The sequence below is a fragment of the Enterococcus dongliensis genome (assembly GCF_031927985.1).
GTDB lineage: Bacteria > Bacillota > Bacilli > Lactobacillales > Enterococcaceae > Enterococcus_A > Enterococcus_A dongliensis.
The window spans coordinates 115,344-219,763 of the sequence record NZ_JARPZC010000004.1 but is presented as its reverse complement, the minus strand read 5'-3'; the positions used below and the strand labels follow the sequence as shown (position 1 = coordinate 219,763).

Sequence of the window (104,420 nt, the reverse complement as noted above, 5' to 3'; positions counted from 1 at the left end):
CATCGTCATTCCTCCTGCTATCTTTTTCTATTATTCTACCTTATTTGATAGTAGATTTAAAACTTTGCAACAGAACCCTTTTGATGAAAACCTTTTTGAATAACTGCATTAGTATTTCTCAAAATTGTGGAATCTACCTCTGTTTCCCCAGTAGGATAAAGCCTAGAAAGACTTAAGTAAATTGTAGGTATTGGAACTCTTGAAGAATCTGTGATGCCTAATTTGCTCTTTACCTCTTCAACTACACTTTTTACAGTGTCATTACTATCTAGTTTAGGGTAGGTTCGTGGCAGGGCACGTACGCCGCGATTTGAATCAGAATCATTTCTAAATCCGATTCTTTTAGCAAAAACAAACTCGTCAGAAGTTTCGTACTCACAAATAAGCCTGTATTTTTTCAGGGGCTCATCTGAGTTTATTGTAAAGTAGTCATCAAACTCAGGCTGAAACGGTTTTTTGTCGAGTCTTTTCTTATTAGTACCAGTTGTAGAAGCAATTAGAGAAAGCAAGCTAGATTTTCCCACACCGTTATGCCCGGATAGTACAGTTATCCTACTGCCGATATCAAAACGTAAATCAGTCAAATTTCTAAAATCATCGATAGAAACTTTCTTCAATTTGATTTTCATGTTAATTACTCCTCATTTCTATCAAAATTATTCCCCAAGCCGGAATCGATCCGGCGCCGCTAGACGGGGAGATAAAAGCCCGAAGGCTAATTTTTTTGTTTGATTATTCCAAACCTTGTTCTTTCAGCCATTGCGATTGAATCTCTCCTGAAGTTGGTTCACGTCCATTTTGAGCTTGAAAATCAGAGCGATACTGATCTAACTGCGCAGCTGCATCATTTTGTTGTTGCTGTTGATTGTATTGGTCCCAATACTGTTGCTGAGCTTCTGCTTCTCGACGGCGATTATCTTCACGTGCTGCCGGATCATTGAAAGGGGATCGATCATCAAATCCATTCCCATCGACATCTATAAAGTTAGGATCTGGATTTGTTGTTTGTGGTTGATTTTGTATTGATTGCTGTTGTTCTTGCTGTGCGGCAACCTGTTGTTTGATCTCGTTCAATTTCCCTGTAACTGCCTCAAGTCTTTTTTGCAGTTCATTATTACCACCTGGTATCGTTTCGACCGATTTTTTTGCTACTTCAACAGTTTCGTCAGTCGGATTTGCTTCGGCATTTTTCATAGCTGTATCGGCTTCGAGAACTTTCTTAGAGATTTCTTCTTGTTTTTTCTTTTCTGCTTCCTCAGCGCGTTTGTTGGCTTTAGCAGCTTCTTTTTTCTTCAATTCATCTGTCGAACTTGTTTTTGTTTCTTGCTTAGAAGTAGTATCAGTTGATTCAGCCTTTTTGCTATTTGAGCAAGCGGATAAGAGTAAAGCAGAGCATACCAACAAAGCAATACTAAGTTTTTTCATCTTTTTCCTCCTAATTTTCCTAATGCTAATAGTTTTCAACTCCCATTTAATGGCAGGTAGCATTAGTCGCCAGTAAAATAAAATCGTCAGAGTTTTCCAGTGCTGTATTACTTCTTAATTCCATATTTCGAAAAAGCGAGCTGCATTTCGCCAGAAGTAAGACTTTGTGTGCTTCTTAACGCTTCTTCCTCAGACATCCCATTTTGCACTTTCCAAGCAGTTGGAGACATACCATACTTATTTACAAAGTCTGTAAGTGACAAGCTGTCTGCATCTTGTTGAGCACTAGAACCCTGTGCGTCAGCAGTTGGTCCAGGAGCTTGTGGAACATATATTGGCTCGCTTCCGTTAGCAAAAGCAGTAGCTTCTTGTTCAGTAGCACCTTTTTCAATCGCTTCTTGATATCTTGCGTCTCTTATATTTGCATTATGATCTCCATAACCCTGTCTTTGGGAAACTGACGATTGAGTGCTGGTATTATTATCCGAACTATCATTATTTTGTTCAGTATATGGGCTGGTTGATTCTGTCGAGCTAGTAAAATTGGTAGGAGTAAGTTTCAAATCGGCAGAATCAGCGTATTTTTGAACTAAGTTTTGAGATAAATCTCCGTTAAATTGCATAAGAATTAATTTCTCTTCATTTGCTGCAGTATAAGAAAAGGCCATTGCTGATTCCTTACCTAAATCATCATAATAGTCTTTTGTTTTACTGAGGTCTTTTTCTTTTTCAAACAGAAAAATTCTGGCGTTCATGTACTCACCTGAGTCATCTTTTTGAATACCAAAAATCTTGGCTTCTTTAGCAGACATAGGTGCCATACCAAAATCTTCTTTTGTCATGGATTTAACCTCATTGACTGTTAATCCATCTTTTTTGAAATTATTAATGATTGATTCTAAGTCAACTGATGCCTCTTTTTGACTTGAAATGTTTGTTTGTAGTTTTGTTCTTGTTGAATCAGTCTTCTTATCATTCGAACTTGCTGAAAATAACAGGACAGAGCATACTAACAAGGCACCAATAATCTTTTTCAAAAAATAACCCTCTTTCATAAAAAAATTCTTGTTTAAAATATTGTATCATGATTAACTAGTAACTGGTAAATACAATATAAATTAATATCAAATCACTTACTAACTAATGGTTGCAGCCAAGCATGATTGAGGGTCATGTGGGTTCAAATCCCATTCGTCGCATACAAGATGCACCAATTTTTGGTGTCTTCTTTTTTTTGCAAAAAAACATGATTGAAGACGATTGCAAAATCGTTCTTGTCAAATCAGGCGCTCGTCTATTTCGAACACAAGAGTTGCTTGTTATTTAGTCATCGGCTAGAATGAAGCTAGTAAAATGTGAATGTGCATATTTTGGAGGAATCAACAGTGGCAGCGATTGGTGAAGTCTTAAAAGAGTTCAGAAAAGAACACGGTATGACACAAAAAGATCTTTCTCGAGGAATCTGTTCTCAAAGTGTCTTGAGCCGAATCGAAAATAATGAAGAGATTCCCAATATCATTGTGATCCAACAGCTTTGTCATCGATTAGGGATCACAATCGACCAATTGATGCTTGATTTTTTGCCAGAAGAGTTGTTCTTACGAAAATATTTCAATAAAATGTTTATGTATTTAAGAGTCGGAAAGTATCTAGAAATCCGAACGACATTAGAGTATTTGGATGAACGTCAGATCACTCACCTTGACAAAGATCGGCAACTTGCTTGTTTTTTCAAAGCTGTTTGTGCTTATTTTATTGATGAGGATCCTAAAAAGTCGTTGAATTACACAATCCAAGGACTTTCAATTTGTGTGTCCAAAAAGTATAATGGTTATTTTGATAGCCGGATCTTACTCTTGAGTTTTGCTGGTAAAATGTATGCCGTATTAGGCGATGTAAATAAAGCCAAAAGTTATTACAGCCAAAGTTTTGAGTTGTTCCAAACGATGATGGCAGATTATTCAGAGCGCAGTGAATTGAGTAATCTTTTTGTGAATTATGGAACTTTTTTATTCAAACAAGAGCGTTTTGATTTAGCCGAAAAAGTTGTTGATATGGGACTGAAGTGGAACCGCCAGCAATGTAGTTACTATAAGTTAAAAGAACTGTTAGAATTAAAGATTCTAATGTTGGAAAGTCGGGATGAGCTTTATTCAGTAATCAGCTATCGGAAGATCTTACGTGCTTTAGAAAAATTAAAAGATTTATAGAATGGTCTACACCATTCTTGACTTACAATTCATTCAGGAGTAACGTTAAGGTACAAAGAAAAAAGGAGAACTCACAATGAAAACATTTATTTATGCTGACAAATTCTTTTTAAACTCTGGTGTTAAAAACGCAGGTTATTTAGATGTCACTGATGGCATTTTTGGAACATATACGAAAGAAAGACCGGTTGATGCAGAGATTATTGATCACAGTGGAAAATGGATTGCTCCTGGATTAGTTGATACCCATATTCATGGGTACAAAAATCACGATGTTATGGATAATGACGCAGAAGGCATCAAAGCAATGTCAGAAGGGCTTTTATCTTGTGGCGTGACAAGCTTCTTACCTACAACTTTAACCTCTTCTAAAGAACGTTTAAAAGATGTAGCGGCAACCATCGGAAAAGTTTATCAAGAAGTTGACGGAGCAAAAATCCAAGGAATTTATTTTGAAGGTCCTTTCTTTACCGAAGAACATAAAGGCGCTCAAAATCCTAGCTATTTTGGCGATCCCGACTTAGATACATTCCATGAATGGCAAGAGGCTTCTGGGGGATTGATTAAGAAAATTGCCTTAGCTCCTGAACGCAAAGGCGTCAAAGAATTTGTTAAAACAATAACTGACGAAGGTGTCGTTGTTTCATTGGGGCATTCAAATGCTACTTTGGAAGAAGCACAGACAGCGGTGGAAGCTGGTGCAAGTGTTTTTGTTCATGCTTATAACGGTATGCGCGGATTAAATCATCGTGAACCAGGGATGGTTGGGGCATTACTGACTTTACAACATGTTTTTTCTGAATTGATTTGTGATGGACATCATGTGCATCCTCAAGCAGCTGAAGTATTGATGGAAAAAGCAGGCCACGATCATGTTGCTTTGATTACTGACTGCATGATGGCTGGCGGCATGCCTGATGGAAACTATAATTTAGGTGAATTTCCAGTAGTCGTGAAAGAAGGAACTGCTCGGCTTGAATCAGGCAATTTAGCTGGAAGTATCTTGAAGTTAAAAGAAGCAATCAAAAATGTGGTTGAATGGGATATTGCAACACCAGAACAAGCGATCATGATGGCTTCATACGTACCAGCTGTCAGCTGTAAGATTGACGATGTATGTGGATCAATCACTGAAGGGCGTGCGGCAGACTTTATCGTTTTGGAATCGAATATGGATCTAGTAGCGACATATTTAGATGGTGTCCAACGGTATCACGCTTAATAAAGAATAATTTAGACTCGGTCTTTTTTGACCGAGTTTTTTTGTGTTTCTTGAATGGAAATATATGGCAAAGATTGCTGTTCATCCAATTTATTATCCATAGCAGTTATTAAAAATTTAAAGTAGTTCTAAGATCTACCGTTGGTTTTTTTAATTACTATGGTAAACTAAAAAATAAAGTCGCTCTCTTGGCTATTGTTGACGGAGGAGGAGCAAAATATGTCATATATTGATGTAATCGATGAAAGCAAATATTATCAGATGGGTGAGACCATCATTAAGGCAAATGAAAAAATAAATTTTTCAATTGAAAAAGGAGAAGTCGCCGTAATCTTGGGTCCTAGCGGTGCTGGAAAATCTACTGTATTGAATATTTTGGGCGGAATGGACAATTGTAACGAAGGAAAAGTGGTCGTAGATGGAACGGATATCGCTACTTTTAGCGATAAAGAGTTGACTACATATCGGCGAAATGACGTTGGTTTTGTTTTTCAATTTTATAATCTAGTACCTAATCTAACGGCAAAAGAAAATGTCGAGTTGGCATCACAAATTGTTGCCGATGCACTAGATCCAAAAACCGTTTTGCAATCGGTTGGCTTAGGAGAGAGAATGGATAACTTTCCTGCGCAACTATCCGGCGGAGAACAACAGCGAGTAACCATCGCTCGGGCGTTAGCCAAACAACCGAAATTATTGTTATGTGATGAGCCAACAGGTGCTTTGGATTTTGAAACCGGAAAACAAATTTTAAAGATATTGCAAGACACAGCACGTAAAAATGGGACAACGGTTGTAATCATTACTCATAATTCAGCGATTGCACCGATGGCGGATCGTGTGATTCGAATCAATGATGCCAAGGTACGTAGCGAAGAGCTCAATGATGCACCGCAGGCAATCGATGATATTCAATGGTAAGAAACTAACGTGAAGAGTTTTTATTAGGATCAAGTATTTATTGAGACAAAAATGTTGGTAGAAAATCATCATAGATTTCCTACCAACACAAAAGCTTCTATCTTTTAGAATAATTGTCATTTCATGGTCAATCTTATTTTTGAGATTGATCTTTTATTTGCTTTCGGACGCTATAAAGCATCTTGTTCAATTCTGCTTCTTTTTTTCGTAACTCAACTAAATCTTCTTTGATTTGTTTTTCTTTTTCGTCTGTTTGTGGAGAAATGACTCCATTCAAAGAAATACCAATAATGGTTCCTATAAAAGTATCTAATACGCGATTTAAGGCATATAAAAACGACTCGCCTTGTGGAATACTCAAAGCAATCAATAACATCGTGGCGATGGCTGAAATGATTCCTGAATTGTTGTTCAGTCCGTCTGAAAGAACAATGACCAAAATGACAAAAAGCGGGAGCACAAGCAATTCAACAAAGAAATCATTTTTAAAAAAGGCTTGGATATAATAAAAAATCAAAGCAAGTAATCCACCTAGTGAATTCCCTAAAACACGCGATCGACCAAAAGAGATACTGGTATTCAAATCTTGTCGCAAGGAAAAAACAGCGGCTAATGCGGCAATCAGAGGAGATCCGCGATCGGTTACATGAAATAGCAAGATACATAGCAAGACAGCTAATGCAGTTTTCAGCGTTCGCATACCTAAACGAAAACGACCAATTTGCAATAAAATCTCCTCCTTTTTTTCTTTATATATAATAGTTTAACTAAAAAATGACAAAAAAACAAAAGACCTCACTCGTTGGAGGCCTTTTGGGAGGAATTATTTTTCTGATTGCCATTTTTGCTGCATGTGATCTAAAATTTCGATAACGTCTTTAGTGAAGAACAAGGACTTATTCGGGATTTCACCTTTGACCATCTGTACCATGTTTTCAATTTCGTAATTTATCGCATTGCTAGTGAAACCAGATTCGATTGATTCTTTTGTCCCATCATTGAAAATTAATTCTGCCTTATCTGCTCGAGGATAGTCATCAATCGTTAAGTAGCCATTTTCAAAAGCTACAATCCCTTTTTTAGGCATTTTTGCTTGAAAAGTCAAACTGACTGTTGCCAGCTCATTTTTTTGGTTTCTAAGAATCGTTATAGACTGCTCATCTACACCGGTAGAAAATGGCACCATAGTAGAGGCGATCACTTCAGGTTGTTCTGTTAAGAACCAACGTGCAAAAGAAACTGCATAAGTCCCGATATCCAGCAAAGCTCCGCCAGCTAATTCAGGATTAAAGAAACGATTTGTTGGATCAGGATCTTTGTAACTACCAAACGGCGCTTGGATCATTTTTAATTTTCCTAGTCGACCACTGGCAATTAAGTCATGCAACTCTTGATATAGCGGCATATTAAATATCGTCATCGCCTCTGCTAAAATCAACTGTTTTTGTTGAGCCAATTCAATTACTGATTGCAATTCAGCAAAATCCATCGTAATAGCTTTTTCACACAAGACGTGTTTGCCAGCTTCTAAAGCTTGTTTGATATGTTGATAGTGTTGGCGATTTGGGACAGCGATATAAATAATAGAAATGTCTTCATCTGCCAGTAATTCCTCATAGCTACCATATGCTTTTGGCAAATGAAACTGTTTGGCAAATGTTTCAGCTTTTTCCAATGTTCGGGAAGCACAAGCTGTGAGTTTACTTGTCGTTTGGTCAAAACTTTCTGCAAAATCATGTGCGATGTTTCCAAGTCCGATGATGCCCCATTGTAAGTCAGTCATAATCTTCCTCCTAAATGTACTTAAATCATGAGTGATGTTTCAAAATTTTGAAAAAATAGCTGCTTTTCTTCAAAGTATAGCAGTAAATATTAAAAAATTTCAATCCATTTGCTAAAGAGGTGTATTTTATCCAAAAATTCAGTAGAATAGAAAAGGAGGGGTTAACGTGAATCAAATTTATTTAGATTTAGTGATGAGTGCAATTTTTGAACAATTTCATACAGAACAGGATTTTTACCTAGATTATTTGGGAGTTAGTGACGTTCAGTGGCAGCAATGGAAAGCAGGCCAAAACAATCTATCGCCAGAAGCAAATCAAAAAATTAAAAACTTATTCAGCGATTACGAATGGATGTTGAGCCAAAAAGTCATTCGACAAACCTTTTTGTTTCCTGAAAAAAGACCAACAGCTGTTGCTGAATATCGCGAGATGAAGACGATTATTGCGCAAAAATGGATTGCTAGCGGATTAGCACAAGTTGAGATGATCCCTTTTAAAAATAAAAATGAAGAAGAAAATCAAGACTTCATTGATTTACGTGTAACGATCGATTACGACAATTGGGGCTATAGTGATATACTAAGCTTTCGTTTACCAGCGCATATCCAAAATCAGATTGCAAGTGCCCATACAAAAACAGCATTGCTTGATTGGGTAAATGAAAATCTGACAGAGACTTATACGTTGTTAGACGACTAATGAAAGGATTTTTTAATTGAAAAAAATAGTAGGATTACTTTCAGTCATCATTATGTTTGGAATGACTGCCTATTCGCTTTTTTATAGTACGCCTGCAGAATCAGATACTAAAAAAGCTACAACGACGACTTACTCATTTGAAAAGAAGAAAACAACGAAAAAGAAAAATGCTGTACAAAAAGCATTGCCTGATGCCGACGCAAAGGATTGGAATCTGGTGTTAGTCGGTCCTAAAAATAAAATTGAAGAAGAAGTTTCTGAAGACAAACTGACTACATTATCAGACAACAGTCATCAAGTAGATAGTCGAATCGCAAAGGACTATGAAGCTTTTTCTGATGCGGCCACCAAAGCTGGTTTTCCTTTAGTAATTATTTCGGCTTTTCGCTCAGTAGAATCTCAAAAAGAAGTTTTTGATACAAATGTAAATAGTTTAATTAGTGGAAATGGTCTATCAGAAGAAGAGGCTATCGCAAAGACTAAAGAAACTATCACAGAGCCGGGCTATAGTGAACATCACACGGGGCTTGCCGTGGATGTTGTTGATCAAGATTGGTATGATTCTTATTCAACGCAAGTATTGGATGCTTCTTATAGTGATCAGCCTGGAGCAAAATGGATTGCTGAAAATGCTGCGAAATACGGATTTATCATTCGCTATCCTAAAGACCGTCAAGATATTACAGGAATCACTTACGAACCGTGGCATATTCGTTATGTTGGTAAAGAAAATGCTGAATATATCACCAAACACAATCTGACACTAGAAGAATTTTTAAAACAGTTATCAGCCAAGTAAGGAGGCACTATGCCTAAAAAGAACGTTCAAAAACGAAAGTCCAAAGCTTCGATCCCGCTGATTTTTGCAGGGATCTTAGTGATTGGGTTGGCTTTCGTTTTTTCTTTACAGTCAATTACCCATTTTTGGAATGACGGTAATCAAAATGAAGAAGCACCTACTCATCAATCGTTTATCGATCGGCTAGCTCCTCATGCAAAAGAATTGCAGCAAGGCTATGGAATTTTACCAAGTATTATCTTAGGGCAAGCTATTTTAGAATCTAATTGGGGCCAGTCGCAATTAGCTAGTCAGTACAACAATCTTTTTGGGATAAAAGCCTCTGGTAATCAACCAAAAGTCAGCCTTGAAACAAAAGAATATGTCAATGAACAGTGGATCACGATCCAAGGAGAGTTCAAAGTCTATCAATCATGGGAAGAATCTTTAGACGATCATACGATGTTATTTGTAAATGGAACTAATTGGGACCCGCAACTTTATGCGAATGTCTTGACGGCTACTGATTATAAAGCAGCCGCACAAGCTCTACAGACATCAGGATATGCAACGGATCCAGATTATGCAAATAAAATTATCAGTGTGATTGAAACATATAATTTGGGTCAATACGATCATCCATAGTAGAATTGAAAAAAGGGAGATGGGCTTATGTCAGATAATAACGTACCTGAAATAATGACTGAACTGCGGCAAGACATTGTTCGAGTTCCAAAAGTAATCTCTGAGGCTTCAGGCATTGTAATTTTTGGAAAGCGAATCCGTTCGATTATTTTTACGACAGATATTGCGATCATCCGAAATACCGATGCCGATGCAGTGATTGCGGTGTATCCATTCACACCACATCCAGCGATCACTAAAAGTATTATCGAAGCAGCAGATATTCCAGTATTCTCAGGAGTGGCAGGTGGATTGACTCATGGCGCTCGTTCGGCATATATGGGAATGTTTGCAGAATCTCAAGGGAGTCTTGGCGTTGTTGTCAATGGTCCGACACCAGTGGATACGATTCGTGCTATTTATGATGTCGTAGATGTTCCCGTGATTGCAACAGTCACCTCAAAATATTCTAAGATTAAAGAGAAACTTGAAGCAGGCGTTGATATTATCAATATCAGTGCTGGGAAAGATACGGTAGAAGCAGTCAGTCATTTTCGTCAAAAGTATCCCAAGTTGCCAATCATTGCAACAGGTGGTCCTGATGAATCAACAATTGAAGCAACGATTGAAGCAGGTGCCAATGCCATTACGTACACGCCACCATCTAATGGTGTATTGTTTAGTAAGAAAATGGAAAAATACCGTAAAATGGAATATGATGAGAACCATCAATAAAAAATGACCGAAGTCAGATAAATGATTTCGGTCATTTTTAGTGCAAAGATTTAGCTGCAATTAAGATTAATATGGGAAATCCACTTTGGACGATATGAATATAAAAACCGAATGGTCTCTCGTGATTATGTTGAAAAAAATTATCAAAAAATGGGGGAACAATCACTTTACTTAATCGAAGGTAAAAAAAGCGCGAAAAAATTTCGCGCTTTATGCAAACATATGTTGGAAGGTTGGTAATAACTGCTCAAAAGAAGTCAGTTCGATGTCATGTATAGGAGCAGTTTCTTTAGGGAGTTCACGTTTTCTGTGGTTTAACCAAAGAGCTTGCCAACCGGCCCGTTTTGAACCAATAACATCGTTGATGAAGTTATCACCGACGTACAAAGAATGTTCAGGATTCAAAGAAAATTGTTGTTTTCCTAGCTCAAAAATTTCAACATCTGGTTTTTCATAACCCGTAGCTTGTGAAATAATGATATTGTCTTCATCAATCCAATTCAATAAACCTAACTGTAGTATTTTTTTATATTGATGATCTGTGGGCCCATTAGTAATGATACTTACGGGAATATTTTTTTCTTTTAGGAAATCTAAGGACTTTTCAATCTCCTGATGCATAGTAATCGCGGCAAGTTCTTCTTCATAGATTTCTTGGAAATGCAGAGCTTCTTGAGAAGTAATAAGAGGATAGTTCCGATCTTTCAAAGACTGACGAATGCGGTGAGAACGCATATATTCTAATGACCATTCTTGTGTGATGACTTTATTAAAGTTTGCATCACTGTGAACTCGAAAGCGAGTATAAAGAGGCAGCATATCCTCCTCAGTTACTAAAGGAAATAATTTTTGGACCGCTTTGTGAAACGGTTCTTGTTGATCGTAGATAGTATCATCGATATCAAATACGACAGTTTCAATCAAAATCGACACGCCTTTCGTTTTCAGCAAATTTTCAATTAATTACAGTAGCCATTTTAGTATAAAAAATTACCTAAAAAAAGTATCAATCGTTGATTTATAAAGGTTTTTACTACTAAAAAAGACAAACCGCAGTCTATCAATTTTCAGTATCTGTGACTGAAAAAAAGATTTCTTTTTAAAATTTAATCTATTATAGTTAGTAGAGATGGGTGGGAAATCTATGCGAAGAAAAAAGAGACAAGTAACAGATCTAACTGCAATCAAAGATTTTGTGGAAGAAACTCAAGTAGTAAGGATTGCTCTAAATGGTGAAGAATATCCTTATGTGGTCCCAGTAAATTTTGGGTATGAATGGAACAAAGAACAGCTGATTCTTTTTATCCATGGCGCAAATGAAGGGAAAAAAATTTCTATGATTAAAAATGCTCCTAAAGTGGCCGTGGAAATGGATGGAAAACATCTATTGATTCAAGGGTCGATGAATGCATCGACTTATTCTTATGCTTATCAAAGTTTGATTGGTTTTGGCCAAGCAGAATTTTTGGCAGACTTAGATGCAAAAAGGGAGGCGTTGCATCGTTTGATGGATCATGCCGCAAAAAATAAACCTTTCGATGAGATACCTGTGAAGATGTTGCAAAAAACAGAAATTATTAAGATTACACTCGCGTCATACACTATGAAAGAAAATATTCATCCTGATGAGAAATAAAACGTCTCAAAACCGTTTTAAGCGGTTTTGAGACGTTTTATTTATTAATTTTTTTTAAGCGATATTCTTGAAAATAGCTAACTTTTCCACGACTCTGGATGCTGGCGAAAATACCCATCACAACAGCACCGATTGTATTTGTTAATAGATCTCCCATCGTATCCATCAATGCGGCTCGACCAATCAAAAGTTTTCCGGTAGAAGTTGCATAGCGTTGCAAGTTCATATCCGCGACTGAGTCACAGAGCATTTCCCAAAACTCCCAAAAAACACCGCACACACCTGCAAAAGCAAAACCAAATAATAAAAACAACCAAGGCGATGTTTGACTGATATCTGCTTTTTTCATAAAGAAACCGATCAATCCATAACCTAAAGCGGTTAAGACCATAGGGCTAACCGTGTGCAGTACCTTGTCCCAAAAAGAGATGATTGAAATCATGTGTAGAGAAGTTCCTAAAAAGACTGAGATAACAAGGAAAAACCAATAAAAATAAATGATTTTCTCTGGTAAAACAAGTCTAAATAGTTTTGTAATAATTTCTGGCAAGAAAATCAGAGCAATACCTGCTAAACATTCGATGATGAAAATAATCCCTTGTTTTGTCGAATATTTGCTTATAGCAAATTCATAGATATTGTAGCTAAGACACAGAACGCCAAAAATCAATAAAGCGATTCGATATTTTTTATAAGTCATAAAAATTCCTACCTTCTAAAAAAGCGGTGATTTTTTCCAACAAAGCATCTTCAGTAGCAACAATTGCCCCATTCAATTTAACTAAGCCGACTGTATAAAGATTCAAATAATGAAATTGATTCTCTGCAGGAGTTTTTAAAGCAGCTAATTTTTTTTGGTTATCTGCTCCTTGCTGACGAGAATCAGTGTATAACGCAAGGATTGGGATTCCTTTGGCATATGCTACGCCGATCTCAGAAGCGACACCAGCATCGATGGTCAGTCCATCCAGCAAAGCAATCATTAAATCACTTTTTATCACTTCCTCTGTATCGGCAAGAGCAATCATCTTACTATCGGCATAAGCTGATTTGTCATTGATTCCATCATTTTCTTGAGGTAAGTAGACGGTAAGATCAGCAGGTAGTTCACGGATTTTTTTTACTAGATGTTGGTTGTAAAATAAATCGCTTTGAGCAAATAATGGTGCAGCAAAATAAATATGTTTAGAAGTAGTCACTAAAATAAGCCTCCATATCTGGGATTGTTGTTTCTAATAATTCAATTGCTTTTTTATCTGCCTCTAGCCGTTCGATTCGGGCAAGGTAGGCAGCACGTCGATAATTCATCAGCATGCAAGTCAGCGTTTGGATATTCAATTGGATACGTTCACCTTGCGGCTGATCGGAAATAGTCAATTTTCCTGCTTTATCCCAGCTAAGTGCGAAGATTCCATTGTTCCATTCTGCGATAGGATCATCTACGACAAAATAAAACGGTTCAACCGGTTTTTCAAAAGGATAATTTAACAAAAATTCTTTAACATCTACGATTCGTGCCATAAAAAATGGAGCGATTGTTTCAGTAATCTCACTATCATCTAGTAAAAAAGACAAGAGCTCGTTTTTATAAATATCTCCTTTGACCCAATAGATCATCGAAAAATGTGCGCTGATAAAATTCCATAGCCCATTGCGAGCCTCTTGGTTCAAATAAAACATTTCTTTAATATGAAAGACTTCATCTGAGATCCAATAAAATAAAACGCCAGTTGCTTTTTTGTTTGCATCATAATAAATTGCGGCAATCCGTTCTTCTTCATTTTCAAATCGCCAGTATTCTTCCCAGTTCAATTTTTTTCGGATCATCGCTCCATGATTATTTAAGGCAAATTCATGATATACTTGGTAAACATCCGGATCATCGACTTCTTTGCGTTCAACAATCCCAGGTACTTCGATTTGCTTAGGCAGTTGGGTATCTTTGATTTTGAAGCTGAGTTTATCGGACATAATTTCCCAGCCTTTACGGCGATAATAGGGGATATTATAAGGATATAGGTAAGAAATCCATTGCTTGTCTGCACGCATCTGATTCAAAGCTGTTTCGATCAAGTCTCGCATCAAACCATGATTGGCATATTCAGGATAGGTGCCGACTCCGGTAACTCCCCCCATTTTAAAGAGTTTTCCGTGAATATTTACTTCACAAGGATAGATCGCGATTTGGGAAATCAAATGATCCTGATGGAACCAGCCAAACACTTTTGATTGTTCTAACACGGGCTTTTTCGCCCGAACCATTTCTCGTTTATTCTCATATCCACTATTTTCAATATCGCTTTCAGTTACTTGAAAAACATAGCTGAGCAGTTCGTCATATTGCGCTAGATGTTCCTCACCAACAGGCTTTAAGACGAGCTGTTTCCTAAAGTCATTATCCATTCGTTCATCTCCTAATTCATACTAAAGGAATCATTTTTTAACAAAATGAATTCGGATTGTTGCTACATATATTTTTACGAAAGACTAAAAAGATTAGGGAACTTATTTATAGTGTACAACTTTTTTACAAAAAGTGTGAACCATCGTATCCATCGAATTTCGCAAAATACAATTAACTTTCTAAGTATAGCAAAACCAAGATAATATTTCTCTTACCGACTTTGAGAAAAAGGGGAAAAGACTTTTTTTCTATTAGAAACGTTGGTATAATTGACAGTGCTGATTAAAAGAAATGAGGAACTTTAATGAATATAGAAGAAATGAAGAAACGCCAAAAAATGATTCGAAATTTTTCGATCATCGCGCATATTGATCATGGGAAGTCAACACTAGCTGACCGAATCTTAGAACAAACCAATACCGTAAGTTCCCGAGAAATGCAAGAACAATTGCTAGATTCAATGGATTTAGAACGCGAACGCGGAATCACGATCAAATTAAATGCAGTAGAACTGCACTATACCGCCAATGATGGTCAAAATTATATTTTTCATTTGATCGACACACCGGGACATGTCGACTTTACTTATGAAGTTTCCCGCAGTCTAGCTGCTTGTGAGGGAGCAGTATTAGTTGTTGATGCAGCACAAGGAATCGAAGCACAAACATTAGCTAATGTTTATTTGGCTTTAGATAATGATTTAGAGATTTTGCCAGTCATCAATAAAATTGATTTGCCCGCAGCTGATCCAGAACGGGTGCGTAAAGAAATCGAAGACGTAATCGGGATCGATGCAGAAGATGCTGTTTTAGCAAGTGCTAAAACAGGAATTGGAATCAGTGAAATCTTGGAACAAATCGTAACAAATGTACCAGCACCAAGCGGCGATCTGGAAGCACCGCTAAAAGCCTTGATTTTTGATTCGATTTACGACAGTTATCGCGGAGTCGTTTTAAACGTTCGGATTACAGATGGGATCGTCCGTCCAGGCGATAAAATTCAATTAATGAGCAATGGCAAAACATTCGATGTGACCGAAGTAGGTGTTTTCTCTCCTAAGACAGTCCAACGGGATTATTTGATGGTAGGAGATGTAGGTTATATTACTGCTAGCATCAAATCTGTTCAAGATACTCGTGTAGGGGATACAGTCACCCTTGCTGACAATCCTGCAGAAGAAGCCTTAGACGGTTATCGTAAAATGAACCCGATGGTCTTTTGTGGATTGTATCCAATCGATACTTCTCGTTACAATGATTTACGAGAAGCACTAGAAAAATTACAATTAAACGATGCAGCTCTACAGTTTGAACCTGAGACTTCTCAAGCACTTGGCTTTGGTTTCCGTTGTGGTTTCTTAGGTTTGTTGCACATGGATGTCGTACAAGAACGCTTAGAACGTGAATTCAACTTGGAACTGATCACAACAGCGCCATCAGTTATTTACCATGTAAACTTAACCGATGGAGCGCAACTAATCGTAGATAATCCTTCTGATTTTCCTGACCCATCAAAAATTCAAAACGTGGAGGAACCTTTTGTAAAAGCTAATATCATGGTACCAAATGAATATGTGGGTGCTGTGATGGAGCTTTCTCAACGCAAACGTGGAGAATTTATTACCATGGATTATTTAGATGAGTATCGAGTAAATGTTATTTACCATATCCCATTGTCAGAAATCGTCTTTGACTTTTTTGATAAGTTGAAATCAAGTACAAAAGGATATGCATCCTTGGATTATGAAATGGCCGATTATCGCGAAAGTCGCTTAGTGAAGATGGATATCTTATTAAATGCTGAAAAAGTCGATGCACTAAGCTTCATCGTTCACCGCGAATTTGCCCAAGAACGTGGTCGTGCAATCGTTGATAAATTAAAAACATTGATTCCACGTCAACAATTTGAAGTACCCATTCAAGCAACTATCGGTACAAAAATCGTCGCACGAACAGACATCAAAGCCTTACGCAAAAATGTTTTGGCCAAATGTTACGGTGGAGATATTTCTCGGAAACGTAAATTATTAGAAAAACAAAAAGAAGGTAAAAAACGGATGAAACAAATCGGTTCCGTCGAAGTACCACAAGAAGCATTCATGGCCGTGCTGAAAATGGACGAGGACGAACCTAAGAAAAAATAAGAGTTTTTTGAGAATAAAAGTAAATAGTTTATGAATTTTCAAAAGTTTAACCTGATTGTCGCCCAAATTTTTAAATGGGCGACAATTTTTTTAATTCAATAAGATTTCTTTTTTGTGCAAGGTGACGTTTACTATCAACTTTTGCTATTTCTACGATGTAATGTTATTTATTGCAATTTTTCTAACATGCCCATTCACAATCGTTTCTTCATATACATAATTAGCCAAAAAACAAAGCGTATGTTTGTTTTTTGGCTAAAAAGAAAAGCCCGAAGGCTGATCTTATAGTGGAATTATTTATATTCTACATTATCGCCTGCGATTTCGTAATGAGTAAAAGAGTTAGAAGTTGTGAATGAAACTTTTGTTTAGTGTTTATATCACAATTGCTTAAATTAACAATGTATTGATCCAAAACTACTCCCAATAATATTCACACTCTCTTGATTTAATTAAGCTCACACTTGATAGCAGGTAGAAATCTATAAAAATTTTTCTACAATAGCAATAATTTCTGGAGAGTAATTATAAATATCAATAGGGTTAGACAGATCGATAATTGTTTTATCTTCATCATTCAACTCTATTTTCATCCCATTTGATTTAAATTTAACTCTCAAAATCCATTTTCTAATATTGTCATCTAGTAAGATATTAAAGTAGCTGCGATTATCTCGATAGAACAGACGGTCTAAAGGTATAGTATCTTTCAGAATCACTTTACAAATAGTATAAGATTCGAGTTCTTCCGGAGTTGTGACAATTTCTGGCTCATCAGGGTCAGTAGTATCAGATGCGGAAATAGGTTCGTTATCCTCAATTGATACGGATGATTTCAGTGCTGCACTTAGTTTGTCATTAACTTTTTCAGAAATAAATTGATTTAAGCCTTTTTTAATTATTGGTTTAAACTTATCAGTTATTTGTTTTGTTTTCATTCCATCATAGATTTCTCCTAGGATGAACTTAACAAATTCATCACTTGGATTATCTATTTCTGAAGAAAGATAGTCTTTCAATCTACTTAAGTATTTTAACTCGGCAGCAGAGCTTGTAATTTTGTCTACATCAAAATTTTCCTTGTGGAATTTTGCTAATTCAGGAAATTGAGTATCTTTGATTTTAGTAATATCCACAGTTAAAAAAGGTGCTAGATCCATTTTGTTTGGTTCATCAAGGTCTGTAAAAAATTTATATTCTTGCCCATTTGTTAAAATTCCAAATTTAGATTCTGTAGTACCAAAATACCTAAATAATTGTGAATCATGTTTCGTCAAAACCTCATTAATTGATTTTGCTTCAATTAAAATAGTAGGTTTACTTTCAAGGACAATTGCATAGTCAACTTTTTCTCCTTTTTTTATCCCTACGTCAGCAGTAAATTCAGGAACAAACTCAGTAGGATTAAATAAATCGTATCCGAGAGTAGCAAAAAACGGCATAATTAAGGAAGTTTTTGTAGCTTCTTCAGTTCCAATACTATCTTTTAATTCCTCAACTCGTTTTCCCAATTGTTTGAGCGATTCTTTGAATGTATCCATTTCCATAATATAAAAACTCCAATCATTTTAATTTATACGAATCATCCATGAATACCAATATTTTTAACCTGTTAATTGTTATCTAGACAATTCATATATTTAAATAAAACGAGCAACATGCTCGGGCAATCCGTAGTGACTCAATAGATCATAAATACAAACGCTTTCATAATTGCGCTCATCAAGGTAGCTTTCTTTATCAGTATTTTAGCAGCCTACTCACAGATAAGAAGATTATATCAAATAAAAATAGTTCAAAACATTTTCAAAAGAGCTATAATCAGCATTTTTTCATTTTGAATCTCCCCATTTTTAAGACAATTATACCATTAAAAGATATCAAGAATGTGCAAAATAAGTGATGGAAGCAGCTTATTTTATCTTACAACTAGTAAAGGAAGAAAAAATAAATAAAACACATATTAAAATTTGAAAAACTGCTGTTATTAATAAGAACTTAGACGGCAACAATCAAAAATTTATATCAAAGCGGTAAGAAGATAGGCGATACCCTGAGTAGGATCTGGCAAAATTAAAGCAAGAATTGAATAGTCTCTAAAATGGAACTAGTTGCTAATTTAGCCAATTAAGGAGAACTCAAATGGATAAACTTGAAGAAATCATCAATCATTCTGTAAAGTACAAGTTAAACATCCATGCCTAAGAAAACTTCATATAAGCTTAGGCATTAATTCGTTTATCGATTCCGCGCTATTAATATGCAAAGCAGTATCTCTGCAAGTTAAGGTGCTCAGCGGAGAATATTAAATGAATTTTAAAAGAGATGTAAGTGAATGAAATACAAAGTAACACACAAATTCCATGATGGAACCATTAGAACGATGAATGGAAGTTTTATAGGTATAAAAAATACGATAAATACTGTAACGAATGTATGAGTTTCTTATTTTTGTTTGATTTAGGATCAAAAAGTCTCATTCATAGGAGAAAAGATGATGATTTTTTGATAGCCTTTACATCTATAATAAGTTCATAAGAATAAAGGAGTGATTATTATGAAAAACAAAATTATCGGCGCAATGTTACTTTCGACAGTTTTGCTTAGTAGCTTTGCTGTAACTCCAGCACTTGCGGTAGGAACAGCAACTTCAAAAGGAGATATTACTTTTACAGAACCAACTGGACCTGTTGATCCAGTTAAACCAACAGATCCAACAAAACCAGTTGAACCGGCTGATCCAGCAAATCCAGGAACTGGTCAATCTGGACCATTGTCACTAGATGTTGTCCCTACTCTACCATTTGGGACGCATGAAATTGGAAACGGAACACAAACTTATACGGTTGATGGAAGTAAAAATGCTACACCATATTTGCAAGTTTCTGACCGTCGTGGAGTAGGTACAGACGGTCAAGCTCAAGGTTGGAATGTGACGGTTAAAGTATCTGATTTTAAAAAAGACAATCAAATATTAGAAGGTGCCGAATTGAATTTTGGTGCATCTGAAATTAAAACCGTACCAGAAAATACCTCAGCTAAGCCAGCAAGCGCAGAAATAGAAAACTTGTCTATGGCTAGCGGAGCAACATCGATTTTCTCTGCGGATAAAGATCAAGGGTTAGGAACTTGGTTATCGGTTTATGATCCTGCGAATATCTCTTTGACTGTTCCTGAGGCTGCTGTTGGAACATTTACTGCTGACTTAACTTGGGATCTGACTGCTGGACCAGATGGGACACCAACACCATAGAGAAATGATTTAAAAATTATGGAGAGCAGGAGTGTTCTTGCTCTCTTTTTGAAAGGATAGTGATCAATAGTGAATCAAAGGAAGCGATTGTTCATAGCTTTAATTGCTTTTTTAGGTATTTTATTTGTATTCCCAACTTCCAGTCATGCCGCTGATACTCCAGGAGATTTTGGTGTGAAGCCAGTTTTTCCTGAGAATCAATTAGATAAAGCAATCGGTTATTTTGATTTATTAGTGACGCCTAAGCAAGAGCAAACTATCGAAGTCACTCTTACGAATGCGGCAGATAAAGAACGAATTTTTGAAGTATCCGTCAATCCAGCTGTAACTAGTGATGGAGGGACGATTGATTACGGGCAAGAAAAACCACGCTTAGATAAAACTTTGCCTTTTGATATACGAAAAGCGATTACGCTTGATCAGACAGAATACACAGTTGCCGCAAAATCAGAAATAACGATTCCAATCACACTAGCAATTCCTGCTGAGCCATTTGTTGGTCGTGTACTTGGCGGAATTCACGTGGTTCCTAAAGAAGAGGAAGAAAAAAATCTGCTAAAGAAACAGGCGTACAAATAAAAAATCGAATTGCCTATAATCTCGCAATTGTTTTACAAGAAAATCAGGAACCAGTAAATCCAGATTTAAAACTTTTATCAGGAGATCTAGTCGCTGTAAATGCTAGTCCGACAGTTCAATTATTTTTTCAAAATCCACAACCAACAATTATCAGCAATTTGATTTTCACCAGTAAAATCTATTATGAAGATCAACTATATATTGAGAATACCTCTAATAAATTTCTAGTCGCACCAAACTCAAATTTCCATTTGAATCTTGATTTAGCTGGGGAACGAGCAAAGCCAGGGAATTATCGTGCTGATATTGTGGCAAAGTCTGGTGAGGAACATGAATGGCATTTCACACAAAACTTTACGATTAAAAAAGAAGAAGCTCAAAAAGTCAATAATAATTCTGTTTTTGCAGTGGAAGAAAAGAGCTTCCCTTGGATTTATATTATTTTAGGTGTGATTGCTGTCCTGTTACTGATTGTTTTGCTCGTTTTCTTAAAGCGCCGTAAAAAAGAAGAACCGAAGTAAAATGAGGTGATTTGATTGAAAAAAATATTGTTAAAAGGAGGATTAGTCGTTTGCCTACTGTTTGCAGGTTGGCAGCCGGTGTATGCTAGTGAAAGTGTAGACAGCACGACAACGATCACCTTTTACGACCCTAGTCCGGTCCCAAAACCAAATCCGCCTACAAGTGATATGAGTATGGGAGCGACGAAAAATCAACTTCAAGCAACTGCTAATAGCAATAAAATGTTCCCTCAAACCAATGATAAACCGATGAACTATTTGCTTTCACTGATTGGTGGCGAATTGATTTTCTGAGGTTTGATCATTGTTTGGAAAAGAAAGAAGGAGGAAGAAGACGATGAACAAAAAAATACATCCAGCTAGTCTTCTTCATATAGTTCTTTTGTTAGTCATTGTTGGAATGGGGACTTTTGGATTAGCTAAACAAGTAGATGCTGTTGGTGCAACACCGCCAGTGATTGCGTATGATCCAGATACTTATGAAAATATCACTCCCGCTAGAGATAACGGCTCTATTAAGGGTGGAAAGATTGAACAACTTACCGGAGCTAATCAGTTACCTAAATTGAATGTTACGTATAAAAATGATGGTTCAAATGATCCTTGGAAGGGTGGAACAATTGATTTTCATTGGGAAAGTCATGTAAAGTTAACTAGTAATCCGGTATTTGATGCTCTAGATATCACAGCACAAGGCTTTGCCTTTGTCGCAATTATCAATCTACCAAAACAAGTAACAAGTGCTGAAGTATTAAGATCAATTGATTGGAATACTGCTTCTTTAAATATTAGCGGCTCTAATATAAAATTGGATTCGGGTTCGTTAACATCAGCTGGGAATCATACCCTCCGTTTTGGTCTGGGTTCTTGGGAACATTCTGGTATGCTGGGTATGCTCAATACTGTACTAGGAATTATTACACAACCAGGGTTTAATACAGGTGATATCCCGATTAAATTTAATATTACGATTGATGTTGCTAAAATGACAGCAGATGGGGATCGATTTGATACTAGTCCAGGAAAAATTTTGACAACTGGGAAACTTCAGCCAGCGATTAGTAAGAAAGTTGATTTTTCGGTGGATTTTTATGATTCAAATAATGTTGTTCAAGATTCTTATCAAATATGGCCAATCTGGTATGCTGGCGGACGTTTCTACCCTAAGCTAACAAATGGGAAATTAAATCCAACGGCTTATGCCAAAACATCTTCTACAACAATCAATTCTTGGAACAGTTACGTCTCACCTTGGGATACGACGAGTAAGTACAACAGTATCAATGATTCAACCGAATATGTCGATGGCAACAATAAAAATCTTCCTGGGACGACGAATAATCGAACCTTAACGATGAATCTATCAGAAGGAAGTTTTACGCAGTTGCCTGTAAATCGATTTGATCGGGTGGTCAATTATTTCACTGGAAAAAATGAAACAGCCGGTTCAACTTTAACCCACACGCCAATCAAAACGAGCGGGTTAAATCAACAGATGCCAATTGTCTATAGTGGGAACGATTCTGGTGGAACAGCTTTGTCACCAGTCACCATGAATGTACTTGAAAAATATGTTGTAGATGGAACGATCACACCGACTAAATTAAACAACTCGGATAGTCAATGGGGGAAACCGTTGCCAAGTAAGAGTTATCCGGTGGAGGCTACTTGGAAAGCAAATGCTTTGACAACCGGATCAATCCATTATCGTTTGTATAAAAAAGCAACCCAACAATTAGTTGGTACGTATGAAGACAGGCTGTTTCAATCAATCACAGCAAATAACGGAAGTACGAATACTGCTGTGACAACATTGCCCGTACTTCCATCTGGTCAATATTATTTTGATATCAAATTAGTTGATGATGTGCTTTCAAAGGCATATCCAGAGCTTGCGTACAAGTGGCAGTCTGAGCAAACGGGAGTGACTAGTTTAAAAGAAATAACGGTTGCAAACTTTCCAAATATTTCACAGACGAGCAATTTGAAAAATCTTAGCCGTACACCAGAGACAGGCGAGCCATTGACTGCTTTAGCAGGTGATAGTATTCAAGAAACAAGTACATTTACTCTTGATAAAATTGGCGATTCTTTAGCAGATATGAAAGTAAACGTTGCGCTGCCGGGAAATGTGACCTATGAAAAAGGCAGTCTAACATTGAATGGAACGGTAATTCCAGATGAGAGCCTTCAAACTGGAATCAGTATACCGGCACAATTTCTAGCAAAAGTTGGGGATAAACTAACGGTCACCTATAAATATAAGATAAATGTGATTGATACATCAGTAAATGATGTTCAATTACCAACAAAACCTGATATGTTGTCAGGAAATATCGTGTTAACTGACAACACCAAGCTGCCGATTGCTAAAGTGAGCACAACAGCTCATCTGATCAATATACCTAAACAAGAGTTATCATTGATCGATGTACCGGATGATTTTACTTTTGGCAATAATCTTCCAGTCCCGACTCAAGCGATGAGTTATAAAGCAAAGGGAGATTTTTCATTTGATGTAAAAGATACACGGTTGCCGAGTACTGATGCTGCGTGGCAACTGACAGGACGACTGTCAACTACTTTCAAAACTGCAGCAGGAAAAGAATTAAATGGGGCGAGTGTCTATTTCAATCACGGTGGGGAAAAACTTCCTATCACAGAAACTAATGCATTGATCTATCAAAATGATGGGACGAAAAAAGGGGATATTCCTGTTGACTTTCCTGATAGTGATGGGCTACTGTTAGAAGTAAATGGTAGCACGTATACTCAGGCAGACCAAACTTACCAGGGAGTTATTACTTGGGAATTATCAACAGGCCCAGTGAAGTAAAAAAGTAGGTAAGGATTACTTTCTATGCGTACTTCGACCCAAAAAGTCTATTTTTGAGTTGAAGTTCTTTTTCTTTTCCAATTGTCAGAAAATTCATTGAAATCGCTGACAAATTAGAAAGGATTTTCTGAGGACGTTTGCCAATATCGGCTACTGAAATGAACTGATATTAGGAGGAGAGCAAACTTGGAATTATTCAGTTTACTTGAGAAGAATGAGCAACGTCAAATCAGAATTTTTCAACTTTTGTTGGAACAAAGCGAGCTTTCTATAAATGAGGCCCTTGTTCAGCTATCAGTCGATCGGGCGACGTTTAAAGAGGATCTTTCCTTATTAAAATTAAACTTAGTAAAATTCACTGATCAGTTAGTTCTTGATACCGAAAATGGGAAAATATTTCTGCAACGATTAGGTAATCTGTCAATGACGGATGTGTATTATTCGTATTTAAAGGATGCTGTCAAATATCAAATTTTGATGCATCTTTTAGCGTATGGCACTCTCGAACGGCAAAAATTGTTAGATTCATTAGGCCTTAGTCCTGCTACATTTACTCGACGAATCAGAGAGCTGAATACTTTATTAGCTGAATTTCATTTACAAATAAAAAATGGAAAATTACTTGGTTCAGAGAGTCAAATCCGCTATTTCTATTTTCAATTACTGTGGTTTGGCCGTCCCTACCTAGTGAATCTTAATGAGTTCAATGATCCGACTAGTGATATCTTGTTGGGATTGATGAAAAAAGAATTTGATTTTCCATTTACTGAAGATGGGCAAATAAAATTTAAATTATGGCTGTCTATCACAAAGAAACGGTTACGTGTATTAAAAAGAATTACACCAGATTATACGAATCTGCCCAACAGTTTTTTTGAAAGTAATACTTTTTTATTATCGTTACAAAAAATTTTAGCCCGTTTTTTTATTCAACATGCGTTTATTTGGAACCAAAATGAAACATTGATTTTTTATCTTTTTATGATCTGTAATTTTACATTGGATATTCAAAATAATCATGTTGATAAACTGTTGCATGAAAAACTAAGAGATGATCGGGTCGTTCATTTAAATCAAGCATTTAAATCTATCTTGGATGAAACCTTTTATCTGTATTCTTTTTCAGAACGTTTTGCTGAAGAAATCTCTCTGACCTTGATCCAAAATCATAGCCGTCTGATTTATTTTCGGGGATGGGTCAATATTTTTGGTCATCAAGGATTAAACAAACGTGTTGAAAAAATTCAAGATAAAAGATTACTGAATTTGTGCGAGACATTGACGACACGTTCACTTGATATTTTGAACCAGTCAGAATTTGATAATCAAAATAGTCGTTTTGAATTATTTGTGCGCTATGCGTCGATCTTACAACGAATTTTCAAAGAAGTGGAACCTTGTTTAAATGTCGCGTGCGATTTTCCATATGAACGAGTCATGGCAGATATAGTGATTGATATCATTAGAGAACAAGTGTCCACGACATTTAAAATTAATCTAACTAAATACGATAAGAATAAGCAATACGACGTTATTTTGGCAAGCCAGCTCAAAGAATATCCGCGGCAAGAGAATGCACGGGTATTTGTAATGTTGAGCAATGAATACGACTTTGATTTCCCCTATTTAAATGAAGTGTTGCGAGAAAGTTATTTGCAGAAAAATAATTTGAGGATGAGACTATGAAAATCGTGATTATTGGGGCATCTCATGGAGGTATCGCGGCTGCGAAGAGTTTATGCAGTTTAGCAAATGACAATGAGATTTTTTTGATCGATAGAAAACCAATGCATGCGTTAGGTTATATTTCTAGTGGGATCAATCTGCATTTTCAAGAGATTATCCACGAGCTGACAGAAGTGACGACGGATGTACAGCCTTTAATTGATCTAGGTGTGAAATTAATGACCGAGTATGAGGTGACGGATATCGATCCAACGAACCATCAGCTGATTTTAAAAAAAGAGCAAGAAGAAATTTTATTCTATGATAAATTGATTCTTGCTATGGGTTCTTCTCCGACCAATATCAAGATATTGATCGATGCAGAAAATGCCTTTACGTATAAAGGCTTGGAAGAATCTCAACGAGTGTTGGATTCACTTGAAAAAGCGCAAGAAGTTGCGATCTTTGGTGCGGGGTATATTGGGCTGGAATTAGCCAATGTCTTGGCTAAAACTGGACGAAAAGTTCATTTAGTGGATAATATGCCGATGATTCTTTCTCGCTACTTTGATACGAATATGATTGAAGAAGTCCAACAAGCTTTAGCAACTCAAGGAATTTATTTTTATCCGAATGAATTTTTGATTGATTATCAGAAAAACAATAATCAGGTAGAAAAAATTTGTTTGCTGTCTAAAACAATCACTGCGGACACAGTGATCTTCCCCTCACAGGCACAACCAAATACAGAATTTTTGCGAGATAAAGTTGCGTTAAATGACGATGATACAGTCGTTGTTGATGATTATTTACAAACAAGTGAGCCAGATATTTATGCAATTGGTGATATTGTCCCAATTTCTTATTCGGAAACAATGCATGTATTTATGCCGCTAGTCACACGTGCAGTGCATATGGCTCGTGCAGCTGCTCTGACATTGATCGGTCATCCGACTTCTTTTGATCGAAAGAACAAAGTGAGCGCAACTAAAATTATGGACTATTTTTTGGGGTCGGTAGGAGTGACTGAAGAAGAAGCACCGTTTCTAGACATGAATGTCCAATCAGTCCAAGCAAAAATATGTTTGACACCAACTTATGTAGCACAACAAAAAACGGCAAAAGTGAAACTGATTTATCAAAAAGACACCTTAGAAATCATTGGGGCACAGTTGGTCAGTAAGGAATATTTATTACAAGATCTAAATCTACTGAGTGTGTTGATACATGATAAAAAGACAATCACGGAACTGGCAGTCGAAAATTTTTGTTTTGTCCCGCAATTTACTCCGCATTTTCACTATTTGAATGAGTTAGCTCTTCAAGTTTTACAAGAAGACAACCGTTGTTAATGAAATTGGCGGCAATAGATAAAAAACAGCGTACTGCTAGTAGCGGTACGCTGTTTTGGTTGAAATGTTTGATTAATATTGATCGAATTTTTTAGTGTGTCTTTCTTTATTTTTTATACATTTAAGAAAAAAAGTTCGGTAGATAAGCTGAAATTTGGTGAGTAGCGACTTTTCAAAGAAAATAAGCTGGTGATAGTTCTTTTGACAAAATTGTTTGAGCTGAAAATTGCGATAAAATAAAGCGCGGATAAAATCTAACAGTAAAACCGTGACACCACCAGAAAAACCACAATTATATAAATTAATCCCAGCAGTTAAGGGGTGAGTGTTTCGAGTAATCAATGAAAAGATTAATCCAGCCATCGTGCCAGCTAATAACCCATACTTACGTGTCATCGGTGAGAGGGTGCTGGCAAAAAGAAAGATAAAAATACTATTAGTAGTAGCAAGATCTTGATAGATGAATTGTGCCGTCAATAATACGCCTAATGCGGGGAACAAAAAGTAATGAAATTTAAAATTATACATACTAAATCCCGCAAAAGTTAAAATAGCTCCGACTAAGATACCGCTAAGAGGAACATTCAAAATAAGCGTAATGCTCACTCCAAGAAAACCATACAGTGAAAAGCGAAAAATTTTTCTCAAATCTAAAAGCAAATGTTTTGAGTAAAGTCGCCGCTTGTTGTAAAAATTCAGAAACACCAAGAGTGGGATCGTAAATAAGACGATTAAAAAAAATAGTAAAAAATGATGATGCTCGAAAGAAAGTGCGTGAGGGACCATTTTGATTGCAAGTACATTTCGTGTAGTCAAATTTCCGACTATGCCGACGACACCTGCAGAAAAGCCCATATTATAGAGGTTTAATTCCTTTGTGTGACCTTTCAAAAATTCAAAGATCGGTAAAATCGTATAACCAATCAACAGCCCGATAGCTAAAGCGATAAGTTTATTGAAGGAGCTCGGTGTACAATAAATAGTGCTGACAATCGGTGAAAGACAAGTCCCTAACAGTCCCATTACTAATAAATCCTGACGTTTGGAGTGATGGATTCGTAAGTAGACTAGGCAGCCGATAATAATCGGCGCGGAATTTATAATATTTTTCCCGAAGAAGGAAAATCCAGAAAGCATCATGATCACAGAAACCGTCAGCGAACAAAAATGATGTCTATGCTTGCGTAAGAGAAAAAGACTGCTCAATGTCAAAAGTCCACTATTTAAAAAAGCAGGACCTACACCAGCGATATGAACATAATCAGTAATCAGATTACTAGGCGAAGCAATGATTTGTCGCATCCCTAAAAAAAGTGTCTGGGGACTGGCTAAAAAAAAGGCAGCTATTGTGATGGATGAGGCATAGGTCAGTAAAAAAATAAAGATAAATTTTGTAGAAAGTAGTGCCTGATTGGTTTTTTCCAAAGAATCACACTCCTATAAAAAATAAAAAACATGAACGAAGATATTTAGAACAAAAAATAATTTCATGGATCTCTAGGATTTATTTATTAGTAAATTAATTATAAAAAAACAATTAGCTATAATTTTATTATACATTGTTTGAGTAGCAAATGGGTTATCCATGCATAAAAAAACACTTAATCATTTAGAAATATTTTCATGGAGTATATTTCACATCGCTATCAGTAATTTTTTCATGAAACCAATAGCCTAACATTAAATGAAAAAATCGAGTTTTTTTGATTGCATATTGATTTTATTTATATTAGAATAACTTTATTCAATAGTTGTGCTACGAAGAGAAGAGTAAGTGATCATGAAACGATCAAAGAGACCCTCGGCAGGTGAAAAGAGGGATCGTGGAAAATCAGTGAAGATGAGCTCTGAGCATTCAGTTTGTTCACGCAAATTGAACGGGAAGCGACCGTTATATTGCCGGGTATAATTGTACCGTTGAGGTGTCATCTGTGAGGATGATACGAATAAGGGTGGTAACGCGAAAATATTCGTCCCTTTATTTATCAGTGAACTGGTAAGTAAAGGGATGGATATTTTTTTTATTTGTCAAAAATATTTAGGAGTGTGTCTAATATGAAAAAATTTAGTTTAACTTTATTGATTTTAGGTTGTATCACCTTTTTAGCAGCTTGTGGATCTGGCTCGACAGAAAAGGTGGATAAAATAAAAATTGGTGCATCCCCAACGCCTCATGCTGAGATCTTGGAACACATCAAACCGGAGTTGAAGAAAAAAGGAATTGATTTGGAAGTTGTAAAATTTGATGATTATGTGTTGCCCAATAAGGCATTAGATGATGGTGAGATTGATGCCAACTATTTTTCAACAGTCCCTTACTTCAATCTGCAAAAGAAAGAAAACGGCTATAAATTTTCAAACGTGGGTGCCATCCATTTAGAACCGATGGGAATCTATTCACATAAAATTAAAAAAGTCAGTGACATCTCAGATGGAGCGAAAGTCATTGTCTCCAATGTCCCTTCCGAGTGGGGCCGAGTATTGAATATTTTTGTAAAAAACAACTTGATTAAAATAAAATCCGGTGTAGCAATTGATAAAGCAACCTTTGAGGATATTACAGAAAATCCAAAGAATTTAGTATTTGAACATAGTGTGGATCCAACATTGTTGACATCTGCTTATGAAAACAATGAAGGAGATCTTGTTGCGATTAATTCTAATTTTGCTTATGAAAAAGGTCTGAATCCAGTAAAAGATTCATTAATGATTGAACAAAATGATTCTCCTTATATAAATATCGTTGCAACGAAAACCAGCAATAAATCAAATAAAGACATTAAAAAGATTGTAGCAGTGTTGCATGAGAAAAAAGTCCAAGACTGGATTGAGAAAGAGTGGGGCGGCTCAGTTGTCCCAGTAAATGAGTAGAAAGAACAGGTGATAAAATGGAACGAGCAATTTTTGCAGGCGGTTGTTTTTGGTGTATGGTCAAACCTTTTGACAGTCTGCCTGGAATCGAATCAGTGATATCTGGTTATACTGGCGGATCAACGGAAAATCCCACCTATTTAGAAGTAAAAAGCGGAAAAACAGGGCATACTGAAGCAGTTGAGATTATTTTTGATCCAACATTGATCTCTTATCGTGAATTAGTAGAGATTTATTGGCAACAAACAGATCCAACTGATGCTTTTGGTCAGTTTGAAGATCGAGGCAGCAGTTATCGTCCAGTTATTTATTATTTTGATGAGTTACAAAAGAAAATAGCTGAAAAAAGTCGTGCAGATTTACAAACTAGCGGACGTTTCGATCAACCAATCGTGACGCAAATTGAGCCTGCCAGTGTCTTTTATCCAGCAGAAACGGAACATCAAGAATACTATCAACGAAATCCAGAGAACTACCAAAAAAATGCTGAGCGACGAAAAAAATTTATCGCTGAATTTTGGTAAGAGATGATAATTCAATACTGAAAAATTCAAATAAGCCCCCTTGATGAGATAGACTTAGTTGTTCATGTCATCAAGGGGGCTTAGTAATTTTTTTGCAGTAAAATCAATTAACCGCCGCTAAGATATCTATTATCTTTTGGTAGTTTTGATTTTGAAGAATTTCATAATCCAATTGTCTATATAGTTTTACTGCATGATGGCTCCAAGTTTGTGTACTCAAATAAAGATCTTGATCAGGGTAATAAATATGAAGTAGTTCAGTGACACGAATCGCTAAAGCCTTAGCTAGTCCTTTTTTTTGTTCTTCAGGTAATACGGCTAACCAATGCAGCCGGGGATCATTTTCTTCTGTCCACCAAGCGGTAAAGGTGGCCACTTTTTTTCCCTGAGCATTTTCAATAAAGAGCATTCGGCGCATCAGCTCTTCTTGATATGGCATAAAAGATCGTTGGAAATAATCAGCAGCTGCTTGTTCTGTATCAAATTCTAAAACAGCTGTCTCGATTCGGCACCAATCTTTTTCATCTCCTGGCTGATAAAAAACCAGACGATAGCCCTCTGGTAACTGGATTTTTGGTAACAAAGGTGCATTTGATGAGCGGAACATAGTAAACGGGATATAGGGTACTGATTTATCCAGCATAATGAGACCTCCCTTTTTTTTCTAATAAAATCGTATCACGTAAAAAGACTAAAAGCTACTATTTATAAAAACAGATAAAAGGCAGAAAGATAAATAGTTCTTGTGCAATCACTCTTCTTGTATTTGTCCAACTCTTCATCGCTTTTTTTGCTAAACATTAAACAAAGACAGCTTTTTTATTGATAGGTATTGGTTCAATCAGAAAGAAAATTCTCAACAAAAACATTTTTTCACAAAGAAATTTTATGTTCTTTTTAGCTGAATCCTCTTGATAAATGAATGAGGGTTCGCTATACTCGGTAGGTAAAAGATTCCGGTTTCAAAATTGGAATGGAGGAGGTGTTCTCATGCTTAAAAACTATCAACGGTGACTATGAAGTCAAGCATTGCTTAGAGTTTCTGAGCGAGTAGAACAATCACCTTTCCTCCAATCGACTTTTTTTGCAACCTGTTAAACAGGTTATTTAGTACGTAAAAAAATATTGTCAGGAGGAAACATACTAAATAAGTATGTTTTTTTGTTGTGTTCAAAAGAGGTCTTTGTTGCTGCTAAAAACAGTTTAAGTGAAAACAAAAACATTTGAGGAGCAATAAGATGAAAAAAATAATGGCAGTAATCAGTTGTTTATTATTAACAGCGTTAGTAGTTTATTCAAGAACAGAGGAAGTTCACGCAGCAGATAAATCAACAAAGGTACAACGATTAGTTAAAAGCAAAGACATCAAAGCAGATGATTTTTTCGTTGATGCCAAATGGTTGAAAAAACAAATGAAGAATGACGATAAAACTGTCGTGATTGAAGCGTCTTACGGCGAAGGGAAAGAGTATAAAAAAGCCCATGTCCCAGGAGCATTCCATGTTGATACAATGGAGATTGAAACAGAAGAAAACAACTGGAACATCTTAGATGCTGAAACATGTAAAGAAGTTTTCTTAAAACGTGGTGTCACAAAAACAACACCTGTCGTTGTATACTCAAGTGATATCAATGCTGCAGCACGTATGGCATTTGTTGCTTATTGGTTAGGTGTTGATCAAGTGAAAATTTTAGACGGCGGGTTAGCTGCATGGGAAAAAGCAGACTACAAAGTTGAAAAAGGAACTGAAAAAGCAAAAGCTGCCACAGATTTTGGTGCAGAAGTTCCAGGGCGTCCAGAAAGTTTGATCTCAACCTCTGCTGATGTAGTGGCTGCCAAAGAAAAAAATCCTGATTTAGTACTTGCAAGCGTTCGTTCATGGAAAGAATTTACTGGTAAAACAAGTGGATATGATTACATCAAAAATGCTGGTGAACCTGAAGGGGCCGTTTATGCAAAAGCTAGCAAAACTAGTGCTGATGTGGCTCGTTTAGTAAATAGTGATGGAACAGTCAAGGAACCAACTAAAATTTTTGCTGATTGGGCAAAATGGGGAATCACACCTGACAAAGAAGTCGCATTCTACTGTGGGACTGGTTGGCGTGCAGCGACAACTTTCTTTATCACGAAACAAGAAGGTTGGAAAGATGTAAAATTATTTGATGGTGGTTGGTATGACTGGGATAAAGCACATCAAAAAGACCCAAGCAAATATCCTGTTCAAATTGGTGACCCAAGAGACAAAGATAAATTGGAAATCCTAGACTAATGAAAATACTTCGTTATTTCTTCCATGTTCTACAAGTGGGATTAATCTATGCGATGTATTTAATGGATGATTTATACAAAAATCATTTAGGGTTTATGCGGAATGTCTCTTTTTATTCTCATAAAATTGAAACTAGCATGGTCGGCAGTAAGTTGTTTTTACTGCCGCTCTTGTTAGTGGTGATCGCTGTTTTTTTAATTATCAGAAAAAGAAGCTGGGAAACTGTCTTATTGATGATAATGGGAATTACTTTTCTCATTTGGCAAGGACTGGTTCCAGTAACCGCCACACCCATCTACTATTTGATTAGTGGAATCTTAGGTGTCGGCTGTTTGTTGCAATTGATGAATGTTTTTCTAAAAAGGAGTCAGTCACTCTGATGGAATACTCGGAAAAAACGATCGAAATGGCGCAATTGATTGCAGAAAATTGTACGAGTTGTAAACGTTGTATGAAGGATTGTCTTTTTTTACAGCGATATTGTCAAGATCCGCAAAAATTATTTCAGCAATTTTTAGAAGAAGATCTAGAACCAATTGTTCCTTATTCATGTATGTTATGCGGACGGTGCAGTGTGGTCTGCCCGTTACAGTTAAAATTGGATGAGGCATTTCTAGCTATGCGTCGCGATCTTATCAAAGAAGGCTTACCATTGAAAGAGCTGAAAAGTGTAGTGTTGCACCAGAAACTTTCAACAAGTAAACTTTTTACTGCAGTGAATCGAGGAGAGAAAAAATGAGCTATGGTTTTATGGCGGGGTGCTCATTGAGTTCGAGCAGTCCAAAACAAGTTGCCCAAATTATTGACTACTTAAAAGGTTATTATCCGGATCTAGCGGTAATTCAAGGTTGTTGTGGGAAACCGACACGTATGATCGGACAAGAACAATTATTCCAAGAACGATTTGCCCACTTGACAGATCAAGTCCATCAGGCAGAAATCGATGAATTGATTGTTGCGTGTCAAGGCTGTATCAAAACGATGACAATCCAAAATCAATTTCCTACTTCTTCTTTATGGGTCAAGATGGCAGAATTAGGGTTGCCTGAAGAAGCGATAGGAAAAGCTAAAGACAGTGATGTCATCTTTTCGATTCAAGATTCTTGCCCGACAAAAGAGATGACAGAGATCCATCAAGCGGTGCGCTATTTGTTGGAACAACTCGGGTATCAGGTTGCACGGAATCGTTTATCAGGAAAAAATACCTTGTGTTGTGGAATGGGTGGTATGTGCGGTGTTTCGAACCCGCCGCTAGCAAAAGAGTTTGCTGAAAAACGGGTCCAAGATTTCAAAACGGATCATATCGTGACTTATTGCGCCAGCTGTACGTCAGCAATGATTCTTGGCGGTGGACAGGCGTGGCATTTATTGGATTTGATCTTTGGAGATGTTATTTATAAAGAAGATAGCAGCCCTGCCCATCCATTAGCAAATCCAGTACGGGCATGGAAGAATCGTTACCAATCAAAAAAAATCGTAACAAAAGTATAGGGGAAAAATAATGAAAAAATGGTTAATCGGTATGCTGACAGCAGGGATGCTCTTTTCTTTAGCTGCTTGCAAAACCAGTGAAAAAAAAGAAACAACCTCAACAGAATCTATTAGTAATTTTTCTGAAGCTGTGAAAAAAAGTAAAGGGGATACGGTGACCTTTTATGGTTATGGCGGTGATGAAAAAGCCAATGCTTGGGTTGATGAAGTCATTACACCAGCGATGAAAGAAAAATATGATATTACAGTCAAACGTGTTCCAATGGATATTGATCAAATCTTAAACAAGTTGACTACAGAAAAAGAAGCCGGTACTAAAAAAGGCGATATCGATGTTGTTTGGATTAATGGTGAAAACTTTTATACAGCGAAACAAGCGAAATTGCTTTATGGTCCTATCACAAATAAAATTGAAAGTTTTGATAAGCTGATGGACGTGGAAGGGCATAATTCAAATTATGATTTTGGTGTCAAAATCGATGGGTATGAAGTACCCTATGGAAGTGCACAACTAGTTTTTGCAGGAAACAAAGACAAGTTCAAAGCAGGTTTTCCTACAGATACTCAAGCCTTGCTTGAATATGCAAAAGCAAATCCTGGAAAAATTACTTATACAGCTCCGCCAGAATTTACCGGTAGTGCTTTTATCCGCAATGTTATCTGTGATATTGTGGGCTATGATAAAGTAGAAAAAGCTGCAGCAAATAAAGAGGATTTGTATAAAGTGATCAAACCCGGTCTGGATTATTTAAATGAGATCAAACCGTATTTATGGCAAGAAGGAACGACCTATCCGACAACACCAGCTGAATTGGATCAGATGTTTGCTGCAGGACAGATCGATATGAGTTATAGCTATTCGCAAATGCATGTAGCTGAAAAACGCAGTGACAACGAATTCAGTGCAACGGCGGAATCATTTCTTTTTGATAAAGGAACGATTGCCAATCAAAATTATTTAGCGATTGCCAATACATCAAAGACAAAAGCTGCCGCATTAGTTTTGATCAATGAGATGACTAGTGAATCTGCGCAATTAAAAAAAGCCGAAGCAAAATATGGCTACAGTATTCCACCGTTTGATACAAAAAAATTGTCAGAAAAAACTAATCAAGCATTGAATGATCTTTATAAAAATCAAGGAGTTCTTTCACTAGAAGAAATGCAAGAAAAACAAATACCTGAACTCCAAGCAGAGAAGATTCCAATGATCGAAGCGTTATGGAAAGAGCATGTTTTACATGAATAAAAAAAAATTAGCAGTAGTTCCGTTTCTGATTTTAAACAGCGTGGTAATTTTTGCTGCGCTGTTTAAGGGACTACAGATTAGTTTAGGGTATTACCCTATAATTGGCTTACAAGATATTACTTTGGCCAATTATCAACAAGTGCTAACAGATCCTTTTTTTCAAAAGTCGCTAATTTACAGCTGCTATTTAGCTCTGGTAGCGACTTTTTTGTCATTATTGTTTGGAGTTATTTTGGCATTTCTTCTATTAAAAGTAAATATTTCTTGGCTCCATAAAATAATTAGTTTACCAATTTCGCTGCCACATATTATTGTAGCGCTGATGGTTATACAATTGATCAGTCAATCTGGGATTATTTCCCGTCTTTTTTTTCAATTAGGCATCATCCATGAGATCGATCAATTTCCTTTGCTGATCCATGATTCTACCGGTTTTGGGATTATCCTTGTTTTTCTTTATAAAGAGATTCCTTATGTTGCAGTGACTACTTTGGCAATCTTGCAACAATTGCAGTTAGGGTACATAGAAGTTGCTAAAAATTTAGGCGCTTCCAATACACGAATCTTTTTTTCAGTCATTCTGCCAATGATACAAAAGACATTATTTACCTTGTTCATTATTCTTTTTTGTTTTACCTTTGCCTCTTTTGAAGTCCCTTATCTATTAGGAAATCCCAGTAATCAAACCGTTGCGTTGACAGCCTATGATTTATTTTCACAAGCTGATCTGACCACTCGACCACAAGCCTTTGCTTTAAATCTAGTGATATCAGGAATTTGTTTAGCAGTAACGCTGCTTGCTTTGACTATCAGTTATTTCTTGCCAGGGGGGAGAAGAACAACATGAATGCCTCATCAAAAAAAAGTTCTTTTTTAGTAGGAATCTCCGCCGGGCTTGTATTATTTCCACTGATTTTGCTAGTATTATGGTCTTTTAGTAAAAAATGGTTATATCCAAATGTTTGGCCGCAAGAGATGGGGATTTCTATCTTTCAGCAGATGAGCAATGAGCCGAATTTTTTACCGGCTAGTCTGAACAGTTTTGTCATCGCATCGGCCACTACCATCACAAGTCTTTTGATTGCTGTACCAGCAGCAAGATATTTTGCTTTTCAGAGAACTATCTCACAACGCCTCATTGAAGTAATCATTTATTTGCCATTGATTTTACCTGCCATTGCAGTTATTACTTCTAGTCAAGTGTTGTTTTTACAACTGCATCTAACGGGAACCTTTGGCGGAATTATCTTAATCCATACCTATTTATGTCTGCCATATGCCTTGCAGATTTTATTAGAAAGTTATCGTCAATTGGGAGAAGGATATAGTTTGACGGCGCAAAGTTTAGGCGCCAAGCCGTGGTCGATCTTTTGGCAGATCACTTGGCCATTGTTAAGGCCGGGACTGACGGCAGCAGCTTCGCTAGTTTTTATTGTGTCTTTTAGCCAATATCTACCAACTTTTTTTATTGGCGGCGGGCGTATCGTGACACTACCGCTATTATTGTTGCCGTATGCTAATAACGGTCGGTTTGGTTTAGCTTCATCTTATAGTTTGGTCTTTTTAGGCTGTACGATGGTGGGAGTATTTATTTTTAAAAAAGCAATAGGAGGAATACAGCGTGGGACTAAGCGTTAAAAATTTACGATTGAATTATGGGAAAAAAGAAATTTTCCATGATTTATCTTTTGATGTGAAGGAAGGCGAAATCATTGCGCTTTTTGGTCCATCAGGAGTCGGTAAAACTAGTTTGCTCAAAATGATCGCAGGAATTCAGCCAGTGGATAAGCAGATGCTTTCTTTCTCTGATACATTCACTCAAAAAGACACCGTATTAGTTTTTCAAGATTTTTGGCTTTTCCCACATATGAATGTAGTTGAAAATATTGCTTTTGGTTTAAAATCCCGCAAATTTTTAACTAAAGAGATCAAGCAGAAAACAGCAAAAATAATGGAAGTATTTGATTTGAAAGGTCTTGAGCGCCATTTTCCAGATCAATTATCTGGTGGGCAAAAGCAGCGGGTCGCATTGGCTCGTGCACTTGTATTAGAACCTAAATTGCTATTATTGGATGAGCCTTTTGCCAATTTGGATGATTCTCTTACGCGTTCTATGCGTGCGTACCTACAAAAACTACAAGAAACGTATCGATTCAGTATTATTTTGGTCACTCATGATCGCGAGGAAGCTTTTCATTTAGCAGATCGAATGATTATTTTATTAGATGGGACTATCCAACAGATTGGCAGACCGCAAGAAATTTATTTTTATCCAGAAAATCGAAAGGTTGCTGAAGCAATCGGTGAAACTAATTTTATTCCCGGCATCGTTTCTGCTAACTTGTTTCAAACAGATAGTTTTGAGTTGAGGGTAAAAAATCCTAAACATCTAGTAGGGGAAGTCTTGCTTTTTATTCCTTATGGGATGGAAATAGTAGTCGTTGAACAAGGGATTCCGGCTTTTGTTGAAAGTTGCGAATGGATACCAAACGGCCAACAAGTGACAGTTAGGATCGGCCAAACAAGCTGTACATTTACCAACTTGTCTACAAAGGTCAGAACCGGTGAATCGATCTGTTTACGTGTAATTGACTCTTTGCAGGTGATTAAGCGATGATCTCAATTATTATTCCAGTCTTGAATGAAGAAGAAAAGCTTGCAAATTTATTGCAAGAATTAAAACAAATCGAAGATCCAATATCTTTTGAGATCATTGTAGTTGACGGGGGAAGTCAAGATCAAACCGTTGCAATTGCATCAAAATTTGCTGCAGTTTATCAATTAAAACAAGCAAATCGCGGGGCACAATTGAAGCTGGGTGCTGAAAAAAGCAGTGGAGATATTTTATGGTTTTTACATAGTGATAGTAAACTAGCAGATTATCGACAAGGATTGAGACAGATTCAAGATAGTCTAAAAGATCCACGTTATAGTGCGGGATATTTTCAATTAGTTTTTGATTCACAAGATTTTTTTTATCGTTATTTAGCAAAAACTTCTAATTTACGTGCCCGCTTTCTGGGGTTGATTTTTGGAGATCAAGGATTATTTACTACACGCCAACAATATGAGAAGACAGGCGGCTTTGAAGAAATCCCGCTTATGGAAGATTGGCGTTTCAGTCGCAAATTATGGAAACAAGGAAAATTTTATCAACTGCCGATAACGATTACGACTTCCAGTCGACGATTTCGTAAAGGAAAGATTCGAACCCATTTAAAAATGCATAAAATCAAGTTACTTTATTTATTAGGTGTGCCACCTGAAAAGCTGGTGCGCCGCTATTATAAATAAAAAAGGAGCAGTCATGTTAGAGAAAATTCGAGTTTATTTGGAAGAACACCAACTCATCGAGAAATTACACTTAAAAAGACCTTTTACTGTCACTTTTTTGGCACAAGGGGAATACAATCAAAATTTTTTGATTTCTGACAATGAAAACAACTACGTTTTTCGTTTGAATTACGGCAGTCAACTACATTTGGCCAATCAGATCAAGTATGAATATCAAGCATTGAAATGGCTAGAACGAACAGGCCGTACACCAAAAGTTTATTATCTAGATGATGGTTGTCAAAGTTTTTCGCAAGGGTTGTTGATTATGGAATTTCTGACTGGGCAGCCGTTAGATTACCGCAAAGATTTATCAGAAGCTGCTCAGATCTTTGGTCAGATCCATCAACAGCCTCTTGATGAACATGCAGAAGAAATCTTTGTAAAAGAAAAAGACACGATTCTTTTTGATCGTGTGATGGAATGTCAAAAGTTATTAGAGCCAGTCTTAATAAGTGACGTTGTCCCATTACACGCCAAAAAACAATTGGCAAATGCGTTGGAAGCACGGCAAAATAATAGTTCTCAACAACGATTTTTCGTTGAACTTGATCAGTGGTCAATCAATAATACTGAAGTCAATTCCCATAACTTTATTATTGGGGACAAAGACTTTTTGATTGATTGGGAAAAACCGGTCATCAGTCATCCGGTACAAGATATCTCTCAATTTTTAGCTTCAACGACGACGCTTTGGCGGAGTAATCTGATTTTGAATCAAGCCGAGAAACGACATTTTCTTTCTCGTTACCTCGATGAAACACAAGCTGTGCGTGAATCGTTTGAAGAAGCACTTAGAATTTACCATCCATATTTAATGTTACGAGCATTGTCTTGGTCAGCGATGGCTTATGACAGTTATCAAAAGGACACCAAAAAGTTGAAAAACCAAGAAATCTTTAAAAAAGTTTCTGCATACTTAGAAGAAGACTTTTTACGACAAGCATTAAAGGAGCAGATTTTTGAATAAACAAGCCTATATTTTATTTACACGAGTTCCAGTACCTAACAAGGTAAAAACTCGTTTACAAAGTCTGCTTAGCGGTGAAGAAGCCTGTCAAGTGCAACAGCAGATTTTGCAAGATAGTTTTAAAAAATTTGAACAGCTGAATACACAAGGAATCGATTTGTATTTAGCGTATTCAGATGAAGGAGACCCATCTAATCTATTTTCAGTTATGCCAGAAACATTCCAGGCATTTGAGCAAGAAGGCAAGACAATCGGTCAACGGATGAATCACGCGATGAAGAACGTCTTTTTAAAGGGGTATGAAAAAGTTGTATTGACAGGCAGTGATATTCCTAATCTGAATACAGAAATGATCCAAGCGGCATTTGATCAAATGCAAGATATCGTCATTGGTCCTTCAGCAGATGGCGGCTATTATTTAATTGGTTGTCGAGCATCCATCGATTTGACACCTGTTTTTGAAGCCCCTATCGTTTGGGGAAAACAAGAGGTATTACAAGCTACGTTACAACGGTTAGGCACTTATGATGTTGTCTTATTATCTTCACTGCAAGATATTGATTACCCATCAGATTTGAAACAGATCTATCCTAAATTAAAAACTGAGAACCATTATTTGCGTCAGTGGTTGGAAAAAAATAGAGGGGTTTTAGAATGAGAAAAGTAATTTTAGATTGTGATAATACGTTCGGATTGATTGATCATGATGTTGATGATGGTTTGACTTTGTTTTATCTGTTAGGGACTCCCACCATTGAATTGCTAGGTTTGACTTTGACTCATGGTAACAGCAAGATCGAAGAGGTCGAGCAAATGACCCAGATCATGCACACGCGTTTAAATCTAGCTTTTGATTATTATGCACGTCAGCAAGCAGAATTTTTAGTAGAAAAAGTCAATCAGTACCCCAATGAGGTAACAATTCTTGCAACGGGTGCTTTGACCAATTTATTAGAGGCACAAAAACTTGACCCTGATTTTTTTGAGAAAGTGCAAGAAATAGTATTGATGGGAGGGACCTTGGAACCATTGACAGTCAATCAGCGATCTGTCACAGAATTAAATTTTTCATCTGATCCAGCAGCAGCAAAAGCAGTTTTATTAAGCCGAGCCCCGCTTACGATCATGAATGGACATATGACATCTGCCGCCTTTTTTTCAAGTGTGGAATTGGACCAATTTTTAGATGCAGCAAAAGCAACGGTCGACATGCATTCGCTTGATTGGATAAAAAACACTTTAAAAAACTGGATCAGCTGGAATGAGAAAGTATTTGGCTTTGATGGTTTTTGTAATTGGGATATGACAACTGCTGTATATTTGGACCATCCGGAATTTTTCAGTCAAGAGCAGTATTATCTATCCGATGAGCAACCAGAACTTTCTAAGGGCAGGATGATAGTTGTGGAACAATCAAAAAATTTAGTGAAAATGCCTAAACAGTTGATCTCGATTGCCGAATTCAATCAATTGATCATCAGACAGATGGTTCTAGGGTTAAGTAAACAGCAATAATCAAGTACGAATAGTTATTCGAAATCAAAAACATATAAGAAGGGAGAAGCGGTGAAAAAGATCCTTATATTTATCTCATTAGTATTGGTCGTCATTTTTTTAGCCTACCAATTTGGTTTAGTTGATCTATTAACAGATATCACTAAACTAAGAATGTATTTAGAAAACCTTGGATGGTGGGGCTACTTTATTTTTATCATGTTATCTATTATCGTAGCTGTTTTTCTTTTACCGGGACAATTTCTAGCAATTGTCGGTGGACTTGCGTATGGTGGATTTATCGGTGGACTGCTGACAGTCATTGGGGCTTCGATTGGCGCAAGCATTTCATTTGTCATTGGTAAATATGTCGCAAGGGACTATATTTTGCAACGTTTCAGTCAAGAGCCGGCTTTTCAAAAAATTGAACAAGGAGTTCGAGAAAATGGTCTATCATTTTTGATTTTTACTCGCTTAGTTCCAATTTTTCCTTTTGCTATTCAAAGTTATGCGTACGCGATGACACCAATGAGTGTTAAAAAATTTAGTTTTATTTCTTGCTTGACGATGATACCAGCTAGTTTTATCTACGCCTTTATGGCATCAGAAATCGCTTCTAAAGGAGTCTCAGTGACACTATTGCTAGAATTGACTGCTGCAGGTGTTTTGCTTGCATTACTAGCGTATCTTCCTAAAAAAATTAGTAAAAAAATCAATCAACTAAGCACAGAATACAAAAAGGTCAAATAATTTTAAGTTAGTTGTAACAAAAAGGCCGCGGCATTTGCCACGACCTTTTTTGACTATAGAAATTATTTTTTATCATTGTTTACTTAGATAAAAAGATACACAACAGAATAAATATAATAGGCTAATAACAATAACGCAATAATACATGAAAGTTTAGCCAAGAAACTACCAGAAGCAGCTTTAGCTGTTCGATGTGAACGAGAACGTCGATTAAGTGTTTCATCTACGTCGACTGAATTAGTAGCTTTTTGTGAACGTAAAAGAACGACTGCGAGTAAATCAATAAATAATAAACCTTGTAAGACGATACTAACGATAAAAATAATTTGATCGCCTTGGATCAAGCGAAATAAAAATAAAACAATCATCAGAAGGTCAAATAGTAGTGTCAATAAAAGCGTCATAATAAAGCTCCTTCAAATAAGTCAGAATAAACATGCTTTATTATAGCATAGAACAAATAAAAAAATGATAAATTATTTGTGAATGATTCAGCAAAATAAGTATGTACAGACCCTCTAAAAAACTATCTAGGAACGAAGAACAACAGATAGTTAAAAACAAAACAATCCATCAGATTAGTCATTTTCTAAAAAATAAAATCTAAAAAAGATAGATCATTACGCTGTTTTTAGCAGAAAAAAACAGTAAAAAATTTACTTTTTATGTGTTTTTTGTTACTTTATAAAAGAAGAGAATAAAAATGATCAATTATAACTATTTTTTAATAGTATTATAGGGGGATGGCATGAATTATAAGAAACTAATTTGTACGGTACTATTACTAGGAAGCTTTGCAACAGCAGCTAAGGTCGTCAATGGAGAAGAAGCGACCTTTTCAACTGATTCAATCGAAAGTTCAACAAATGCTGAGACATCTGATTCAACAACGAATCCTCAGGCGGATACAACGGTTGCCGGTGATGAAAGTGATGTTGATGAAACCGCATATGATGCAGCGGGGAATTTACAATTTCATCATCCCGTTCCGTTTGAGAAATTCACGTTGGAACCACCGGCTTTTAGAAGTGCAAGATCTACAATGAGCGTTCAACAAGCCTTTATCAATCAAGTGGCGCCATCAGCAAAAACTTTGGCCAACAGCAATAACTTATATGCCTCGGTGATGATTGCACAAGCGATTGTTGAAAGCGGCTGGGGTAGCAGTGCACTATCTAAAGCGCCGAATTACAATTTGTTCGGTATAAAAGGAGAATACAATGGCCAATCAGTAACGATGAAAACACAAGAATGGAATGAAAAAGATGGTTGGTATTATATAAATGCTAAATTTAGAAAATATCCATCTTACAAGGAATCGTTACAGGATAATGTGACTATTTTAAAACAAACATCATTTTTACCTGGAAATTATTATTATTCGGGTGCATGGAAAAGCAATACAAAATCTTATAAAGATGCGACGGCTTGGTTGACTGGCAGATATGCGACTGCACCTAATTATGGAACAACGTTAAACAGTGTCATTGAAACGTATAACTTAACACAATATGATACGAATAATCCAACGGTCCAAACAAATGCTATGTATCGTCTATACAATCCAAATAGCGGGGAACACTTTTACACTGCTAATGGAGTGGAACGTGATAAGGTCATAAAAGCTGGTTGGCGCTATGAAGGCATTGGTTGGCAAGCGCCTAGAAGTGGTGCACCAGTGTACCGTTTATACAATCCAAATGCGGGTGACCATCATTATACTCCACACCTTTATGAAAAAAATAATTTAGTGAAGGTGGGTTGGCGTTATGAAGGGATTAGTTGGTATTCAGGAGGAAGTAAAGTTCTTTACCGCTTGTATAATCCGAATGCAAAAGCTGGCGCTCATCATTATACCTTGCTTCAAAGCGAACGCGACAATTTGATCAAACATGGTTGGCGCAATGAAGGAATCGGTTGGTACGGACAATAAAAAAAGACTCGATGAAAATGTTCATCGAGTTTTTTTAATCTACATCTGCAATTTCTGAAATAATAAAAAAGCTGTGTAAACTGTCTATAGGATATTCATATTTCTTTTCTATCTCACGTAAAATCTGGTGATTGGATTCTACCACTGGCTCTTTTCCATCATATAAAGCATCTATCGGGAGAATAATCTCGAAAGGCTTTTTGTCTTCTAATACTAAAGGTTTTTTAAAGAAATATCCAATAATCTTTTTCATGGACGGAACTCCTTTTGCTTTGTTTTGTTATATATTACATCAGGAGAACGATTAAGACCAGAAATAAGCTCTATAACAATTGTTATTTAAAACAACCGCAAAAGTGCTATTCCTAAAACACCTGTTAAGACGATTTTCATGAGATCATTTGTTCGGATACCAACGATCAGAGCCGGGATACAAGCAAAAACCTCAGGAAAACGCAAAGTTGGAAAATGACCTGCTTGAAAATTCAAAAGGCTTTGTAGGAGTAACGCAGTTAAGATGGTCATAGGTAAATAGCTTAAAAATTTTTCTAAGATTGGAGGCAGCGTGATTGCTTTTGTTAAGACAAAGGGTAAAATCCGTGGAATCCAAGTGACTAAGGTACAGCCTAATAATATCAACAAGTAGTAAGAGTTACTCATTTTCAATCAGCACCCCCGTCAAACAGCCTAATAATGTCGCTAAAATAACAGAAAGTTCTGCAGTAACAAAACGCATCAAAAGAAAAAGGCTGACAGCAGTCACTGCTAAAATGATTAGGGTTTTATTTTTTTGTTTTTTCAACGGCAATTGGACTTGGAATAAAAATAAACCAAGAAACATTGCGGTCAATGCAAAATCAAATCCGAATATCGTTGGATCGGGAATGAAATTTCCTAATAACGCACCAAGAACTGTTGAAAATATCCAAGCAAGATAAGCAGTAATGTTTAAGCCATGCATCCAAGTACTATTGATTTTCTTTTCTTGTGCCAGTGCGGCAGTCAAAACACCATAAGATTCGTCTGTCAACAAGGTACCGATAGCAACCCCATTTAATAACGAATCCTCTTTAAAGTAATGAGCAACCGAAAGACTCATCAAAAGATGGCGTAAATTGACTAAAAAGATGGTAAAGATAATTGATAAAATAGGTGCACTTAATAAAAGTAACCCGCAGAGGATAAATTGAGCACTCCCTGCGTATACTAGTGTAGACATTAAAAATATTTGCCAAATAGCTAGATGAGCAGATTTTCCCACGATACCCATAGCGATTCCGATACCTAAATAGCCCATAACTGTTGGGAGACAATCCCTTACCCCATCAGAAAAACGAAATGTTTGCGCTGTTCGATTATTCATCCGATCATCCTCTCATTTTATTTTAATTATATTAGTCCAAATCTAATAAAAAAACAAGAGGATAAAATAAAAAGAGCAACAACCCAATGATAGTAATTAATCAATTGGTGGGGAATTTGTTGCTCACTTCATTTTATCACAAAAATATTATCAAAAAAACTAAAAAAGTTATTTTTGTTTGATTAATGACTTAGAAGTGTTTTTATCAGAATAAATTACCTTAAGTTTTATAGAAAGTTTTAGTTGAGGTATAATGAATGAGAAGGAGGCGGTTTCAATGAAAGAAAGTTATAAAAATATTCTTGTTGCAGTGGACGGCTCAACAGCTGCTACTAAGGCCTTTACTGAAGCGTTAAAAATTGCTAAACGCAACGAAGCAAAACTTTTTATCCTGACAGTGGTCGATTACAGGTTTTCAATTGGAGATCCAGCATTTATCAATGATGCCTTGAAATTTCATCTCAATAATGCTGAGATTGAAATGGGGCAGCTGATCGCCGATTCAATGATAGAGGAAATTGACTATGAAACAAAAATTGATTCAGGAAATCCTAAACGTAAGATCATTGATTATGCATTAGAAAATCAAGCTGACCTGATTATCGTTGGTGCAACTGGTCGCGGAGCTGTTGAACAGGCGTTTGTAGGAACGACAGCAGACTATGTCGTCAATCATGCCCATTGCAATGTCATGGTTGTTAAATCTTAGCTAGTAGAACAAAAAAAGTTTTTGCTTTAATAGCAAAAACTTTTTTTATTGGGATAGCAGGGCTCGAACCTGCACTCTTCTGATTCAGAGTCAGACGCCTTACCAGTTTGGCCATATCCCACTAAGAACAGAAAGTATTATAACGCTAGTTTTTCTATTCTTCAAATAAATTGTCTTAATTTTTTTTTCTTGCTTGTTTCAGCGCGGCTAAAACAACACTGCCATCAGCAAAACCAAGATTAATCTTGATAGTTTCAGTGTGAAACACTAAAGTTAACCGGATTCCGTTTAATTTCTTCTTCCCGCTGAGTTCTTTGCATTGGTATAAATTATAACGATAGGCATTTTGTTTGCTTAATGCATAGAGCGTATTGCCGGAAATACCATAGGCAGTCAGGCCTTCTTGTTTTTTTAAGCTTTCATATTTATGAAAACCAATAAAAGAAAAAGAAAAATTTGTTTTAGGAAATGCTTGTAAAAAACGATTGAACAAAAGCAGCCCCTTGTCCTCATTCGTATTGTAATTGATTCCGTATTTTTTGGTGAATTGATAAAGCTCGCTTGCTGTATTCATAATGACCTCGCTTTGTTTGATATCTTTAGTATAAATGTTTCTATCAGTAGAAACAATTCCTTATCGATGAAAGCGACGAGTATTGATAAATTCTGAAATAGCCATAGTGATTAACAAAAAACCAAAAATTTGAAAGAGAATCATCATGCTGTTAAACGGATTAAACAAAAGAAAGATGCCGGCAATCATCATCAATGCGCTGTAGATGACTTGACCAGTTACTGGGAACCCATTTTTCTTGGCAGTCCAATTTTGTAAAAACTGTCCAATTGCAAAAACCAGGATGATGAAACCTAAAAACATCGGTAAGATGCTAATGATTCCTTTTGAGAACCATAAAACGACAAACGCGATAATAATACGTGTGATCCCGCTAGTCGTTTCGAATCCAACATTGCCAGTATATTTTTTTGCTCGCAATCCACGAATGATTTGTAATATCCCTAAAATCAATAAGTAGAAGAAAATAATATAAACGATCCCTTTGAAGACACTTTGTGGCGAAAGCAAAGTAGCAATCCCTAAAATTAGATAACAAGCACTTCTTAAATAGCCATATTTTTTGATTGAATCGATGAAATTCGACATAAATGATCACTCCTTTAAAATAATTTTACCTGATTTTGCTTTTTTTTGCGACTGAAGCGAAAAAATCAATTGTAAACCATTCCAGACTTCGGTATAATTGCGAATAACATTGATCCAAAAGCTAGACGAACAATGAATGTCGATACTGGAGGGCTTACTTATGAATGAAGAAGAAATTGAGCTAGGAAGAAGTTATCGTTGTCATCCCATTGGTTTTGAAGAAAGTGTGGAAGGCGAAGTCATTTCTAAGATGACGAATTGCGCAGTCGTTCGCATCAACCAATGTGAAGAGATTGATCAAGAGCAACGAGATGACAAATCTAACATGGTCGTGGTAAAATATTCTAATTTCATTCCAAGTTAGAAGGCGGTTTTTTTGAGTATATTTACAGTAATATTAGGAATTTTTACGGTTGTTTTATATGCGTTTTTACTATTAGTACGCAGAGATATCGTTATTCCAGTAGTTAAACAAAGAAAGCATTATTTTTTCTATCTTTTTTTAACGGGGTTGATCTTGTGGATTGGTTTTACTAATTGGCAAGAGTTAAATAACCGTGTACAGACGATTTTGGCTGCTTTAGTCATGTTGAGTTTTTTGTTGGATAAAAGAGGATTTACCGAAGAAAGTCTGATCCTTTTTAGTTTAGATAATCGAGGGATTCCATTGAATGAGATCGAACGGGTCGTGCTGTTTCAAGAGGAAAGTGGTTTGATAAAACTGAACTATTTCCGCAAAGATCGGCGGGGACCATTGTTGACCTTTGATTACTCACTGACTGAATTTGTCGTTTTCCTTTCGACACATCTGAATGAAGGAAGTACATTAGAAATTTTGACTAAAGATGACCAAGATAAAAATGGTCAATGAGATGACGGTGACGTCATCTTTTTTTATAAGTCTTTTAAGAAGTTTTTTATAGAGTGAAAGATTATAAAAAAAGCACTGCCGAGTAATTCGGCAGTGCTTTTTCAGCGAATTAATGGAAAACGCGGAAACGTTCGTCGTCAGCTAAAAATTCTTTTTCGTTTGCATCGGCTTCTTTAGAACCAAAGACTAATTGAGAACGTAGTTGCCAGTTTGCAGGGATATCCCATTCTTTAGCAACAGCTTCATCAATGATTGGATTGTAATGTTGCAAGTTAGCACCAAGGCCAGCTGCAGTCAGAGCAGTCCATGTGTTTGCTGTAGCGATTCCGTTGGATTGTTCTGCCCAATCAGGGAAGTTATCTGCATATAATGCAAATTGTTCTTGCAAGTTTTTCACTGTATCTGTTTCTTTAAAGAATAAAACTGTACCGTAAGCATTACGGAAACCAGCAATTTTTGCTTGTGTATTTGGGAATGCTTCTGCAGGAGTTAATGGTTTCAATGCTTCTTCAACGATGTTCCATAATTTTTCATGAGCTGCACCAAAGAGAACGACCGCGCGTGGAGATTGTGCGTTAAATGCGGTTGGACTATTTTTTACAGTATCTTTGATTAATTCAGTGATTTCTTCTTCTGATAATTTAACGTCGCGACCTAAAGCATAAAATGAACGACGATTTTTTAATGATTCTAAGAATTGAGACATAATAAATTCCACCTTTTTTTGTTTTGTTCTTGTTTACAGACATTACTTTAACATCTTACAAAAAGTAAGAAAAGAAATATGCTCACAGAAGAGAATTTTTTTTAAAAGCCCATGAATAACCTGGGATACGAACTGAGAAATATGATAAACTGGCGATATGAACATAAAATGGAGGCACATAATGAATATTAAAGAGATAGTCAAATCTATTCTTTATTTTTTACTTTTGACAGCAGTTTTGATCGGATTGCGACAATTTGTTTTTACTCCAGTGGTTGTTAAAGGCGATTCGATGGCTCCGACACTAATTGATGGTGAACGAGTGATTGCATTAAAAAATACAAAGATTCAGCGTTTTGATATTGTGACTTTTCCAGCACCAGATGATCCAGGAAAAAATTATATCAAACGAGTAATTGGATTGCCAGGTGATACAATCGAATACAAAAATGACACACTTTATATCAACGGCGAGCAATCTGAAGAACCTTATTTGACAGAATTCAAAAAAGATTTGACCGATAATCAACCATTGACCTATGATTTCAACTTGAAGGAAGTAATTGGTTCTGAAAAAGTTCCAACAGGCGAGCTGTTTGTATTGGGAGATAATCGGCGAATTTCCAAAGATAGCCGAATCATTGGAATAATCAAAGAAAAAGATATTATGGCTGATGTAAAATTTGTTTTCTGGCCGTTTGAACGTTTTGGGACTATCGACTAGCAATTATCGCTGGTCTTTTTTGTTTGTCTTTGACCATGCGCTGTTTTACGGGAACTGTTATAATAAACAAGGAACACAATCTAAAGAAAAGAGGGGAAACGATGACATTACAATTTTTGTTAGGTGCTGGACAGAATGATGCGACAGAGCAAATGATTCAGACAGCACAAGCTTGGCTGGAGAAAAATCCAGAGAATCGAGTGTTTTTCTTAGTCCCCAATTACAATAAATTTGAACAAGAGATCACACTTTTGTCAGCTATGAAACAGATAGAAAAAAAGACGGCATTTAGTACAATCCGTACGCAAGTTTTTAGTTTTCAGCGTTTGGCTTGGTACTTCTTGCAGCGGGATGGGCAAGTCCCAGGAAATATTTTATCCGAAGCCGGCAATGCGATGATTTTGCGAAAAATTCTTCAGGAATTAAAAGAAGACTTGACAATTTTTCGCGGGGAAGTAAATAAAACAGGTTTTATTCAACAATTGGTCGGCTTTTACCAGGAGATGCAGATTGGAAATGTTACAGTCGCCGATTTAGTTGAAAATGGAAGTGATCCGGATCAAATATTAAAACTTCAAGATTTACAAAAGGTTTTTGCTGCTTATGAAGAAGCGTTGATCGATTATCAAGTAGCGAATGAAGACCCACTATTGTTGCTGCATGATTATTTAAAAGGACAAGACCTCGCACATAGTTTATTTATCGTTAGCGGGTTCACCCGATTCAATGCTCGAGAATTAAATGTTTTGAATGCCTTGATGACTTGTGGAGAGTTAATTGTTTCTTTGGAATTGGACCGGCCATATCCTAGCGAAGAGCCCAATCCCTTGAATTTATTTGCTGATCCTGGCAAAACTTATTTTCAATTAAAGAAAAATGCTGATTTTCAACAGATTCAAGTTCGTCCGGATCGTTTTGCTCGTAAAAAAGCGACTGTTTTCAATCAAGTCGGTGCGTTTTGGGCAGATCAAGAAAGAACGGATTTATCACATTCAGAACAAATCCAGCTTACAAAATACGTCACCGTCGCAGAAGAGATTCGAAAAGTCGGTGAAGAAATAAGACGTTTAGTCCGAGAGGAAGGGTATCGCTACAAAGATATCCAAATTTTATTGCGTAATCCGAAAATCTATGACAGTGTCTTGCCTGATTTATTCCAAAAATTAGCTATCCCATTTTATTTGGATGAAACACAAGCAATGGCGGCACACCCGTTAATTGAATTTTTACAAGCCTTGTTTTTGATTGACAATTATCATTATCGGATTAACGATGTTTTTCGCTTGCTGCGAACAGAATTATTTGCGCCATTCAATTGGGCGGGGGAGACTTGGTTTTTACAACAACAAGAATACCGAGAAAAAATTGATCAGACAGAAAATGTTTGTCTAGCCTATAATTTCCGCGGAAGTGCTTGGACAAAAAAAAGTGAATGGGCCTTTGTCGACTATGACTTTGAGGCAGATGTCTTTAATGATGCCAAACAATTAGAAGCTATCGCCAATGAAGTTCGTCGCTCAATCCAACAAGTGTTGCCGCCATTTTTTGAAAAGATAAAACAAGCAGCTAATGGACTAGAAGCTGCCACTACTTTTTATCATTTTTTAGAAAATAGCGGGGTGAAAAAACAGTTATTGTTTTGGCGTGATCAAGAAGTGGAACGGGGCAATTTAGATAAAGCCCGGAACCATGAACAAACTTGGCAAGCTCTGCTTGATCTTTTGGATGAATATGTGTTGATCTATGGAGCGGACCCGTTTGATTGGACCGCCTTTCAAGAGATCTTTTTAGCAGGTTTGATGAATTTGTCTTACGGAAAGATTCCTACAGCGATCGATCAAGTTCGAATCAATGATTTAGAGTTGGCTCGGGTGGACCAAATGAAAGTCACATTTGCTATTGGCTTGAACAACAATGAGTTTCCTGCTCGTTTCGATGATAAAGGATTATTGTCTGCAGAAGAACGTTCATTGTTTAATCAAAACTTACCTGATGGAAAATTCTTACCAGAAAGTAATAGCTCTAAGGTAAATCGAGAACCTTTTCTGGCCTATTCAGTCTTTCTTTCTGCAACTGAAAAGCTTTATTTGAGTGTTGCAGCAACAGTAGAAGGTGAAAAAAAATTAGAGATCTCTGCATTTTTACGTCAGTTGAGCCAAGGACTCCAATTACCAATCAAAGAAAGCGAGTCATTGAAATTAACTAGTGCACCGGAAGATCATATAGGAACAATGCGGACGTTATTGTCTGATTTAATCGCCTTGAATCGGTTTGCTCAAGATGAGAATCGCGCGTTCTTGCCATCGTGGCGAGAATTACAAAAATTTATCCAAAATAGTTCACTGGCTCCTATGGCGCAACGAGTTTTTAAAAGTTTGCAAGATCTTAACATTCCAAAAGAATTGTTGCCGGAAACAGCCGAACAGTTATACGGAAAGAATCTCTATGTCTCTGTTTCGCGCATTGAAAATTTTTATAATTGCCAATATAAATATTTTGCAAATTTTGGTTTGGGATTAAAAGAACGAACAGTCTATGGATTGACTCCTGCAGCGGCAGGTGATTTTTACCATGAAGCTTTGGATCAATTTTTCCGATTGATAAAAGAGCAAGGGCTGCGATTGGCAGAGTTGAATGAAGCTGAACGGAATCATCTGGCTGAAGAAGTATTGAAAGAGATTTTTGGGGAATTGAAGTTTGCGATTCTTTCTAGTTCAGCCCGAATGAATTATATTCGTTATCAGCTATCACGTACGATTCAACGAGTCAGTTGGGCATTGGTCCAACAAGGAATGCGGACAAGTTTTGAACCCCAGCAAACAGAAATTCTTTTTGGTTCGATTGGCGGTAAAAAAGGTATCCCAGGGATTGATCTCCCTTTATCAAATGGAGGAAAAGTTGCAGTTCGTGGAAAAATCGATCGCTTGGATCAACTTCAAGGAAATGAACATGATTGGTTGAGTGTGATTGATTATAAATCGAGTCCGCATAGTTTTAATGTGGCAGATGCTTATTACGGGATTGCCCTGCAATTGATTACTTACTTGGATGTTGCAGTGACAGATTTTAGTCAAGCAAACGGAAAAGAAGTCAAACCAGCAGGTGCCTATTATTTACACGTTCATAATCCCGTTTTGCAAGAACCTAAAAACGTAGAAAAAGATATGTTGAAGGCCTATCAATACGATGGATTATTTACAAAAGAACCGGCACTGTACGAAGAATTGGATAGAAGTTTACAAGAAAAAGAAAATTCTGTTTTGTTTCCAATCAAAAAAGATAAAAACGGTCAAACAGTGATTTTATCGCAGTCAAAAGATAAATTCTATGATTTGTCGGAGATTGAACTGTTGCGTGAATACAATCGAGAGAAGATTCAACAAGCTGGCAATCAGATTATTTCTGGTGAAATCAAATTGAATCCAACTTATAAAGACAATCAGCGGATTGCTTGTCAGTATTGTCCTTTCCGCAGTGTCTGCAAGTTTGATGCTATGTTGAAGGAAAATAATTATCATCGTTTAGAAAAACTTTCTAAAGAAGAAGTCTTGAAACGAATGGAGGAAGAGCTGCATGACAACTAATTATCCGATCCCTCCAAAGGCTCCAAATGAGATCTATACGGATTCTCAGTGGCAAGCAATTTATGATCAGGGGACCAATCTATTGGTTTCAGCTTCTGCTGGATCAGGAAAAACGGCAGTATTAGTCCGCCGTGTAATCGAAAAAATCAAACGACAAAAACTTTCTGTAGATCAACTTCTAGTTGTGACTTTTACTGAAGCAGCAGCAACAGAGATGAAAGAACGAGTTCAGACTGCTTTACAAGAAGCGATTAATGAGGAGACGGATCAAGAATTAAAAAATCATTTCGCTCATCAATTGACCTTGTTGCCAACTGCAAATATCTCAACTTTGCATTCATTCTGTTCAAAAGTCATCCAGCGCTTTTTCTATTTGATTGATCTAGATCCAAGTTACCGAATGCTGACAGATGATACTGAGATGATTTTGTTAAAAGAAGATGTATGGGATGAATTGCGAGAAACGTTTTATGAAGAGAATCAGGAGATTTTCTATCGACTAACTGAGAATTTTTCAAATGATCGGAGCGATAGCGGATTAGAGGATTTGATTCTTTCAATGTATGAATTCGCTCGAGCAAATCCAAATCCTTTTCAATGGTTAGATGGATTAGTTGAAAATTATCGAGTGAAAGATTTAGCTGCTTCAGAGCTGTACCAACAATCAATTCGGCCACAAGTATTGGATAAACTGCATGAGATTGATCAAATGTATCACTGGCTGATCTCAACTAGCCAAGGGGCAGAAGAGTTGCAAAAAATCACTGAACTTGGTCAAAATGAACAAGCTCGCATTCAGCAGATTGAACAAGAGTTATTGGCAGATCGCTTGTCTGATGTGTTTACTTTATTCAAAGAGCTCAACTTCCCAACTTATCCTTCCCCACGTAAAAAAGAAATCAAAGAACTCTATGGAGACGTTATTGCAGAAGGAAAAGCCTATCGCGATCAAGCCAAAAAAGAATTGCTGAAAATCAAAGAAATGTATTTTGCAGTTTCGCCAGAAGAACAAGTGGAGCGATTGCAAGAAGCATTGCCTATCGTAGAAGAATTGGTCCGCGTAGAAAAACGATTTATTGAAGAGTATTCAGCAAAAAAACGTGAAAAAGGGATGCTGGACTTTAATGACCTAGAACATTTCACTTTACAGATCCTACAAACAGAAATTAATGGGGACAGACCAGCTGAAAACTATTACCGCAAACGATTTGCAGAGATTTTAGTCGATGAATACCAAGATATCAATCAATTGCAAGAGACGGTTTTGCGTCAACTTAGCAGGGAAAAACCTGGGAATCTTTTTATGGTTGGAGACGTTAAACAGTCGATTTATGGATTTCGTTTAGCAGATCCGACATTGTTTATTCAAAAGTATCATGATTTTTCTGAAGAACATGGCGGTCGGCGAATCATTTTAGCGGAAAATTTCCGCTCACGAAAAGAAGTCTTGGATTTCACCAATTTGATTTTTACTCAATTGATGGATCCAACTGTAGGTCAGATTGAATATGACGAACAAGCAGAATTAATCAACGGGTTCACTAATTTCCCTGACACTGACACATTTGCGCCTGAACTATTAATTTATCAAAAAGATGGAGATGTTCCTGAGTGGATCGAGGATAAATCAATGGGTGAAATCTTTATGACAGCAATGAAGATTCGTCAGCTGATCGATCAAAAATTTGAAATCTATGATAAAGAGCAAAAAGAGATGCGAGCCGTGCGTTATGAAGACATTGTATTGTTGATCCCAACGCGAAGCAATAACCTGACAATCTTAGAAGTGTTCAAACAATTAGGAATCCCGCTAGCTGTTAATGATACGCAAAATTACTTTCAATCAACAGAATTACGAATCATGATTGCTTTATTGCAGATTATTGATAATCCTTACCAAGATATTCCATTGGCTGCTGTTTTACGTTCACCGATCGTTGGTTTACAAGAAGAAGAGCTGGCACAGATTCGTTTGGCTTTGCCGCAAAAAGAGTATTATCAAGCGGTGAAACGATATCTACAAGACAATGAGAATCAGACTGCGAAAAAATTAGCAGTTTTTATGAGTCAATTAAATGAGTGGCGCGAATTTGCTCGGCGCGAATCTTTGGCAGATTTATTGGTGAAGATCTACAATGAGACAGCTTATTTGGATTATGTTTTAGGGATGCCTGCGGGTCAACAACGCCATGCCAATTTATTGGCGCTGATCGAACGAGCAAAAGATTATGAGCGCAGCAGTTTCCGAGGATTGTATCAATTTATTCGTTTTATTGAGAAAATGCAGGAAAAAGATAAAGATCTAGGTGAGCCTCCTATTGAAGAGACTCGCGATGCAGTACGAGTGATGACTATTCACGGAAGCAAAGGTTTGGAATTTCCTATTGTCTTTTTAATGGATATGAGCAAAAGCTTCAATCTACAAGATACTCGAAGAAATTATGTGTTTGATGAACGATTAGGACTTGGGGTCAAGTTGTTAACTCCAGATACCCGAATCAGACAAGATACTTTGTTGTTTCAAACAGTCAAACAAAAAAATCTAAATAAGTTATTGTCAGAAGAAATGCGAAAATTATATGTCGCTTTAACGAGAGCTGAACAAAAACTGTTTCTCGTTGGTTCATATGAAAATGAAGAAGCAACATATAAAACATGGAGCAAAGGCGCTTTAAATGAAAAAATAGTCTTAGATGCGGGGCTTCGAAGCGGTCAGAAAGATAGTTTCTTTGATTGGGTCGGTTTGACATTATTTAGACATCCGATCATGGAAAATTATCAAAAAGATTACCAGATTAATCGACTACCGAGTTTGAAACAGCATCCAGCAGTTTTCAAATTAAATTTTATCGAGCCGCAAACGATCGCAGAGGCGGTTCAAACGTATCTCCCAGCTGTGAAAACATTAGATATCCCGCAAGGAGCGATTAACATCCAACCGTTGAAACAGCGTCTAAGCTTTAAATATCCATACCCTGAAGCAACCAAAACTACCAGCTATCAATCAGTATCAGAATTAAAACGTCTCTACGATGATCCTGATAATCAAGAAAATATCCCGCTTACACCATCGCAGCCAAACTATCGCTTTACTGAAAGCGAATTGGGGGAGCCTAAATTTTTAGGAACAAAAAAAGAATTGTCTGCTGCTGAAATCGGGACAGCAACACATTTAGTTATGCAGTTGCTGCCATTAACAGAAATACCTCAACGCAATACAATTGAAAATCTGATTGAAGAATTATTGTTACGACAAACATTGACTTCAGAAATTGCTGAAAAAATCTCGATTGACAGTATTTTACAATTTTTTGATTCTCCATTTGGTCGTTATTTAGTTCAACATGCGAATCATTTATATCGTGAAGAACCGTTTGCTATGCTCTTGCCAGCAGATCAGTTATTCAGTGACTATCAAAACCAAGATGAGATCTTAATTCATGGAATCATTGATGGTTACTTAGAATTTGATGATAAAATTATCTTATATGATTTAAAAACAGATTATTACACACCTCAAAAAGAACAACAGCTGATCAATCGCTATCGTGGTCAATTGTATCTGTATAAGGATGCATTAGAAAAAGCAAAACAAAAACCTGTTGAAGCAGTCTATTTAATCTTTTTACGTGCCAATCAAACAATTAATTTGTTAAAAACTTCTTAGGGATAGGCAAGATGCACTTATAAAATGTAAGTGATATGCTATACTTTCTCTATCGAGGTGAGAATTATGGAACAAGTAGAAGTAATGGACTTTTCGCTCTGTCCAAAATTTGAGAAAGGATTTCAAATTTTAGGCAAAAAATGGAATGGTCTGATTATTGACGTGTTGTTAGAAGGTGGGCCTCAAAGATTTGTTGATATTGCTGCGATGATTCCTAATGTCAGTGACCGAGTTTTAACAGAACGGCTAAAGGAACTAGAATCAGAAGGTATCGTTGGTCGCGTGATTGCTTGTGAAAGCCAAAAACGGATGGATTATTGTTTGACGAATAAAGGAAAAGCTTTGAAAAACGTAATGAATGAGATTCATCGATGGGGTGATACGTGGATCACTGATGAAGAATGTAGTTGATAAATTGATTGATTTCTTGTAGTATTGGGATAGTCAATTGAATAGTTCAAAAAGCGTCGATAGAAAAGAGTAATCTTTTTGGATCTTTGAAGGGAGTGTCTGTCACTGACTGGAAGCAGACTAAGAAAAGAAAAGATGAAGTTCACTTCTGGAGCTTGTCATCAGACCGGCAGAGCCGTTAAGAAAAGAGAGCGCCAATTTTGGCGAATTAGGATGGTAACGCGAGACCTCGTTCCTTTATGGAATGAGGTCTTTTTGTCGTTTAATTGTCTTAAGTTTGAAAAGAAAGAATGGGCTGAGTGTTAATCAAGGTTCCTATCTTTTTAAAGCACTAAGGAAAGGAAGAAAATCATGAGTTTACAAGAACAACTAGAAGAACTAAAAAGTAAAACCTTAGCAAAAATCAATGCAGCTGAGGAACTTTCCGCGGTAGAAACAATCCGTGTAGAAACATTGGGGAAAAAAGGACCAATCACAGAAGTGTTACGCGGTATGCGAGATCTTTCAGCAGAAGAACGTCCCAAAGTTGGCGCTTTTGCCAATGAGATTCGTGATTTATTGACAAAAGCTGTAGAAGATCGTAAAGCTGAGCTGGCAGAAGCAGCCTTAGCCAAACAATTAGCTGCAGAATCATTAGATGTTACTTTGCCAGGAAAAAAAGTATCTCACGGGACACGTCATGTACTTACTCAAATTATGGAAGAGATTGAAGATACGTTTATCGGTATGGGCTATCAAGTGATTGAAGGAACGGAAATCGAATCCGATCATTACAATTTTGAACGCATGAATTTACCTAAAGATCATCCGGCACGCGACATGCAAGATACTTTTTATATTTCTGATGAAGTATTGTTGCGGACCCATACATCGCCTGTTCAAGCACGAACGATGGAAAAACATGATTTTTCAAAAGGGGCGTTACGTATGATCTCCCCAGGAAAAGTATTTCGCCGTGATACCGATGATGCGACCCATAGTCACCAATTCCATCAAATCGAAGGGTTAGTGGTTGATAAGGGAATTACCATGGGAGACTTAAAGGGAACCTTAGAAGTCTTGTTGAAAGAATTGTTTGGTGCCGATCGTAAAATTCGATTGCGACCAAGTTATTTTCCCTTTACCGAACCTTCTGTCGAAGTGGATGTCAGCTGCTTCAAATGTGGCGGCAAAGGCTGTAATGTCTGCAAACACACTGGTTGGATCGAAATTCTAGGAGCAGGGATGGTTCATCCAGATGTATTGGAGATGTCTGGGATTGATTCAAAAGAATATTCTGGTTTTGCTTTTGGTTTAGGGCCAGACCGAATCGCGATGTTGCGTTATGGTGTCAATGATATTCGAAATTTCTATTTAAATGATGTTCGTTTCTTGGAACAATTCAAGGGGGAGTAAAGAGCAATGTTAGTTTCATATAAATGGTTAAATGAATACGTCGATATAAAAGGAGTCACTCCGCAAGAACTAGCGGATCGGCTTTCATTAACAGGGATCGAAGTTGAAGGAGTAGAGATTCCTCAAGAAGGATTAAAAAAAATTGTGGTCGGTGATGTGAAAGAATGTATTCCGCATCCTGATTCTGATCATCTATCCATTTGCCAAGTAGACATCGGTGAAGAAGAATTATCTCAGATTGTCTGCGGTGCACCAAATATTAAAGCAGGAGTCAAAGTTATCGTAGCGTTGCCTGGTTCTCGAATTGGCGGCAATGTAAAGATCAAAAAAGGCAAAATGCGTGGACAAGTCTCTAACGGAATGATCTGTTCCTTACAAGAACTTGGATTTAGTGATTCCGTCATCCCTAAAGAATATGCTGAAGGTATTTATTATTTACCAGAAGATGCGCTTGCAGGAAAACCGGTTTTTCCTTATTTAGAAATGGACGATGCAATCATTGATTTATCGATTACACCTAATCGTGCGGATGCTTTGAGTATTCGTGGAGTTGCTCATGAAGTTGCTGCAATCTACAACAAAGAAGTTGATTTCCCAGCAGTGGAATTAAAAGAAGCAGCCGAACATGCCAGCACGAAAATTAATGTTTCTGTGACAGATAAAACGGATGCGCCACATTATGAAATTCGGATTATTGAAGACGTAAAAATCGGACCTAGTCCACAATGGCTGCAAAATCGTTTGATTAATGAAGGCATTCGTCCAATCAGTAATGTAGTGGATGTAACCAATTATATCTTGTTATTATTTGGTCAACCGTTGCATGCTTTTGACTATGACAAATTAGGTAGTAAAGAAATCGTAGTTCGTCGAGCAAAAGAAAAAGAACCATTCACCACATTAGACGGTGTTGAACGAACATTGAATCCAGAAAACATTGTGATCACTAATGGGGAAATTCCAGTAGCTTTAGCTGGCGTAATGGGCGGATTGGATTCAGAGATTTCTGAGGAAACGACAACTGTTGCTCTAGAGATGGCACTATTTGATCACACGTCTATTCGCCGCACGTCACAAAGTTATAACTTACGCAGCGAGTCTTCCATGCGTTTTGAAAAAGGAATCAACCAAAATGAGATCAGCTTAGCTGGAGAAGTCGCAGCAGCAATGATTGCAGAATTAGCAGGAGGAAAAGTCTTACAAGGTGCAGTAAAAGGCAGTGAAGTTCAACCAAAAAATGTTGAAGTCAGCACAACGGTTGAAAATGTTAATCGTTTCTTAGGAACTGATTTAACACAGGCACAAGTTAATGACATTTTTAAAGCACTTGAATTTCCGACACAAGTCCATGACGGCGTAACGACTGTCAGCGTACCGCCACGTCGTTGGGACATCACGATTGAAGCAGATTTAATGGAAGAAATCGCTCGAATCTATGGCTATGACCGTTTGCCATCGACATTACCAGAAGGTCAAACAGTTGCAGGTTTCTTAACGCAAACACAAAAAGCTACTAGAAAGGTACGTCAGCTTTTAGAAAGTGCTGGATTATCTGAAGCAATCAGCTATGCTTTGACCACAGAAGAAAAAGCCCAACAATTTTTAGTAAATGAAAGTAAAGTGACTCGAGTTGCTTGGCCGATGAGCGAAGAACGATCAACGATGCGCTTGAACTTAGTCAGCGGTCTATTAGAAGATTTATCCTACAATGTCGCTCGTAAAAATAACGATGTCGCTTTTTATGAAATCGGGCATGTTTTTTATCAAAACAATGATCCTAAAAAATATTTACCAAGTGAACAAAATCATGTGGCAATTGCGCTCACAGGCAACATTAGGGACAAATCTTGGACTGAAAAGGCTCAATCAGCCGATTATTATACCATCAAAGGAATGGTTGAAGAATTAGTCGAAGGACTGGGATTAACCAATAAAGTTACCTACCAAGCCATTCAACTAGCTGAGATGCACCCAGGGCAAACAGCTGGAATCTATTTAGATGAAAAATTGATTGGGTTTGTCGGTCAAGTTCATCCAGCAGTAGCGGCAAGTTATGAATTAAAAGCTACTTTTGTTGCTGAGTTGGACTTAGCGGCGATGATTGCACAAGAAACCTCTCCATTGGTTTTTGAAGCTGTTTCAAAATATCCAGCTATTAATCGCGATATTGCATTACTTGTTGACGAAACAACAACCAATGCTGAAATCGCAGAAGTGATCAAAGACGCAGCCGGGAAATTTTTAGCCAATTTACAAGTATTTGATGTTTATCAAGGTGCGAATATCGAAACTGGTAAAAAATCAATGGCTTATAATCTGACTTTTGTTAATCCTGAAGCAACATTGACAGATGAAGAGATCAATCGCAATATGTCAAAAGTGACTAAGAGTTTAACAGAAAAATTACAAGCAGTTATCCGCTAATTAAAAAGAGTCAGTGACGCCATGTCACTGACTCTTTTTTAGTTTTTAGATAGCTTGGATGTCACTGGTCGCTACGACATCGATACCGGTATTCAAAAGATTCTTGATTGCGACATCTCCGATAGTGATTGGCGCTTGTAATTGAACAGCATTGATGGTCTTCATAGCTTCTAAAACGGCTTTTTTAGGGATTCCATCCGTTGTTTTAACAGAGCAGAGGAAGTTATTTCCGCCATTGACTCGAACTGTTGATGTAACTACACGAATAGGATTAGTTGCTTCTGCTTTGCCGTATTTCACACCTTTATTGCAGCTGTTTCCGCTGACTTTATACTCATTAGACTCATCGACCGTTAAATGACAGCCTTTTGGACACATGATACAGATAAAGTTTTTCATGCTTTTACTACCTCCTCAACACAAATCTCCACTTCTCCATTGGTCACTTTATCTAAGATTTTTTTTGATAGTTTGATTTTTTCCATTTCACCAGGGACAATGTAGCTCTTTTTTTGTTTTGCTAAGACTTCGCCTTGTGATTTAATCAAAATCTGACTCTCATCAAAGACTTGATTGACCCGAAAGAAAAGTTCTACTCGTCGTGCTACATTTTCGTCACGAATCATTTGGGGAACGACATAGGTGACATGATCTCCATTTTTGACAGAAAAACAGTTTGCAGTTTCTTTTTGCTGTTCTGAAATATAGGTTGCAGCAGCAGTTCCTGCTTTGATACTTTCAGCAGTGACAAAGTCTACTAGATCGTGGACGTGGACGACGTTGCCGCAAGCGAAAATACCAGGAGAGGAGGTTTCCATATTTTCATAAACAAACGGGCCGTTAGTTTTAGCGTCTAAATTGAGATTTGCATCGCGGCTTAGTTCATTTTCTGGTAACAAACCAACCGATAATAAGATTGTGTCACAATCAAATGTCCGCTCTGTTCCAGGAATCGGTTGCCGTTTATCATCAACTTGTGAAACGACTACTTGCTCTACCCGATTTTTTCCGCGAATTTCAGTGATGGTATGAGAGAGATATAACGGGATATCAAAGTCATCTAGACATTGAACGATATTTCTAGTTAAGCCGCCTGAATAAGGCATAACTTCTACACAAGCCAATACTTCAGCACCTTCTAAAGTCATTCGTCGTGCCATGATTAAACCAATATCCCCCGAACCTAAAATAATTACTTTTTTTCCAACTAAATAGCCTTCCATATTAACATAGCGTTGTGCGGTACCAGCGGTGTAGACACCTGCTGGGCGACTACCTGCAATGCCGATAGCACCACGTGTTCGTTCACGGCAACCCATTGCAAAAATTAATGCTTTAGCTTTTAAAATCTGATATCCTTTTTCTTTGTTGACGATATGCACTTCTTTTTCTTCTGTTACTTCTAAGACCATCGTATCGAGCAGAACTTGAATATCGGTTTTTTTCACTTGTTCAATAAAACGAGCGGCATATTCAGGGCCAGTCAATTCTTCTTTAAAATGATGCAAGCCAAATCCGTTATGGATACATTGGTTCAAAATACCGCCTAATTTTTGATCCCGTTCAATGATCAGGATATCTTTTACGCCATTTTCATAAGCAGCTGTCGCAGCTGCCAATCCAGCGGGACCACCGCCAATTACGATCAAGTCATGCATCTTAATGTCCTCCTTTTGTAGCTTCAACTAAAATATTGCTGCCTTCGCGATCTTGCAAAATAGTTAAAGGCGATACATTCAATTCATCCGCTAGAATATCAACGACGCGTGGCCCACAGAATCCACCTTGACAGCGGCCCATCCCGGCATTGCATCTTCTTTTGACTCCATCAACAGAGACAGGAGGGATCGGAGATTGCGCAGCCGTTTGAATTTCACCTTCAGTAACAGTTTCACAGCGGCAAATTACTCTGCCGTAAGAATTATTTTTTGAAATAAGTTCATTTTTTTCTTTAAAATTAAGTTCTTGAAAAACAATTTTTTCACGTGAATCGATATGGACTTCTTTTTGTTCAAATGTTCTTCCTGCTGATTTTTCTAAAAGTTCGATGGCGTAGACAGCAATTGCTGGAGCTGAAGTCAATCCTGGTGATTTGATTCCTGCTAAATCGATAAAACCAGGTGCGGCTTCTTGCAAGACAAAATCACCGGCAGAGCTATTGGCACGAACACCAGAAAAATTACGAATTGATTGGCGTAAGTTAAGATCAGGAACAGATTTTTTAGCTAAATCAACGACTGTTTTTAATCCTGTGATTGTATTTCCCGTATCTTTTCCACTGTCTAAATCACTACGTTGAATAGATTCTGAATTAGGTCCTACGACTAAATTCCCATGAACAGTCGGGCTGATCAAGACACCTTTTCCGCTGCTAGAAGGGCATTGAAAGATGACATGATGAACCACATCACCTTCAGATTTATCTAAAAGATAATATTCCCCGCGATTCGGTGTAATCTCAAACGTCGGCTCTGCAATCAAGTTGTGGATGTCGTCAGAGTGAACACCTGCAGCGTTGAAGATATATTTGGTTTGATAAGTGGCTTGATTTGTCGCGACTTCGTAACCGTTTTCATTTTTACGGATGGCAGTCACACGATTGTTCAAAGCAATTGTTACATCATTCTTTACAGCCGTTTCTGCTAGAGCAAGGCAAAATTCCCACGGATTCACGATTGCAGCAGTAGGGGCATAAAGAGCGCCTAGACTTTTATGAGAAAGATTGGGTTCTTTTTTATGAAGCGCTGCTTGGTCGAGTAATTCTAGACCTTCCACACCGTTTTTGACACCACGATCATAAAGTGTCTGAATAAGAGCTAATTCCTCATCAGAAAAAGCAACGACAAGAGAACCAATCTGATTATAATGGACAGAAAGTTTTTGGCAGAGTTCTTTTGCGCGTTTTGCTCCTTCCACATTTAATCGTGCCATCAAAGTATTCGGTTCTGGATCATAACCAGCATGCAAGATTGCACTGTTTGCTCTAGTTGCTCCAAGACTTACATCATTTTCTGCCTCTAAAACTAAAGTGTTTAATTGATACTTACTTAATTCATAGGCAGTCGCGGCACCGACGATTCCGCAACCGATGATAATCACATCGTACATTGTTTTTCCTCCCGCATAGTTAAGCGATGACTCGCTCTAAGTTTTTTTGCATTGCAGCAAAAAAGAGTATAGTGAACAAACGCCAATTTTTATTGACGTTTGCAGCTATACTCTTTTATCTCTAGCAATTATTTAATTATCTGTATTATAACACGGATAAAAAAGTTCAACAATCACTAAACGGACCAAATTGAACTTTCGGTGGTTGAAATTGCTAAACAGCCAGCACCTAAAGCGCCCATGATATCTTCTTTGTCTCGGATCAATCCACCAACAATCAATGGCTTTCTGGCGTGGGTTATTAGCTCTTTGATGATTTTTGGAGAAACGTTAGGAAGGATCTCCACTAAATCCGCTTCGGTATATTTTAGTTGGCGGTTAATATTTTCCAAGGCAGAAGAATCTAGTAAAAAAAAACGTTGGATTGCTAATAGTTGATGTTTTTTTGCTTGGCGGATGATTGTCGGTTTTGTGGAGATGATTCCATCGAATAACGTTGTTTGCTTAATGTAATCAATTGCTTTTTCATCAGAAGATAATCCCTTAACTAAATCAGCATGCAAGATTGCAACTTTCCCGCTAGCTTTGATTTTCTTAGCTAGTTCGGCTAGTTCCATAATATGCGATTGAAGAATAAAGATAACTTCAGCTTCTGAATCTAATGCGGCCGCTAATTCAACTTCGTTTTTAGCAGCTGCAATCACCGGTGAGAACTCTAATTTTTGATACAATTCGTGAAAATTCATTCAATATAACTCCTTCGGCTTACTCTAATTTATTTTACCACGGAGGAAATGGAAGAAAAAGAACTGTTTCTAATGAGTAAGATTTAAAAGAAAAATTGATGAAAATCAGCAAATTATTTAAAATTACGCTAGTAGACATAAAATATAAGGAGTAAACCAAAATAATTCTGAGGAGATATCAAGCAGATTAGTGGGCGGTCAGGTTTTTAAGAAGAATAAAACGGTTTTGACAAGCATAGTCTCAAATAATTCATTGAAAACTATTTTTCTTTTGAGGCAGTTCAGAAGTGTTTTTTTGAGTTTCTTCTGCTATAGTTTAACGTAGAATCAAAAATGAAGGATGTTAATAATGCAAAAAGGTATTTTATTAGTAAATTTAGGGACCCCTGAGGAGCCAACACCAGAAGCGGTGAAAAGTTTCTTAGCTGAATTTTTATCTGATCGGCGAGTAATCAGATGGCCGCGTGGGTTGTGGTTACCAATCTTACATGGAATCGTGCTTCAGATCCGTCCTAAAAAAACAGCACGTACGTATCAAAAGATTTGGCGCAAAGAAGGCTCTCCGTTATGGATCTATACCAAACGACAAACGGAATTGTTGCAAGCTCTTATGCCGGATGCTATTGTTCGTTATGCGATGACTTATGGAGATCCAGGAATCCGTGAAACAATTGATGAAATGAAACAAGCTGGGATGACAGATTTATTTGTCTTACCATTATATCCCCAATATTCTGAAACTACAGTAGCACCGATTTATGATCAAGTAGGTAACATCTATAAAAATGCGGTGGAGATTCCTCATCTTCAAATGTCAAGCTCGTTTTATGACCATGAAGGATATCTTCAATTACTGGCTGATCAGATAAAACAACAATTGGCTGAAAAAACGTTTGATATGATTTTATTTTCGTATCATGGTATTCCTGTTTCTATAGTTTAACAAGGCGATCCATATGAAGAACAATGCAAACTCACTACACAAAAAGTAATGGAAAAAGTAGGGGAGTTTCCTTATGCACATTCTTATCAATCAAAATTTGGACCAGGACAGTGGTTGACACCAATGACTTCGGCTACATTGAAAGCTTTGCCGAGTCAGAATGTCAAAAAAATTCTAGTGATTACTCCTGGTTTTGTAGCAGATTGTTTAGAAACAATCGAAGAGATTGATGAAGAAAACCGTGCGTATTTCATGGAAAACGGTGGAGAAACTTTTGAATACATTCATCCGTTTAATGACTCGCCGGAATTTACGCAGATTTTACGCTCTATAATAGAAAGAACATAAAAAACTACCCACTGAAGAAAAGCATTACGCAATCTTTAGTGGGTAGTTTTTACAATTAAAACTAGCTATTGGTTTGAACTAAGCAAAATAGTTGATTCCCATAGCCTGTTTTACTTCGGATAATGTTTTTGCAGCGACTTTTTGTGCTTTTTCACTGCCTTCTTTTAATTGATGCATCACTGCATCGGGATCTTTTGCGAACTCTTCGCGACGCGCACGAATCGGTCCAAGTTGAGCTTCTAATACGTCAATCAAGTAACGTTTAATCTTAACATCGCCAAGACCGCCATGACGGTAGTGTTCTTTTAATTCAGCAATTTTTTCTTTGTCTGTTCCGAAAACATCTAAGTAAGTAAAGACCATATTTCCTTCGACTTGACCAGGGTCTGTTACGTGAATGTGATTTGGATCAGTATACATACTCATAACTTTTTTTGCTAAAACATCGGTAGGATCAGCTAAATAGATTCCATTTCCCAATGATTTACTCATTTTTCCATTTCCATCGATTCCTGGTAAGCGGCCTTGACCTTTTTCTGGAAAGACACCTTTGGGTTCTACAAGGACGTCCCCATAAGTATGATTGAAACCTTGAACGATTTCTTGTGTTTGTTCTAACATTGGTTTTTGGTCTTCACCTACAGGAACTAAAGTAGCTTTAAAGGCGGTAATATCAGCCGCCTGAGAGACGGGATAGATGAAAAAGCCTGTTGGTACACTTTCACCAAATTTCTTTTGTTCAATCTCAGATTTTACTGTTGGGTTGCGGCGAACACGCCCGACGCTGACTAAATTTAAATAATACATGGTTAATTCAGCTAATTCAGGGATCTGTGATTGAATAAATAAAGTCGAACGTTTTGGATCTAAGCCTACAGCCAAGTAATCCAAGGCGACTTGTAGAACATTGGAGGAAACTTTTTCTGGATTTTTTGCATTATCAGTCAAAGCCTGCATATCGGCAATCATAATAAATAAATCGTTATCAGGATCTTCTTGCATCAAGACGCGATTTTTTAGCGAACCGACATAATGACCTAAGTGTAATTGACCCGTCGGACGATCTCCGGTTAAAATGATATTTTTCATTAACTCACCTTTTCATAAAAATTCTTTCAATAGTCTCTTCAAATACTACCTTTTTTTTCAAAACAAGACAACTCTTATTGTTGTTTTTATAGAAAGTATCAGCAGCGCTTATGTTATAAAACTTAACATAGAAACAGAAGGAAATAAAATGTTTTTTTCTAACACTAGGTATTTTTCTTTACAAAGTAAAAAAATTTAGCTTATAATTAGACCCACATTGGAATAATTAGAGAATAATAAGGAAAAAAGAGGTGGTTAAACATGCCAATGGTGGAATTTAAGCATGTAGAAAAATACTATGGGAAGTTTCATGCCTTGAAAGATATTAACTTATCCTTTGAAAAAGGAGAGGTCGTTGTAGTAATCGGACCTTCTGGCTCAGGAAAAAGTACGATGTTGCGGTGTATCAATGGCCTGGAAGACATCACTTCAGGACAGCTCATGGTAAATGACAAAGATTTACATAGCAAAGATGTTAAGTTAAAAGACATCCGAAAAAATATCGGGATGGTCTTTCAACATTTCAACCTTTATCCCAATAAAACAGCGTTAGAAAACATTACGTTAGCACCAATCAAAGTTTTGAAACAATCATCTGAACAAGCGATAAAAACTGCTGAGAAATTGTTAGATCGTGTAGACATGTTAGATAAAAAGGATTCTTATCCTTCTATGTTATCCGGAGGCCAGCAACAACGGATTGCCATCGCCCGTGGTTTAGCGATGAATCCCGACTTGCTGCTTTTTGATGAACCGACCTCTGCACTTGATCCGGAAATGATTGGCGATGTGCTGAATGTCATGAAAAAGATTGCCCGAGATGGTATGTCGATGATTGTTGTGACCCATGAAATGGGATTTGCTAAAGAAGTAGCTGATCGAATTATTTTTATGGCTAACGGGGAAGTATTAGAAGATACTCGAGACGTCAAAGGATTCTTCGACCGACCACAAGAGGAGCGGGCACAACAATTTGTCAGCAAAGTAATCAATCATTAGGAGGCAGCGTATGTCGAAGATAAAAAAAATAGGCGCCTTTCTGTTTTTACCGCTGCTATTTATGATTGTATTATCAGGCTGCAAAGGAGAAAGTGTTGCAAATAAAAATATCGCAAAACGAATCAAAAACGAACCGACAATCGTGTGGGGTGTGAAATACGATACACGTTTATTCGGTATGATGGATATTAAAACTCGCAAAGTTGAGGGGTTTGATATCGACATCGCCAAAGCGATCACAAAAGAAATACTTGGTAAAAAGGGTAAGGCAGAGTTTATCGAAGTGACTTCAAAAACTCGGATTCCGTTACTAAAAAATGGGAACATCGATACTATTATCGCTACGATGACAATCACGGATGAACGGAAGGAACAAGTTGATTTTTCTGATATTTATTTTGATGCTGGGCAATCATTATTAGTCAAAAAAGGCAGCCCTATCAAAAATGTAAAAAGCCTGACAGCCAACGATACGGTTCTAGCTGTCAAGGGTTCTACATCAAGTATCAATATCCGTAAAAACGCACCGGATGCTAAGATTTTAGAACTGGAAAATTATGCAGAAGCATTTACCGCGTTGCAATCAGGTCAAGGACAAGCAATGACGACTGATAATGCGATTTTGTTAGGGATGGCTTCAGAAAATAATAAGTACGAATTGGCAGGCGGTACTTTTACAAACGAGCCTTATGGAATCGCAATCAATAAAGGCCAAGAAGATTTCTTGAAAGAAGTCAACAACGCATTGTCTAAGATGCATGATAATGGTACCTACGATAAGATTTTTGAAAAATGGTTCTCTAAAGATGCAGAAGGCCGAGCGAAAAAGGGGGCGCAGTTTTAATGACACATGTATTCCAAACTTTCTCTGCTGATTTTGTCAGTGGATTCAAGTATACGATTTATGCAAGTTTATTGGCACTGATCTTTAGTTTGATTATCGGGACATTGATGGCGATTTTACAATTGTCTCATAATCGAATCATTCGAAATTTAGCCAAAGCTTATGTAGCATTTTTTCGTAATATTCCGTTATTGATTATCGTCATGTTTTTTTATGTCGTTGCACCTATGTATTTTTACAGTTTTGATGGCTTTCAAGCCGGCACGATTGGTTTAACGATTTACACTTCGGCATTTATTGCTGAGACTGTTCGTTCAGGAATCCAAACGGTTCCTAGTGGTCAATTAGAAGCGGGACTTTCTTCAGGTTTTTCTTACGCTGAGACGATGCGCTATATCGTTTTACCACAGGCATTTAAGATTGTTATCCCGCCGTTAGGAAATCAGTTTATCAATCTGATTAAAAATTCTTCTATTTTAGCAATGGTAGCTGGATTGGATTTGATGTATCAAGGAGATTTGATTGCTAGTACCACCTTTAACACTTTTGATACTTATATCATCGTTGGAGTATTCTATTTGATTTTAACACTGCCTTTGTCTTATCTAATGAACTATTTAGACAAGCATTGGGCAAAGGCCTAGAAAGGGAGGGGTAAAATACTATGAACGAAGCTTTTTCATGGATGAATCTGCGTTTCCTTTTGGATGGGCTGTGGGTGACGATTCAAGTTTCGATTGTCTCGATTATTTTTAGTATGATTCTCGGCGGAATCGCTGGAACTGTCCGTTTTAGTAATGTCCCGATTCTTTCACGAATCGTTGGGATAGTTATCGATGTCATTCGAAACTTGCCGTTATTGCTAATTATTTTCTTCACCTACTTTGCTTTGCCGCAAATCGGTATCAAGCTGAATATTTTCTGGGCGGCCGTTGCTGCGTTGACAATTTTTGAATCTGCTATGCTGTCAGAAATTTTTCGAGCAGGTCTAAATGCTGTACCAAAAGGACAAACAGAAGCAGGGATGTCTTCTGGATTGACTTATGTCCAAACATTAACAATGATTATTATGCCGCAAGCATTTAAATCGATGTTACCAGCTATTTTAAGTCAGTTGATTTCTTTGATCAAAGATACTTCTTTAGCAGTGATCATCTCTTTACCAGAATTGACTCACAACGCTAAAATCATTTATGGTCAAAATACGAATTACGTCATTCCGATGTTTATTGCAATGACTTTGATGTACTTCGTTGTTTGTTACTTGTTGTCAGTAGTTTCTAGTTTCCTAGAAACAAGTAAATATAATTATTAAATAAGAGCTGTAACAACAATCTGAGCACAAGAAAATATCCGAACTATAGAATGTAAAGCAACTTGTTTATCACAGGAGCTATACTATCTAGTTCGGATATTTTTTTACTCAAAGCTCAACAATAGACGAGAGTTATTTCTTATTTTCCAACATTGTTAAATAGATAAAATCTAATTTTTTTCTTTTTCTTCTTCGGTCTCACGTTCGGTCTCTTTCATTGCTGGATCTTCATAGACAGCGCCAGCTTGGGTCTTGCCAAGTTTTTCTAGCATTCCTGGTTCATGATTTTCTGCCTCTTTTTTCTTTTCCTCAACTTCTTTTTCGGTCGCTTTAATCGCCGGATCTTGGTTGCGATCATCAGCAGCGATTTTCCCCAAATTTTCAGTCAGCTCTTTTTTATCCATTAGTATCCACCTCTCTTTTAGTTAAGTGTAGCATTGATCAATATCTCTTCAAAAGAAAACGCTTTTTATCGATTGGGACGCTGGGGCTTGAAAAAAATCACTAAAAAGTGGAAAATAAGGTGATACTTGGAATGAGATAGGGTGAGCATTTTGTCAAATGAAAGACCAATTGGATTTATCGACTCTGGTGTGGGCGGTTTGACTGTGGTCAAAGAAGCCATGCGCCAGCTGCCGAATGAAGAAATTTTATATCTGGGAGATACGGCACGTTGTCCGTATGGTCCACGACCTGCTGAACAAGTCATTGAGTTTACTTGGCAAATGACTCGTTTTTTATTGAAAAAAAAGATTAAAATGCTTGTAATTGCGTGTAATACAGCAACGGCAGTGGCATTAGCAGAAATCAAAAAAAAAGTTGATATTCCTGTGATTGGTGTTATTCAACCGGGTTCGCGTGCAGCGTTGAAGGCGAGTGATTCAGGTCGTGTTGGAATCATCGGGACAATCGGGACAATTAAGAGCGATTCTTATAAACACGAGTTACAAGAAAAGGCACCAGAGACTTATGTGTCTAGTTTGGCTTGTCCCAAATTTGTGCCTATCGTAGAAAGTAATCAATACAATAGTTCAGTAGCGAAAAAAATTGTTTCCCAAACATTGTCGCCGCTGAAAAAAGAAAAATTAGATACGTTAATCTTAGGTTGTACTCATTATCCTTTATTACGTCCGATCATCCAAAACGTAGTTGGCCAAGAAGTTACATTGATCGATTCTGGTGCAGAAACAGTTAGTGATGTCAGCACGTTATTGGATTACTTCAATTTAAATAATTACGATCAAACAGCCCCTAAAGCCAAGAAATTTTATACAACAGGTTCGCCTAAAATGTTTAAAGATATTGCTGGCCAGTGGTTGGATATTACTGATTTGAATGTGACACACATTGATCTAGGAGGAGAATAAGTTTGCGACATGATGGAAGAGCAGTTCAACAAATACGTCCGATAAAGATCGAGACAAATGTGTTTAAACATCCTGAAGGTTCGGTTGTCATTTCTTTTGGCGATACAAAAGTGATTTGTTCAGCGACTTTAGAAGATTCTGTACCGCCTTTTTTACGAGGAAGTGGAACTGGTTGGGTAACTGCTGAATATAGTATGTTGCCACGAGCAACAAATACACGGAATCGACGTGAGAGTGCCAAAGGAAAATTAACTGGTCGAACGATGGAAATCCAACGCTTGATTGGTCGCTCGTTGCGTGCGGTGATTGATTTAGAAAAACTAGGTGAACGGAGTATCATCGTAGATTGCGATGTTATCCAAGCCGATGGCGGAACAAGGACAGCTAGTATCACTGGAGGATTTGTCGCATTATGTTTAGCAATCAATAAATTATTATCTAGTGGTGAATTAATAGAAGATCCCATCAACGAACATTTAGCAGCAATCAGTGTAGGGATTTTACCTGATGGAGCGGTTGTAACAGATTTAGATTATCAGGAAGATTCTTCAGCTGCTGTTGATATGAATCTAGTGATGACAGAATCTGGACGTTTTGTTGAAATCCAGGGAACGGGTGAAGAAGCAACTTTTGATGACAATGAATTGAATGCTTTAATTTTGCATGCTAAAGCAGGAATTGAAGAATTGATTGCTTATCAAAAAGAAGTGCTTTTTACAAGTTGTGAAACGGAAGAAAAAACGATTGTGATCGCAACACGTAATCCAGGAAAAGCACGTGAATTTGCGGCGATGTTTTCAAAAGAAGGGTATCAAGTCAAAACCTTATTGGATTACCCTGAGTTACCGGATGTGGAAGAAACAGGAAAAACTTTCGAGGAAAATGCACGCTTAAAAGCTGAAACAATCGCTCAAATTTTACAGCAACCTGTTTTAGCAGATGACTCTGGCTTAGTCGTAGATGCGCTAAATGGGATGCCGGGAATTTTTTCTGCTCGTTTTGCTGGAGAAAGAAAAAGTGATGCAGCCAATAATGCGAAATTGTTGTATGAATTGACAGATGTTCCAGATGAAAAACGAACGGCTCATTTTCATTGTACACTTGTTTTTGCAGCACCTCAAAAAGAGAGTTTAGTAGTGGAAGCAGATTGGCCTGGCCGAATCGGTCGTATTCCTCAAGGGGAAAACGGCTTCGGATATGATCCATTATTTGTTGTACCTAGTTTTGAAAAGACAGCAGCCGAATTGACTGGGGAAGAAAAAAATCATATCAGTCATCGTGGTTTGGCGGTCAAAGAACTAGGAAAAGTTTGGAAGAATTGGTTGGAGGAAAATAAATGAAATATTTAGTTGTGAGTGATAACCATGGAGATCGTAATATCCTAGTGGAGATTGTCAATCGCTATGTGGGAATGGTGGACCACATGTTTCATTGTGGAGATTCAGAATTAGCGGCCAATGATGAATTGTGGAACCATTTTACAGTTGTTACAGGTAATTGTGATTACGATCTTGAATATAAAGAAGAACAGATTATTGAAACAGAAGAGGATATTATTTACATGACCCATGGTCATCGCTCGAATGTTCGTTTTGGACTTACGATGCTCTCAATCCGAGCACAAGAAGTCGGTGCCAACATTGCTTTATTTGGTCATATCCATCAAGCGGTAGCAGACTATGATAAACATATCTTATTTGTGAATCCAGGAAGTATCTCCCAACCACGTGGCCCTGTGCAGATTCCTAGTTATGCGATTATCGATAGCGAAAAAGAGGGATACCACGTACAGTTTTATAATCGCTCACATCAGCCGATTGAAGAATTAGTCGCAGACTTTGCGCGATAGTTTCTAATTTTTACTAAATATTTCAATAATGAGCGCTTTCTTTTTATCAGTAGGGTAAAATAAGGTGAAGATATTAGAACGGAGGCATCATATGATTAGTCCCGCAATTGAACAATTAATGAAGGAACATGAAGAAACCATGATGATCCCAGCAGAAAATGTTGCGAATGTGATCAAAGAACATCCTTTGGAGCATGCATTGCTGCTTTTATCGCAAGCTGGTTATTCAACCATTCCGGTTTTAGATAAAGAGGATCATTTTGTTGGTTTATTGAGCTTGAATGATATTGTAAAAAGAATGTTGGGGATCGATGGTATTGATACATCCAATTTGGAAAAGTTAACAGTTGCAGATGTCATGAAGACAGATGTATCCGTAATGCGTCTAGATGCGGAATTAGAAGACATCCTGCATTTACTGGTAGATGCTGCTTTCTTGCCTGTTTTAGATCAAGAAGGGGTATTTTGCGGTATTGTGACTCGCAGAGAAATCTTAAAGGCAGTGAATTATACTTTTCACACATTTGAACGTAAAAACCATGAAACAAAATTGATTTTCCATGCAAATTCACCAAGATGATCAAAAGAGATCCTAAGAGGGTCTCTTTTTTTGACTAAACATGTATAAGTCAGATGATTGACTTTTATAAAATATCATGCTATTTTTGGCAAGTGTTTAAATAATAATCATTACGATTAAGCTCGATTGATAAATGAATCAGGAGAAAATAGATGGCAAAAAAAGCAAAAATCATTAAAATGCAGAAACAACAAGCCTTGATCGAGCGTTATGCCGACCAACGTTCAGCGTTAAAAGCTGCGGGAGATTATGAAAGTTTAGCAAAACTACCGCGAGATTCCAGCCCAACTCGATTAAAGAATCGGGATCAATTGGATGGCCGTCCAAGAGGATACATGCGGAAATTTGGGATGTCACGGATTAAATTTCGTGAATTAGCGCATAAAGGACAGATTCCTGGCGTAAAAAAAGCAAGCTGGTAATCAGTGGCAATCTTATGAAAGATCAGCGCTGCTTAAAGCAAATAACACAAAAAAGCGAGTCATGAGATTTTTCATCATGACTCACTTTTTTATTTTCCAAGCGAAATCGGATTATTGGGAATAGTAAAACCATTTTGATGCAGAATATTTACATAAGATTTTAAAAATTCTTCTTTTAGTTTATATTGTTTTCCATTGGTAACATATAAAATTGTTCGAATTGCATAGTTACTATTTCCTAAATCTACCATGCCAAAAAGTGTTGGTCCGTCAAAGATTTCGTCATTAAATTCTTCGGCTAATTTTTGATTTGCTTCATCGATCAAACTGCTGATCTTGTCATAGCCCTCATCTGGTTGGATACGAACATCCACTTTGACTTGCATATGTGCTCGCGAAAGGTTGCTGATAGTCGTGATGTTTCGATTGGGGATAAAATGGACGGTACCATCAGCAGATTTCATTTGCAGCATTCGGATACCAACTGAGGTCACCGTTCCTTCAATTTGCAAATCAGTTAGACGAATATAATCACCAACATCAATCTGTTGTTCCATAATGATGAAAAAGCCAGTGATGATATCATTTGTAAAGCCCTGTGCGCCTAAACCGATAGCAATCCCAGCAATCCCAGCTCCTGCTAAAAGTGATCCTACTGGAATACCAATCGTATCCAAGATCGAATAAAGGAAAAAGAAGAACAATGTATAAGAAAAAATATTTAGGGATAATGCATGGATTGTTTCAATCCTAGTAGCGTTATCGGCTACTTTTTTCTTTTGACGTTCAAAAGATTGGTTAATCAAAAAGCTTCCGATTTTTCGAATCAAATAAAATAAAACTAAGACGGCTAAAAGTGTCAATCCTTTTTGAATTAAGATGGAAAATACCTGATCCCAGTCGATCGATTGCCAATATTTCTGCCAAGCTGACAATTGTTCTGTTGCTTGATCTACTACATTCGTGTCGCTAGAATCTATGGTCTGTGTCGTAAATAAAAACATAAGTCGCTCCTAATAATTGATAGAAATAGTGTAACAATCTTTCGCTTTTCTGTCGACCAAAGATACAAGAGTCATAATTTTCTTAAAATTGAAAAAATTCATGACAACAGTGAAAGAAAGTGATAGACTAACACTTAAATAAGAAGGAGATGATAAAATGGTGAATATAAAATGGGAAGAATTAGGCTTTAATTATATCAAAACCCCTTTCCGCTATATTTCTCATTGGAAGGATGGTCAATGGGAGGAAGGGACATTGACAGAAGACAATACAATCACCATTAGTGAAGGCTCTACTAGTCTCCATTACGCTCAAGAATGTTTTGAAGGGTTGAAGGCTTACCGACGCAAAGATGGAAAGATCAATCTATTTAGACCAGACGAAAATTCAAAACGCTTGAATAAAAGTGCAGAACGTTTGCAGATGCCAGAGATTCCTGAAGAAATGTTTATCGATGCGGTCAAACAAGTTGTTCGTGCCAATCAAGAATACGTACCACCATATGGTACAGGAGCCACATTATACTTGCGACCATATTTGATTGGAGTAGGTGATAATATCGGGGTGACACCAGCTCCAGAATATTTGTTTAGTGTATTTTGTATGCCGGTTGGGCCATATTTTAAAGGCGGCATGACACCAAGTAACTTTGTCGTTTCAGAATATGACCGTGCAGCACCATTTGGTACAGGCGCTGCTAAAGCAGGCGGAAATTATGCAGCAAGTCTATTACCGGGACAAATCGCTCATGAACGTAATTTTTCTGACTGTATTTATTTAGATCCTGCCACACATACGAAGATTGAAGAAGTCGGTTCGGCTAATTTCTTTGGGATTACTCATGATAATCAATTTATCACCCCAAAATCACCATCGATTTTACCAAGTATCACCAAATACTCTTTGCTGTATTTAGCTAAAGAACGCTTTGGGATGGAAGCAATCGAAGGAGATGTCTACTTAAAAGAATTAGACAAATTTGCCGAAGCAGGAGCTTGTGGGACTGCCGCGGTAATCACGCCGATTGCTGGGATGCAGATTGGTGAAGATTTCCATGTATTTTATAGTGAAACAGAGACCGGTCCAGTCACGAAAAAATTATATGACGAACTTGTCGGAATTCAATTTGGAGATGTCAAAGGGCCAGAAGGCTGGGTATTTGAAGTGTAATTCGATCAATAAAAAATCCGCTCTTTATGAGCGGATTTTTTATTATGTTTCTATAGTGCTTGAAACAAGAGATAAAACCAATGGTTATTCGTAAAATTTAACTTAAGTGGACTCCTTTATCAACGTAAATAATATCCCCGATGATTCCAGTTGCTAAAGGACTTAATAAGAAAGCACAGGAGTTTCCGACTTCTTCGATAGTTACACCAACTTTATCAGGTGTACGTTCAGCAGATAGATTCAATAATGATTGATAGTCTTTTACGCCAGTCACAGCCAAAGTTTTAATCGCTCCAGCAGAGATTGCATTTACTCGAATGTTTTGTGGTGCTAATTCAGTTGCCAAGTAACGAACTTCTGCTTCTAAAGCAGCTTTAGCGATTCCCATCATGTTGTAGTTGGGGATCGAGCGTTCTGAGCCCATGTAGGTCATCGTCACGATACTGCCGCCATCGGTCATTAAAGGTGCTGCGTATTTTGAAACGGCTAGTAAAGAATAAGCACTGATATCTTGAGCTAATTGAAAACCATCCCGGGTGATTGCAGTGACATTGCCAGATAATTCTTCTTTGTTGGCAAAAGCAATTGAGTGGACAAGACCATCGATTGATCCGAAGGTTTCTTTGATTGAAGCAAAAGCGGCTTCGATTTTTTCATCGCTAGCTACATCAAGTTCTACCATAGGAGCGTTTTCTCCAATTAATTTGACTAAATTTTTTTTCATCCGATCATTTTGATACGTATAGATGATTTCGGCGCCTTGATCTGCGATAGCTTTCGCACATCCCCAAGCAATACTTTTTTTATTCGCTACGCCAGTCACGATAATTTTTTTCCCAGTTAAAATTGACATTAAATGACACACTCCTAAATAATATAAAATAATATGTTCTTATTATGTTGGAAAAAGCTTTGATTGTCAAACTATTTTTTGTTTATTGTAATACAGCTTGATTAAAACAATAGAATATGATAGTTTGATAATCAAATAAAATATTCATAGAGGTGCAAAATGAAAAAAATTATGAATGTCGAAGAAATAATGGCGGCGATTCCCAATCGTTTCCCAATTTATTATTTAGATGCAGTTACAGAATTTGAAGACGAAAAGCATATTACAGCGGTGAAAAACTTAACGATGAATGAAGATTTTTTTCAAGGTTATTTTCCAGATGAACCGATGATGCCGGGAACCTTGATTGTAGAAGCGCTAGCTCAAGCTGGTTCTTTGTTGATTTTAAAATCTGCGGCATTTGAAGGGAAGACTGCCTATATCGGAGGAATCAACCATGCGAAATTTTTAGAGTTCGTCCGTCCAGGCGACACATTATTTTTGAATTTTGATATTCAAAAAGTAAAAGGACCCGTTGGGACTGCAAAAGCATGGGCAACAGTAGAAGAGAAGATAGTAACTGAATGTGAATTTACTTTCATCGTAGGCGACAAAGAACAAAAAAGATAATTAAAGTTAAATTGTATCAAATAGCAAAAAAAGAGTGAGGACAAAATTTTATCCTCACTCTTTTTAGAGATTATTTTTTCGGCTCTTGCAAAATTTTTATTTCGGTCACTTTTACTGGATCAGTAGGTGTCGATTCTTCATCAGAACCGTTATCTTTGACCTCGCCCGCTGCGATTTGATCGACAACATCCATGCCTTCAGTTACTTGTCCAAAGACCGTGTATTCGCCATCGAGTTGCGGTGCACCACCGTTTTTATATCGTTCGATGATTTTTTCTGGGTAATATTGGATCGGTAAGCCATCGCTGACATCTTTATTATTTGTGACAATGAAGAATTGACTACCATTGCTGCTGCGTGAGGCTGCGCGAGCCATTGAAAGAGCACCACGGATGTTATACAACTGATTTGAGTCTTCTGTTTTGAATCCTTTTTTCCAAATACTTTCCCCGCCAGTACCATCACCTTTAGGATCGCCGCCTTGGATCATAAAATCTTTGACTACCCGATGGAAGGAAGTATCTTTATAATAGCCTTCTTTGGCGTGTGTGACGAAATTTTCCACGGCTTTTGGTGCTTGTTCAGGGAAAAGTTTGATTTTGATGCTGCCTTTTGTTGTGATCATTTCAACTAAGTATTCATTATCTGTGACTTGATCATTCAGTTGAGGCAGTGCTAATTTGTTTAAATCGACACTAGACTCGGTTGTTTTTGCAGTGCTTTCTTTTGTTTCTTTGGTTGAATTGTCTGTACCGCAAGCAGCAAATAAGCCGATTGACAAGGCAAGACTTGCACCAATCATTATTTTTTTGAATTGCATAATAGTCTCCTTTTAACTAATAGTATCAGTCTTATGATAACAAATTTTCAAACAACATCCTATGAAAAAATCATGATTTTTTCTCCAAAGGGTTGATTAGAAGAAGACAATAAAAAAAGGAGATCAACATGATCTCCTAATAATGGTTTACAAGTTAGCGAATTTTTCTAATAAACGAATCATTTGGCAAGTAAAGCCGTATTCATTGTCATACCAAGCCACTGTTTTAACTAATTGATAGTCGCCAGCAGAAGTTACTTCTGTTTGAGTAGGATCAAAAATTGAACCTTGAGTCGTTCCAATCACATCACCAGAAACGATTTCGCGGTCGTCATAACCAAATGATGGGTTATCAACGGTATGTTTTTTGATGGCTTCGTTTACTTGGTCTGCGGTTACTTTTGTTTTAAGGACTGAGACCAATTCAGTCAATGAGCCATCTACGACTGGGACACGTTGTGCATGTCCTTGTAATTTACCGTTCAGTTCTGGAATTACCAAACCGATTGCTTTTGCCGCTCCTGTTGAGTGAGGAATCGTATTATCAGCAGCAGAACGTGCTGCACGCAAATTACCGCCTTTGACTGGTCCGTCTAACAGCATTTGTGTTGAAGTGTAGGCATGAACGGTTGTCATTGTACCAACTTCAATACCAAATTCTTCATTTAAGAAGTAGGCCATCGGAGCTAAGCAGTTTGTTGTACAAGAACCAGCTGAGATGATTTTATCGTTTGAATCTAAAGTATCATCATTTACATTGTAAACAATTGTTTTCATTTGTCCGGCAGGAGCTGAGATAACGACACGTTCCACGCCCGCGTCTAAGTGAGCTTTGGCTTTTTCTTCTGAGGTGTAAAAACCAGTACATTCAAGAACGATATCTACTCCGTTTTCTTTTGCCCAAGGAATCTTACTTGCGTCTGGTTCAGCATATACACGAGTTTTTTCACCATCAACCACGATTGAGTCATCAGTTGCGGTAACGGTGCCAGGATAGGTGCCGTGAGTGGAATCAAATTGCAATAGTTGAGCCAACATTGTAGGACTTGTCAAATCGTTGATAGCCACTACTTCAATGTCATCAGATACTTCTTTAATCCGACGGAAAGCTAAACGACCGATACGTCCAAATCCATTAATACCTACTTTTACTGTCATAACCAAAAGTTCCTCCTTTTTTATATCAGGCAAAGCTTAATGCCTTATAAATTTAATTGTGCAACGCATCAATTTTTTTGTCAAAAGATATTACCTGAGAAGGATTTGTTCAAAAAGATCATTAAACAAGTGTGAATACAACAAATTTTTTTTAAGCTTCTATCAATAAGAATGGACATTTTTGGTGAATCTAGCTACAATATATGAGACTTTGTTTAGTGTGGAGATTCAGTAGTCAATAGAACAAAGAGATAAGGAGGACACCAAGATGTCCATGTTTTTAGATCAAGTAACAATCGATGTCAAAGCTGGTAAAGGCGGCGATGGGATGGTAGCTTTTCGTCGTGAGAAGTATGTACCAGACGGCGGACCAGCCGGAGGCGATGGCGGACGCGGAGGCGATGTTGTTTTAGTTGTCGATGAAGGATTACGTACATTAATGGATTTTCGCTACAACCGACATTTTAGAGCCACTCCAGGTGAAAATGGGATGAGCAAGGGGATGCACGGACGCGGAGCTGAAGATACTTATGTCAGTGTTCCGCCGGGAACAACTGTCCGAGATGCCGATACTGGGACTTTAATTGGAGATTTAATCGAGAATGGTCAAGAATTGATTGTTGCCCATGGCGGACGAGGCGGACGTGGAAATACACGTTTTGCATCGCCAAGAAATCCTGCTCCTGAATTGGCTGAAAATGGCGAACCTGGGCAAGAACGTAATATTGAATTAGAATTGAAAGTTTTAGCAGATGTCGGTCTAGTTGGATTCCCATCTGTGGGAAAATCAACCATTCTTTCAGTGATCTCTTCTGCACGCCCTAAGATTGGAGCGTATCATTTTACGACACTGGTCCCTAATCTAGGAATGGTGACTACTAGTGATGGTCGAAGTTTTGCAGCGGCTGATTTACCAGGATTGATCGAAGGAGCTTCCCAAGGGGTTGGATTAGGTACTCAGTTTTTACGGCACATTGAACGGACGCGAGTTATTCTTCATGTAATTGACATGAGCGGGATGGAAGGTCGTGATCCTTATGAAGATTATCAGGCGATCAATAAAGAATTAGGATCACATAACTTACGCTTATTGGAACGTCCACAAATCATTGTTGCCAATAAGATGGACATGCCAAATGCCGAAGAAAATTTGAAAAAATTCAAAGAAGCATTGAAAAAAGATAAGGAAGACGAATTTGCGGAAGACATTCCTGTTTTTGCAATCTCAGCGATTACAAAACAAGGCTTGGATAATTTATTAAATGCGGCAGCTGACTTGTTAGATGTTACACCTGAATTTCTATTATATGATGAAGAAATCGAAGAAGATACTGTCAATTACGGTTTCCAATCTGATGAACCAGAGTTTACGATTACTCGTGAACCAGATGCAACTTGGGTGCTTGGTGGAGAGAAACTAGAAAAACTCTTCAAGATGACGAACTTTGATCATGATGAAACAGTCATGCGCTTTGCTCGCCAGCTTCGTTCGATGGGTGTTGATGAAGCCTTGCGTGCCCGTGGTGCAAAAGATGGCGATCTTGTGCGTATCGATAAATTTGAATTTGAATTCGTTGACTAAGACCATTAAATTTAAGGGTACTGCAAATCATTTGCAGTACCTTTTTTGTGTAAAAAATCTATTCAATCACGATTTTTTTTAAAACGGAAATTTTTGATTCAAAAAAAAGACTGAGAAAAGATAAATGAAGGAACCTAGAGTAAAAGTTTGTCTCGTTATTTTATCTATGTTTTTCGTTTTTTAAAACTTATGTTTACCAAAAAATGTTCATTATTCCTTTTTTTAAGAGGGACGTAAATTTTAGCGTACTTAAGCTGAAATGAATGGAATAAAAAGTCATAAGTTGCCGATCACTAGTGAAAACAATAAAATTTGAGGAAATAAATATATTTTGTTACTATAAATTGATGAAAAAAAGCATATGTTATATGTATCAAATCTTGATAAAAAATTGAGAAAATGTTTTTAAAAATGATAATTTAATTTTTTAAAGCAAAAAAAGTTTTTTTAATCCCATAATTTTATCGATTTTTCCAATTATGTCTATTAAAATATGAGCTTTTTAGTGGCATTGAAGAAGATCACAGTGTAAACTTGCATTATAAATAAGTATGATTATATTATTAATTAATAAAACTTTCCGCGAATAGCTGATTGAAAACTTATTTTTAATGATAAAAAAGGGGAATAATTTGATGCAAGTATTAATTTTGACACATAATATTTTAGTTGAGCGACCATTGGTTGAAAAATTACAACGTTTAAATATTGAAGTTTTAAGCTCTGAAAAACTATTGACATTACTTCAAACAAAACAAGTATCATTAGAAGTTATAAACTTTTTTAATGTATTGATTGCAAGTGAAACAATTTCTGATCAAGAACTAACGGTGATCTTAGAAGAAGTTGGAAAAGATTTCACAATCCTTCGTCAAACAGATCAACTGCCTTCAAAAGAAGAAAAAGCTGATTGGGAATCACGAGGGGTCGATGAATGGTTATTAGAAGACGAATCCCTTAGCGGATTGAGAGAAAAACTTGCTGAAAAAGTCTTAAAAGAAGCTAGCTATTCTATTGGTTTTGGAATACCGGCTCAACCAGCAGAAAGTACTCCGGAAAAGCGTCCTATTCCCCTATGGAATTTGACCCGTTCTGAACGTGAAATGTTAAGTACGCTGATTTCAACAAAAGAGGCACCGATTAGTCGGAATGATTTAGCTATAAAAATCTGGGGTGACAGTGATTCAGCCAGTCATATGACTCGCCTATCAACAATCATCAAACATTTGCGGAATAAATTGAAAATTGATGGAGTAGAATATGATATCATTCGTACCAATTGGGGAGAAGGTTATCAGTTATCTAAAGTCTTCTTTGACTATTATGTTATTGATGATCGAATCATGAATGAAATAAAAACCGGGAATTAATTCCCGGTTTTTATTATTTACTTTCCACGTATAACTGATGAAAATGAACTCGTTCTGTTTTCAAAAATTGCTATTTATTGCTAAACTAAGGTTAATAGAAAAGGGGAGTGGATTTCAATGGAAAAACGTGTGATAGTCATGAATTTTGATTTAGAGTCAAAAGCCTATGAAGCTTTTTCAAAGGCAAAACGGTTGCATATGAATAAGGCGTTCAAAGGAGAGCAAATGGCAGTGGTCCATCATTCAAATGACGGCGAACATAAATTTATGATTGAAGATTTTCTGGATTTCACTGGCAGTAACAAAAGTTCAACCGGTGGTCTGATTGGGATGATGGTAGGGATTCTTGGTGGACCAATCGGAATCTTATTAGGATGGTTCACTGGTGGGATGATCGGTGCGACTCAAGATGCTAAAGAAGTTCGACAAGCAACCGGTGTTTTTGAATTTTTGATTGATAAGATCGGTGAAGGCGACACTGCTTTGTTATTGATCGCTGAAGAAGAGGATAATCGGCCATTGAATCAACTGATCATGATGGAACTAGGCGGAGAGATCACTCGACTTGATTATGATGAAGTTGAAGCCGATGTGAAGAAAACGCAAGAAATGGCAAAATCTTCTCAAACAAACGCTTCTGAAGATGACCACTCAAAAGAGGAATAAATTTCTTCTATTTAGATTGCACTAAACAAGACTTTCTTCTAGAATAAGATTAATTTGATAGAAAGTCAGGAGAATTATGGAATTAGAATTTTTAGGAACAGGTGCAGGAGTACCTGCGAAACATCGAAATGTCAGCAGCCTTGCTCTAAAGCTATTGGCTGAACGTAATGCGATTTGGTTGTTTGATTGTGGTGAAGGGACTCAGATGCAGATCTTGCGCACAACGATTCGACCACGAAAAATTGAAAAAATTTTTATTTCGCATTTACATGGCGATCATATTTTCGGTTTGCCCGGGTTATTAAGTAGCCGTTCTTTCCAAGGTGGAGAAGAACCGATTGAATTATACGGCCCTGCCGGATTGGAAAGTTATGTGCGAACTTCTTTACAAGTTTCAAAAACACGGTTAGCGTATCCGTTACACTTTATTGAATTAAGTGAAGGAGTCATATTCAAAGACAAACAGTTCACTGTCGAATGTATGCGATTGGATCATGGTATCGACAGCTATGGTTTTCGGGTAACAGAAGCCAATCATGAAGGCATGCTGCAGGTCGAAAAATTAGCTGAATTAGGGATTCCTGCTGGACCAGTCTACGGGAAGATAAAACAAGGTCAAACAGTTACTTTATCTGATGGTCGAGTAATTGATGGAAAAGAATTTGTTGGTTCGAGCAAAAAAGGACGGATTGTAACAATCTTTGGGGATACTCGTTTTACCGACAGATCTAGTCAATTTGCTAAAGACAGCGATGTGATTATCCATGAAAGCACCTTTAATAAAAATGAAGCAAAACTTGCGCATGCATATTTCCATTCTACAACCCAACAAGCAGCGATGATTGCTAAAAAGGCGCAGGCCAAAAAATTGATGTTGACACATATTTCGGCAAGATATTTAGCAAAACAAGCCAAAGAATTGGAAGAAGAGGCCCAAGAAATCTTTCCTAATACACAAATTGCCAAAGATTTCGATAGTATCGATATTCCATTTTCATAAAAGAAACAAGCAGACTGATTGAAGGCAGTCGCTTTATAGAAAGAGGGAAGCTTAATGGATTTAACCGATAAAATCGTTGTTGTAACTGGCGGTTCTGCGGGTTTAGGAGAACAGATCTGTTACGAAGCTGCAAAACGTGGAGCAATCGTGGTTACATGTGCTCGTCGAATTCAGCTGATTGGTCAAGTCAAAGAACGTTGTAGCCAGCTAAGCGGTAAAGCCGCGTTTGCTTTTCAATTAGACATTGCTGATCCAGATAGTGTGGAATCAGTTGTTGAAAAAATCGCAGATGAAGTCGGTGAAGTGGATGTATTAGTAAATAATGCAGGCTTTGGTCTATTTGAAGATTTTGTGGACTTTGATTTAGCGATTGCGAAAAAGATGTTTGAAGTAAATGTTCTCGGAATGATGTATTTTACACAAAAACTGGCACTTTCGATGGTCAATAATCAACGGGGGCATATTTTTAATGTAGCTTCAATGGCTGGTAAAATGGCCACGCCAAAATCAACAATCTATTCTGCGACAAAATTTGCTGTTTTAGGTTTTTCGAACGCACTGCGTCTTGAATTAAGACCAGCCAATGTTTATGTGACCACGATTAATCCTGGTCCGATTGCTACTGAATTTTTTGACAAAGCTGATCCGAGCGGAAATTATTTGAAAGATCTAGGCGGGATTGTCTTAGATCCTCACAAATTAGCAAAAACCATCGTTAATAAAATGGGTAAACCAACTCGTGAGATCAACCGGCCTATTATTATGGAAGGGGCCAGCCGTTTTTATCATCTGTTCCCACATATCGGAGATCTTTTAGCGGGGGGATTATTTAATAGAAAGTAGGAAAGCAAAATGAAAAAACAATGGAAAGTTTTTTTAGGATTTATTCTAGTCCTGCTGATTGTGATCTTTGCGCTTTCTAATAGTCAAGAAGTTCCAGTCAATTTCTTGATCAAGAAATTCTATTTATCGCTAGTACTTGTTATTATCGGTTCCGCGTTGATAGGAGCATTAGTCGTCATGCTGACTTCAGGTGCTACACTTTTCCAACAACGAAAAGAAATCAAGCAGTTAAAAGAAACTATTCAAAGTTATGAAACAAATAATGAACAAAAATTAGCAGAAGAAAAAGCAGCCTTTCAACGAAAACAGGAAAATGAGATTGCTGTACTGAAAGCTAACTATGAAAGTCTGTTAAAAGAAAAAGATCAAGCCTTAGCTGAAAAAGAAAATGCCCAAGCTGAAAAGAAAAATGATCCGCCAATTGATTACTATGATTAATAAAGAAGACTTCAGTTGAAAAACTGGAGTCTTCTTCTCTTTCTTGTCTGATTCTTTTTTGCTATACTGGTACGGTTGGGGAGTGATACAGTGAAAAAATCAAACTTTAATTGGCAGTTTAAAGAAGTATCTCCAATTGATCCGATTTTCAAAGCAGAATTAATGAATCAAGGATATACTGAAACGTTTGCTGAACTTTTATGGAATCGAAATATACATACACTGGAAGACTTTTCTCAGTTATTAAAAACAACGATCGATGATTTGCATGATCCATTTTTGATGCATGATATGGATAAAGCAGTGGAACGAATTCAAACTGCTGTTATGGAAGGTCAAGCAATTTTAGTCTATGGAGATTATGACGCTGACGGCATCACCAGTACGTCGATTATGTTGGAGACTCTCCAGATGATCGGAGCAGATGTCCATTATGTATTACCGAATCGTTTTATCCATGGTTATGGACCAAACAAAGAACTTTTTGCTGAAAAAATCAATGAAGGAATTCAATTGATTATTACTGTTGATAATGGCGTGGCGGGTAATGAGGCAATCGATTTTGCTAATTCACAAAATGTGGATGTGATTGTTACGGATCATCATGAGTTGCCGCCAATCCTACCAGCAGCCTATTGTATTGTTCATCCACGCCATCCAGAGGGGCATTATCCGTTTGGTGAATTGGCTGGAGCAGGTGTGGCCTTCAAATTAGCAACGGCCTTATTGGAAGAAGTTCCGCTGGAAATGTTGGATTTAGTAACAATCGGAACTGTAGCGGATCTTGTGTCCATGACTGGAGAAAATCGAGTGCTTGTTAAACTAGGATTACAAGCTATTAAACAGACCCAACGCTTGGGCTTGTTAGAATTACTCAAGGTCAGTGGAGTCGCTTTGCAAAAAGCCGATGAGACAAGTATCGGTTTTAGTATCGGTCCACGATTAAATGCAATTGGACGTTTAGGTGATCCGAATCCAGCAGTGGAGTTGATGACAACTTTTGATGAAGAACGCGCGCATGTTTTAGCAGAAAAGCTCGATCAGATTAATAATCAACGAAAGCAAATCGTACAAGAAACGACTACTGAAGCAACTGCACTGGTCAATCCGGACGATGCTATTCATTTGATCGCAGCTCAAGGATGGAACCCAGGTGTTCTAGGAATCGTAGCAGGAAATATTTTAAAACAGACAGGTCGACCGGCAATTGTATTAACTATCGATGAAAACGGTGTAGCTAAAGGTTCTGGACGAAGTGTTGACGCATTGGATCTATTTGGTATGCTGACTACTATGCGCTCTGAATTCACTCATTTTGGTGGTCATGCTGCTGCTGTAGGTTTGACGATGCCAGTACAAAACCTCGCTACTTTACAAAAAAAGATGAATGAATATATTTCTGTTAATCAAATCGACTTGACCCAAGCGACTACTTTGTTAGTTGACGGAGTGCTAGAATTATCAGCAGTCCAGTTGAAATTTGTTGAAGAATTAAAAAAGTTGACTCCCTTTGGAACGGACAATCCGGCCCCTCATTTTCTGATCAATGGTGCGATCGATTCTTTCAAACGCATTGGTAGCGAGCAACAACACGTCAAGTTTTCATTAAAAGATGAGCAGGCACAGCTAGATGTTATCGGCTTTGGTTTTGGTGAGGAAGAAGAAAAAATCCAGCAACCAGATACAAAGTTTGTAGGTGATCTGGAAATCAATGAGTGGAATGGACAGAAAAAAGCCCAATTACGTTTAATCGATTTTGCTTCTGATGGTCTCCAAGTGATCGATCGTCGTGCAAAGTATACATGGGATCAACAGATTGAAGGCGGGCAAGTATTATATCTTGCATTCCAACTAAAAAGCCAACACTTTTTTGCAAAGAAATTACAACAAGAAGTGACGTTGTATACTGAAACAATCAGCTGGTCTGAGTATGACCAATTAGTTGTGCTTGATTGTCCAGATCAAAAAGGACTATTGAAAGAAATTTCTCAAAAAGGAAACTTTGAACGGATCTATCTCTATCTTTATAGCCCAGACGAAGCTTATCTTAATGGATTACCAAGTCGCGAGCAATTTACAAAACTCTATCAATTTTTCCGCAAACAACCAAGAGTGGACATTCGTTTTAAGTTAAGAATCGTCTCAAATTACTTAAAAATTCCAGAAAAACAAATAGTCTTTATGATTCACGTGTTTTCTGAGTTAAAATTTGTTACAATAGACGACGGTGTTTTACAAATGGTCGAGTCACCACAAACTCGGTCCTTTGAAGAGAGTGAAATTTATCAAAAACGCATAGCTCGAATTGAGAGCGAAGAGTTTTTAGTGATGAACGATATTCAAACTATTAGAAATTGGCTGAAAAGCTAGGAGGAACAACCAAAATGAACTTGAAAGATTATATTGCCAGTATCCCCGATTATCCAAAAGAAGGGATCGTTTTTCGCGATATTTCACCACTTATGGCTGATGGCGAGGCCTACCGTGAAGCAACTAGACAAATCGTAAATTATGCAGAAGAAAAACAAATCGATATGGTAGTAGGACCAGAAGCCCGCGGATTTATTGTTGGCTGTCCAGTAGCATTTGAATTGGGCTTGGGTTTTGCTCCTGTTCGTAAGCCGGGGAAATTACCGCGTGAAGTTATCGAAGTTGAATATGAGAAAGAATATGGAACAGATACTTTAACGATCCATAGCGATGCAATTAAACCAGGACAGCGAGTACTGATCACCGATGATTTACTAGCAACAGGCGGAACGATCAAAGCAACTATCGAGTTAGTTGAAAAACTTGGAGGAATCGTTGTTGGCTGTGCGTTCTTGATTGAATTAGAAGAATTGCACGGGCGTGATAAAATCAAGGGCTATGATATTTTAACCTTGATGGATTATTAAAAAATAAGAGACCACTAAAAGTTAGACGAAGAGCTGACTTTTGGTGGTCTTTTTTGAAATTATTATATTTTGCAAGAATATTAAGCGGATTTGTGATAATGATGGTCATAAGTCACGTAATAGAAATCTTCAGCAGGTTCTTTGAAATAATGTTCGGCTTCAATTTCTTCTTCAGATGAATACTCAGCGTAATGCTGGGCATATTTACGTTCATCCCACAACATAAACCAAACTAGAAACAGACCAGAAAAAATGACAATCGTAGCTAAAGACCCCAACTTACCAATCAATAGACCTAACAACAATACAGCGATAATTAAACCAAATCTTCTTACTGTTTTCATCAATAATCACTCCTAATAAAATGCGAACATGTGTTTGTGTTTTTATTATACGAATGTTTGTTCGGTTTGTAAAGAAAAAAATAACCGGAAATTTCTTCCGATTAATAAATATGGTTACGGTATAGACCGACAACTTTCCCTAAAATAGAAACATTATCAAAAATAAGCGGGGATAATTCATCGTTTTCTGGCTGTAAACGGATGTGGTCTGTTTCGCGATAAAATCTTTTACACGTTGCTTCGTTTTCATCAGTCATGGCAATCACGATTTCACCATTAATAGCAGTGGGCTGTTTTCTAACGATGACATGGTCACCATCATATATTCCAGCATTGATCATGCTTTCACCGCGAATCGTCAGCATGAACAAACTACCTTCTTCACTAGATAGGTCTGGAGGGACCGGAAAGAAGTCAGAGGCTTCTTCGACTGCTAAGATCGGTTCACCTGCGGTAACGACACCAAGCATTGGAATAACTTGCGGCGCTGCGCCGATTTTTTCTAAACCAGTGATAGTCAATTCAATGGCTCTTGGTTTTGTCGGATCTCGTTGGATCAATCCTTTTTTTTCTAATCTGGATAAATGGCCGTGGACTGTGGAAGTGGATGAAAGATTCACGGCTTCTCCAATCTCTCTGACAGTGGGTGGATAACCTTTATCTTCAACGCGTTTATGAATGAAACGCAAAACTTCTAATTGTTTTGTTTCCGTTCTTTTTGCCAATGTCCGCACCTTCTTTCGTTTTTTTTAGTTTAGCATAGTTATTAGTACAAATCAAACAAGCGTTCGTGTTTATTAGTACTTTTAACTTATTATTTTTTATGTATAATTGAAGGAGGGAAAAGGGGTGTTCAAGATGATTAACGATGAAACGATTGCGCGAATCAATGAATTAGCCAAAAAAAAGAAAACAGTTGGCTTAACAGATGCAGAGGCGCATGAACAGACAATTTTGCGAAAAGAATACATCGCATCATTCCGAAGCGGGATGCGTCATCACATTGAAGGAATGAAAGTCGTTGATCCAGAAGGCAACGATGTTACACCAGAAAAACTAAAGAAGATACAAAAGAAAAAAGGATTACATAATAGAAAGTAAATCTTTTGCTGGTAAGTGATTGAAATGTCAAAATAAATCGGTTACAATAAGGTCATAATTAAAGTATTTATGACCAAAAAGGGGGAATTGTTTTGTTCGATAAAATCGATCAATTAGGAGTTAACACAATCAGAACGTTAAGTATTGAAGCAATCCAAAAAGCGAATTCGGGTCATCCAGGTTTACCGATGGGTGCTGCACCAATGGCCTATGCTTTATGGACCAAGCATTTAAATATCAATCCAGCAACTTCATTAAACTGGCCAAACCGTGACCGTTTTATTTTATCTGCAGGACATGGTTCAGCAATGTTGTACAGTTTGTTGCATCTTGCTGGTTACCAAGTAACGATCGATGACTTAAAAAACTTCCGCCAATGGGAAAGTAAAACACCAGGACATCCTGAATATCAGCACACAGACGGTGTGGAAGCAACGTCAGGTCCTCTAGGTCAAGGAATATCAACTTCTGTTGGGATGGCTATGGCAGAAGCACATCTAGCAGCTACTTATAATCGTGACAGCTTCAATGTAATGGATCATTATACCTATGTATTATGTGGAGACGGTGATTTAATGGAAGGTGTTTCCGGTGAAGCAAGTTCTATGGCCGGACATCTGAAACTTGGTAAATTAATCGTGTTGTATGATTCAAATGATATTTCATTAGATGGACCAACGTCAAAAGCCTTCACTGAAAATGTCGGGGCTCGTTATGAAGCATACGGTTGGCAACATATTTTAGTAAAAGACGGCAATGATTTAAATGCTATTTCAAAAGCCATCGAAGAAGCAAAAGCTGAAACAGAAAAACCAACCTTGATTGAAATTAAAACTGTGATTGGTTTTGGGTCACCAAAAGAAGGAACTTCCGCAGTTCATGGTGCACCATTAGGTCAAGAGGGGATCGATGTTGCGAAATCGGTATATGGTTGGGAATATCCTGACTTTACAGTGCCAGAAGAAGTCGCAAAACGCTTTAAAGAAGAAATCAACGATAAAGGTGCTAAAACAGAAGCTAAATGGGATGCTATGTTTGCTGATTATGAAAAAGCACATCCTGAATTAGCTGAACAATTCAAACGGGCCTTTGCTGGAGAATTACCAGAAAACTGGGAAGATACTTTACCTGTTTATGAAGAAGGTACAGCGCAAGCAAGTCGTGTATCAAGTAAAGATGCGATTCAAGCTATCGCTAAAGCTGTTCCTAACGTATGGGGCGGTTCAGCCGATCTATCTGGTTCAAATAATACTACAATCGCGAATGAAGCAGAATTCCAACCAGGTTCTTATGAAGGCCGCAATATCTGGTTTGGTGTACGGGAATTTGCGATGGCAAGTGCCATGAACGGTATCCATTTACATGGAGGGACTCGGGTTTACGGCGGTACATTCTTCGTGTTTACTGACTATTTACGTCCAGCCGTTCGGATGTCTGCAATCCAAGGTCTACCTGTAGTTTACGTCTTAACTCATGACTCTGTCGCTGTTGGTGAAGATGGACCAACCCATGAACCAATTGAACAATTAGCAAGTGTACGCTGCATGCCAAATGTTCAAGTGATTCGTCCTGCCGATGGTAATGAAACATCTGCAGCTTGGATAAAAGCGTTAGAAACGAAAAATAAACCAACGATCTTAGTTTTAAGTCGTCAAAACTTACCAGTTTTACCAAATAGCAAGGATACAGCTAAATACGGCGTTGCTAAAGGCGGCTATGTTATTTCCAAAGCCGAATCAGATACACCAGATGGAATCTTGATTGCAACAGGTTCGGAAGTGAATCTAGCTGTTCAAGCACAAAAAGAATTGAAAACTCAAGGAAAAGATGTATCTGTTGTTTCTCTTCCAAGTTTCGATTTGTTTGAAGCACAAGATGAAGCTTATAAAGAATCCGTTTTACCAAAAGCAATCACAAAACGTGTGGCGGTAGAAGCTGCTTCACCATTTGGTTGGGAACGTTATATTGGTTCGGAAGGTAAAATGATTGGAATCGATCACTTTGGAGCATCAGCACCTGGTGGATATGTATTAGAACAATTTGGCTTTACAGTCGAAAACGTAGTAAATACATTTAATGAATTATAGTAATACGAAGCTGAGAAGAAATTCTTCTCAGCTTTTTTTATAATTAAGATAAGTTTACATAATGTTTTATAAGACTACTAAATTTCTTGATGTTTTAATCACGCTTACATCTGTTCCTCATATAAGATTTAAATGTTTTTTTGTGAGCAAAAAAATTGGGACAAAATATGAAGTTTGTTATACTGTCCTTGTGCAAAAAATTGCAAACAAAAAATAGAACGAATGAAAGAGGGATACTAATGAAAGTAGTAGTAGTAGGATGTACTCATGCCGGCACTGCAGCCGTTAAAAATATTTTAGCAAACCACCCAAATGCGGAGGTAACAGTCTTTGAACGTAATGATAATATTTCTTTCCTATCATGTGGAATCGCTTTATATGTCGGTGGTGTAGTAAAAGATCCTGCTGGTTTATTTTATTCTAATCCAGAAGAACTTGCTTCTTTAGGTGCAGAAGTGAACATGGAACATGATGTAACGAATATTGATACAGAAGCAAAAAAAGTGACTGCAAAAGACTTGAAAACAAATAAAGAAATGACTGTTGATTATGATAAATTAGTTGTAACAACAGGTTCTTGGCCGATTATTCCGCCAATCAAAGGAATCGAATCAAAAAATATTTTACTATGTAAAAATTATAACCAAGCAAATGTCATTATTGAACAAGCTAAGGAAGCCCAAAAAGTCGTTGTCGTCGGTGGTGGTTATATCGGGATTGAATTGGTCGAAGCCTTTGCTGAATCTGGGAAACAGGTAACACTAATTGACGGATTATCAAGAATTTTGAATAAATATTTGGATGAACCATTCACAAGCGTATTAGAAAAAGAATTGATTGATCGCGGAGTGACATTGGCTTTAGGTGAAAATGTAAGTGAATTTGTTGCAGATGAAACAGGAGCAGTAACAAAAGTAATCACACCTAGCCAAGAATTTGATGCAGATATGGTGATTTTATGTGTAGGTTTCCGTCCCAATACTGATCTATTAAAAGGAAAAGTTGATATGTTGCCAAGTGGTGCAATCAAAGTAAATGACTACATGCAATCAAGTGATCCAGACATTTTCTCTGCTGGTGATTCTACCGTAGTACATTATAATCCAACTGGATTGGATCAATATATTCCATTAGCAACGAATGCTGTTCGCCAAGGAATGTTAGTAGGACAAAATTTAGTAGAACAAAAAATGAAATACCGTGGCACACAAGGAACATCCGGGTTGTATTTATTTGGTTGGACAATCGGTTCAACTGGTTTAACGAAAGAAAGTGCAGCATTGAACGGGATTGATGCAAATGTGACGGTAATTGAAGACAACTATCGTCCTGAGTTTATGCCAACGACAGAAAAAGTGTTGATGGAAATTGTTTCAGAAAAGGGAACGAATAAAATCTTAGGTGCGCAATTCCTTTCAAAATATGATATTACTCAATCAGCAAATACATTGTCTATAGCAATTCAAAATGGTATGACCTTGGAAGATTTGGCGTTACAAGATTTCTTCTTCCAACCACATTTTGATCGTCCATGGAACTATTTAAACATCTTGGCTCAAGCAGCACTAGCAGAAGCTAAATAGCAAAGAACAGGAGGGGAGACCTTCCTGTTTTTTTGTGATTAAAACAGTTTCCTAATAGTTGGACTTTCGATTTTTTTAGTGTAAACTAAGATGGAATTGGAGGATTTTATATGATTTCATTACAAGAGTATCTAGCAGCCGGAGAGACGACCCTTTCAAATCTGCTAGTACAAAATTATACAAAACTTGATTTGAACACAGATGAATTCATGTTATGGCTGCAACTTTATGTAGCACATCAAACAGGAGATAATTTTCCGAATTTAACAAATATCGCAAAAACGATGGGTGACACGGTAGAGAAGACTTATAGTTTATTGAATAGTTTAGTCGAAAAAGAATTTGTTACACTGGAGACAACATTGGATGAAACTGGCAGACAAAGCGATCGCTATAATCTAATGCCTGCATTTGAAAAATTGTCTAGATTGAAAGAACAACAGCGGTTTGAAACAGAGGAAAAGAATGATTTAGCTGCACAAAAGAAAATGTTGAAATCTTTCGAACAAGAATTTGGTCGACCTTTATCGCCGATTGAATATCAAAAAATTGGGTATTGGTTAAATGATGATCATTATTCACCTGGACTGATTGAGTTGGCATTGCAAGAAGCGGTATTGAACCAAGCATATAATTTTAAATATATTGAAACGGTCTTGCAAAGTTGGGAGAAGAAAAATATTCGTTCTAAGGTACAAGTAGAAGAAGAACAACGTCGCCGAAAACAGATTTTATTACAAAAAGAAGAGCAAAAACAGTCAGAGGAACTTCCTAAAGTCTCATTATATAATTGGCTAGAAAGGAAAGATCCGGATGCTTAATCAAGAGAAAACTATGGAAGCTTTATCGAGGATGTATGAGATGTTTCCCGATGCAGTTGGGGAGCTGCACTCTGAATCACCGTTTCAACTTTTGATTGCAGTTATCTTAAGTGCTCAAGCAACGGATGTTTCAGTTAACAAAGCAACCCCCGCACTATTTGCTGCTTATCCGACACCAGAAGCCTTAGCTCAAGCGCCGATTGAGGATATTATCGTAAAAATCAAAACGATTGGTTTATATCGGAACAAAGCGAAAAATATTAAAGCTTGTGCTCAAATGTTGTTGGATAATTATGGAGGGATCGTCCCAGACTCTCGTGAGGAACTGATTAAATTGCCCGGTGTGGGAAGAAAAACGGCCAATGTGGTACTTGGAGACGCTTTTGGTCAACCTGCAATTGCAGTTGATACTCATGTTGAACGAGTGAGTAAACGTTTACGAATCTGTAAGTTAAATGCGTCTGTGACGGAAGTAGAGGCGACATTGATGCGAAAAATTCCTAAAGAATTATGGGTGAAAAGTCATCATACCTTGATTTTCTTTGGCCGCTATCATTGTACCGCTCGAGCACCAAAATGTGAGATCTGTCCTTTATTAGATTTGTGTCAAGATGGAAAAGCAAGATTAAAAGCCGCCCAAAAATAACTTGAGCGGCTTTTTTAGTATCAGGATGGTTCTGGGGTCGGCTCTGGCTGTTCTGCACTAGAGGCCGGTGGTTGTTGTTCATTGGATGAAGAAGGAAGGGCCGGCTCGGATACTGAACTTTCCGGTGGTGTCTCTTCACTACTTTCAGGTATAACTGTCGACGATTCAGCACTAGTTTCAGCTTCAACAGAACTGCTAGTAGGAGTCATCGTTTGACTAAATGAAGTGGTGTTGCGATAAGAACTCTGAGCTGAATAGCTAGGCTGTACGGGGACAGAAGAAGCCCCTTTTACATAAAGCTCATTTCCGATTCTTAATACATCGTTTGGCATCGTCCAATCCTCATTTGAGACATTTTCAGAAACATAACTCATAAATTCACGATAAACATCTTGTGCAATACCTTCAGATTGACTAGTAATCGGCGTCATTCGATCATCATATCCTGCCCAAATAGATAGCGAATAATGAGGAGTGAATCCAGTAAACATAACGTCAGGCGAGATAGATCCATAATGAGGGATCTTGGCTAGTTCATCGTCGGTATAGTTAGAAGTTCCCGTTTTACCTGCTTGGAACAAGTTTGCAATCTGAGCTTTTGTTCCAGTTCCTTTCGAGATCACATCTTTTAAAATATCTGTGACCATATAGGCAGTATAAGGTTCCATCGCTTTTTTACCTTCATTTGAAAATGTCTGCTCAGAACCATCTTGATATTTGATTTTATTGATATAAAGCGGTTCGTTGTAAGTACCACCATTAGCAAAGGCGGCATAAGCAGCTGCCATTTTTTCAGTAGAAATACCATATTTTGTCCCATCTTGTGTCTCAGTATTACTTGAAATAGCATTGGCTTGCTGGATATCCTTATATTGAATCCCTAATTTTTTCAAGAATTTCCCAACATCTTCTGCACCGACTTCGTTGAAGAGTTTGACGGCGGGAACGTTGCGGGAATCATACAAAGCTTTACGCAATGTAATACTTCCTTGGTAACTGTTGTCCCAATTTTTTACCTCTGTTTTTGTTCCTTCATAAGTATACGGTTGATCAATGATCTGATCACCCGTAGATTTTTGTAAATACTCAAAGGCTGGACCATAATCGGTGATTGGCTTAACTGTTGAACCAAAATCACGATTGGTATTTACAGCACGATTCATCCCGAGATAAACATCGTCAGCGATATTTCGTCCGCCAATTTGTGCAGAGACTTTCCCTGTTTGGCTATCAACTAATGTTGCGGCGATTTGTAATTCTTCATCGGGATATTGGACATATTCATCACCATTGACAATGGAATAAAGCTGGTTTTGAGCATCAGTGTCTAGATTGGTGTAAATTTCTAATCCGTCAGTATAAACATTTTTCCCCGTTTTCTCTTCAACTTGATCGATGACTTCTTTAACATAATTATCAGCGATTTTTCGCTCGTGATTGTCTGTTTCTAACGGCAACAAACCAGCATCAATTGCTTCTTTCGTTGCTTTGTCATAGTCTTCTTGAGAGATTTTTTTATTTTTCAGCATCGTGTATAAAACAGTATCTCGTCTTTCTTTTGCCGCTTCTGGGTGCTGATAAGGATCGTATGAGTTAGGAGCCTGAGGCATGCCAGCTAACAAGGCAGTTTGTGCAATCGTCAAATACTGCAATTCTTTACCAAAGTAAGCTTCTGCGGCTGTTTCCATACCATAAAGACCATTGGCCATATACACTTTATTGATATAATACGTCAAAATCTCTTGTTTCGAATTTTTTTTCTCAAGCTGGATTGCTAACCAAGCTTCTTGTGCTTTTCTACGCAAAGTTTGGTCTGAAGTTTTTGTTGAGAAAAAGGACAGTTTGACTAATTGTTGAGTCAATGTGCTTCCGCCTTGAAGACTGCCTTTATTAGTCACGTTATGGACTACTGAACCCATTATTCGAACAGGATCGACTCCATTATGTTTGAAAAATCGTCGATCTTCGACTGAAACGATCGCATCATCTAATTCTTGTGGAATCTTAGTAGCGCTGACTTTTTCCCGTTTTTCAGCACCAAGGTCTTCAAAAAGATTTCCGTCACTATCATAAAGTTTTGATGAGATCGTAGCATCTAATTTCTTTTCGCTTAAAGCAGGGGCATCTTTTACATAAAAGAAAAAAAGTCCAATGCCCGCAAGCAATGCAACGCATAATAAGCTGAAAAGCGTTATGAGGATCTTTAATCCAAGATGTCGCTTTTGAGAAATAGGTGGTGTAGGTTTCTTTCCTTTGCTAGTTCGCTTATTTTTTTGCGAACGTGAGGGATTAGCCATTTGATTAACTCCTTTTTTCTAAATATTGTTCTATCGCTGTTAAATAAGGGATTCTTGGAGCGATTTTTGGGATAATTTCGATACCAGCAGTTTCAATTAAATCAAGTGGTATTGATTTTTTGCCATTTTCTTGTTGATCCCAGTACTCTACCAGTTTTTCGGCAGAAAGAAAAAAACAACGATTCAAGCTTGAAAACCAAAGTAAAACAAAACAAAGAGCCTCTTGCTTCAAACATTGCTGCATGTGAGTAATTTGATGCTGATGAAAATTTTTAAGTGGAAACGAGGTCTTGTTTTTGGTTTCTTTTGCTTCAAAATCTAAGTAGTATCCGCGATAAACGCCGTTGTAATCAGTAGTAGAAGGCTGCCTGAAATAGGCTTCTTTAATAACAGCGGCACTTCGTTTAGGATAATCGACCTTAACAATCTGAAGTGGCGTTGGCTTTTTATGGACAACTGCCTTATCATGAATTAAGTAGTATTCATTGCTTTGATTAATTGCTTCTTCAAAGCGCATCCCGCGATTAGCAAACGTTGTTTCTTTGGTTAATGAGCGTTCTCGTGGATTTTTTTGTGAAAATAATTGACCATTGGGGTAATGGAAGGTCATTTTTCATCACACTCCTGGTTGTTATTATAGCAAATTTTTTCGAAATATATTTTATTTTTAAGTGAAAGTAAGGAAAATGCAATGAATGAAATAATACAACGACTATACGTGACTGGTTATCAAAGTTATGAACTAGGAATTTTTAGTGAAAAGGACCCTCGAGTTGGAGTAATTAAGAATGTGTTAAGAAGAGAACTGACGGCACTGATAGAAAATGGCTTAGAGTGGATCATCATTAGCGGGAATCTTGGAACCGAGATTTGGACAGGGCAATTAGTGAATGAATTGAAACAGGCGTACCCACAAATAAAGCTAGCCATCCTTTTTCCTTTTGAAAATTTTGGCAGCAAGTGGAAAGAACCGAATCAATTACTTTTAAGCGAGCTTGTCCATACGGCTGATTTTGTTGATTCGGTCAGTCATCAACCGTATCAACACCCTGGTCAATTCAAAAATCATGTGAATTTTTTGTTGCATCACACCGATGCTACTTTAGCAGTATATGACGCAGAATACCCAGGTAAAAGTAAATTTTTCTTGGACGATGTTCGCAAATTTCAAGAAAAAAATTCTTATGAATTACTTACGATCACTATGGATGATTTAGAAAATTTTTCAGACTTCGGTGATAGTGTTTGATTTCCTTAGATATATCAGCTAGAATATATAAGGAAGCAAATTAAGATTGAGCTAATGAGGTGAAAAAATGGCGAATGTAATCTATACTCCAAATGATATCTTGGAGCAAGAATTCAAAACAAAAATGCGCGGCTATGATCCTATCGAAGTTGACGAATTTTTGGACAATGTCATCAAAGATTATGAAGCTTATAACAAAGAAGTATTAACATTAAAAGAAGAAAATGATCGTTTGAAAGCAAAAGTGGAACAACTGTCAAAAGCTCAACCAGCACCTTCACGAGTAAAAGAAGCGGCACCTAAGAGTTCGGCTGTTACCAATTTTGATATTTTGAAACGTCTATCAAATCTTGAAAGAGAAGTCTTTGGTAAAAAACTTGATCAACAAGCATCAAGCAAAGCTACTTCTTCTGATTTTAGTCAAAACTATACACAAGATGAGAGTGACATCGAAAAGACTCGTCAATTTTAAATTTGAATGATGCAATTTTTTGGTGATCGCGGTCTGCTTTGTGCAGGCTGAGGAAAGTCCATGCTCGCACAGACTGAGATGTCTGTAGTGTTCGTGCTTAGCGAAACCATAAGCTAAGGTACTTCTTTTGGAGTAACGGCAGAAAAAAGGGCTAAGGAGCAATCTATGTCTGAGTATTCTTGAAAGTGCCACAGTGACGAAGCATTTTGAGAAATCAAAATGGTGGAACGCGGTAAACCCCTCGAGCGAGCAACCCAAACAATGGTAGGGGCGCTTTTTCTAAGGAAATGAACGATGAAAGAGCCGACAGTGATGTCGGAGATAGATGATTACCACGCCGGTTACACTTCCCTGAGTTGATCGGCGTACAAAACATGGCTTACAGAAAATTGCAGCAATTCAGGGTGTGCCTTCCAACTTTGTTGTGAAGGTTTTTTTATTGAAGTGACACGTTTCTTGGTTGAAAGAATGAAACGAAGTGAATATACTCAAAGACCTCAAACTTATTTTTAATAAGTATCTAAGCAAAACAAGGAGATATTATGGAAAAACAATATAACTTAATCGCTACTGCCGCAGCGGGGATCGAAGCGTTGGTAGGGAAGGAATTGAGAGAATTAGGAATTGATTGTCAAGTTGAAAATGGACGCGCTCGTTTTAAAGGGGATTTAGAAACGATCGCTACGGCGAACTTATGGTTACGCACAGCTGACCGAGTAAAAATAATCGTGGATGAATTTGATGCATTTACTTTTGATGAATTGTTTGAAAAGGTTAAAGCGATACCTTGGGAAGACTATTTGCCGATGGATGCAGAATTTCCTGTAGCCGGTCGTTCGATCAAATCCAAATTGTATAGTGTTCCAGATTGCCAGTCTATTACAAAAAAAGCAATTGTTGAGCGTTTACGGGAAGTGTACCATCGCCCAGCTCGCGTGCCATTGCCTGAAACGGGTGCTTTATTCCAATTAGAAGTTGCATTATTAAAAGATCATGTAGTACTGACTTTAGACACAACGGGTCCTAGTTTGTTCAAACGGGGTTATCGTCTGGAAAAAGGTGGCGCACCTTTAAAAGAAAATATGGCAGCTGCTTTAGTAATGTTGACAAATTGGCGTAAAGATCGTCCTTTTTATGATCCAGTCTGCGGTTCAGGAACATTGTGTATTGAAGCGGCATTGATTGGACACAATATTGCACCTGGCTTTAATCGAGCATTTGCTTGTGAAGCATGGGATTGGGTCGATCCTGCGATTTTTGACAAGGTACGTGCTGCAGCAGAAGAAGCAGCTGATTATGATATCCAATTAGATATTGCTGGTTCAGATATCAATGGACGGATGATTGAAATTGCTCAAGCCAATGCTGAAGAAATTGGGCTAGGTGATTCGATTCAGTTCAAACAACGTGCAGTGAAAGATTTTAAAACAGAAAAAGAATATGGTGTCATCGTGGCGAACCCTCCATATGGGGAACGTTTAGGTGAAGAAGAACAAGTCCGTGAGCTGTATCGTGAAATGGGAGAAGTCTTCCGTCCGCTAAAAACATGGAGTAAATATATTTTAACCAGTGATTTAGCTTTTGAAGAGTTTTATGGGGCAAAAGCGACTAAAAAAAGAAAATTATACAATGGTGCCTTGAGAACGGATCTGTTCCAATATTGGGGCGAACGGCCACCCAGAAAGCCGCGAGTAGATGTTGAATAAAATAGAAGCGATTCGTAATTATGCGAAGAAAAAACTTGGCGATGATCGAAGTGGACATGATTTTTATCACGTTGAACGTGTAGCAAAAATCGCGAAACAATTAGCGAAACAAGAAAAAATTTCAGATACATCCATTATTGAGGCGGCCAGCTACTTACATGATGTCATTGATGATAAAGTTGTAGCAGATGTCGCTGTTGAAAAAGAGCGCCTTAAAAAGTTTTTAAAAGAACTTAACTTTCCGGAAGAGGATATTAGAGAGATTTTTGAGATTATTGAAAATATCTCGTTTTCCAAGGAATTAGATGCAGGAAAAGCTCAGTTGACGCTGGCAGGTAAGATTGTGCAAGATGCCGATCGGATCGACGCACTTGGAGCTATCGGTGTTTTACGCACGGCATATTATGGCGGACATACGCAAAGTCCGTTGTATGATCCCAAAATAGCCCCACAAGAATTCAAGAGCAAACAAGATTATCGTCAAAAAGGTACAGTGATTAATCACTTCTATGAAAAATTATTCAAATTGCCAGCTACTATGAATACCAAAGCAGCAAAAGCAGAAGCGCAACGCCGAATGCAGTTTATGGAAGAATTTCTGGCAGAATTTTATGACGAGTGGAATTTATCATAAACATGAGGAAAAAATCATAAGATAAAAGTAAAAGATTCTCTGTTATAAGACATATTATTTCCAGTGAACGTACTTTTCTCCTATAATGTTCTTGGTTAGGAGGAACTCTGATGCTGCATCGCGAAATATTGAGTCCTGAGGAAGTTTTAGAAAAGATACCGAACTTGTCGGAGGGATTATTTGCTATTCGCTGTAAACTAACAAATAAGACTTATCAAGTGATCATATATAAATATGAGGAAGATCATTTCCTAATAGAAAATCTGGCATTGCTCAACGTCTTGCTGGAAGAGCAACAACGCTTCTTTGGAACACCCGAACAACTTTTGAATGAGATTGAAATGTCCTTTGAGAATAATTATTATCAACCCATATCAAAAGAGTGGATTCATTTGGATTTAAATACATTAAAATTGTTAAACAATGTGGAAATCAAATTTTTTGATCTAGAAGAATAACAGGAAATCCTGTTATTCTTTTTTTCTGAATTGCCGGAAAAGATAGTAAACGTTGATGATAGTCAAAACAGCACCTAAAACAACTGGAACAAGCAAACGACCTTGGGCGTAGCCAAAGTTTTTTTGAAAACTTTCTGGTGAAGTAAGTGCAATGACTGTTCGGCTGTAGTTATAAACTTGATAACTAAAAGTCGTTAAAAAAACTGCAATCAACGTCAAAGCAAAACGTCGATAGTCGCTATTTTTCATCTTTTTAGCCAAATAAAAGACTAGGTACGCGATCAGCAAAGCCGCGGGAACACCAAAAGCAAAAAGGGGATTCAGCATGTATTGTTGCCTCCTTAGACAATAGTTAATAGAAAGAGTCGTATTTATTTTACCACAATCTAGAAAAAAGGCTTGTAGAATACGATCAGTAAAAAAAGCAAAACGAGGGAGCGTTATGAACAGTTATATTTTTCCAATTAAAGCTGCAGTGCTTACTTTTCCACTTTTAGCCTTAGCAATTACTGCACCATTTTTAATTTATTATTACCGAAAATATGGACAATTAGGCAAATTAAGAAGCGTCATTTTATATTCATTCGTTTTTTATTTATTGTGTACTTATTACTTAGTCATCTTACCGTTACCTGGTATTTCAACAGTTGCACAAATGACCGGACCGCGATATGAGCTTGGATTGTTCCATCCATGGCATAGTTTGATAAATCAAACAGTGTTTCAACTAGAAAATCCAAGCACTTATTTAGCAGCAATAAAACAAAGTGTTTTTCTTGAACCAGTCTTTAATATTTTTTTACTTTTTCCTTTTGGAATCTATTGTCGGTACTATTTTAAATTTTCATTTAGTAAAACGATTTTAGCAAGTTTTTGTTTGTCTTTATTTTTTGAACTGACTCAGTTGAGCGGGTTGTATTTTATCTATCCACGTCCTTATCGACTGTTTGATGTAAATGATCTGCTGCACAATACCTTGGGCGGGATGCTTGGATTTATAGGTGCGCCCCTATTTACGTTCTTCTTGCCTACAAGAAGTGAACTAGACTCAGAATCACTAGTCAAAGGTCAGCATGTGTCGCTGCTGCGCCGTTTTGTAGCGATGTTTGTCGACTGGCTGCTGCTTAGTTTTTTCAGTACATTACTAGGGTTATTTGCGCCGTTTGTCCCTGAAAAGATGCAAGTCCTATTAGATTATCCAATCGTTAGTTTCTCGCTGAAAGTAGTTCTTTATTTTATGATTTTCATGTACTTATGGAATGGTCAAACTATTGGGAAAAAAATTGTCCGTATCAAAGTAGTTGAAAAAGAACATCAGCATATTCGTTTTTGGAGTTTGGTGAAACGCTACAGTGCTTTTTATCTATTCCTTTATGGACTGGTTCAAGTTTTTCAGTTTACAATGACCCATTTAACGACAACTAATCATACGATTTTTATTGCGTATGTCACATTCGGTTTTATTAGTTTAGGAATTTTGCTTTTATTTCTATTCAACTTATTGTATGCTCTCATAAGAAGAAAAAGCCGCCTATTCCATGATAAAGCAAGTCACACATATACGATCAGCACGATAAAGAAAGAGGTATAACATGCGAACTTTTGAATCATTCAATTTTCAGCCATTCATCCTTGAAGCCATCAAGGATAAGGGATTTACTGAACCTACTGTAGTTCAAGAAAAACTCATCCCGTTAATCAAAAAAGGGAAAAACGTTGTCGGCCAATCACAAACGGGATCAGGAAAGACACACACCTTCTTATTGCCATTGATGAATAAGATCGATGCGACAAAAGATGAGGCACAAATCGTGATTACTGCCCCAAGCCGTGAATTGTCTAGCCAGATTTATCAAGCAGCACTACAAATCGCTAAATTTTCACCTGTTGAGATTCGCGTGACTAATTTTGTCGGCGGAACCGATAAACATCGTCAATTGGATAAATTATCCACTCATCAACCGCATGTCGTTATTGGAACACCTGGACGCATTTTAGACATGATGAATGAACAAGCATTAAAAGTTCATACTGCTCAATATTTTGTTGTTGATGAAGCTGATATGACATTGGATATGGGATTTTTGACGGAAGTCGATCAAATTGCAGGACGTTTGCCTAAACATTTACAAATGCTCGTTTTCTCTGCGACGATTCCTGAGAAATTACGACCTTTCTTATTGAAATACATGGAAAATCCTGTGATCGAAGAAATCAAATCGAAAGCTGTTATTTCTGATACAATCGAAAATTGGTTGATTTCAACAAAGGGTCAGGATAAGAATCGGTTGATCTATCAGTTGCTGACAATCG

Annotated in this window: 104 protein-coding genes, 1 tRNA gene, 1 other RNA gene, 2 pseudogenes and 2 other annotated features (1 of these 110 only partly in view); of the genes and pseudogenes, 73 read left to right on the top strand and 35 right to left on the bottom strand. The window is 37.3% G+C overall.

Annotated elements, in window-relative coordinates; all coding sequences use genetic code 11:
- Positions 1 to 56 precede the first annotated feature (56 nt).
- The 3 genes from P7D84_RS05270 to P7D84_RS13820 form a co-directional block, all read right to left on the bottom strand.
- Positions 57 to 629, bottom strand: coding sequence for an AAA family ATPase (locus tag P7D84_RS05270; protein ID WP_311805380.1), 573 nt, complete (start codon positions 627 to 629; stop codon positions 57 to 59).
- 103 nt (positions 630 to 732) lie between these two features.
- Complete coding sequence (locus P7D84_RS05265) at positions 733 to 1,425, bottom strand: hypothetical protein (RefSeq protein ID WP_311805379.1); 693 nt, start codon at positions 1,423 to 1,425, stop codon at positions 733 to 735.
- Positions 1,426 to 1,532: 107 nt separating this feature from the next.
- Positions 1,533 to 2,462: a hypothetical protein gene (locus P7D84_RS13820; protein WP_376716913.1), complete on the bottom strand. Its 930-nt coding sequence runs from the start codon at positions 2,460 to 2,462 to the stop codon at positions 1,533 to 1,535.
- Between the two features lie 396 nt (positions 2,463 to 2,858).
- Here P7D84_RS13820 and P7D84_RS05255 point away from each other — a divergent pair, with 396 nt between their 5' ends.
- The 3 genes from P7D84_RS05255 to P7D84_RS05245 all read left to right on the top strand — a co-directional run bounded on the left by P7D84_RS05255 (position 2,859) and on the right by P7D84_RS05245 (position 5,778).
- Positions 2,859 to 3,635: a helix-turn-helix domain-containing protein gene (locus tag P7D84_RS05255; RefSeq protein ID WP_446493933.1), complete on the top strand. Its 777-nt coding sequence runs from the start codon at positions 2,859 to 2,861 to the stop codon at positions 3,633 to 3,635.
- Between the two features lie 76 nt (positions 3,636 to 3,711).
- Positions 3,712 to 4,857: an N-acetylglucosamine-6-phosphate deacetylase gene (gene nagA, locus P7D84_RS05250; RefSeq protein WP_137603238.1), complete on the top strand. Its 1,146-nt coding sequence runs from the start codon at positions 3,712 to 3,714 to the stop codon at positions 4,855 to 4,857.
- A 219-nt stretch (positions 4,858 to 5,076) separates the two neighbouring features.
- Positions 5,077 to 5,778: an ABC transporter ATP-binding protein gene (locus tag P7D84_RS05245; protein ID WP_137603237.1), complete on the top strand. Its 702-nt coding sequence runs from the start codon at positions 5,077 to 5,079 to the stop codon at positions 5,776 to 5,778.
- A gap of 133 nt (positions 5,779 to 5,911) precedes the next feature.
- Here P7D84_RS05245 and P7D84_RS05240 read toward each other — a convergent pair whose 3' ends face one another.
- Both P7D84_RS05240 and P7D84_RS05235 read right to left on the bottom strand, forming a co-directional pair.
- A complete protein-coding gene (locus tag P7D84_RS05240) occupies positions 5,912 to 6,505 on the bottom strand; it encodes an FUSC family protein (RefSeq protein ID WP_137603236.1) in 594 nt (197 codons plus the stop codon).
- A gap of 96 nt (positions 6,506 to 6,601) precedes the next feature.
- Positions 6,602 to 7,561, bottom strand: a complete 960-nt coding sequence (locus P7D84_RS05235) for a Gfo/Idh/MocA family protein (RefSeq protein WP_311805376.1) — start codon at positions 7,559 to 7,561, stop codon at positions 6,602 to 6,604.
- Between the two features lie 166 nt (positions 7,562 to 7,727).
- Between P7D84_RS05235 and P7D84_RS05230 the strand changes: the two genes are divergently transcribed.
- Genes P7D84_RS05230 through P7D84_RS05215 form a run of 4 tightly spaced genes read left to right on the top strand, consistent with a single transcriptional unit; the run spans position 7,728 to position 10,398 of the window.
- The gene (locus P7D84_RS05230) at positions 7,728 to 8,261 is read left to right on the top strand and encodes a hypothetical protein (RefSeq protein WP_137603234.1); all 534 of its coding nucleotides are present in this window, start codon (positions 7,728 to 7,730) and stop codon (positions 8,259 to 8,261) included.
- A gap of 16 nt (positions 8,262 to 8,277) precedes the next feature.
- Positions 8,278 to 9,060 carry a M15 family metallopeptidase gene (locus P7D84_RS05225; RefSeq protein ID WP_137603233.1) on the top strand — a complete coding sequence of 261 codons (783 nt, stop codon included), beginning with the start codon at positions 8,278 to 8,280 and terminating at the stop codon, positions 9,058 to 9,060.
- Between the two features lie 9 nt (positions 9,061 to 9,069).
- Complete coding sequence (locus P7D84_RS05220; protein WP_311805375.1) at positions 9,070 to 9,684, top strand: glycoside hydrolase family 73 protein; 615 nt, start codon at positions 9,070 to 9,072, stop codon at positions 9,682 to 9,684.
- Between the two features lie 27 nt (positions 9,685 to 9,711).
- Complete coding sequence (locus tag P7D84_RS05215) at positions 9,712 to 10,398, top strand: beta/alpha barrel domain-containing protein (RefSeq protein ID WP_137603231.1); 687 nt, start codon at positions 9,712 to 9,714, stop codon at positions 10,396 to 10,398.
- A gap of 210 nt (positions 10,399 to 10,608) precedes the next feature.
- Here the strand turns inward: P7D84_RS05215 and P7D84_RS05210 are convergent, their stop codons facing one another.
- Positions 10,609 to 11,322, bottom strand: a complete 714-nt coding sequence (locus P7D84_RS05210; RefSeq protein WP_311805374.1) for an HAD family hydrolase — start codon at positions 11,320 to 11,322, stop codon at positions 10,609 to 10,611.
- Between the two features lie 220 nt (positions 11,323 to 11,542).
- On the opposite strand from P7D84_RS05210, the gene P7D84_RS05205 reads away from it, so the two are divergent.
- The gene (locus P7D84_RS05205; RefSeq protein ID WP_311805373.1) at positions 11,543 to 12,034 is read left to right on the top strand and encodes a pyridoxamine 5'-phosphate oxidase family protein; all 492 of its coding nucleotides are present in this window, start codon (positions 11,543 to 11,545) and stop codon (positions 12,032 to 12,034) included.
- A gap of 37 nt (positions 12,035 to 12,071) precedes the next feature.
- Here the strand turns inward: P7D84_RS05205 and P7D84_RS05200 are convergent, their stop codons facing one another.
- From P7D84_RS05200 to P7D84_RS05190, 3 genes are read right to left on the bottom strand one after another with little or no spacing between them, the layout of a single operon-like run.
- Positions 12,072 to 12,734 carry a DUF2238 domain-containing protein gene (locus tag P7D84_RS05200; RefSeq protein WP_311805372.1) on the bottom strand — a complete coding sequence of 221 codons (663 nt, stop codon included), beginning with the start codon at positions 12,732 to 12,734 and terminating at the stop codon, positions 12,072 to 12,074.
- On the bottom strand, positions 12,724 to 13,233 hold the full coding sequence (locus P7D84_RS05195; RefSeq protein WP_137603227.1) for a nucleoside 2-deoxyribosyltransferase: 510 nt from the start codon (positions 13,231 to 13,233) through the stop codon (positions 12,724 to 12,726). The genes P7D84_RS05200 and P7D84_RS05195 overlap by 11 nt, the downstream gene beginning before the upstream one ends.
- Complete coding sequence (locus tag P7D84_RS05190) at positions 13,220 to 14,437, bottom strand: GNAT family N-acetyltransferase (protein WP_311805370.1); 1,218 nt, start codon at positions 14,435 to 14,437, stop codon at positions 13,220 to 13,222. The genes P7D84_RS05195 and P7D84_RS05190 overlap by 14 nt, the downstream gene beginning before the upstream one ends.
- Positions 14,438 to 14,742: 305 nt before the next feature.
- Between P7D84_RS05190 and lepA the strand changes: the two genes are divergently transcribed.
- Complete coding sequence (gene lepA, locus P7D84_RS05185; protein ID WP_137603225.1) at positions 14,743 to 16,581, top strand: translation elongation factor 4; 1,839 nt, start codon at positions 14,743 to 14,745, stop codon at positions 16,579 to 16,581.
- A gap of 482 nt (positions 16,582 to 17,063) precedes the next feature.
- Here lepA and P7D84_RS05180 read toward each other — a convergent pair whose 3' ends face one another.
- On the bottom strand, positions 17,064 to 18,128 hold the full coding sequence (locus P7D84_RS05180; protein WP_311805368.1) for a type I restriction endonuclease: 1,065 nt from the start codon (positions 18,126 to 18,128) through the stop codon (positions 17,064 to 17,066).
- A 1,010-nt stretch (positions 18,129 to 19,138) separates the two neighbouring features.
- Between P7D84_RS05180 and P7D84_RS05175 the strand changes: the two genes are divergently transcribed.
- From P7D84_RS05175 to P7D84_RS05150, 6 genes and pseudogenes are all read left to right on the top strand, one after another.
- Positions 19,139 to 19,834, top strand: a complete 696-nt coding sequence (locus P7D84_RS05175; RefSeq protein WP_311805366.1) for a WxL domain-containing protein — start codon at positions 19,139 to 19,141, stop codon at positions 19,832 to 19,834.
- Positions 19,835 to 19,903: 69 nt separating this feature from the next.
- Positions 19,904 to 20,934 (top strand): annotated as a pseudogene (locus P7D84_RS05170) (WxLIP family cell surface protein).
- Positions 20,935 to 20,949: 15 nt separating this feature from the next.
- Positions 20,950 to 21,228 carry an EF2685/EF0750 family sortase-dependent surface protein gene (locus tag P7D84_RS05165; RefSeq protein ID WP_311805364.1) on the top strand — a complete coding sequence of 93 codons (279 nt, stop codon included), beginning with the start codon at positions 20,950 to 20,952 and terminating at the stop codon, positions 21,226 to 21,228.
- Between the two features lie 106 nt (positions 21,229 to 21,334).
- Positions 21,335 to 23,770, top strand: a complete 2,436-nt coding sequence (locus tag P7D84_RS05160) for a WxL domain-containing protein (RefSeq protein ID WP_311805385.1) — start codon at positions 21,335 to 21,337, stop codon at positions 23,768 to 23,770.
- 186 nt (positions 23,771 to 23,956) lie between these two features.
- Positions 23,957 to 25,456 (top strand): AcpB/EbpR/MafR family transcriptional regulator, encoded by a 1,500-nt coding sequence (locus P7D84_RS05155; protein ID WP_311805362.1) that lies wholly within the window; start codon positions 23,957 to 23,959, stop codon positions 25,454 to 25,456.
- Positions 25,453 to 26,787 carry an FAD-dependent oxidoreductase gene (locus tag P7D84_RS05150; RefSeq protein ID WP_311805360.1) on the top strand — a complete coding sequence of 445 codons (1,335 nt, stop codon included), beginning with the start codon at positions 25,453 to 25,455 and terminating at the stop codon, positions 26,785 to 26,787. Before P7D84_RS05155 ends, P7D84_RS05150 begins: the two co-directional genes overlap by 4 nt.
- A gap of 72 nt (positions 26,788 to 26,859) precedes the next feature.
- On the opposite strand, the gene P7D84_RS05145 is transcribed toward P7D84_RS05150, so the two are convergent.
- On the bottom strand, positions 26,860 to 28,212 hold the full coding sequence (locus tag P7D84_RS05145) for a DUF1576 domain-containing protein (RefSeq protein WP_311805359.1): 1,353 nt from the start codon (positions 28,210 to 28,212) through the stop codon (positions 26,860 to 26,862).
- Positions 28,213 to 28,536: 324 nt separating this feature from the next.
- Positions 28,537 to 28,768 (top strand) — a binding site (T-box leader).
- A 74-nt stretch (positions 28,769 to 28,842) separates the two neighbouring features.
- Between P7D84_RS05145 and P7D84_RS05140 the strand changes: the two genes are divergently transcribed.
- Together P7D84_RS05140 and msrA are read left to right on the top strand one after the other, a co-directional pair.
- Complete coding sequence (locus P7D84_RS05140; protein ID WP_311805358.1) at positions 28,843 to 29,658, top strand: MetQ/NlpA family ABC transporter substrate-binding protein; 816 nt, start codon at positions 28,843 to 28,845, stop codon at positions 29,656 to 29,658.
- Positions 29,659 to 29,675: 17 nt separating this feature from the next.
- On the top strand, positions 29,676 to 30,182 hold the full coding sequence (msrA, locus tag P7D84_RS05135) for a peptide-methionine (S)-S-oxide reductase MsrA (RefSeq protein WP_311801121.1): 507 nt from the start codon (positions 29,676 to 29,678) through the stop codon (positions 30,180 to 30,182).
- A 103-nt stretch (positions 30,183 to 30,285) separates the two neighbouring features.
- Here the strand turns inward: msrA and P7D84_RS05130 are convergent, their stop codons facing one another.
- A complete protein-coding gene (locus tag P7D84_RS05130) occupies positions 30,286 to 30,825 on the bottom strand; it encodes a GNAT family N-acetyltransferase (RefSeq protein WP_311805356.1) in 540 nt (179 codons plus the stop codon).
- A gap of 595 nt (positions 30,826 to 31,420) precedes the next feature.
- Between P7D84_RS05130 and P7D84_RS05125 the strand changes: the two genes are divergently transcribed.
- The 13 genes from P7D84_RS05125 to P7D84_RS05065 are packed head-to-tail and all read left to right on the top strand — an operon-like array spanning position 31,421 to position 41,739.
- A complete protein-coding gene (locus P7D84_RS05125; RefSeq protein WP_311805355.1) occupies positions 31,421 to 32,452 on the top strand; it encodes a sulfurtransferase in 1,032 nt (343 codons plus the stop codon).
- The gene (locus tag P7D84_RS05120; RefSeq protein WP_137603213.1) at positions 32,452 to 32,832 is read left to right on the top strand and encodes a hypothetical protein; all 381 of its coding nucleotides are present in this window, start codon (positions 32,452 to 32,454) and stop codon (positions 32,830 to 32,832) included. The genes P7D84_RS05125 and P7D84_RS05120 overlap by 1 nt, the downstream gene beginning before the upstream one ends.
- Entirely contained in the window at positions 32,832 to 33,191 is a 360-nt protein-coding gene (locus P7D84_RS05115; protein ID WP_311805353.1) for a 4Fe-4S dicluster domain-containing protein, read from the top strand. The genes P7D84_RS05120 and P7D84_RS05115 overlap by 1 nt, the downstream gene beginning before the upstream one ends.
- Complete coding sequence (locus P7D84_RS05110) at positions 33,188 to 33,943, top strand: heterodisulfide reductase-related iron-sulfur binding cluster (protein ID WP_311805351.1); 756 nt, start codon at positions 33,188 to 33,190, stop codon at positions 33,941 to 33,943. The genes P7D84_RS05115 and P7D84_RS05110 overlap by 4 nt, the downstream gene beginning before the upstream one ends.
- Before the next feature lie 10 nt (positions 33,944 to 33,953).
- Entirely contained in the window at positions 33,954 to 35,192 is a 1,239-nt protein-coding gene (locus tag P7D84_RS05105) for an ABC transporter substrate-binding protein (protein WP_311805349.1), read from the top strand.
- On the top strand, positions 35,185 to 36,039 hold the full coding sequence (locus tag P7D84_RS05100; RefSeq protein ID WP_137603209.1) for an ABC transporter permease: 855 nt from the start codon (positions 35,185 to 35,187) through the stop codon (positions 36,037 to 36,039). Before P7D84_RS05105 ends, P7D84_RS05100 begins: the two co-directional genes overlap by 8 nt.
- Positions 36,036 to 36,830 (top strand): ABC transporter permease, encoded by a 795-nt coding sequence (locus P7D84_RS05095; protein WP_311805348.1) that lies wholly within the window; start codon positions 36,036 to 36,038, stop codon positions 36,828 to 36,830. The genes P7D84_RS05100 and P7D84_RS05095 overlap by 4 nt, the downstream gene beginning before the upstream one ends.
- Positions 36,814 to 37,809, top strand: coding sequence for an ABC transporter ATP-binding protein (locus tag P7D84_RS05090; protein ID WP_311805347.1), 996 nt, complete (start codon positions 36,814 to 36,816; stop codon positions 37,807 to 37,809). The genes P7D84_RS05095 and P7D84_RS05090 overlap by 17 nt, the downstream gene beginning before the upstream one ends.
- Entirely contained in the window at positions 37,806 to 38,486 is a 681-nt protein-coding gene (locus P7D84_RS05085; RefSeq protein ID WP_137603206.1) for a TIGR04283 family arsenosugar biosynthesis glycosyltransferase, read from the top strand. The genes P7D84_RS05090 and P7D84_RS05085 overlap by 4 nt, the downstream gene beginning before the upstream one ends.
- A 13-nt stretch (positions 38,487 to 38,499) precedes the next feature.
- Complete coding sequence (locus P7D84_RS05080; protein WP_311805345.1) at positions 38,500 to 39,495, top strand: aminoglycoside phosphotransferase family protein; 996 nt, start codon at positions 38,500 to 38,502, stop codon at positions 39,493 to 39,495.
- The gene (locus P7D84_RS05075) at positions 39,488 to 40,153 is read left to right on the top strand and encodes a TIGR04282 family arsenosugar biosynthesis glycosyltransferase (protein WP_311805343.1); all 666 of its coding nucleotides are present in this window, start codon (positions 39,488 to 39,490) and stop codon (positions 40,151 to 40,153) included. The genes P7D84_RS05080 and P7D84_RS05075 overlap by 8 nt, the downstream gene beginning before the upstream one ends.
- The gene (locus P7D84_RS05070) at positions 40,150 to 41,010 is read left to right on the top strand and encodes a nucleoside hydrolase (protein ID WP_311805341.1); all 861 of its coding nucleotides are present in this window, start codon (positions 40,150 to 40,152) and stop codon (positions 41,008 to 41,010) included. Before P7D84_RS05075 ends, P7D84_RS05070 begins: the two co-directional genes overlap by 4 nt.
- Before the next feature lie 51 nt (positions 41,011 to 41,061).
- A complete protein-coding gene (locus tag P7D84_RS05065) occupies positions 41,062 to 41,739 on the top strand; it encodes a TVP38/TMEM64 family protein (RefSeq protein WP_137603202.1) in 678 nt (225 codons plus the stop codon).
- 83 nt (positions 41,740 to 41,822) lie between these two features.
- Here the strand turns inward: P7D84_RS05065 and P7D84_RS05060 are convergent, their stop codons facing one another.
- A complete protein-coding gene (locus P7D84_RS05060) occupies positions 41,823 to 42,143 on the bottom strand; it encodes a hypothetical protein (RefSeq protein ID WP_311805339.1) in 321 nt (106 codons plus the stop codon).
- 344 nt (positions 42,144 to 42,487) lie between these two features.
- Here P7D84_RS05060 and P7D84_RS05055 point away from each other — a divergent pair, with 344 nt between their 5' ends.
- On the top strand, positions 42,488 to 43,672 hold the full coding sequence (locus tag P7D84_RS05055; protein WP_311805337.1) for a glucosaminidase domain-containing protein: 1,185 nt from the start codon (positions 42,488 to 42,490) through the stop codon (positions 43,670 to 43,672).
- Positions 43,673 to 43,706: 34 nt separating this feature from the next.
- Here P7D84_RS05055 and P7D84_RS05050 read toward each other — a convergent pair whose 3' ends face one another.
- The 3 genes from P7D84_RS05050 to P7D84_RS05040 all read right to left on the bottom strand — a co-directional run bounded on the left by P7D84_RS05050 (position 43,707) and on the right by P7D84_RS05040 (position 45,035).
- Positions 43,707 to 43,925, bottom strand: coding sequence for a hypothetical protein (locus P7D84_RS05050; protein ID WP_311805335.1), 219 nt, complete (start codon positions 43,923 to 43,925; stop codon positions 43,707 to 43,709).
- Positions 43,926 to 44,011: 86 nt separating this feature from the next.
- Positions 44,012 to 44,332 carry a branched-chain amino acid transport AzlD family protein gene (locus tag P7D84_RS05045; protein WP_137603266.1) on the bottom strand — a complete coding sequence of 107 codons (321 nt, stop codon included), beginning with the start codon at positions 44,330 to 44,332 and terminating at the stop codon, positions 44,012 to 44,014.
- Entirely contained in the window at positions 44,325 to 45,035 is a 711-nt protein-coding gene (locus tag P7D84_RS05040) for an AzlC family ABC transporter permease (protein WP_137603198.1), read from the bottom strand. The genes P7D84_RS05045 and P7D84_RS05040 overlap by 8 nt, the downstream gene beginning before the upstream one ends.
- 277 nt (positions 45,036 to 45,312) lie before the next feature.
- Here P7D84_RS05040 and P7D84_RS05035 point away from each other — a divergent pair, with 277 nt between their 5' ends.
- Positions 45,313 to 45,744 carry a universal stress protein gene (locus P7D84_RS05035; protein WP_311805333.1) on the top strand — a complete coding sequence of 144 codons (432 nt, stop codon included), beginning with the start codon at positions 45,313 to 45,315 and terminating at the stop codon, positions 45,742 to 45,744.
- A 48-nt stretch (positions 45,745 to 45,792) separates the two neighbouring features.
- Here P7D84_RS05035 and P7D84_RS05030 read toward each other — a convergent pair.
- The 3 genes from P7D84_RS05030 to P7D84_RS05020 all read right to left on the bottom strand — a co-directional run bounded on the left by P7D84_RS05030 (position 45,793) and on the right by P7D84_RS05020 (position 46,906).
- Positions 45,793 to 45,865: transfer RNA gene (locus P7D84_RS05030), tRNA-Gln, on the bottom strand.
- Positions 45,866 to 45,919: 54 nt separating this feature from the next.
- Complete coding sequence (locus P7D84_RS05025) at positions 45,920 to 46,318, bottom strand: hypothetical protein (protein WP_311805332.1); 399 nt, start codon at positions 46,316 to 46,318, stop codon at positions 45,920 to 45,922.
- A gap of 60 nt (positions 46,319 to 46,378) precedes the next feature.
- Positions 46,379 to 46,906: a DUF308 domain-containing protein gene (locus P7D84_RS05020; RefSeq protein ID WP_137603195.1), complete on the bottom strand. Its 528-nt coding sequence runs from the start codon at positions 46,904 to 46,906 to the stop codon at positions 46,379 to 46,381.
- A 160-nt stretch (positions 46,907 to 47,066) separates the two neighbouring features.
- Here P7D84_RS05020 and P7D84_RS05015 point away from each other — a divergent pair, with 160 nt between their 5' ends.
- Positions 47,067 to 47,270 (top strand): hypothetical protein, encoded by a 204-nt coding sequence (locus tag P7D84_RS05015; RefSeq protein ID WP_010739262.1) that lies wholly within the window; start codon positions 47,067 to 47,069, stop codon positions 47,268 to 47,270.
- Between the two features lie 12 nt (positions 47,271 to 47,282).
- On the top strand, positions 47,283 to 47,777 hold the full coding sequence (locus P7D84_RS05010; RefSeq protein ID WP_311805330.1) for a hypothetical protein: 495 nt from the start codon (positions 47,283 to 47,285) through the stop codon (positions 47,775 to 47,777).
- 109 nt (positions 47,778 to 47,886) lie between these two features.
- Here P7D84_RS05010 and P7D84_RS05005 read toward each other — a convergent pair whose 3' ends face one another.
- Positions 47,887 to 48,483: a nitroreductase family protein gene (locus P7D84_RS05005; protein ID WP_137603193.1), complete on the bottom strand. Its 597-nt coding sequence runs from the start codon at positions 48,481 to 48,483 to the stop codon at positions 47,887 to 47,889.
- Positions 48,484 to 48,664: 181 nt separating this feature from the next.
- Between P7D84_RS05005 and lepB the strand changes: the two genes are divergently transcribed.
- The 6 genes from lepB to pheT all read left to right on the top strand — a co-directional run bounded on the left by lepB (position 48,665) and on the right by pheT (position 60,688).
- Positions 48,665 to 49,207, top strand: a complete 543-nt coding sequence (gene lepB / locus P7D84_RS05000) for a signal peptidase I (RefSeq protein WP_311805329.1) — start codon at positions 48,665 to 48,667, stop codon at positions 49,205 to 49,207.
- Positions 49,208 to 49,308: 101 nt separating this feature from the next.
- The gene (locus tag P7D84_RS04995) at positions 49,309 to 52,791 is read left to right on the top strand and encodes a PD-(D/E)XK nuclease family protein (protein WP_311805328.1); all 3,483 of its coding nucleotides are present in this window, start codon (positions 49,309 to 49,311) and stop codon (positions 52,789 to 52,791) included.
- Positions 52,781 to 56,458 carry a helicase-exonuclease AddAB subunit AddA gene (addA, locus tag P7D84_RS04990; RefSeq protein WP_311805327.1) on the top strand — a complete coding sequence of 1,226 codons (3,678 nt, stop codon included), beginning with the start codon at positions 52,781 to 52,783 and terminating at the stop codon, positions 56,456 to 56,458. The genes P7D84_RS04995 and addA overlap by 11 nt, the downstream gene beginning before the upstream one ends.
- A gap of 66 nt (positions 56,459 to 56,524) precedes the next feature.
- Positions 56,525 to 56,869, top strand: a complete 345-nt coding sequence (locus P7D84_RS04985; RefSeq protein WP_137603189.1) for a winged helix-turn-helix transcriptional regulator — start codon at positions 56,525 to 56,527, stop codon at positions 56,867 to 56,869.
- Positions 56,870 to 56,916: 47 nt separating this feature from the next.
- Positions 56,917 to 57,109 (top strand) — a binding site (T-box leader).
- 111 nt (positions 57,110 to 57,220) lie between these two features.
- On the top strand, positions 57,221 to 58,264 hold the full coding sequence (gene pheS, locus P7D84_RS04980) for a phenylalanine--tRNA ligase subunit alpha (RefSeq protein ID WP_137603188.1): 1,044 nt from the start codon (positions 57,221 to 57,223) through the stop codon (positions 58,262 to 58,264).
- Between the two features lie 6 nt (positions 58,265 to 58,270).
- A complete protein-coding gene (gene pheT, locus P7D84_RS04975; protein ID WP_311805326.1) occupies positions 58,271 to 60,688 on the top strand; it encodes a phenylalanine--tRNA ligase subunit beta in 2,418 nt (805 codons plus the stop codon).
- Positions 60,689 to 60,733: 45 nt separating this feature from the next.
- On the opposite strand, the gene P7D84_RS04970 is transcribed toward pheT, so the two are convergent.
- From P7D84_RS04970 to P7D84_RS04955, 4 genes are all read right to left on the bottom strand, one after another.
- The gene (locus tag P7D84_RS04970; RefSeq protein ID WP_311805325.1) at positions 60,734 to 61,087 is read right to left on the bottom strand and encodes a DUF1667 domain-containing protein; all 354 of its coding nucleotides are present in this window, start codon (positions 61,085 to 61,087) and stop codon (positions 60,734 to 60,736) included.
- Positions 61,084 to 62,346, bottom strand: a complete 1,263-nt coding sequence (locus P7D84_RS04965) for an NAD(P)/FAD-dependent oxidoreductase (RefSeq protein WP_311805324.1) — start codon at positions 62,344 to 62,346, stop codon at positions 61,084 to 61,086. Before P7D84_RS04965 ends, P7D84_RS04970 begins: the two co-directional genes overlap by 4 nt.
- Position 62,347: 1 nt before the next feature.
- Positions 62,348 to 63,796 (bottom strand): NAD(P)/FAD-dependent oxidoreductase, encoded by a 1,449-nt coding sequence (locus P7D84_RS04960; RefSeq protein ID WP_311805322.1) that lies wholly within the window; start codon positions 63,794 to 63,796, stop codon positions 62,348 to 62,350.
- Positions 63,797 to 63,972: 176 nt separating this feature from the next.
- Positions 63,973 to 64,542 (bottom strand): glycerol-3-phosphate responsive antiterminator, encoded by a 570-nt coding sequence (locus P7D84_RS04955; protein ID WP_137603183.1) that lies wholly within the window; start codon positions 64,540 to 64,542, stop codon positions 63,973 to 63,975.
- A 340-nt stretch (positions 64,543 to 64,882) separates the two neighbouring features.
- Between P7D84_RS04955 and hemH the strand changes: the two are divergent.
- Positions 64,883 to 65,833: pseudogene (hemH, locus tag P7D84_RS04950) on the top strand (ferrochelatase).
- A 78-nt stretch (positions 65,834 to 65,911) separates the two neighbouring features.
- Here the strand turns inward: hemH and trpS are convergent.
- The gene (trpS, locus tag P7D84_RS04945) at positions 65,912 to 66,922 is read right to left on the bottom strand and encodes a tryptophan--tRNA ligase (protein WP_311805321.1); all 1,011 of its coding nucleotides are present in this window, start codon (positions 66,920 to 66,922) and stop codon (positions 65,912 to 65,914) included.
- Between the two features lie 261 nt (positions 66,923 to 67,183).
- Between trpS and P7D84_RS04940 the strand changes: the two genes are divergently transcribed.
- The 4 genes from P7D84_RS04940 to P7D84_RS04925 are packed head-to-tail and all read left to right on the top strand — an operon-like array spanning position 67,184 to position 70,080.
- Positions 67,184 to 67,921 carry an amino acid ABC transporter ATP-binding protein gene (locus P7D84_RS04940; RefSeq protein ID WP_137603180.1) on the top strand — a complete coding sequence of 246 codons (738 nt, stop codon included), beginning with the start codon at positions 67,184 to 67,186 and terminating at the stop codon, positions 67,919 to 67,921.
- 10 nt (positions 67,922 to 67,931) lie between these two features.
- Complete coding sequence (locus P7D84_RS04935; RefSeq protein ID WP_311805319.1) at positions 67,932 to 68,765, top strand: transporter substrate-binding domain-containing protein; 834 nt, start codon at positions 67,932 to 67,934, stop codon at positions 68,763 to 68,765.
- On the top strand, positions 68,765 to 69,409 hold the full coding sequence (locus tag P7D84_RS04930; RefSeq protein ID WP_137603178.1) for an amino acid ABC transporter permease: 645 nt from the start codon (positions 68,765 to 68,767) through the stop codon (positions 69,407 to 69,409). Before P7D84_RS04935 ends, P7D84_RS04930 begins: the two co-directional genes overlap by 1 nt.
- Positions 69,410 to 69,429: 20 nt before the next feature.
- Entirely contained in the window at positions 69,430 to 70,080 is a 651-nt protein-coding gene (locus P7D84_RS04925; RefSeq protein ID WP_311805317.1) for an amino acid ABC transporter permease, read from the top strand.
- 170 nt (positions 70,081 to 70,250) lie between these two features.
- On the opposite strand, the gene P7D84_RS04920 is transcribed toward P7D84_RS04925, so the two are convergent.
- On the bottom strand, positions 70,251 to 70,484 hold the full coding sequence (locus tag P7D84_RS04920) for a hypothetical protein (RefSeq protein ID WP_137603176.1): 234 nt from the start codon (positions 70,482 to 70,484) through the stop codon (positions 70,251 to 70,253).
- A gap of 150 nt (positions 70,485 to 70,634) precedes the next feature.
- Between P7D84_RS04920 and racE the strand changes: the two genes are divergently transcribed.
- From racE to rpsN, 5 genes are all read left to right on the top strand, one after another.
- A complete protein-coding gene (racE, locus tag P7D84_RS04915) occupies positions 70,635 to 71,447 on the top strand; it encodes a glutamate racemase (RefSeq protein WP_137603175.1) in 813 nt (270 codons plus the stop codon).
- A gap of 2 nt (positions 71,448 to 71,449) precedes the next feature.
- Complete coding sequence (gene rph / locus P7D84_RS04910) at positions 71,450 to 72,787, top strand: ribonuclease PH (RefSeq protein ID WP_311805315.1); 1,338 nt, start codon at positions 71,450 to 71,452, stop codon at positions 72,785 to 72,787.
- A complete protein-coding gene (locus P7D84_RS04905; RefSeq protein ID WP_311805313.1) occupies positions 72,784 to 73,296 on the top strand; it encodes a metallophosphoesterase in 513 nt (170 codons plus the stop codon). The genes rph and P7D84_RS04905 overlap by 4 nt, the downstream gene beginning before the upstream one ends.
- A 91-nt stretch (positions 73,297 to 73,387) precedes the next feature.
- Positions 73,388 to 73,876 (top strand): cyclic-di-AMP-binding protein CbpB, encoded by a 489-nt coding sequence (gene cbpB / locus P7D84_RS04900; protein ID WP_311800289.1) that lies wholly within the window; start codon positions 73,388 to 73,390, stop codon positions 73,874 to 73,876.
- Positions 73,877 to 74,028: 152 nt separating this feature from the next.
- Positions 74,029 to 74,298 carry a 30S ribosomal protein S14 gene (gene rpsN, locus P7D84_RS04895; RefSeq protein ID WP_137603171.1) on the top strand — a complete coding sequence of 90 codons (270 nt, stop codon included), beginning with the start codon at positions 74,029 to 74,031 and terminating at the stop codon, positions 74,296 to 74,298.
- Positions 74,299 to 74,387: 89 nt separating this feature from the next.
- Here rpsN and P7D84_RS04890 read toward each other — a convergent pair whose 3' ends face one another.
- Positions 74,388 to 75,302 (bottom strand): mechanosensitive ion channel family protein, encoded by a 915-nt coding sequence (locus P7D84_RS04890; RefSeq protein WP_311805312.1) that lies wholly within the window; start codon positions 75,300 to 75,302, stop codon positions 74,388 to 74,390.
- Between the two features lie 157 nt (positions 75,303 to 75,459).
- On the opposite strand from P7D84_RS04890, the gene P7D84_RS04885 reads away from it, so the two are divergent.
- A complete protein-coding gene (locus P7D84_RS04885) occupies positions 75,460 to 76,473 on the top strand; it encodes a branched-chain amino acid aminotransferase (protein ID WP_311805311.1) in 1,014 nt (337 codons plus the stop codon).
- Positions 76,474 to 76,570: 97 nt separating this feature from the next.
- Here the strand turns inward: P7D84_RS04885 and fabI are convergent, their stop codons facing one another.
- Positions 76,571 to 77,326 carry an enoyl-ACP reductase FabI gene (fabI, locus tag P7D84_RS04880; RefSeq protein ID WP_137603168.1) on the bottom strand — a complete coding sequence of 252 codons (756 nt, stop codon included), beginning with the start codon at positions 77,324 to 77,326 and terminating at the stop codon, positions 76,571 to 76,573.
- A gap of 159 nt (positions 77,327 to 77,485) precedes the next feature.
- Between fabI and fabZ the strand changes: the two genes are divergently transcribed.
- Complete coding sequence (gene fabZ, locus P7D84_RS04875) at positions 77,486 to 77,935, top strand: 3-hydroxyacyl-ACP dehydratase FabZ (protein ID WP_311805310.1); 450 nt, start codon at positions 77,486 to 77,488, stop codon at positions 77,933 to 77,935.
- Positions 77,936 to 78,005: 70 nt separating this feature from the next.
- On the opposite strand, the gene P7D84_RS04870 is transcribed toward fabZ, so the two are convergent.
- Together P7D84_RS04870 and gap are read right to left on the bottom strand one after the other, a co-directional pair.
- On the bottom strand, positions 78,006 to 78,755 hold the full coding sequence (locus P7D84_RS04870; protein ID WP_311805309.1) for a peptidylprolyl isomerase: 750 nt from the start codon (positions 78,753 to 78,755) through the stop codon (positions 78,006 to 78,008).
- Between the two features lie 147 nt (positions 78,756 to 78,902).
- A complete protein-coding gene (gene gap, locus P7D84_RS04865; protein WP_311805308.1) occupies positions 78,903 to 79,913 on the bottom strand; it encodes a type I glyceraldehyde-3-phosphate dehydrogenase in 1,011 nt (336 codons plus the stop codon).
- Positions 79,914 to 80,181: 268 nt separating this feature from the next.
- On the opposite strand from gap, the gene obgE reads away from it, so the two are divergent.
- From obgE to P7D84_RS04825, 8 genes are all read left to right on the top strand, one after another.
- The gene (obgE, locus tag P7D84_RS04860; RefSeq protein ID WP_137603164.1) at positions 80,182 to 81,495 is read left to right on the top strand and encodes a GTPase ObgE; all 1,314 of its coding nucleotides are present in this window, start codon (positions 80,182 to 80,184) and stop codon (positions 81,493 to 81,495) included.
- 635 nt (positions 81,496 to 82,130) lie between these two features.
- On the top strand, positions 82,131 to 82,865 hold the full coding sequence (locus P7D84_RS04855) for a winged helix-turn-helix domain-containing protein (RefSeq protein ID WP_137603163.1): 735 nt from the start codon (positions 82,131 to 82,133) through the stop codon (positions 82,863 to 82,865).
- Positions 82,866 to 82,982: 117 nt separating this feature from the next.
- Complete coding sequence (locus P7D84_RS04850) at positions 82,983 to 83,531, top strand: DUF456 domain-containing protein (protein WP_311805306.1); 549 nt, start codon at positions 82,983 to 82,985, stop codon at positions 83,529 to 83,531.
- 76 nt (positions 83,532 to 83,607) lie between these two features.
- On the top strand, positions 83,608 to 84,531 hold the full coding sequence (gene rnz / locus P7D84_RS04845; protein ID WP_137603161.1) for a ribonuclease Z: 924 nt from the start codon (positions 83,608 to 83,610) through the stop codon (positions 84,529 to 84,531).
- A 54-nt stretch (positions 84,532 to 84,585) separates the two neighbouring features.
- A complete protein-coding gene (locus P7D84_RS04840; protein WP_137603160.1) occupies positions 84,586 to 85,374 on the top strand; it encodes an SDR family NAD(P)-dependent oxidoreductase in 789 nt (262 codons plus the stop codon).
- Positions 85,375 to 85,383: 9 nt separating this feature from the next.
- A complete protein-coding gene (locus P7D84_RS04835) occupies positions 85,384 to 85,812 on the top strand; it encodes a LapA family protein (protein WP_137603159.1) in 429 nt (142 codons plus the stop codon).
- 90 nt (positions 85,813 to 85,902) lie between these two features.
- The gene (gene recJ / locus P7D84_RS04830) at positions 85,903 to 88,182 is read left to right on the top strand and encodes a single-stranded-DNA-specific exonuclease RecJ (RefSeq protein WP_311805305.1); all 2,280 of its coding nucleotides are present in this window, start codon (positions 85,903 to 85,905) and stop codon (positions 88,180 to 88,182) included.
- A 14-nt stretch (positions 88,183 to 88,196) separates the two neighbouring features.
- A complete protein-coding gene (locus P7D84_RS04825; protein ID WP_137603157.1) occupies positions 88,197 to 88,709 on the top strand; it encodes an adenine phosphoribosyltransferase in 513 nt (170 codons plus the stop codon).
- An 80-nt stretch (positions 88,710 to 88,789) separates the two neighbouring features.
- On the opposite strand, the gene P7D84_RS04820 is transcribed toward P7D84_RS04825, so the two are convergent.
- Both P7D84_RS04820 and lexA read right to left on the bottom strand, forming a co-directional pair.
- Complete coding sequence (locus tag P7D84_RS04820) at positions 88,790 to 89,053, bottom strand: hypothetical protein (protein ID WP_137603156.1); 264 nt, start codon at positions 89,051 to 89,053, stop codon at positions 88,790 to 88,792.
- A 101-nt stretch (positions 89,054 to 89,154) separates the two neighbouring features.
- Positions 89,155 to 89,778, bottom strand: a complete 624-nt coding sequence (gene lexA, locus P7D84_RS04815) for a transcriptional repressor LexA (RefSeq protein ID WP_311801114.1) — start codon at positions 89,776 to 89,778, stop codon at positions 89,155 to 89,157.
- 133 nt (positions 89,779 to 89,911) lie between these two features.
- Between lexA and P7D84_RS04810 the strand changes: the two genes are divergently transcribed.
- From P7D84_RS04810 to nth, 5 genes are all read left to right on the top strand, one after another.
- Positions 89,912 to 90,154 carry a DUF896 family protein gene (locus tag P7D84_RS04810; protein ID WP_311805383.1) on the top strand — a complete coding sequence of 81 codons (243 nt, stop codon included), beginning with the start codon at positions 89,912 to 89,914 and terminating at the stop codon, positions 90,152 to 90,154.
- Between the two features lie 92 nt (positions 90,155 to 90,246).
- Positions 90,247 to 92,241 carry a transketolase gene (gene tkt / locus P7D84_RS04805; RefSeq protein ID WP_311805304.1) on the top strand — a complete coding sequence of 665 codons (1,995 nt, stop codon included), beginning with the start codon at positions 90,247 to 90,249 and terminating at the stop codon, positions 92,239 to 92,241.
- A 239-nt stretch (positions 92,242 to 92,480) separates the two neighbouring features.
- Positions 92,481 to 93,824, top strand: a complete 1,344-nt coding sequence (locus P7D84_RS04800; RefSeq protein WP_311805303.1) for an FAD-dependent oxidoreductase — start codon at positions 92,481 to 92,483, stop codon at positions 93,822 to 93,824.
- Positions 93,825 to 93,934: 110 nt separating this feature from the next.
- Positions 93,935 to 94,645: a DnaD domain protein gene (locus P7D84_RS04795; protein WP_311805301.1), complete on the top strand. Its 711-nt coding sequence runs from the start codon at positions 93,935 to 93,937 to the stop codon at positions 94,643 to 94,645.
- Complete coding sequence (gene nth, locus P7D84_RS04790; protein WP_137603151.1) at positions 94,638 to 95,291, top strand: endonuclease III; 654 nt, start codon at positions 94,638 to 94,640, stop codon at positions 95,289 to 95,291. Before P7D84_RS04795 ends, nth begins: the two co-directional genes overlap by 8 nt.
- Before the next feature lie 20 nt (positions 95,292 to 95,311).
- Here nth and P7D84_RS04785 read toward each other — a convergent pair whose 3' ends face one another.
- Positions 95,312 to 97,588, bottom strand: a complete 2,277-nt coding sequence (locus P7D84_RS04785) for a PBP1A family penicillin-binding protein (protein ID WP_311805300.1) — start codon at positions 97,586 to 97,588, stop codon at positions 95,312 to 95,314.
- A 4-nt stretch (positions 97,589 to 97,592) separates the two neighbouring features.
- Positions 97,593 to 98,198 (bottom strand): Holliday junction resolvase RecU, encoded by a 606-nt coding sequence (recU, locus tag P7D84_RS04780; RefSeq protein ID WP_137603149.1) that lies wholly within the window; start codon positions 98,196 to 98,198, stop codon positions 97,593 to 97,595.
- 81 nt (positions 98,199 to 98,279) lie between these two features.
- Between recU and P7D84_RS04775 the strand changes: the two genes are divergently transcribed.
- From P7D84_RS04775 to P7D84_RS04750, 6 genes are all read left to right on the top strand, one after another.
- Entirely contained in the window at positions 98,280 to 98,837 is a 558-nt protein-coding gene (locus P7D84_RS04775) for an SLOG family protein (RefSeq protein ID WP_311805298.1), read from the top strand.
- A gap of 67 nt (positions 98,838 to 98,904) precedes the next feature.
- On the top strand, positions 98,905 to 99,309 hold the full coding sequence (gene gpsB, locus P7D84_RS04770; protein WP_137603147.1) for a cell division regulator GpsB: 405 nt from the start codon (positions 98,905 to 98,907) through the stop codon (positions 99,307 to 99,309).
- Positions 99,310 to 99,323: 14 nt separating this feature from the next.
- An RNA gene (gene rnpB / locus P7D84_RS04765) (RNase P RNA component class B) lies at positions 99,324 to 99,696 on the top strand.
- Positions 99,697 to 99,851: 155 nt separating this feature from the next.
- Positions 99,852 to 101,015 (top strand): THUMP domain-containing class I SAM-dependent RNA methyltransferase, encoded by a 1,164-nt coding sequence (locus P7D84_RS04760; RefSeq protein ID WP_137603146.1) that lies wholly within the window; start codon positions 99,852 to 99,854, stop codon positions 101,013 to 101,015.
- Positions 101,005 to 101,649: an HD domain-containing protein gene (locus P7D84_RS04755; protein WP_311805296.1), complete on the top strand. Its 645-nt coding sequence runs from the start codon at positions 101,005 to 101,007 to the stop codon at positions 101,647 to 101,649. Before P7D84_RS04760 ends, P7D84_RS04755 begins: the two co-directional genes overlap by 11 nt.
- Positions 101,650 to 101,759: 110 nt before the next feature.
- Entirely contained in the window at positions 101,760 to 102,107 is a 348-nt protein-coding gene (locus tag P7D84_RS04750) for a hypothetical protein (protein ID WP_137603144.1), read from the top strand.
- A 12-nt stretch (positions 102,108 to 102,119) separates the two neighbouring features.
- Here P7D84_RS04750 and P7D84_RS04745 read toward each other — a convergent pair whose 3' ends face one another.
- Positions 102,120 to 102,434, bottom strand: coding sequence for a hypothetical protein (locus P7D84_RS04745; RefSeq protein ID WP_137603143.1), 315 nt, complete (start codon positions 102,432 to 102,434; stop codon positions 102,120 to 102,122).
- Between the two features lie 115 nt (positions 102,435 to 102,549).
- Here P7D84_RS04745 and P7D84_RS04740 point away from each other — a divergent pair, with 115 nt between their 5' ends.
- Together P7D84_RS04740 and P7D84_RS04735 are read left to right on the top strand one after the other, a co-directional pair.
- Positions 102,550 to 103,698 (top strand): VanZ family protein, encoded by a 1,149-nt coding sequence (locus P7D84_RS04740; protein WP_137603142.1) that lies wholly within the window; start codon positions 102,550 to 102,552, stop codon positions 103,696 to 103,698.
- 1 nt (position 103,699) lies between these two features.
- Positions 103,700 to 104,420, top strand: partial view of a DEAD/DEAH box helicase gene (locus tag P7D84_RS04735; protein ID WP_137603141.1) — the 5' portion only. The gene runs 629 nt beyond the window's last position; 721 of the gene's 1,350 nt are visible here — the first part of the coding sequence; it begins with the start codon at positions 103,700 to 103,702; its stop codon lies off the right edge, out of view.

Excerpts from the sequence above, each read along its gene's own strand:
- P7D84_RS05270 (WP_311805380.1), bottom strand. The coding sequence starts at position 629 with ATGAAAATCAAATTGAAGAAAGTTTCTATCGATGATTTTAGAAATTTG.
- P7D84_RS05265 (WP_311805379.1), bottom strand. The coding sequence starts at position 1,425 with ATGAAAAAACTTAGTATTGCTTTGTTGGTATGCTCTGCTTTACTCTTA.
- P7D84_RS05255 (WP_446493933.1), top strand. The coding sequence starts at position 2,859 with ATGACACAAAAAGATCTTTCTCGAGGAATCTGTTCTCAAAGTGTCTTG.
- nagA (WP_137603238.1), top strand. The coding sequence starts at position 3,712 with ATGAAAACATTTATTTATGCTGACAAATTCTTTTTAAACTCTGGTGTT.
- P7D84_RS05245 (WP_137603237.1), top strand. The coding sequence starts at position 5,077 with ATGTCATATATTGATGTAATCGATGAAAGCAAATATTATCAGATGGGT.
- P7D84_RS05235 (WP_311805376.1), bottom strand. The coding sequence starts at position 7,561 with ATGACTGACTTACAATGGGGCATCATCGGACTTGGAAACATCGCACAT.
- P7D84_RS05220 (WP_311805375.1), top strand. The coding sequence starts at position 9,070 with ATGCCTAAAAAGAACGTTCAAAAACGAAAGTCCAAAGCTTCGATCCCG.
- P7D84_RS05215 (WP_137603231.1), top strand. The coding sequence starts at position 9,712 with ATGTCAGATAATAACGTACCTGAAATAATGACTGAACTGCGGCAAGAC.
- P7D84_RS05205 (WP_311805373.1), top strand. The coding sequence starts at position 11,543 with ATGCGAAGAAAAAAGAGACAAGTAACAGATCTAACTGCAATCAAAGAT.
- P7D84_RS05200 (WP_311805372.1), bottom strand. The coding sequence starts at position 12,734 with ATGACTTATAAAAAATATCGAATCGCTTTATTGATTTTTGGCGTTCTG.
- P7D84_RS05190 (WP_311805370.1), bottom strand. The coding sequence starts at position 14,437 with ATGGATAATGACTTTAGGAAACAGCTCGTCTTAAAGCCTGTTGGTGAG.
- lepA (WP_137603225.1), top strand. The coding sequence starts at position 14,743 with ATGAATATAGAAGAAATGAAGAAACGCCAAAAAATGATTCGAAATTTT.
- P7D84_RS05180 (WP_311805368.1), bottom strand. The coding sequence starts at position 18,128 with ATGGAAATGGATACATTCAAAGAATCGCTCAAACAATTGGGAAAACGA.
- P7D84_RS05175 (WP_311805366.1), top strand. The coding sequence starts at position 19,139 with ATGAAAAACAAAATTATCGGCGCAATGTTACTTTCGACAGTTTTGCTT.
- P7D84_RS05160 (WP_311805385.1), top strand. The coding sequence starts at position 21,335 with ATGGGGACTTTTGGATTAGCTAAACAAGTAGATGCTGTTGGTGCAACA.
- P7D84_RS05150 (WP_311805360.1), top strand. The coding sequence starts at position 25,453 with ATGAAAATCGTGATTATTGGGGCATCTCATGGAGGTATCGCGGCTGCG.
- P7D84_RS05140 (WP_311805358.1), top strand. The coding sequence starts at position 28,843 with ATGAAAAAATTTAGTTTAACTTTATTGATTTTAGGTTGTATCACCTTT.
- msrA (WP_311801121.1), top strand. The coding sequence starts at position 29,676 with ATGGAACGAGCAATTTTTGCAGGCGGTTGTTTTTGGTGTATGGTCAAA.
- P7D84_RS05130 (WP_311805356.1), bottom strand. The coding sequence starts at position 30,825 with ATGCTGGATAAATCAGTACCCTATATCCCGTTTACTATGTTCCGCTCA.
- P7D84_RS05125 (WP_311805355.1), top strand. The coding sequence starts at position 31,421 with ATGAAAAAAATAATGGCAGTAATCAGTTGTTTATTATTAACAGCGTTA.
- P7D84_RS05120 (WP_137603213.1), top strand. The coding sequence starts at position 32,452 with ATGAAAATACTTCGTTATTTCTTCCATGTTCTACAAGTGGGATTAATC.
- P7D84_RS05115 (WP_311805353.1), top strand. The coding sequence starts at position 32,832 with ATGGAATACTCGGAAAAAACGATCGAAATGGCGCAATTGATTGCAGAA.
- P7D84_RS05110 (WP_311805351.1), top strand. The coding sequence starts at position 33,188 with ATGAGCTATGGTTTTATGGCGGGGTGCTCATTGAGTTCGAGCAGTCCA.
- P7D84_RS05105 (WP_311805349.1), top strand. The coding sequence starts at position 33,954 with ATGAAAAAATGGTTAATCGGTATGCTGACAGCAGGGATGCTCTTTTCT.
- P7D84_RS05100 (WP_137603209.1), top strand. The coding sequence starts at position 35,185 with ATGAATAAAAAAAAATTAGCAGTAGTTCCGTTTCTGATTTTAAACAGC.
- P7D84_RS05095 (WP_311805348.1), top strand. The coding sequence starts at position 36,036 with ATGAATGCCTCATCAAAAAAAAGTTCTTTTTTAGTAGGAATCTCCGCC.
- P7D84_RS05085 (WP_137603206.1), top strand. The coding sequence starts at position 37,806 with ATGATCTCAATTATTATTCCAGTCTTGAATGAAGAAGAAAAGCTTGCA.
- P7D84_RS05080 (WP_311805345.1), top strand. The coding sequence starts at position 38,500 with ATGTTAGAGAAAATTCGAGTTTATTTGGAAGAACACCAACTCATCGAG.
- P7D84_RS05070 (WP_311805341.1), top strand. The coding sequence starts at position 40,150 with ATGAGAAAAGTAATTTTAGATTGTGATAATACGTTCGGATTGATTGAT.
- P7D84_RS05060 (WP_311805339.1), bottom strand. The coding sequence starts at position 42,143 with ATGACGCTTTTATTGACACTACTATTTGACCTTCTGATGATTGTTTTA.
- P7D84_RS05055 (WP_311805337.1), top strand. The coding sequence starts at position 42,488 with ATGAATTATAAGAAACTAATTTGTACGGTACTATTACTAGGAAGCTTT.
- P7D84_RS05050 (WP_311805335.1), bottom strand. The coding sequence starts at position 43,925 with ATGAAAAAGATTATTGGATATTTCTTTAAAAAACCTTTAGTATTAGAA.
- P7D84_RS05045 (WP_137603266.1), bottom strand. The coding sequence starts at position 44,332 with ATGAGTAACTCTTACTACTTGTTGATATTATTAGGCTGTACCTTAGTC.
- P7D84_RS05040 (WP_137603198.1), bottom strand. The coding sequence starts at position 45,035 with ATGAATAATCGAACAGCGCAAACATTTCGTTTTTCTGATGGGGTAAGG.
- P7D84_RS05035 (WP_311805333.1), top strand. The coding sequence starts at position 45,313 with ATGAAAGAAAGTTATAAAAATATTCTTGTTGCAGTGGACGGCTCAACA.
- P7D84_RS05025 (WP_311805332.1), bottom strand. The coding sequence starts at position 46,318 with ATGAATACAGCAAGCGAGCTTTATCAATTCACCAAAAAATACGGAATC.
- P7D84_RS05020 (WP_137603195.1), bottom strand. The coding sequence starts at position 46,906 with ATGTCGAATTTCATCGATTCAATCAAAAAATATGGCTATTTAAGAAGT.
- P7D84_RS05015 (WP_010739262.1), top strand. The coding sequence starts at position 47,067 with ATGAATGAAGAAGAAATTGAGCTAGGAAGAAGTTATCGTTGTCATCCC.
- P7D84_RS05005 (WP_137603193.1), bottom strand. The coding sequence starts at position 48,483 with ATGTCTCAATTCTTAGAATCATTAAAAAATCGTCGTTCATTTTATGCT.
- lepB (WP_311805329.1), top strand. The coding sequence starts at position 48,665 with ATGAATATTAAAGAGATAGTCAAATCTATTCTTTATTTTTTACTTTTG.
- P7D84_RS04995 (WP_311805328.1), top strand. The coding sequence starts at position 49,309 with ATGACATTACAATTTTTGTTAGGTGCTGGACAGAATGATGCGACAGAG.
- addA (WP_311805327.1), top strand. The coding sequence starts at position 52,781 with ATGACAACTAATTATCCGATCCCTCCAAAGGCTCCAAATGAGATCTAT.
- P7D84_RS04985 (WP_137603189.1), top strand. The coding sequence starts at position 56,525 with ATGGAACAAGTAGAAGTAATGGACTTTTCGCTCTGTCCAAAATTTGAG.
- pheS (WP_137603188.1), top strand. The coding sequence starts at position 57,221 with ATGAGTTTACAAGAACAACTAGAAGAACTAAAAAGTAAAACCTTAGCA.
- pheT (WP_311805326.1), top strand. The coding sequence starts at position 58,271 with ATGTTAGTTTCATATAAATGGTTAAATGAATACGTCGATATAAAAGGA.
- P7D84_RS04970 (WP_311805325.1), bottom strand. The coding sequence starts at position 61,087 with ATGAAAAACTTTATCTGTATCATGTGTCCAAAAGGCTGTCATTTAACG.
- P7D84_RS04965 (WP_311805324.1), bottom strand. The coding sequence starts at position 62,346 with ATGCATGACTTGATCGTAATTGGCGGTGGTCCCGCTGGATTGGCAGCT.
- P7D84_RS04960 (WP_311805322.1), bottom strand. The coding sequence starts at position 63,796 with ATGTACGATGTGATTATCATCGGTTGCGGAATCGTCGGTGCCGCGACT.
- P7D84_RS04955 (WP_137603183.1), bottom strand. The coding sequence starts at position 64,542 with ATGAATTTTCACGAATTGTATCAAAAATTAGAGTTCTCACCGGTGATT.
- trpS (WP_311805321.1), bottom strand. The coding sequence starts at position 66,922 with ATGAAAAATATCATTTTAACCGGAGATCGTCCGACGGGTCAATTACAC.
- P7D84_RS04940 (WP_137603180.1), top strand. The coding sequence starts at position 67,184 with ATGCCAATGGTGGAATTTAAGCATGTAGAAAAATACTATGGGAAGTTT.
- P7D84_RS04935 (WP_311805319.1), top strand. The coding sequence starts at position 67,932 with ATGTCGAAGATAAAAAAAATAGGCGCCTTTCTGTTTTTACCGCTGCTA.
- P7D84_RS04930 (WP_137603178.1), top strand. The coding sequence starts at position 68,765 with ATGACACATGTATTCCAAACTTTCTCTGCTGATTTTGTCAGTGGATTC.
- P7D84_RS04925 (WP_311805317.1), top strand. The coding sequence starts at position 69,430 with ATGAACGAAGCTTTTTCATGGATGAATCTGCGTTTCCTTTTGGATGGG.
- P7D84_RS04920 (WP_137603176.1), bottom strand. The coding sequence starts at position 70,484 with ATGGATAAAAAAGAGCTGACTGAAAATTTGGGGAAAATCGCTGCTGAT.
- P7D84_RS04905 (WP_311805313.1), top strand. The coding sequence starts at position 72,784 with ATGAAATATTTAGTTGTGAGTGATAACCATGGAGATCGTAATATCCTA.
- cbpB (WP_311800289.1), top strand. The coding sequence starts at position 73,388 with ATGATTAGTCCCGCAATTGAACAATTAATGAAGGAACATGAAGAAACC.
- rpsN (WP_137603171.1), top strand. The coding sequence starts at position 74,029 with ATGGCAAAAAAAGCAAAAATCATTAAAATGCAGAAACAACAAGCCTTG.
- P7D84_RS04890 (WP_311805312.1), bottom strand. The coding sequence starts at position 75,302 with ATGTTTTTATTTACGACACAGACCATAGATTCTAGCGACACGAATGTA.
- P7D84_RS04885 (WP_311805311.1), top strand. The coding sequence starts at position 75,460 with ATGGTGAATATAAAATGGGAAGAATTAGGCTTTAATTATATCAAAACC.
- fabI (WP_137603168.1), bottom strand. The coding sequence starts at position 77,326 with ATGTCAATTTTAACTGGGAAAAAAATTATCGTGACTGGCGTAGCGAAT.
- fabZ (WP_311805310.1), top strand. The coding sequence starts at position 77,486 with ATGAAAAAAATTATGAATGTCGAAGAAATAATGGCGGCGATTCCCAAT.
- P7D84_RS04870 (WP_311805309.1), bottom strand. The coding sequence starts at position 78,755 with ATGCAATTCAAAAAAATAATGATTGGTGCAAGTCTTGCCTTGTCAATC.
- gap (WP_311805308.1), bottom strand. The coding sequence starts at position 79,913 with ATGACAGTAAAAGTAGGTATTAATGGATTTGGACGTATCGGTCGTTTA.
- obgE (WP_137603164.1), top strand. The coding sequence starts at position 80,182 with ATGTCCATGTTTTTAGATCAAGTAACAATCGATGTCAAAGCTGGTAAA.
- P7D84_RS04855 (WP_137603163.1), top strand. The coding sequence starts at position 82,131 with ATGCAAGTATTAATTTTGACACATAATATTTTAGTTGAGCGACCATTG.
- P7D84_RS04850 (WP_311805306.1), top strand. The coding sequence starts at position 82,983 with ATGGAAAAACGTGTGATAGTCATGAATTTTGATTTAGAGTCAAAAGCC.
- rnz (WP_137603161.1), top strand. The coding sequence starts at position 83,608 with ATGGAATTAGAATTTTTAGGAACAGGTGCAGGAGTACCTGCGAAACAT.
- P7D84_RS04840 (WP_137603160.1), top strand. The coding sequence starts at position 84,586 with ATGGATTTAACCGATAAAATCGTTGTTGTAACTGGCGGTTCTGCGGGT.
- P7D84_RS04835 (WP_137603159.1), top strand. The coding sequence starts at position 85,384 with ATGAAAAAACAATGGAAAGTTTTTTTAGGATTTATTCTAGTCCTGCTG.
- P7D84_RS04825 (WP_137603157.1), top strand. The coding sequence starts at position 88,197 with ATGAACTTGAAAGATTATATTGCCAGTATCCCCGATTATCCAAAAGAA.
- P7D84_RS04820 (WP_137603156.1), bottom strand. The coding sequence starts at position 89,053 with ATGAAAACAGTAAGAAGATTTGGTTTAATTATCGCTGTATTGTTGTTA.
- P7D84_RS04810 (WP_311805383.1), top strand. The coding sequence starts at position 89,912 with ATGATTAACGATGAAACGATTGCGCGAATCAATGAATTAGCCAAAAAA.
- P7D84_RS04800 (WP_311805303.1), top strand. The coding sequence starts at position 92,481 with ATGAAAGTAGTAGTAGTAGGATGTACTCATGCCGGCACTGCAGCCGTT.
- P7D84_RS04795 (WP_311805301.1), top strand. The coding sequence starts at position 93,935 with ATGATTTCATTACAAGAGTATCTAGCAGCCGGAGAGACGACCCTTTCA.
- nth (WP_137603151.1), top strand. The coding sequence starts at position 94,638 with ATGCTTAATCAAGAGAAAACTATGGAAGCTTTATCGAGGATGTATGAG.
- P7D84_RS04785 (WP_311805300.1), bottom strand. The coding sequence starts at position 97,588 with ATGGCTAATCCCTCACGTTCGCAAAAAAATAAGCGAACTAGCAAAGGA.
- recU (WP_137603149.1), bottom strand. The coding sequence starts at position 98,198 with ATGACCTTCCATTACCCCAATGGTCAATTATTTTCACAAAAAAATCCA.
- P7D84_RS04775 (WP_311805298.1), top strand. The coding sequence starts at position 98,280 with ATGAATGAAATAATACAACGACTATACGTGACTGGTTATCAAAGTTAT.
- gpsB (WP_137603147.1), top strand. The coding sequence starts at position 98,905 with ATGGCGAATGTAATCTATACTCCAAATGATATCTTGGAGCAAGAATTC.
- P7D84_RS04760 (WP_137603146.1), top strand. The coding sequence starts at position 99,852 with ATGGAAAAACAATATAACTTAATCGCTACTGCCGCAGCGGGGATCGAA.
- P7D84_RS04755 (WP_311805296.1), top strand. The coding sequence starts at position 101,005 with ATGTTGAATAAAATAGAAGCGATTCGTAATTATGCGAAGAAAAAACTT.
- P7D84_RS04750 (WP_137603144.1), top strand. The coding sequence starts at position 101,760 with ATGCTGCATCGCGAAATATTGAGTCCTGAGGAAGTTTTAGAAAAGATA.
- P7D84_RS04745 (WP_137603143.1), bottom strand. The coding sequence starts at position 102,434 with ATGCTGAATCCCCTTTTTGCTTTTGGTGTTCCCGCGGCTTTGCTGATC.
- P7D84_RS04740 (WP_137603142.1), top strand. The coding sequence starts at position 102,550 with ATGAACAGTTATATTTTTCCAATTAAAGCTGCAGTGCTTACTTTTCCA.